This is a genomic window from Flavobacterium sp. CECT 9288 (assembly GCF_918731615.1).
Lineage (GTDB): Bacteria > Bacteroidota > Bacteroidia > Flavobacteriales > Flavobacteriaceae > Flavobacterium.
This window is the reverse complement of the sequence record NZ_OU957226.1, coordinates 1,730,144-1,845,486: the sequence shown is the minus strand read 5'-3', so window position 1 is coordinate 1,845,486 and position 115,343 is coordinate 1,730,144. Positions and strand designations below refer to the sequence as shown.

Sequence of the window (115,343 nt, the reverse complement as noted above, 5' to 3'; positions counted from 1 at the left end):
TGTTATTTGATTTATTTTTTTACGTTTATAATATTTCAATTTTCTGATTTTCAACGCTAAAAACGTTTTTGCTTTTACAATTTTGGTTTTCTGCGTAACGCGCGGTTTCGACTGACCGCTAACGGTTTTGGGCTTGCCGAAGTGGGGGAATTAGAAGTACAAATGTTCAATTTAGCACAAATGTACAATAGAGTTCCAAATGCTCAATTTAGCACTTCTGCCCCCATTTTGGCAAACCCATGTTACCTGCCGTTTTTTTTTGTCATTTCGTTGTTGTCAAATTAAATGTTATAGTTCCACCAAGTCCGCAAGCCCTCATATTTGCTGAATAATTTCCGTCTGACAATTTTGATAAGTCAAGATATGGTGGGCAAGTGTCGTGATACAAATGCAATTCCTTGTTGAAATTCTGTCCTGAAATTGTAATTGCAGTTTCTGTCCCACCACAAGGCATAATCAAAAACCAATTTTTTTCTTTTTCTGTCCTTGAAAATGTCAAAGGTTTACATTCTACTTTTCCTGTTTCACAACCTTCCCAATAGTCAAAGTCTATATAATTAATTTTTGCTTTCTGAATGTTAGTTTTGCCGTCATAGTCAGGACAAATAAAGTAGTTTTTCAGTGTTGTCTGTCCGTCATATTTTTTGATTGTCAGTAAGACATTATCTATTTTATTGTCAGGTTGTTTGTAATTGTAGTACCCAACAAGTATTGTGTCATTCACAACTAAGCTGTCAGATAAGACTTTTATAATCTTAAATTTTGCAAAGTGAATTTTGTCGCCGCCTTCAAATGAAATAAGTTTTGCCAACACTTTGTAATTCTCACTTTTAATATCAGCCGTCTTTGGCTGTCCACAAGAAGTAAGTGTCAAACAGAAAAATATAATTGTCAATATGTTTTTTAGTCTATTCATTTCGTTTGGTGTGTCGCTCTAAAATTGCAGGTAACGTTCTCGCGCTACAGCGGGTTTGGGACTAAATTAAGCCTTATCTTCGGATTTGCCAAATCATCCCAAATACAAGAACATTTTCAAGTTGTTCCAAATACCCAAATCCGTTGTAGCGTGTGTTATGCCTTCGGTTTTTTATTTACTCCAATTTTCGGTTTCGCTTCCGCACCGCTTTTAAGTCGTAAGTATTTTTAAATTATTTATTATGTTAAAACACTTATTTTTAATCAATTTTAAAGACGGAACTTCAAATGTTATTGTCTTAAATCAAGGTGATACTGAATTGTATTTTCAAACGCTTTTTAACTGCGTATCAGATTCTAAAATAGAATCGTATAAACAATTCACTGGGTCAGATGTGACAAATGAAGAAAACGAACATGTTCTTAAATGTTGCAAAAGATTTTTAGGACTTGATTAAGTTATTTTTGAAAGAAAATCAAATCCTTTTTCAGTTATAATATGATGTCTTTTATCGTTATGTTTTTGAGTATATTCAAGGTATCCTAGATCCTCTAATATCATAACTAAAGTATCTGCATCAACCTTATCTTTGTATCTGAATTCATTTTCTTTTCTCACGTAATTTAAAGAATCGTATTCAAAATCTTTTTCAATATTATTTTCGGTAGTATGTCTTTTATATTTTTCAAAAAATATCAAGGCGTGTTTTTTAAAATCCATATTTTTTTCGGTGTTTCGGTTTTCTAAACTGAGGCATAACGTTCTCGCGCTACAGCGGGTTTGGGACTAAATTAAGCCTTATCTTCGGATTTGCCAAATCATCCCAAATACAAGAACATTTTCAAGTTGTTCCAAATACCCAAATTCGTTGTAGCGTGTGTTATGCCTTCGGTTTTTTATTTACTCCAATTTTCGGTTTCGCTTCCGCACCGCTTTTAAGTCGTAAGTATTTTTAAATTATTTATTATGTTAAAACACTTATTTTTAATCAATTTTAAAGACGGAACTTCAAATGTTATTGTCTTAAATCAAGGTGATACTGAATTGTATTTTCAAACGCTTTTTAACTGCGTATCAGATTCTAAAATAGAATCGTATAAACAATTCACTGGGTCAGATGTGACAAATGAAGAAAACGAACATGTTCTTAAATGTTGCAAAAGATTTTTAGGACTTGATTAAGTTATTTTTGAAAGAAAATCAAATCCTTTTTCAGTTATAATATGATGTCTTTTATCGTTATGTTTTTGAGTATATTCAAGGTATCCTAGATCCTCTAATATCATAACTAAAGTATCTGCATCAACCTTATCTTTGTATCTGAATTCATTTTCTTTTCTCACGTAATTTAAAGAATCGTATTCAAAATCTTTTTCAATATTATTTTCGGTAGTATGTCTTTTATATTTTTCAAAAAATATCAAGGCGTGTTTTTTAAAATCCATATTTTTTTCGGTGTTTCGGTTTTCTAAACTGAGGCATAACGTTCCTGCTATAAGCAGGCTGGGATTAAGGAAGATGAACTTCCAATTAATTTATAAATTTCAAAAGCAAGATGAACTTCAATTTTGCACAAAACCCCAGCTTGATTATAGCTAATGTTATGGGGCGGTTGTTTTTTTCGAAATTACATTTATCACATAAAGTTTTCACGCTTCTGTCGGCAAAATTTAATTCTAAAGTTTCTACTTTTCTGCTCGCAATTTTCGGTTCGTTATTTCAAATATTTTCTTTTCGTTTTAAAACTCTTTGCAAAAAAATCAAGTTTCTGTTTTTTAAGTTTCTGTCTGCAAAATCCGTTTTCACTTTTCTGCTTTTCACTTTTCTGTCGGCAAAATTCAATTTTCACGATTCTGCTTTTCAAGTTTCCACTCTTTAAGTTTCTGTCGGCAAAATGCAATTTTTGGGATTCTGATTTTTTTTTTATGCGCAAACAAATCGGTTTCTATTTTTTAGTCGATTTATTTCGGCACAACTGCCCCATAACGTCCCCGCGCTACAAGCAGTTTGGGACTAAATTAAGCCCATTCTTCGGATTTGCCAAATCTTCCAAATACAAACCAATTTTTCCATTAAGCCAAATCCCCAAATTGCTTGTAGCGTGTGTTACCAGTTGCCTTTATTCTCGGGTTTTTAATTGTTCTAATCTTTGTAAAGCTTTCGGTAAATCATATTCCTCTTTTGTCAACTCTTCTACTAGTTCATAATTTAGGAATCTATATCTTTTTATTCCATAACCTTTATCGAGAATATTGAGTTCAGAACATTTTACACATTTAATTATGTCAAACTCAAAACTAGGAATGTCATTATCTCGTTCCAATACAAAAGTTTCCAATTGAGTTTTGCATTTTTGGCATTCTATGGAAAGAATTTCGTGTCTTTCTCTTTCTCCTGCTAATATTTTTTCCGAAGCTTTTCTTTCGGCTTCCTCATGATTATAAGCTTCAATTCCGTATGTCCAAAAGTTTAATTTTTCATTAATACTCCTAATGTTTAAAATTTCCGCAATCTCAGCAAAATAATCCACAACAAATTCTCTTTCTTCTGTATCTAATTCGTCGGATTTAATTTCCTTTAAATAGCGTTCAAATATGAACTCAATTTCTTTATCCGTTTTTTTTGTATTATTTGCAGAAACTAAATTCGTTAGTAAATCATTAAAAGATTTTTCAAGTTTAATGCATAGACTTTTTTCAGAAGGATTCAACCCGCGATTATTCCATTCTTCGTTAGAGAATTTTTCCTTACGTTTTAATTTTTCTAATGCTAAAATCTTATTATTCACGATTTTTTCTCTTAAGGTAACTGGTAACGTTCCTGCTATAAGCAGGCTGGGATTAAGGAAGATGAACTTCCAATTAATTTATAAATTTCAAAAGCAAGATGAACTTTCAATTTTGCACAAAACCCCAGCTTGATTATAGCTAATGTTATGGGGCGGTTGTTTTTTTCGAAATTACATTTATCACATAAAGTTTTCACGCTTCTGTCGGCAAAATTTAATTCTAAAGTTTCTACTTTTCTGCTCGTAATTTTCGGTTCGTTATTTCAAATATTTTCTTTTCGTTTTAAAACTCTTTGCAAAAAAATCAAGTTTCTGTTTTTTAAGTTTCTGTCTGCAAAATCCGTTTTCACTTTTCTGTCGGCAAAATTCAATTTTCACGATTCTGCTTTTCAAGTTTCCACTCTTTAAGTTTCTGTCGGCAAAATGCAATTTTTGGGATTCTAATTTTTTTTATGCGCAAACAAATCGGTTTCTATTTTTTAGTCGATTTATTTCGGCACAACTGCCCCATAACGTTCCTGCTATAAGCAGGCTGGGATTAAGGAAGATGAACTTCCAATTAATTTATAAATTTCAAAAGCAAGATGAACTTCAATTTTGCACAAAACCCCAGCTTGATTATAGCTAATGTTATGGGGCGGTTGTTTTTTTCGAAATTACATTTATCACATAAAGTTTTCACGCTTCTGTCGGCAAAATTTAATTCTAAAGTTTCTACTTTTCTGCTCGCAATTTTCGGTTCGTTATTTCAAATATTTTCTTTTCGTTTTAAAACTCTTTGCAAAAAAATCAAGTTTCTGTTTTTTAAGTTTCTGTCGGCAAAATCCGTTTTCACTTTTCTGTCGGCAAAATTAAATTTTCACGATTCTGCTTTTCAAGTTTCCACTCTTTAAGTTTCTGTCGGCAAAATGCAATTTTTAGGATTCTGATTTTTTTTTATGCGCAAACAAATCGGTTTCTATTTTTTAGTCGATTTATTTCGGCACAACTGCCCCATAACGTTTCGCGGCTACACGAGGTTTGGGACTAAATTAAGACTAATTTTTCGGTTAAACACTAATTTTTCAAGTACAAAACCAGCTTTAAATTAAGCCCAAAACCCAAATCTCGTGTAACCGCTGTTACCAGTAGTTTTTTTAAGTTCGATTTATTATCAAAATCAAAATTAGTCCTAGTACGCATATTGTTGTTAGAGCTTTGTCCATACTAATCAAGGGTTTTCTTTTAATAAAACCATAAGGAAGCATTATAAGTCCAATTGCGATAAAAAAATATGACCATTTACTATCGCTATCTTTCAGTTCAGTTCTTAATTCAACATCTATAAAATTTCTCCCATTTTTTGTTAAACCATAGACATCATTATAATCATTCCAAAAACTGTTTTCGTCTAGTTCTGAAACTTCAGATTTCAAAACTTTAAGTTCAATTCTATCTCCCGATTTAATGTTTGATTTAAAAGCTTCGTGATCTGTCGCTTCGTAAGTCATATCAGTAATTTTAAATTCTCTATTGTATTCTTTTGTTGTTAGAACTATATCTCTGTATGTTGTAGACTTTATTTTGTATTCGTCATATTTTGGAGAACTTTTTAGTGTTACATTGATTGAAACTAATTCGTTATTCGGTAATGAATTATCACGTAAAGCTACATAGAGAAACGAAAATATTATTACTAACGCGATTGAAATAATAATAATTCTATCATTTTTAGTAATAGGTTTATAGGGCTTCAATTTTGATGTTTTCTTTTGATTTTCTCTGTTAAATTGTCTTTTCTCCTGTCGTGTCATAAAATTACTGGTAACGTTTTGCAGCTACACGAGGTTTGGGATTAAGTACGCCTTAATTTTCGGTTAAAGACTGAAATTCTCTGGTACAAAACCAACTTTAAATTAAGCCTAAAACCCAAATCTCGTGTAACTGCTGTTAGCCGTTCGGTTTTTTATTAATCATTTTCTAAAAATATTTTCCAATATTCGACATCCATTCCTTTATTTTCTTCTTTTGTTTTAGATAAAAATATTTCTAATTCTGTTTCTGAAATCGGATTTTTTTCAATTTGAACAGGATTTTCTCTTTTAATTGACAATTGTTTTAAATCATTTAATATTTGACTGAAATTTTCAATTGAAATTGCTATGTAATTTTCTTCCCATTCTCCATTTCCGTGTTCAGCAATAAAAACTGGCAAGTTTTGATTTTCAATATCAACAAAAATTGGATCATCCATATTATCAGTTGCAATTACAATCCAATTCTTTTTCCAATCTCCATTTTTGTTACCAGTTAAAGACTTTCCATTTTCGGATACGCTATATCCAATTTGTTCTTTTTCTATATTTTCTAATTTGAATATATTTATTTCACCATAACCTAAAGAAATATCTTCTGCTTTTGATATAAAATTCTTGAAGTTTTCATTCTCAAATAATGCATTAAAATTGGGCTTTTCGTTACCATTAAATAGTTTACTAAAAATACTCATTTTTTCTTCGTTTATAGTTTTGTTTTCTTTCGGTTTTCTGTCGCTCTAAACTGACGGCTAACGTTCCTGCTATAAGCAGGCTGGGATTAAGGAAGATGAACTTCCAATTAATTTATAAATTTCAAAAGCAAGATGAACTTCAATTTTGCACAAAACCCCAGCTTGATTATAGCTAATGTTATGGGGCGGTTGTTTGTTTCGAAATTACATTTATCACATAAAGTTTTCACGCTTCTGTCGGCAAAATTTAATTCTAAAGTTTCTACTTTTCTGCTCGCAATTTTCGGTTCGTTATTTCAAATATTTTCTTTTCGCTTTAAAACTCTTTGCAAAAAAATCAAGTTTCTGTTTTTTAAATTTCTGTCTGCAAAATAGGTTTTCACTTTTCTGCTTTTCACTTTTCTGTCGTCAAAATTCAATTTTCACGATTCTGCTTTTCAAGTTTCCACTCTTTAAGTTTCTGTCGGCAAAATGCAATTTTTGGGATTCTGATTTTTTTTTATGCGCAAACAAATCGGTTTCTATTTTTTAGTCGATTTATTTCGGCACAACTGCCCCATAACGTTCCGCTGCTTTGAGATGGCTGGAAGTTCGTAACCGCTCAATTTTCGGCTTAACGGAAACTTGATGCGAAACGGTAATTCCACTAAATTCCAGCTATATCAAAACAGCTGTTGTATGCTGTGCTAATTATCAGTTCCGTTATGCCACAAAGCAATTAATTCGGCTTTAGTTTTAAATTTGTATTCAGTTTTATACACTTTTAATATTTCGTTGTCTGGAAAATCTCGACTTATGTTTTTCAGTTCAAGTTCTGCTTTTTTAAGTTCTCCTTTTGTTTCTAAAGCAGATAAATATTCCATTCGGAAGTTAAAATCATTTTTCAGTTCGGTTTTCAATAAGTTTTCATATTCACTTAAACCAATTTTATAATTTTTTTCAGCTTCAGTTTTGTTTCCATCGATGTCAAAAAAAAGTCCTCGTTGAATTTTCCATAAAGGTTGTTGTGGTCTTAGTTCAATCATTTTCGCATTATTTTTAATCGATTCTTTAATGTCTTTTTTCCAAGTCAAGAATTTACTTTTGGTATAATAAGCATTAAAATAACTTCCGTCAATTTCGATAGCTTTGTCAACTAAAACTAAACAACTGTCGATTTTTACATTTTCGTCTTGATTAGATTTCATAAATAAATCGTTAGCTTTTTTTACTAAATCTTTGGCTTCTTTTTCTTGTCCATTACAAGAAACAATCGATAAAAATATTGTCAGAATAAGTAGTTTTTTCATTTTAGTATTTTTGGCCGCATAGCATACAACTTGTATATATGTGTGACAAAATCACTCAAAGCCATCCCAATTTGGGTAGATATGTGTGATAAACGTCACATTTTATTTGTTTTCAAATATAGAAATAATTAGTTATAAATCATCAAACGGACTTTTAATTTGTTGCAAACTTTTCGTACTTACGTGGGTGTAAATTTCGGTAGTTTTGCTGCTGTTATGACCCAATAATTCTTGAATATACCTTAAATCAGTGCCGCTTTCTAATAGATGGGTGGCAAAACTATGTCGTAACCAGTGAAGTGTAACTAGTTTTGTATTTCCTACTTTTTGTAGCGCCTGTTTTAAAACGCTTTGTAAACTGTATTCAGAGTATTTTTCTCCTGCATTTTGCCCCTCAAATAACCAAATGCTAGGCCTGTATAAACTATAATATTCTCGCAGCAATTCTAATATCTTTTGGGATAATGGTGTAATTCTGTCTTTCTTACCCTTACTTTGTCTAATAATAACAACTCCTCTTTTAGAATCAATATCGGCTGGTTTTAAGTTTAATAGTTCGCTTCTACGCAAGCCACAACTATAAATTAGGGAAAGCATTGTTTTGTGTTTGAGGTTGCTGTGGGCATTCAAAATTAGTTTTACTTCTTCTTTGCTTAATACATTGGGTAATACTTTGGCGCGTTTTGGTCTATGTATTTTCTCAATGTCAATTTTAGTGTCCATTACTATTTTAAAAAAGAGTTTGATGGCGTTTACAATTTGATTTTGATAGGATTCAGATAATTTTTTATGTAGAATGTAGTTGTTATTGAATAGGATTACATCATTATTGTCTATTTCGGGGATGTTTTTTTCTGGAAAAAAGAGCAAAAATGTTTTTAAGGCCTCAGAGTAGGTGGTTATGGTGTTTTGGCTATACCTTTTGGATTGCAGCCATTGTTTGAATTTTTCTAAATAATGAATTGCTTCTAGAGAAATTTGCTGTGTAGGGTCTGCTTGAATTTGAAACTGGATTCGGTTTTCAATAGTATCGGGTATGTGCCACAGTTTTTTTTGTTGGCTCCATCTAGCGCCGCTTATTTGCTTGACTTGTTGAATAAGATCTTGGTTTTTTTCAAAATAGAGTGCAATTCTATTTTCGTCTTTGTGTATTAAGGGTGCTGCTTTCCAGTTCATTGTGCCTCTTTTTTGGGGTTGAAAGATACAATTTTTTTTAAGATTTTTACTCCATGTTGTAGAATGAAGCAATGTCTTTTTTTGTGTAAGGGATAGAGGTGGTATCCTTGTAGTGTAACGGAAAGATAAAGCCGAAAGCCCGACCCGAAGTTTTTACGTAGGGGTACACCCAAAAGGAAATGAATACTGTTTTTTGGGAATGGAGTGCAGGAAGGTGTTTTTTGATTTGGTTTTCGTTATTTTTTTACCAGTACCAAAAAAAAAATCCCACCGAAGTGGGACTCTTAAATTGTGGATTGATTTATAAGATGTCGGTTTCTGAAACGGCATGAATTAATTTTTTATTTACAAATTCATCCATCCCCAATGCAGAGAGTTCTCTACCATAACCTGATCTTTTTGTTCCGCCAAAGGGTAAACTTTCGTTTGATTTTGTGGGTTGATTGATGAAAACCATTCCAGAATCGATTTGTTTGGCCATATTTTTTGCTCTTTCTATGTCTTTTGAAAAAATGGAACTTCCTAAACCAAATCGAGTAGCATTGGCCAATTCAATGGCTTCTTCATCATTTTTTACGCGGTAAAAACTGGCTACGGGACCAAATAATTCTTCTTGATACGCAAGCATATCTGGTTTTAAATGGGTTAAAATGGTAGGTTGCATGAAAACGCCTTTTAAATTTGCTTGCTTTCCACCAGTAACAACCGTTGCGCCTTGTTTTATGGTGGTGTTTACTTGTTCTAATAAGGTGTCTAGGGCATCTTGACTGGATAATGGTCCTAGTTGCGTTTCTTTGTCCATGGGATCGCCCAGTTTTAAGGCTTCCATTTTTTGAGTGAATTTTTCTAAAAATGCATCGGCTACTTGCTCTAAAACGATAAATCTTTTTGAAGCCACGCAGCTTTGTCCGTTATTGATCATTCGGCCTTTAATTGCTAAGTCGGTTGCACGGTCAATATCGGCATCTTCCAAAACAATAAACGGATCATTTCCCCCCAGTTCTAATACTGATTTTTTAATGTTTTTCCCAGCAAATTGGGCAAGTGAAGCTCCTGCTTTTTCACTTCCGGTTAAACAAGCACCTTGAATTTTTGGGTTTTCAATTAGTTTCTCAATCTTTTTTGAAGATAAAAACAAGTTGGTATATAAACCTTTTGGAGCTTGTATTTCGGTAAAAATATCTAGAAATGCTTGGGCACATTGCGGTACGTTTGAGGAATGTTTGAGCACGATGGTATTCCCAATCATTAAGTTAGGAGCAACCACGCGGGCAACTTGATAAAAAGGAAAATTCCAAGGTTCAACGGCAAGGATAACACCAATTGGGGCTTTGGTCAAAACGGCTTCGCCTACTGCAGTGGTTATTTTTTGATCGGCTAAAAATTCAGCTCCATTTTTGGCATAATACTCAAAAATATTGGCGCAATATTCAATTTCATATTCTGATTGTCCGATTAATTTCCCCATTTCGGTGGTGATCATTTCAGACAATTCTTTCTTTTTTGATCGAAAGGTAGCAGCAATTTTAAGTAGTAATGCTGAACGATCTTCGTAGCTAGTTTTTTTCCAGTCTAAGTAAGCGTCATGTGCATTGTCAATTGCTTGTTCTAACTGGGAATCTGTAATTTCGTCAAACGTTTTTAGCGTTTCTAAGGTATATGGATTAACGGATTTGATAGCCATAATTATGTTTTTAAGGGATTATTTGGTGTCGCTTTCGCTGTAAAAATTGTTTTCTTCGTCTTCACTGCCCACTTGTTCTTGAGCGTCATCCAGTTCTGAACCGGGAATGTCTAAATCACTTCCAATTCCTTGTGTTGGCAACGCATTTTCGTCCCAAAGTTCTGGTTTATTTTCTAATTTCTTATTATTCGGAATCGCTTCTATATCTATTTCTTTATCTTGGTCCAATTGAACAAAAATATCTTCGGTGGCTGGATACTCTAATTTTTCCAGGTTTTTCTCAATAGTACTTTTAGAACTTTTGGCAGCAACCTTAGTGGTATCCTTTTTCATGATTTCTATGTTTTATTTTTTTGTAATTCGGCTAATAATCCAAACGATCATTGCTATTACGGCAATGACTATAAATATGCCAACTCCCATTCCTGCTTTAAAAATGCCTTCTACAACCGAGCAACTTGTAAAAAAGAATGAAATTAGAACTAACGGAATGATTTTTTTGAGTACCGTTTGCATGATTTTAGGGTGTTTAAATACTACTCCAAAGATCAGTATTTTTTACTTTAAGAGTGTTATAGCATTTCTAAATTAAGTTATAATATTCTTGTCATAAGTGCTATTATTCATTCAAAACAAGAAAACAGTATTAAAAAATCAGAATTAGGTATGCCCAAATTGTAATTCTGTTATCTTTGCCAACAGTAAAAAAGTTATATGAAGTTTGATTTATTAAAAAATGATCCGCTATCTAAGGCCAGAGCGGGAACAATTACAACAGATCACGGTGTGATTGAAACGCCAATTTTTATGCCTGTAGGTACTGTGGCCTCTGTAAAAGGAGTACACCAAAGGGAATTAAAAGACGATATTAATCCAGATATTATTCTGGGAAATACCTATCACTTATACTTGCGACCGCAAACTGAAATTCTTGAAAAAGCAGGTGGTTTGCATAAGTTTATGAACTGGGATCGCAATATTTTGACTGATTCTGGCGGGTATCAAGTATATTCTTTGAGTGCCAATAGAAAAATTAAGGAAGAGGGCGTTAAGTTTAAATCCCACATTGATGGTTCTTACCATTTTTTTACGCCTGAGAATGTTATGGAAATTCAGCGAACCATAGGTGCTGATATCATCATGGCATTTGATGAGTGTACGCCTTATCCTTGTGATTACAATTATGCCAAGCGCTCTATGAAAATGACGCACCGCTGGCTAGACCGTTGTATCAATCATCTGGACACGCTTCCGTTTAAGTACGGGTATGAGCAAACTTTTTTTCCAATTGTTCAAGGAAGTACGTATAAAGATTTAAGAAGACAATCAGCAGAATATATTGCCAATTCTAATCAACAAGGTAATGCCATAGGCGGTTTATCTGTAGGGGAACCAGCTGAGGAAATGTATGCCATGACTGAAGTAGTGTGTGAAATATTACCTGAGGATAAACCAAGATATTTAATGGGTGTGGGAACGCCTATAAACATTCTTGAGAATATTGCTTTGGGTATTGACATGTTTGATTGTGTGATGCCTACACGTAATGCCCGTAACGGAATGTTGTTTACAGCAAATGGAACCATTAATATTAAAAATAAAAAGTGGGAAGCTGATTTTTCTCCTATTGATGAAATGGGAATCACCTTTGTTGATACAGAATATACAAAAGCGTATTTGCGTCACCTTTTTGCAGCAAATGAATATTTAGGTAAACAAATTGCTACCATTCACAATCTTGGATTTTACATGTGGTTAGTGCGCGAGGCTAGAAAACACATCTTAGCAGGAGACTTTAAACCTTGGAAAGAGATGATGGTTAAAAACATGAGCCAACGTTTGTAAAAAAATGTTTCAGGTTTCAAGTGTAACGTTCTGGCGTTTGCTTTAAACCTGAAACTTTAAACTTGAAACAAAAACATGCTTACAATAATAGACAAATACATTCTTAAAAGATATTTAGCCACATTTGCGGTAATGTTGTTGTTGTTTATTCCAATAGGGATTGTGGTGGATGTATCTGAGAAGATTAATAAACTGCTTGAAAATAAGGTTCCTATTGTTGAAATAGCGCTTTATTATTACAATTTTACGGTTTATTTTGCCAATTCTCTTTTTCCTATATTTTTGTTTTTATCGGTGATTTGGTTTACCTCAAAACTGGCCAATGATACTGAGATTATTGCCATACTGAGTTCGGGTATTTCCTTTACCCGTTTTTTGAGGCCTTATATTATGGGTGCTTCTATAGTATCTGTATTTGTATTGTTGATGGGTTTTTTTGTGGTGCCATCTGCCAGTGAAGGTTTTAATAATTTTAGGTACATGTACTTAAAAGGAGGCGGTAAAGAAGCCATGAGAGGTGATAATACCGATGTGTACAGGCAAATAAATGATACTGATTTTATTTATGTAAACAGTTTTAATACCGAGACTAAGACGGCTTTTAGTTTTTCTCTAGAGCGTTTTAAAAATGATAAACTGGTACATAAAATTACAGCCAGTAGAATTACTTGGAACCCAAAAGACAGTACCTACACTTTGTTTGACTATGCAAAAAGAACAGTAGGCCCACTAAATGATGTCATTGTTAAACTCCCTGAAAAGAAAGCCGTTTTTGATTTTGACTTAGAGGATTTAACACCAGTAGTGTATATAGCAGAGACCCTAAATTTAGGGAAATTAAATGCTTTTATAGACAAAGAACGCGAGCGAGGTTCTTCAAACATAAATGTATATCTCGTAGTTTTGTATAAAAAATATAGTGTGCCCATTTCAGCATTTATTTTAACCATTATTGCAGTTGCTGTTTCATCTATGAAACGTAGAGGCGGAATGGGAACCAATCTAGCCATAGGAATTGCACTTGCTTTTTCATTTGTATTTTTTGATAAAATCTTTGGGGTACTAGCAGAAAAGTCCAGTATTCCGCCATTACTAGCCGTATGGCTGCCCAATATTGTTTTTGGAATTTTAGCCATTTATTTACTACGCAATGCAAAACGATAATTTAAAAAGTTATTTAAACCTCCATTTAATTGTTTTTATATGGGGTTTCACCGCCATTTTGGGCGCTTTGATTACCATATCTGCTGATGCATTGGTATGGTTCAGGATGTTATTTGCAGGGATTTTTATAGCCGCTTTTTTAGTGTTTTCAAAAAAATCTTTTAAAGTTCCGGTAAAATCGTTATTGAAATTAATGTTTGTGGGATTATTGATTGCCTTACATTGGATCTTTTTCCATTCATGTCTCAAATGTATCCATAACATTATCGGTGTTTTCACTGGGCGCTTTTTTTGCATCCATATTGGAGCCCTTGTTTTATGGCAGAAAAGTCTTGTGGTACGAAGTTTTTTTTGGACTCATCATCATTGCTGGATTAGCCTTAATTATGCAAGTAGAAATCAACTATCTTGATGGGATGCTGTATGCATTGGTATCTATATTGCTAGGCGTTTTATTTACCTTGATGAACGGTAAATTAATCGCTAATCATGATCCTTCGGTTATTTCTTTTTATGAGTTTGTAGCAGGAGTTGTATTTATATCGGCCTACTTTTTTATACAAGGAAAATTTACAGCCGCTTTTTTTGAAATGACAGTAAACAACTGGATTCTAATATTAATACTTGCCTCAGTGTGTACCGCTTATGCTTTTACCGCCTCGGTTAAAGTAATGCAAAAACTTACGCCTTACACAGTGATGCTTACCACAAATTTAGAGCCTGTGTACGGGATAATCTTGGCTTATTTTATTTTGGGTGGCAAAGAAAAAATGAGTTTTGAGTTTTACATTGGCGCCATAATAATTGTCATTACTGTGATACTTAATGGAGTGATTAAACACTACCAGAAATCCAAAACTGCATAGCTTTTGGTACGCTTTAGGAATCAAAATTTTTCACATAAATAGTAAATTAACCTTTTTGAACGATTTAAAATTTTATATTTGCTGTTCGAAATAAAAACAAAAACGCAAAAATCCTATGGAATATTTAGATTTTGAGCTTCCAATAAAAGAACTTGAAGAGCAATTGGACAAATGTCTTATTATTGGTGAAGAATCAGATGTTGATGTAACGAATACTTGCAAACAAATAAGCAAGAAACTAGAAGAAACTAAAAAGAATATTTATAAAAATTTAACGGCTTGGCAACGTGTTCAGCTTTCTAGACACCCAAATAGGCCTTATGTTTTGGAGCATATTACGAATCTTACCAAAGGTACTTTTTTAGAACTTTTTGGAGATAGAGGTTTTAAGGACGACAAAGCCATGATAGGTGGACTTGGTCAAATTAATGGACAATCGTTCATGTTTGTTGGTCAACAAAAAGGGATCAATACTAAAATGCGTCAGTTTCGTAATTTCGGGATGGCTAATCCAGAAGGATATAGAAAAGCATTGCGCTTGATGAAAATGGCCGAAAAATTTGGTATTCCAGTGGTAACACTTATTGATACTCCGGGAGCTTATCCAGGTCTTGAAGCTGAAGAGCGCGGACAAGGAGAAGCTATTGCTAGAAACATTTTTGAGATGATTAACTTGAAAGTGCCAATTATTACTATTATTGTAGGTGAAGGTGCTTCAGGTGGTGCATTAGGAATAGGAGTAGGGGACAAGGTATACATGATGGAAAACACATGGTACTCGGTTATTTCACCAGAATCTTGTTCGTCTATTTTATGGAAAAGTTGGGAGTACAAGGAACAAGCCGCCGACGCTTTGAAACTGACTTCAGCTGATATGAAAAGGCAAAAACTAGTTGATGATATTATACCAGAACCGCTAGGTGGAGCTCATTATGATAAAGAAACTACCTTTAAAACAGTAGAGCAGTATATCTTAAAAGGCTATAACGAACTGAAAGACTTATCAACAGCTGATCTTATAGCTCAGAGAATGGAGAAATACAGTAAAATGGGAGAGTTTAAAGAGTAAAATCTTACAAATTTATAGTTCATCCGTCTCGTACTAAAACCTAAGTCGAGACGGATTTTTTTTGGGTTATGAACAAAAAATAGTTGGTTATCAACATTTATTTGTAACAACTCATCACAGATTTTTTTTAAATTTATGTTACTTTCGCCTTATGGAAAATTTCAGAAATATTAATCCTGTAAAGGTTGATAAAAGCACAATAATAAGCCTAGAAAAAGGAAAATTGCAGCCTCAAGTACTGGAACTAGAGGAAGCAGTTCTAGGCGCAATGATGATCGATAAAAAAGGGGTTGATGATGTAATTGATATTTTGCAACCAGATGCTTTTTACAAAGAAGCACACAAACATATTTTTGAAGCCATCGTTCAATTGTTTACTGAGACACAACCTATAGATTTATTGACGGTATCGGCTCAGTTGAAGAAAAACGCAAAACTAGAGTTGGCAGGTGGCGATTTTTATTTAATCCAGCTTACGCAAAAGATATCCTCATCAGCACATATAGAATTTCACTCTAGAATTATACTTCAAAAATTCATTCAACGAAGTTTAATTCGGATTTCAACTGAAATTATTGAAGATTCTTATGATGAAACTACAGATGTTTTTGATTTATTAGACAGAGCCGAATCGAAGCTTTATGAAGTTACTCAAGGAAACATAAAACGAAGTTCAGAAACAGCACAAAGTCTTGTACTGCAGGCCAAAAAACGTATTGAAGAAATTGCAGGTCAAGAGGGATTAAGTGGTGTAGCCACTGGTTTTGATAAGCTAGACAAAATTACATCAGGATGGCAACCAAGTGATTTAATTATTATTGCTGCAAGACCCGCCATGGGAAAAACAGCATTTGTATTATCTATGGCTAGAAACATGGCTATTGATTTTAAAATGCCGGTTGCCTTATTTTCTTTAGAGATGGCATCGGTGCAATTAATTACACGTTTAATTTCATCCGAGACTGGATTATCATCTGAAAAACTGCGTACAGGTAAATTAGAAAAACACGAGTGGGAGCAATTAAGTACCAAAGTTAAAAATTTAGAAAAAGCACCTCTTTTTATTGATGATACTCCATCCTTATCTATTTTTGATTTACGTGCCAAGGCAAGACGTTTGGTTTCCCAACATGGTATCCGTATTATAATTGTCGATTATTTGCAATTAATGACTGCTGGCGGAAGCGGAAAAGGTGGCGGAAACAGAGAGCAAGAAATATCTACTATTTCCCGAAATTTAAAAGCATTGGCTAAGGAGTTAAATGTGCCTGTTATTGCACTTTCTCAACTTTCGCGTGCGGTTGAAACGCGTGGTTCTAGTAAACGTCCGTTACTTTCTGATTTACGTGAATCTGGAGCTATTGAGCAGGATGCTGATATTGTATCCTTCTTGTACCGTCCGGAGTATTATAAAATAGACGAATGGGATGATGACGAAGCTTCGCCAACCACAGGTCAAGCCGAAATCATGATTGCAAAACACCGTAATGGTAGTATAGAAAACGTACGACTTAAGTTTATAGGACACTTAGGTAAATTTGACAACTTAGAGGATTATAGTGGCAGCTATGATGATTTGCCTTCTAGTATGAACCAAGACGATAATCCTTTTATTACAAAAAATTTGCCATCAGCAAATGAAGCTTTTGGAAGTAATTTTAATGATGATGAAGATGATAGTGATGTTCCCTTTTAATAGTGAACTGAAATAACATAGAAATGCCCTCAAAAAATAATTTTTGAGGGCATTTTTTTTGGTAAAATTATCATTACATTATTATTGAAATTATAATGTTCTTTTTTGAAAAAAATTAAATATCTTAGCAATGCTTATTTAGTAAACTAAGTACTATAAACTAACTAAAATAAAAAGACAATTATGGACAACGAAATTTTTGGAGAATCAATTGAAGTTTCATTACAAACTGCTGAAAAGTGGACCAAAGCTTATAGAGGTAAGCAAGAGTTAGAAGGAAATAAAAATAAAGTAGATGCTTTTTTAATTCCAAGAGAAAGTCTTGAGGCGGTACTAGCTCTTAAAACAGATGCTGTGCGTGCCTACCTTGGGATTAATGATAAAAAAGAAGAAACACTCATCTTTGTAGGAGCAAATAAAGACGAAAAGGGGATTTACAGAGACGTTTTTGGAACTTCGCAAACTGATGGCGAGGGTGATTCAGATGAAGGTGATATTGTGTATGATGCTTCTAGACCTTGTCCTCCAAACGGTGACCCAGATAGCCCACTACAATATTAATACAGGTGTATTTGATTTTTGTTTACATAGGATATTTTCTATTAATACTAAATTTTATTTTATACTGGAATGGTTTTTCTAAACACGGAAAAACCTTTCAGTATCTAGTTTGCTATCTTACAGTTTTAGTTTTTGTACAAGTAAGTATGGAAATTTTAGTACTTCAAAGTATAGACAACTTATATCTAGTTCATGCTTATTTTATCGGACAGTTTTTGTGTTTAGGATTTTTTTACAAATCATTAATGATGACAAAAACACAAGTTAGTGTAATAAAATACACTATGATTGTGGGTTCTATGTTGTTATTGCTGGATTATTGCTTCTATCCTGAGCAATTTTTTAAGTTTAATTTATTTGAAATTGCTCTTACCTCATTACTTATAGTTTTGTATGCCGTAATGCATTTGTACAACATGTTATTAGAGAATAAGCAGTATTACTATTTGACTATAGGAATAATTATATATTTACTAGCAAGTACCGTTCTGTTTTTTGTAGGAAACCTAACAATAGGTTTGAGTAATGCCGTCAAGTTTTTGACCTGGACGGTAAATTCTTTTTTAGTAATTCTTTTTCAATTGCTTATTTTCGTTGAATGGAAAAAAAGTTTTTCTAAAAAAGCATTAAAAAGTAACCATGAAAGAAAGTCAAATATATGAAAAAGAGATTGTTGCAATAATACTGTATACTTCTCTATTTTTTATACTGCTTGCTGTAGGCTTAATCGTTTTTTTTTATTTTTCACGTAAACGAATAATCAAAAAAGAATTAGAAAAAAAAGATTTAGAAATTCAATTTAAACAAGATCAAATACAAGCTGTAATTCTAACACAAGAAGAAGAACGAAAAAGAATTGCGCAGGATTTACATGACGACATAAGTTCAAAATTGAATGTGGTAGCCTTAAACAGTCATTTGTTAAACAGTCCTAATTTGACTGAGAAGGAAGTTCAGGAAATAACGCAAAATATAATTGATTTAACAGGTAAGGCATTGGACAGTTCCAGAAAAATTGCACACGGATTGCTACCGCCTGTTTTAGAAAAATTTGGTTTGCACGCAGGAGTCGAAGAACTGTGTTTAGAGTTTAGCAATTCAAAGGCTGTAATGGTAAATTATAGCTGTAGAACTGAATTCAACATAGCAGAAAATGATCGTCATTTACATGTGTTCAGGATTTTACAGGAACTAATGAATAATTCATTGCGCCATGGAAAAGCAACAAAAATTGCTATTCTTTTTGAGGAAATTGAAGGTAAAAAGCAATGTACGTATTCAGATAATGGTATTGGTTTTCTAATACATAATTCTGAAAATATGAAAGGTTTAGGAATGAAAAATATTGAAAGCCGAATTGCTTTTTTAAAAGGTACTATCGATATAAAATCAGCACCAAATGAGGGAGTTATAATTATTTTTAATTTTGAATGATGAAAAATAGTATAAAAATTATTATAGTTGATGATGAAATACTTTTTAGAAAAGGAATTTCATTTTTATTGGATAGAGAAAATAATATTGATGTAATTTATGAAGCTTCAAGTGGTGGAGAACTATTGGCTTTTCTTGAAAGCAATCATGACAATCATCCTGATATTATCATAATGGATTTGAAAATGCAGGGTATAAATGGTGTAGAGGCTACAAAAATAATTCATACCGTTTATCCAAGTATAAAAATTATTGCTTTAACAAGTTACAATACAAAATCCTTTATATTAAATATGATTGCTGTTGGAGCAGTGGCTTATCTAGTAAAAAATTCTACTCCACAAGAACTATTGGTTACTATTAATGAAGTGGCTGAGAGAGGATATTACTACACAGATTACATTATGAAAGTAATTCAAGAGGATATTTCAACAGTAAAGAAAACAAAATGTATATTAGATCCTAACTTTTTGACTACTAGGGAAATTCAAATATTAAAACTTATTTGCGATCAAAAAAGTAGTACTGAAATTGCAGACACATTGTTTATAAGTCCGAGAACCGTGGAAGGGCATAGAAATAATCTACTTTTGAAAACAGAATCAAGAAATATTGCAGGTTTAGTACTATTTGCAATTCAATACGAAATCATGGCTATTGATTAATATTTTTCAAACGTAAGCTTTTCCATAAAATATAGTTCAATAACGAAGAAAATTTCATTTTTATTTAAAAGAGGGCACCTTAATGAGTTTTTGACTGATGAAGTTTTTCATTGTTTCCTGCAATTGGTCGTCTAATAAGTCAGTATCATAAAAATTAAACTTAATATTTTTTAAGGTTATACTTTGGATTACAAAATGAATCCTATAATCCATTTCACTAATAGCCATTTTATTTACAAACTTAGAGTGAAAAATATTTTCAAAATGAATAGTTCCTACTCGCAGTGTTGATTTTTTTAGAATGCCAAATTCAATGTCATTTAATGAAATTGCTGTACCCGCAATTCGAATTCTTTTAAAAGTTTTAATTCTGTCTTGATCCACATGCTCTTTTTTTTGAATTAAAAAGTATGCATAGTAAATATTGATCCAGAATGTTTTTTTTAAATCATCCGTATTTAAGTTTTTTTCTAATTTATCTGCGCGGGTGAAGTAAAGCTGTCGTCTTAATGAGGTTGTATCCCCATTTGATTGAGCGACAGATAAAATTTCAGCTGATAAATTGGTGTAATAATTTTTCAAAGTTATTTTGTTTTAAAATTATTTTAAGAGAGGTATTGGAAACAAATTACATAGAAAAAAATAATAAATAGGACTAATAAGCATAGGCCTATTTTTTTTAAAATATCCAAAGGGTTCATAGGTGTATTGTTAAAGCTGTTATTCCAAGTTTCATTTTTCATGGTTCGTTTATTTAGTTATTGCAAGTTAAGTTTAAACCTATAAGTGAGTACGCGTATTAATACGTGTTTTTATTCTCTATATTTAAATTAAATAGTTAAAATATTTAACCATGAGTAGCTTAGTTACTATATTTGGATTATAAATAAATTAAATATGCAAAAACGTTTTATCATACTTGTATTATTCTTGTTTTCTGTTACCATGCAAGCTTCTTTTTTATTGTTGCCTATGGATGAAACGGTTCAAAAAAATCATTTAAAAGCTTACGGAATTACGTTTTGGTGTTTGAACAAAGATTACAAAGCCAGTTGGCTCCTTAATTATAGAGGCGGTTCCTTCTTACTTCCCGATGTAGAAGAAATACGAAGAGAATGCCAAATACGAGGTGTGACTTTTGAGGTGCTTTCAGATCAAGAACAAGCCACTATTTTAAACGAAATATCTAGTCCGTCACAAAACATGGAATCGGTAGTGCTTGAAAAAGCCCCAAAGATTGCAGTGTATACTCCAAAAGGGAAACAACCTTGGGATGATGCAGTAACGCTTGTATTGACCTACGCTGAAATTCCATTTACGCCCATATATGATGAAGAGGTTTTATCGGATCAACTGCTGCTTTATGATTGGTTGCATTTACATCATGAAGATTTCACTGGACAATACGGAAAATTTTATAATGCATTTAAAAACGTTCCCTGGTATATCGAGCAAAAGAAAGAGTCTGAACTGCTTGCAACCAAATTAGGGTACACAAAAGTTTCACATCAAAAAGGAGCTGTTGCCAAAAAAATTAGAGATTTTGTTGTAGGTGGAGGTTTTATGTTTGCTATGTGTTCTGCTACAGATAGTTTTGATATTGCACTAGCAGCAGATGGGGTTGATATTTGCGAGGCTATGTTTGATGGAGATGCTAGCGAAGGTAATTATCAAACCAAGATGAATTACAGCAGTTCTTTTGCTTTTAAAGATTTTACATTAGAACGAAAACCAGAGGTATATGAATTCTCAGATATTGATATGACGCCTAAACGCAGAATACCACCAGATAAAGATTATTTCACACTCATGGATTTTTCGGCAAAATGGGATCCCATTCCTAGTATGTTATGCCAGAATCATACCCAGTTAATCAAGGGATTTATGGGACAAACTACAGCTTATGATGCAGGGTTGATAAAATCTAATGTTTTAGTCATGGGAAGCTGTGAGTTAAATGCAGAAGCTAGGTACATTCATGGTCAAAAAGGAAAAGGAATGTTTACTTTTTACGGAGGTCATGATCCTGAGGATTTTCAGCACCAAGTGGGTGATCCACCTACTGTTTTGGATTTACATCCCAATTCGCCAGGATACCGCCTGATATTGAACAACGTATTGTTTCCGGCTGCTAAAAAGAAAAAATTGAAAACGTAAATCGTATTGAAAACAAAAAACCAGTCTTGTGAACTGGTTTTCTGTTTTTTAGCCCTGATGGAAGTGGCATCTCCCGATTTTAAAAAACAAGGCTTTTTGCCGTAGTTTTTTAAGCGGGAATATAACGGACAGCAGGAATAGCTCCAAGAAAAAAAACTAAAACGTCTCTTTTTCGTTTTCTTTGTCAAGGTATTCTTGAACTATTTCAATGGCATTAGTTACTACATCACTCAATGCGGTTATAAAACTGCCCTCTTCGGCGCAATTGATAGCGTGTTTTATGGCCTCAGTTTCTTTTGGAATAATTTCGTAGGTAACATCTTTTCCTGAGGTTTTAATGCCTTCGAGAATTAAATTGATAATTTCTTCTTCGGTTCTGCCTCTTAAAAACTTTTCTTGTCTGATGATAATGTGATCAAACATGCGTGCTGCAATGTGGGCACATTCTCTAATATCTTCATCTCTACGATCTCCTACGCCTGCTATAATACCTATTTTTTTGGATGCAGTTACGCTTTCCAAATAATCAGCAACTCCTTTATATCCTGATGCATTGTGAGCAAAATCAATAAGAACTTTGAATTTTTTAAACTCAAAAATATTCATACGTCCCGGTGTTTGCGCTGCACTGGGAATAAATGTTTTTAAGGATTGACTAATATCACCCGTTTTGAAACCCCATAAATAACTTGCTAGCGTTGCAGCAAGAACGTTTGCAATCATGAATTTAGCTTTCCCTCCTAATGTTAGCGGGACTAGTGTAGCTTTTTCTACTCTTATTTTCCATTCTCCTTTTTTGATGGTTATAAAACCATTTTCATAAACGGCTACTGTTTTTCCTTCTGCGCATTGTTTTTTTATGAATTCGCTATTTTCATTTAAACTAAAGTAGGCTACATTGCACTGGAGGTCGTTTGCAATTTTAATGCAATGTTCATCATCTCCATTTAAAACTGCCCATCCATTCTTTTTAACACTTCTAACCACAGTTGCTTTTACTCTGGCAAGATCATTCAGGGTGTGTATGTCACTTAAACCCAAGTGGTCTTCTTGAATGTTTGTAATTACCCCAATATCGCAAAGGCTAAATCCTAGTCCAGATCTAAGGATTCCACCACGTGCTGTTTCTAGGACTGCAAATTCTACTGTTGGATCTCTCAAGATGTACTCGGCGCTTAATGGTCCTGTAGTATCTCCTTTTTCCATCATGTGGTTTTGTACATAAATACCATCTGATGTGGTAAAACCAACTTTGAAACCATTATTTTTTACAATATGTGCAAGGAGTCGGGTAGTGGTCGTTTTACCATTTGTTCCTGTCACCGCAATAATAGGAATTCTACATGATTTTCCGGGAGGATAGAGCATGTCAATCACTGGAGCGGCAACGTTTCTTGGTAATCCTTCTGAGGGAGCCAAATGCATTCTAAAACCTGGTGCTGCATTAACCTCTAGAATGACTCCGCCATTTTCTTTTAAAGGTTGTGTTAAATTCTCGGCCATGATGTCAACTCCGCATACATCAAGTCCTATTACTCTAGAGATACGCTCTGCTAGAAAAATATTTTCAGGATGCATCATATCAGTCACATCAACTGATGTGCCTCCAGTACTTAAATTTGCAGTTGATTTTAAAAATACTGTTTCACCATTGTTTGGAATGGTTTCAAGTGTATAGTTTAGCTTTTCTAGTAAATCTTCGGTATCACGATCAACATCAATTTGAGTTAATACATTTTCATGACCGTAGCCTCTCCTAGGATCTAAGTTAGTAATATCTATTAATTTTTGAATGGTATCAACGCCATTACCTACAACATGAGCCGGTACTCTTTTTGCTGCTGCTACTAGTTTGTTATCAATTACAAGAACTCTAAAATCAAAACCTGTTATGAATTTTTCTACAATCACTCGTTTGCCATAGGTTTGAGCAAATGCAAGTCCTGATACAGCATCTTCCCAATTTGTTACGTTTATAGAAGCGCCTTTTCCGTGGTTGCCTCCCAATGGTTTAAGCACAATAGGATAGCCTATTTTTTTGATCACATCGGCTAAGCTTTCTTCATCAACACAAATACTTCCGCTGGCTACAGGAATAGAAGCATTCTCTAGCATTTTTTTAGTTTGTTCTTTGTTGCAAGCGATATCAACTGCTATACTACTTGTTTTACAGGTAATTGTAGCTTGAAAGCGCATTTGGTTTATGCCATATCCTAATTGTACTAATGAGTTGGTTCCTAAACGTATCCATGGAATATCACGCGAAACGGCCTCATCTACTATACTCCCTGTACTTGGTCCTAACCTAACACGTTCTCTAATTTCACGCATTTTTTGCAAGTCGGCATCAATATCATATTCCTTACCCGCAATTAAGGCTTCGGCAATTGCAACGGAAGCTTCGGCTGCAAATAAACCTACATTTTCTTCAGTGTAACTAAAAACAACATTGTAAGTTCCTGGAGTTTTAGTTTCTCTGGTTCTACCAAAACCAGTTTCCATACCTGCTAAAGTTTGAATTTCGAGCGCAATGTGTTCAATTACATGTCCCATCCACGTACCACGATCTACCCTTGAGAAGAATCCACCTCTGCAACCTTCGGAGCATCTATGTTCTATCATGCTGGGCAACATAGCTTCTATTCTTTCCCTAAAACCTTCGATTTTATTGGTAGGAAATTGCTCCATTTCCTCCAAATCCAATCGCATTTGGATTAATTTTTTTCGTTGAATACTCCAAATATTCGGTCCACGTAGGGCTTGTATTTTAATAATTTTCATAAAAGCAAAATGATTTTTTTAGGTGAAAGCCAAACAGATGTTTTTATTCTAGAATTTGAGTTTTGAAATGTTTTTCAAAAACAATGTATTAGAAATTAAAATAAAAGCAAGGATTTTACTAATGTAGCCATTTTTGATATGAAATAAAAATTTTATGCAATATTATGCTTCAAATTGTATTTTTTTTAAATAAACGCCCTTGCAAATGGTAATTTTTAAGTTTTTAGTTATTTTTGCCAAATGAATATACTTGGAAAACTGATAATTATAGGTGGTGCTGTAGACAAAGGAAGTTTTACAGAAACTGATTTAGATAAAAATGCGAATACCAATTTAAATTTTTTTGAAACTGGAATTTTAAAAAGAATTCTTAACGAATCAAAGTATAAAGAGGAATCTAGAATAGAGATTGTTACAACGGCATCTGTAATTCCGCGTGAAATTGGTCCCGAATATGTAAAGGCATTTACTTATTTAAATGCAAAGAACGTAGCTATACTGACTATTGAAAGAAGAGAGCAGGCAGCTGATCCAGAAGTTTTGGCACGATTAAAAGCGGCTGATATTGTAATGTTTACAGGAGGAGATCAATTAAGATTGAGCTCTATTTTGGGCGGAACTCCTTTTCACGATATGTTGCTTGATAAATATCATAATGAGGAGTTTATTTATGCTGGAACATCAGCAGGTGCAGCAGCAGCTTCAAACAATATGATTTACCAAGGCAGCAGCTCTGAAGCCTTGTTGAAAGGTGAAGTAAAAATTGCAAGTGGTCTAGGACTTATTGATGGCGTAATTATTGACACTCATTTTGTTCAGCGCGGTCGTATTGGTCGATTATTTCAAGCAGTTGTAGGGAATCCAAGAGTTTTAGGAATAGGACTTGGAGAAGATACGGGTTTGCTAATTACCAATAATAAAGAGATGGAAGCCATCGGGTCTGGACTTGTAATTTTGGTGGACGGCCGAGAAATAAAAGATACTAATTTAACCAAAGTAGAATTGGGACAGCCCATATCCATTTCGCATTTGGTCACTCACGTAATGAGTAAGTTTGACACTTACAACTTGGATACACATAAAATGCACATTCAATCTTCGCATTATTTATAGATTCTTCAAACTTTAATGCTATACTCCATTATGAAACTAATTATACACGGCGGTTTTTTTTCGGAATCATCAACTTCAGATGATATTAAAATTGCAAAACAGAAAGCACTTGAAGAAATAGTAATGCGTTCTTATGAGTACTTAAAAACTTATACTGCTTCAGAAACTGTTGTTTATGCTGTAACTCAACTTGAAAATGATATTCTTTTTAATGCAGGAACGGGTTCACAAATTCAAAGTGACGGAAAAATTAGGATGAGTGCTGCAATCATGGATGGCGAAACCCAAAAAATGAGTGGTGTAATCAATATAGAAGCTGTAAAAAATCCTATTGAGGTAGCAGCTCTATTAATGCAACAAGATGATCGAATTTTAGGAGGATCTGGAGCTACTAATTTTGCCAGAGCGAATGGGTTTGAGTATTTTTCTACAGAAATTCCGCAACGTAGAGCTGAATTTGAAGCCAAATTAAAAGCTACGGGAACAGGAACCGTAGGATGTGTAGCATTAGATCAAAATGGAAAAATTGCTGTAGCTACATCTACAGGTGGAAAAGGTTTTGAAATTCCAGGTCGAATTTCTGATTCTGCAACTGTAGCAGGAAATTATGCCAATGCTTTTTGTGGCGTAAGCATGACTGGAGTGGGAGAAGACATAGTTAGTAATGCAACGGCTGTAAAAATTGTTACTCGAGTTACTGACGGAATGCAACTTAAAGATGCTTTTGATAAAACCTTCAATGAATTATTACCCTATGATGGTTTTGCAGGTGCTATTGCTATAGATCACAACGGTACTATTTACCATCAAGATTCACATCCTAGTATGGTTTTTGCTAGTTTTGACGGAACCGAATTTGAGGTTTTTAAATAAATTAAAGCAACTTAAATGACATCCAAATAGGAATGTGATCAGATACTTTTCTAGCTTCTTCTAGTGAATTGAATTTATTGTAAAAATGAATTACTCCTGTATTTAAAAACGAAATTCGATTTGAATTGTAAAAGATATTGTCAAATTCTGACGCCAAACAATTGTTGTTTTGGCACTTCCTTTTCAAAGATGTTTTTTGGTTTTGTAACGCCGATTTATATCCTACTTTTTTTAACGGGCCAAAAACAGAATGCGACTGCGGACAATTAAAATCACCTAAAAAAATCAAATTGAGATTGGAATATAAAGTAGGTAAAAACTTGAAATGTTTGATTTCCGTTTCGGGTTGCTTGCTTTTTGTAATGGCGTGAAAATTTACAAGCGTAAATTGTTTTTTATCAAGTTCAAAAGTGGCGTAATACGGTTCTCTATCTATTTCTAGATGGTATTTTTTTTCTAGCCAAGGAGTTCCAATAAGTTTTACTCTACTTGTTTTCCACAAAAAAGCATATCGCTCTGTTTTATAAGCGCTACTGGACGTAGGATTGCTGATGGAGTAATCCCATTTAGATCCTTTTCTATTTAACGCATCTGCAAGCCTTGCCACTGCTTGTGCGCCACCGTAACCAGCAACTACTTCTTGTATGACAATAATATCATAATCTCTGGTGGTTTGAGCAATAAAATTGACGGTTTCATTGCTCTTTGATTTACCAAGATTTTCAATATTCCAAGAAATAACTTTGACTTGTCCAGTTAAAGACAACTGAACAAGTAAGAGTAAAAATAAAAAAAATGGTTTCAACGGTAAGTGTATAAAAGGATAAAAATCTTCGCAATTCTTAGTTTAGAATATCTTTTTTGGTTAACTGGATTTTAAAAAGGATCAGCAGTAACTCTAAATTTCATATTGGCTTTTACAGTAATATCCTGAGTCAAGGTTTCTTTTACAACAGCTCTTGTTCTAATAGTATACGATGGAGCTTTAACGTATTTGTCAAGTTTTGCCGAAGTACACGTTAGGTTCAAAGTAGTGGCAGTTGAATTAATGTCTTCTAGAAATGCCAGTTCAATCTCGTCATTTGCATCTGTTGAAATAAACAATCGTATCGATTTTAGAAAACTAAATGATTTATTGCTAGGGTTAGTAATCGTTAATTTCAAATCAGTAATTTTTACATCCTTAACTAGATCGGCCTTCGTATTATTGTTTTCAAATGTGGCACTTGAATTAGTCGTGACATCAGGAGTGATAATTGTAAAAGCTGTCCCAACAGGAAAAGCACTATCAATTTGTATACTTGTTTCATTGTCAATGTTAAAAGTGAGTAAATCATCAATTACATTGCAAGAAGTCGCAATCAATAACAATACAGCTATGGCTAAAGAAATTTTTGTTTTCATAATTACATTTTGTGAATTTATTTTGGGATGTACGTAAATTTCTGTAGTATGGATTTTAGAAATTTAAAGTTTACAAGTAGAGAATAACATTGCAAGCAAATTAAATGAATATTTTTCAAAATTCAATTTTTCAATTCAAAATATAAAAAGTATTTTTGCGCATGCAACACAACGTACTTATTTTAGATTTCGGATCGCAATACACACAGCTTATTGCGCGTAGAGTTCGCGAATTAAATATATTCTGCGAAATTTTCCCATATAATCATTTTCCGAGTGATTTATCATCTTATAAAGCAGTAATTCTTGGAGGTAGTCCATTTTCTGTTCGCGCAGACGATGCACCCCATCCAGATTTATCTCAAATAAGAGGCAAGCTTCCTTTATTAGCAGTTTGTTATGGAGCTCAATATTTATCTCATTTTAGCGGTGGTGAAGTAGCTGCATCTAATACTAGAGAATATGGTAGAGCTAATTTATCATTTATCAAGGAAGATGAGATTTTCTTTGAAGGCGTTTCTCCAAATAGCCAAGTTTGGATGAGTCATAGTGATAGTATCAAAGCTTTGCCAACAAATGGTGTAAAACTAGCCAGCACTCATGATGTTGAGTTTGCTGCTTACAAAATTGAAGGCGAAACTACCTATGCAATACAATACCATCCTGAGGTTTTTCACTCAACGGATGGTTCTAAAATGTTAGAGAATTTCTTGGTAAAAATAGCTGACGTTCCTCAAACCTTTACTCCAAATGCTTTTGTTGAAGAAATGGTCTCTGAATTAAAAGAAAAATTACAGGAAGATAAAGTTGTTTTGGGTCTTTCTGGAGGTGTAGATTCAACAGTAGCAGCAGTTTTATTACATCAAGCTATTGGTAAAAATCTATATTGTATTTTTGTAAATAATGGTTTGTTACGTAAAAATGAGTTCCAAAATGTATTAGATCAATACAAAGGAATGGGATTGAATGTAAAAGGAGTGGATGCTGGAGATCGTTTCCTCTCCGAATTAGCCGGTGTAAGCGACCCAGAAACCAAACGTAAAATTATAGGCCGCGTATTTGTAGAAGTTTTTGATGATGAGTCAAAAATTATCGAAGATGTAAAATGGTTGGCACAAGGAACTATTTATCCAGATGTAATTGAGTCGGTATCTGTAAAAGGACCTTCTGCAACGATAAAATCACATCATAATGTAGGTGGTTTGCCAGATTACATGAAATTGAAAATTGTGGAACCGCTCAGAATGCTTTTTAAAGATGAGGTAAGAAGAGTAGGTGCTTCATTAGGTATAGATCCAGAATTACTAGGAAGACATCCTTTTCCTGGACCTGGTTTGTCAATACGTATCTTAGGGGATATTACACCAGAAAAAGTACAAATTTTACAAGATGTAGATGCTGTTTTTATTGATGGATTAAAATCTTGGGGATTGTATGACAAAGTTTGGCAAGCAGGAGCAATTCTTTTACCGGTTAATAGCGTAGGAGTTATGGGTGATGAGCGTACTTATGAAAAAGTAATTGCATTGCGCGCCGTAGAATCTACTGATGGTATGACTGCTGACTGGGTTCACCTTCCGTATGAGTTTTTAATGAAAGTTTCAAATGACATTATCAATAAAGTTAAAGGGGTAAATAGAGTGGTCTATGATATCAGTTCAAAACCGCCTGCAACAATTGAATGGGAATAAATCAAATTCCATTAAAATAGCGTGATAAGAAGCGCACAAGAATTAACGGTATCAGATTTTGGAATAAAATTTGATACCGTTGTTTGTTAAGAATATAAAATTTATAAAAAACACGATGAAATACTTCTTTGTAATATACACGACTGCTTTGTGGTTTACTATAAGTACGTTTGCACAAAATAAATCCACAACTCACAAGGTTGAAAAAGGAGAAACTATCAATAGTATTGCTCAAAAATACAAAGTGACACCGTATGATATTTACCAGTTAAATCCAGATGTTCAAAAAGGATTGCAATTGAATAGTATTTTGTTGATTCCAAGTCCAAGTGCAAAAAAAGCGATTGCTTTACCAGTAAAAAAAGAGGCAACTGCAACAAAACATGTCATGGCTCCAAAAGAGACTTTGTATGGAATTTTGAAAAAATATGATGTTACAACAGAGGAACTGCAAAAAGAAAACCCATTACTAGATGTTCAAGCTTTAAAAATTGGACAAGTTCTTGTGATTCCATCTAAAACGGCTTTAAAAAGTAATGTTCCTACGCAAGAAAAAGTGGTTAAACACATTGTTCTAGCTAAAGAAACTAAATACTCTATTGCTAATAAGTACGATATTACTATTGAAGAATTAGAAAGAAAAAATCCTGAAATTGTATCCAATTTGCCCATAGGTTACGAGCTAATTATTAAAGGAAATCCAGCCAAAATTGAAAAGTCAGTTATAGCAACTGAAGTTAAAAAAGAGTCTGTACAAGTAGTTTCTAAACCGGTTTCTCCTAAAGTAAATTTTATAAGCTATGTTGTAAGGCCAAAAGAAACACTCTACAGTTTGTCAAAAATGTCGGGGTTATCTCAAGAAGAACTATTGAAAGAAAATCCAGTATTAGCTAATGGAGTAGAAGTAGGAATGGAGATCAAAATTCCAGAATCAGCTACTATCACACCAGTAGAAGCTATAAAAAAGGAATTTGCTGTCCTTGCTAAGAAAAATAACGAGAGAAAGAAATTAGCCTTATTGTTGCCATTTAATGTTTCAAAAATTGAAAACGACACTGTAAATTCTATTACCGCTCGATTAAAAAAAGATAAATTTCTAAACATGACTTTAGATTTTTATTCGGGTGCTTTAATGGCAATTGATTCGGCAAAAACATTAGGGTTAAATGTAGAAATAAAAATACTAGATTCACAAGAAACTAAAAACAGTTCGGCAGTGGCATCATTGCTAAAAAGCAATAATCTTGATGAATCTGACGCAATAATAGGGCCATTTTATCAAGCAAACGTAGAGAAAATGGCAGAGCTTGTTTTACAAAATCAAGTATCAGTTATATCTCCTTTGTCTAAAGAAAACGAAGTGAAATTTGCAAATATTTTTCAGGCGGTTCCTAATCCAGATGCGGTTAAGAATGCTATTTTTGACTACATGCGTAACAAAGGCGGAAATATGATTGCAGTTGTAGACAAGAAAAAAGGTTCGGTTATAAAATTTATTTCAGACAATCACAAAGATGTGCGTTTTGTACCTCTAACGGCTACGGGAGGAATTACAGCAGAAAGTATCAAAAGTCTTTTGGTGAAAGACAAGATGAATTATGTAGTCATGGAAACCGAAAATACGGGCATGATCAAAGGGACACTTTCTACATTAATGAGTGCTATGGCAACTTACAAGGTACAGTTAGTTATTTTAGAACCAAATGAAACATTAGATACAGATGAAATTAATTTTTCAAGTTTAACAAAACTGAAATTGATGTATCCATCAGTAAGCCGAGAAAATGAATCTTCAGAGGCTTTAATTTTTGAAAAAGAATACAAAAAGAAAAATAAAGTCTACCCAAGTGTTTTTGCAACTCGAGGATTTGATGTGACCTTTGATACGCTTTTGCGTTTGTCACAAGGTAAAAAGTTTGAGGAAACAACCTTTGAAGTTGCAACAGAGCAAGTAGATAATAAGTTTGATTACTCAAAAAACACAACGGGAGGGTATAGTAATAACGGAATTTATATCTTGTATTATGATACAGATTTAACGATAAAAGAAGCAAAGTAATGACATCAAGAGTAACATATCTAGGGGATTTAAGAACATCGTCGATTCATTTACAATCTGGAACAGAAATTCTTTCGGACGCACCAGTAGACAATAACGGAAAAGGGGAAGCTTTTTCACCTACAGATACCGTTGCTAACGCATTGGCTACATGCATGATGACTATTATGGGTATTAAAGCAAGAGATTTAAATGTTGATTTAAAGGGTTCTATTGCAAATGTTACTAAAATCATGAATGCAGAACCAAGAAGAATAGGCAGAATTGAAATCGCATTTGATATTTTTGGAACTCAAAATGAGAAAGAAAAAACAATATTAGAAAGAGCTGCCTTAACGTGTCCTGTTTTTTTAAGCTTACATCCAGAAATAGAAAAAAGCATTTCGTTTAACTGGAAATAATACATAGTAATCAATACATATAAAGCAAGAGATTTATTTCTTGCTTTTTTCTTTTTATAAAATGGATCAAAATCAAAAACAGCTTATAAAACTGGCTCATACTAAAATGCCCTTTGGTAAATATGAAGGCTGGTTTTTAATAGAAATACCTGAATATTATATTGTTTGGTATGCCAATAAAGGCTTTCCAAAAGGTGAGTTAGGGCAACAATTACAATTGGTTTATGAATTAAAACTTAATGGCCTAGAGGATTTGATTCGGAATATTAAAAAAAAATATCCCAAACCATAGCATTTAAATTTTGCTTTTAAGTTATCAATATGGGTTTAATCCTTCCGTTTTTTAAACTATAAAATCTCAGAAGTATATGTTCTAATAGTCCAATTAAATTTGTACTTTTGCCACGTTTTTTTACACAACTACAACACAAAACTCAACAGAATGAATCAAACAAAATATATTTTTGTTACAGGAGGTGTGACTTCTTCTTTAGGAAAAGGAATCATTGCAGCATCTCTTGCAAAATTGTTACAAGCAAGAGGATATCGTACAACTATTCAAAAATTTGATCCGTATATCAACGTTGATCCAGGGACTTTAAACCCTTATGAACATGGAGAATGTTATGTTACTGATGATGGAGCAGAAACAGACTTAGACTTAGGTCACTACGAACGTTTTTTGAATGTGCCAACGTCTCAAGCTAATAATGTTACTACAGGTAGAATTTATTTATCTGTGATTGAAAAAGAAAGAAGGGGAGAGTTTTTAGGTAAAACGGTACAAGTTGTACCTCATATTACCAATGAAATTAAAGAAAGAATGCAATTGCTTGGCAATTCTGGGGATTATGATATCGTAATCACAGAAATTGGTGGAACTGTAGGAGATATTGAATCCCTGCCATATATTGAGTCTGTTAGACAATTGGTTTGGGAACTTGGAGAGCATAACGGTATTGTAATTCATCTTACTTTAGTTCCTTTTTTGGCCGCAGCCGGAGAATTAAAGACAAAGCCTACACAGCATTCAGTAAAAACATTGATGGAAAGCGGTATTAAAGCGGACATACTTGTTTGTAGAACTGAGCACGAATTGTCAGAAGAATTGCGCAATAAACTGGCTCTTTTTTGTAATGTAAAACGTGAAGCAGTAATACAATCTATTGATGCTTCAACTATATATGAGGTTCCAAATTTAATGCTCGAAGAAGGATTAGATGTTGTAGCTTTGAAAAAATTAGATTTACCAAAGAAAGCAGCACCAGATTTAAAAAACTGGAATATTTTCTTGAAAAGATTAAAAAATCCTAAGCATACAGTTAACATTGGTTTGGTTGGGAAGTATGTGGAAATGCAAGATTGTTACAAGTCTATATTGGAGGCTTTTATTCATGCTGGTGCAGCCAATGAAACAAAAGTAAATGTAATTTCAATTCACTCGGAGCATTTAGATGCTAGCAATATCAAAGAAAAATGTGCAAATTTAGATGGGATTTTAGTAGCACCAGGTTTTGGAGAAAGAGGAATAGAAGGTAAGATAGCTGCTGTACAATTCGCTAGAGAAAATAAAGTTCCTTTTTTCGGAATCTGTTTAGGAATGCAAATGGCTATCATTGAGCAAGCTAGAAATATTTTAGGGTATGCTGACGCCAATTCTACTGAAATGAATGAACATACAGCACATCCTGTTGTAAATTTGATGGAAGAACAGAAAACCGTTACTGATAAAGGCGGTACCATGCGATTAGGTGCTTGGAAATGTGACATCAAAAAAGATACACTTGCATACAAAATTTATGGAAAAGAAACCATATTTGAGCGTCATCGTCATCGTTATGAGTACAATAATGCCTATGTGAACCAGTTAGAAAATGCTGGATTGATATCCTCTGGAGTAAATCCTGAAACAGGATTGGTTGAAATTGTAGAGATTAAGGACCATCCTTTCTTTATAGGTGTTCAATACCATCCAGAGTACAAGAGTACGGTGGCAAATCCGCATCCTATTTTTGTTAATTTTGTAGCAGCTGCAGTTCAAGCAAAAAAAAAATAGTAAGGTTGTAGTGAAACATTTACTGAAACTTGCTACTAATAGATTAAACACTTTTAAATATTAAAATGGAACAAAAAAAATTTGACCTCAATTCAATTATCGGTTTTGCCTTAATTTTTGTAATCTTGATTTTTATCATGTATCAAAATCAACCAGATCCAAAGGTGGTTGCAGCAGAAAAAGCGCAAAAGGCATTGCAAATTAAAGAGGCAAAAGCAAAGGCTCTTGAAGTAAAAAAAGTTGAAATTGCTGCTCAAGCTGTTGCCGCAACTGGGGATACAACACAATTGGCACAATTAGAAAAATCTTTAGGTAGTTTTGCTTATTCTGCAACTTTGCCATCTGCAAAGGCTAGCGTAACAACAATTGAAAACGACTTGGTAAAACTTACAATTGCCAATAAAGGAGGATATATTGTTGAGGCAACCTTAAAAGAATATGAGAAATTTAAAAAAGGTTCTGGACAGTTAGTAGAATTAATCAAAGACAATAATGCAAATTTAAACGTGCAGCTAGTCACTTTGGATAACCGTACTTTGAATACTAAAGATTTGTATTTTGAGCCATCATTAACAAAAATTGGTGCAGACCAAGTTTTGTCTATGAAATTAAAGGCTGGAGCCAATGAGTTTTTAGAGTATAAATATATTTTGAAGCCAAATAATTACATGATTGGTTTTGATATTCGTTCTCAAGGTCTTCAAAAAGTTTTGAATACTTCAAAACCTTTAGATTTAGAATGGAATTTGAAGGCGCATAGAAATGAAAAAAGTATTTCATATGAAAACAAGTATACTGAAATATATTACGAACACAAAGACGGTAAAGTAGACTATGCAGGACTAGGAGCTTCTGAAAATGAGTTACTTGAAAAACCAACTTTTATAGCATTCAAACAACATTTCTTTGCTTCAATATTAGTTTCTAAAACTCCATTTGAGAACGCACAAGTTACATCAACTAACTTAATGAATGATGAGGAAGTAGATACCACTTTTACCAAGTCATTTAAAGCAAATATTCCGTTAGCGTTTACTAATGGTGAAATTGATCACAAATTAAGTTGGTACATGGGACCATCTGATTATAAAACCTTAGCAAATTATGATCTAAATTTAGAAAAAATCATAACAATGGGTTGGGGAATTATAGGCTGGATTAACCGTTTTATATTTGTACCATTATTTGGTTTCTTAGGATCGTATATTGCCTATGGTATTGCAATTATATTGTTTACTATATTGATAAAATTGGCTATGTCGCCTATAACTTTTAAATCATTCTTGTCTCAAGCAAAAATGAAGTTACTGCGTCCAGAAATTGCAGAGCTGGGAGAGAAGTTTAAGAAAGATCCTATGAAAAAGCAACAAGAAACAATGAAGCTTTACAATAAAGCAGGGGTTAACCCTATGGCTGGTTGTATACCAGCATTAATTCAAATGCCTTTTTTAATGGCTTCGTTTCAGTTTTTCCCATCTGCATTTGAGTTGAGACAAAAAAGTTTTCTTTGGGCAGATGACCTTTCTTCTTTTGATGAAATTGTAAAATTACCTTTTTATATTCCTTTTTATGGAAATCATATTAGTTTGTTTCCTATTCTTGCAGCTATAGCCATTTTCTTTTATATGAAAATGACATCTGGAGATCAGCAAATGGCAGCTCCTCAACAAGAAGGAATGCCAGATATGGCGAAGATGATGAAAATCATGATTTACGTTTCGCCAATAATGATGTTGTTTTTCTTTAATAGCTATGGAGCTGGATTGAGTTTGTACAACTTTATATCAAACTTGGTTACCATATTAATTATGTTGGTTATTAAAAAGTATTTTATCGACAGTGATAAAATTCATGCACAAATTCAAGAAAATAAACTGAAAGAACCCAAAAAACAAAGTAAGTTCCAAAGAAAATTACAAGAAGTAATGGAGCAAGCCGAGGCACAAAAAGCTTTAGATAAAAAGAATAAATAAAATAGCTTTTAATAGATTTTATAAAACCTCATAGAACACTAGTTTTATGAGGTTTTTTTATTTGAGTGAAGTCAAATATTTGTAAAATCATACGGATGCTGTAAGAATTGATTCTGATAGCACGGCGGATATAACCTTAAAGTTACTTTCAAAGATAGAATCAATAATTCAAGATTGATTAAGGTATATCTACGCTGAACCTAAAAATAAACATGATATTATCGCAATTTTGTATTGAGCTATAATCGTAACTTAATTAATTAACGGTTATAATTTATAGTTTATAAAACTACTTATAAAAAGCTAAAGCTATCAAATATTGCATTTGATAGCTTTTTTAAAGTTTAATAATTAAATTATCTAAAGTAACACTACGGATTTGGGAAAGTAGGTAATAATACTTTATCTAATACATGAATTACTCCGTTTGAACATTGTACATCAGTAGCAGTTACATTAGCAACTCTGTTTCTTACATCTGTAATTTTAGCACCTCCTGTTAGTGTTACTGTGAATGTTTGTGGTGTTTGTAACGTTGGTAGAGTTCCTGCAGTCAAAGCAGTTGCTAAAATGTTACCGTTAACTACATGGTAATTTAATACTCTTGTTAAGTTTGCAGCTGAAACACTCGCAATTCCTCCTGGAGCAAGTTCTGTGTTTAAGGATGTAAATGCTGCATTAGTTGGTGCGAAAACGGTAAAAGGTCCTGTTGCTGAAAGAGTGGCAACAAAGTTAGGTTGTCCAGCTCCTGTTAATGCACCTACCAATGAAGTAAAATTAGGATTTGCAGTAGCGTGTGTTACAATTGATGGCAAATTAATTACAGCATCTACAATATGAATAACTCCGTTTGAAGCCATTACATCTGGAGTTGTTACAGATGCAACACCGTTTAATCGTACACCCGAAGCTAAATTTACATACATGCTCATGGTATTTGTTCCAGATGTTGCGCTTGTAGCTAATGTTTTAACGTATCCAGTTTGTAAATCTGTAGATTTAACAGTTCCGCTAACTACGTGATTTAATAAAATTCTAGTTAAAACATCTTGTGGTACTTGGTTAATACTTGTAAAATTGTTCGCGGTCAAAAATGCGTTGAATGCAGCATCCGTTGGAGCAAAAACGGTGAAAGAACCAGTTCCTTGTAAAGTTGTTGCTAGGTTTGCACGTGTAAGTGCTTGAACAAGAACGGTTAAGTTAGGTGCTTTTACAGCAGTTCCTGTAATGGTATTGTCAGTATTTTTTTCATCATTATCATCGTCACAAGAGAAAGACAATAATGCAACAATTGCAATCATGGCAATGTTTTTAAATTTTAAAAGATTTTTCATTGTTTTTATGTTTTATTGTTTACGCTAAACTAATAATAACATTTTATTTTTTGTTTAAATTTTTGAAATATTTAATAAACAAAATGTAAATTTATAATTTTTTTTAGGATTGTTTGTTTTGCAAGAACATTACTTTATGTTGTGTTTAATTGTGGATTATCCCTGCTTATATATGTTATTTCTATTTTATAGCTATTATTAGTGTTTTGTATTTAGGTATAATCGTTAAACAAAATAATAATAATTTTTATACTTACATAAGTTATAAATTGATAATGTAAAAATTGCTATTTATTTTTGCATTATTATTGCTTGCATCTAGTATTGATATTAGTACTCCTTTTTTTTAAAAATTAATTGTGTGTACTAAATTTGATAAAAACAAGTTCTATGTTAAACTAAATTATTTTACAATGTATAAATTCCACCTGCGATTTTTATTTTTATTCATTTTTAGCATGTTAGCACCTAAATGTATTGCCCAAACAGAAATTAATCAACTTGATGATAAAGGTAAAAAGCATGGTTTATGGAAAGGAACCTATCAAGAATCTAAAAGGCCACGCTTTGAAGGAACATTTGATCATGGCAAGGAAACTGGTATTTTTAAATTTTATGATGATACAAAGGCCATGTCTGTTATAGCAACTCGTGAATTTAATTTAAAAAACAGTGCTGCTTACACAATATTTTTTGATCAAAAAAGCAATAAAGTCAGTGAAGGAAATGTGATAAACAAACTTTTTGAGGGACAATGGAAATATTATCACGAAGCCTCAAAAACCTTAATGACTGTTGAGAACTATGTAAAAGGTAAATTAGAAGGTGTGCGCTCTGTGTATTATCCTAACGGTGCTATTGCGGAGGAAATTAGTTATAAAAATAATTTAAAAAACGGTCTTTATAAAAAATTTGCCGAAAACGGAGTTGTTCTTGAAGAAACATTTTATAAAGACAATATTTATAACGGTTCTGCAATTTTTAGAGATGCAACTGGTGCCATTGTCTCGCAAGGCAAATTTGTAAATGGAAAAAAAATGGGTATTTGGCAGTTTTATGAAAAAGGAAAGCTTGTCAAGGAAACAAATATGAGCCTGCCAGAAAAAAGTAAAAACACCAAAAACAATTAAAATATTCTTGGGAATATCTAATCTAAATCTTTTGTAACTTTACACCCTTAAATACTATAATTTTTTTTAGATGAAGCGTGTTGTTGTTGGACTTTCAGGTGGGGTAGATTCAAGCGTTGCAGCTTATTTGTTGCAACAAGAAGGATATGAAGTTATAGGATTGTTTATGAAAAATTGGCACGATGATTCAGTGACGATCTCTAATGAATGTCCTTGGTTAGAAGATAGTAACGATGCTCTTCTTGTTGCTGAAAAATTAGGTATTCCTTTTCAAACAGTTGATTTAAGCGAACAATATCAGGAGAAAATTGTGGATTACATGTTCAATGAATATGAAAAAGGAAGGACTCCAAATCCAGATGTGCTTTGTAACAGAGAAATAAAGTTTGATGTTTTTATGAAAATCGCACTGAGTTTGGGTGCGGATTTTGTTGCTACAGGACATTACTGTCAAAAAAAAGAAACTGAAATTGATGGCAAGAAAGTTTATCAACTAGTTGCTGGTGCTGATGGTAATAAGGATCAGTCTTATTTTTTATGTCAATTATCTCAAGAACAATTATCAAAATCATTGTTCCCTATAGGCGCATTGACCAAACCTCAAGTTCGTGATATAGCAGCTCAGATGGAACTTGTTACAGCCGAAAAGAAAGATTCTCAAGGACTTTGTTTTATTGGTAAAGTTAGGCTTCCTGAATTTTTACAGCAAAAACTTCAGCCTAAAGAAGGAGCCATTATTCAAATTGATAAAGATCATCTTATATATCAGCAAGAAGACAATTCAGGATTAACGGTAGAAGATTCACTCCGTATTGAAGCTACAAAAATTGCTTATACGCCAGAGATGGGGAAATTCATGGGTAATCATAAAGGAGCTCATTATTTTACTATCGGTCAGCGTAAGGGTTTAAATGTAGGGGGTACAAAAGACCCATTGTTTATTATTGCAACGGATGTAATTACAAACACCGTATATACTGGACTTACAAGCCATCATCCAGGTTTATTTAAAAAAGCATTAAAAATAATCAATGACGAAGTGCATTGGGTACGAGAAGATTTGGCATTAACCAATGGGGAAACTTTAGAAGTAATGGCACGTATACGATACCGTCAACCATTACAAAAAGCAACATTACATCAATTTGAAAATGAAATGTTTATTTCTTTTGACGAACCACAATCAGCAATTACCGAAGGGCAATTTGCAGCTTGGTACTTAGGAGAAGAATTAGTAGGCTCTGGTGTGATTTCATAATTTTTTAGAATTTCTTTGTACACATAATAGATCAATTTTAAATTTTATACATTCAATAATACAGGGCACTATGAAAAAAAAATACTTCATCTTATTATTTATATGTACAACTTTACTTCATGCGCAACAAGATGCTTGGGTGTATTTAAAAGACAAACCTAGTGCGTCAATATTTTTTAATACACCCGTAAAAATGCTTTCGCAAAGGGCATTAGACCGACGAAGTACTCAGAAAATTGACTTAGATGCAAAAGATGTTCCAATAGAAAGTACCTATCTCAACCAAATAAAAAGCAAGAGCGGAGTTTCTGTTATGGCTACTTCAAAATGGCTTAACGCAATACATGTTAGGGGAACACAAACAGATCTCAATGCACTGAAAGCATTACCATTTGTTGAAAAACTTGATTTTGCAAATAAAGCGTTGAATCAATCAGCCAAAAGTATTGCGGTTATAAAGGAAAAAAATGTTTTAAAAACAGCAAAGACTAAGGTAGAGTATGCTTATGGTACATCATCTAATCAAATTCAAATGCTAAACGGGCATTTATTGCACCAACAAAACTATACAGGTTCAGGTAAGATAATTGCGGTTATGGATTCTGGTTTTCCAGGAGTCAATTCAGCTCAACCATTTAAGCGATTAAGAGACAACAATCAAATTTTAGGAGGTTATAACTATGTTTTAAGAAATCCAGATTTTTATACGGGAACTTCTCATGGAACATCGGTACTTTCTACAATGGGAGGCTTTAAGGAAAATCAGCTTGTTGGTACAGCACCTGATGCTTCTTATTACTTGTTTATCACTGAAAATGATACATCTGAAAATCCAGTAGAAGAATCTCTTTGGGTTGAAGCTGCCGAAAAAGCGGACAGTTTAGGTGTAGATATCATCAATACTTCTTTGGGTTATTTTGATTTTGACAATGCATCTTACAATCATACGTATAGTGAAATGGACGGAAAAACAGCATTCATGTCCCGTGGAGCTGAGATTGCTTTTTCAAGAGGTATTATTGTAGTTAATTCTGCAGGTAATTCTGGTGCGTCTTCCAATCCAAATATAGCAGTTCCAGCAGATGCTGTTTCTGTTTTAGCTATCGGAGCCGTAAATGCAAACGAAATTAGAACTTCGTTCAGTTCAATTGGTCCTTCTTTTGATAATAGAATTAAACCAGACGTTATGGCTCAAGGTCAGTCAGCTATTATTTCAGATCCTTTGGGGAATATAGTAACAGCTAATGGAACTTCTTTTTCAAGCCCAATATTGACAGGTTTAGTAGCTTGTTTGTGGCAGGCCTTACCTAATAAAACAAATAAAGAAATTAGAGAAATAATAATCAAGTCGTCAGATAGATTTGCGGCTCCAAACAATCTATACGGATATGGAGTTCCAGATTTTAATGCTGCTTTCTCAAATCAGTTAGATTTAAATGAAATAGCAGTTAATGAAGTAGTTATTTATCCTAATCCCACTGCCGATCAACTATCTTTAATTTTGCCAAAAAATAGTACATCTGGAATAATACAATTTTTTAATACTACAGGACAAAAAGTTTTTGAAAAAAAAATAGAGAATAACGACTCATCAATTTCAATTAAAGAACTTCAAAGTGGATTGTATTTATACAAGTTTCAATCTCAGGATTTCGTTAAAACTGGAAAAATTTACAAACAATAGTTATAGTTAGACTAATGAATAAAATTACGACACTTTTTAATATCAAGTATCCAATAATTCAAGGTGGAATGATATGGAATAGCGGTTACAAACTAGCAAGTGCAGTAAGTAATGCCGGTGGCTTAGGGTTAATTGGAGCAGGATCTATGTATCCAGAGGTATTACGGGAACACATTCAAAAATGCAAAAAAGCAACATCAAATCCATTTGGAGTTAATGTACCGCTCTTATATCCCAACATTGAGGAAATAATGAAAATTATTGTAGAGGAAGAGGTGAAAATTGTATTTACATCAGCTGGAAACCCAAAAACGTGGACTTCTTATTTAAAGCAAAATGGAATAACGGTTGTTCATGTAGTTAGCAGTTCTGTTTTTGCATTAAAATCACAAGAAGCAGGAGTAGATGCCGTAGTTGCTGAAGGTTTTGAAGCAGGAGGTCATAATGGAAGGGAAGAAACCACGACACTCACATTAATACCGATGGTAAAGGAAAAAATTCAGATACCATTAATTGCTGCAGGAGGGATTGCAACAGGCCGAGGAATGCTTGCCGCAATGACATTGGGTGCTGATGGGGTTCAAATGGGGAGTAGGTTTGTAGCTTCTGTAGAGTCTTCGGCACATATTGATTTTAAAAATACAGTTGTAGAAGTTAAAGAAGGGGATACCCAACTTACATTCAAAGAGCTTGCGCCTGTACGATTAATCAAAAATAAATTTTATCAAGACGTTCAGGATTTATACGCAACTTGTCCTACTAAGGAGGATTTAATACAATTACTTGGAAGAGCAAGAGCTAAACGCGGTATGTTTGAGGGTGATCTAATTGATGGTGAATTGGAGATAGGTCAAATTGCGGGTGTAATTCATAATGTAGCACCTGTAAGTGTAATTATGAATGATATTTTAGAACAGTTTGAGGAAGCCAAAAAAGAAATGTCTAAAATTAATTTTTAAGTGATGAAATTGAGTATTAAATTTTTAATCATACTATTTTTTATAATAACGGGACCTGTTTTATATAGTCAAAATTATAAATTCAAAACTTCGTCCCTAAGTGTTTCTACAAAAAATGAAAAAGGCAAATGGGGGGAGTGGTCTGCGCCAAAAAATGTGAATCTAATCGTCACATTAGATACTAAGAAAAATAGAATAGTCGTGTATTCTCAAATTATTCAATTATTTGAAATCGTGGAGTATTATGATACTGATGAAAATGATATTGATAAAGTAGACACGTTTTATTGCAAAGACAATCAAGGAGAAGAGTGTACTTTGTCTGTAATCACTAGAAAAAAACAAGAAAACAGAAAACAACTTTACATTAATTATGAGGATAGGATAATTGTCTATAATCTTATTTAATTCAACAAGGTTTGTTTTTATATGTCTTTAATATAAGAGTCGTATTCAAGATAAAATAGCTCTAACGCATTCATATTTTCATAATAAAAATCAAATATTTCATCCCAGTAGGTTCTATTACTCACACTAACGTGTAGTTTTTCGACCCAAATACGACTAATAGTTTTTCCACTCTCTAAGGTATAGTCCTGCTCATAAACTAATGAGGATACGTACTCTTCTTTTAAGATGTTTTTTAAGGAAACAAGTTTTTCAAAATAGGCAATTCTTTTTTCGGTACTTCTATGTTCAATATCAATAAGTACTTGAGCTTTTTTATTGTCTACAAAAAACTTAAATGAAAAGTCTTTAATTTTTGTGTCATAGAGCAACCATTTTCTAGGGTATTTTTCAGCAAATGCGATCCAAAATTCTCGTTTTAATCTCTGGTTTTCCTCTTTGCTATACATGTGTAAGTATTTTGTTTGTGGTAATATTTGCTATACTCTATTATCTAAACTACATTTAGATTTTATTTCAATTTGCAAAAATAGACATTGATTATGGATTTTCAAGAATTTTTAGAGATTGTTCCAGAAATAATAAATTCCCGTTTACCAGCTTTTGACGCACACATAAAAATGGCTCCTCTTGAACGAATTGAAAGCCTTAAAAAGACAGATGCTTCAAATGAAATTCATAGGTTAGCTTCGGTTTTAATGCTTTTGTATCCCAAAAATGGAAAAGTTCACTTAGTTCTTATCGTTAGAAATTCGTATGATGGCGTACATTCAGCTCAAGTTGCATTTCCTGGTGGAAAACATGAAAAAGACGATTTAGATTTTTCATACACCGCATTGCGAGAAACTTATGAGGAGATAGGAATTGATCCAAGTAAAATCAAAATTATAAAACCTTTTACTGAATTGTATATTCCCCCAAGTAATTTTTTAGTATACCCTTTTTTAGGTATTAGTAAAGAACCTCTCGATTTTATTCTTGATCCACTAGAGGTTGCTCAAATAATCGAAATACCCTTGATGCTACTTCTCAACAATGAAATTCTAGTTAACAAAAAACAAATTACCTCTTATTCAAATGAGATTTTTGTTCCTGGTTTTAATATTAATGAACATATTGTTTGGGGAGCAACAGCAATGATATTAAGTGAACTAAAAGAGGTTTTGATTCAGGTGTTACAACCTAATAGGGAATCATAGTATATCCATTTTTTACTCATTTTTAGCAATTATTTTTTTTCGTAAGTTTGCATTCTATTTTAAAACAAAAAAACATGGGATTATTCAAAAGAAATCCTTTCGGACATATACTCTTTATCAAAAAATGGTTGATTAGAATCTTTGGTGCATTTACGCATCGTAGATATAGAGGCTTTAATGAACTTCAAATCGAAGGATCGGAGATCATCCGAAACTTACCAGATAATAATGTACTTTTTATATCAAATCATCAAACCTATTTTGCTGATGTTGTGGCTATGTTTCATGTATTCAATGCAAGCCTAAGTGGTAGAGAAGATAATATTAAGGATGTAACCTATTTATGGCAACCTAAAATGAATATTTATTATGTTGCTGCTAAGGAAACAATGCGTGCTGGACTTTTACCAAGAATTATGGCTTATGCTGGAGCAATTTCTGTAGAACGTACTTGGCGCCAAAAAGGAGTTGATGTCACAGAAAAAAAAGATATCAATCCAGACGATACGGAGAATATTAAAATCGCTCTCAAAGATGGTTGGGTAATCACATTTCCTCAAGGTACTACAAAATCATTCAAACCAGTACGTAAAGGCACTGCTCACATTATAAAACAACACAAGCCTATAGTAGTGCCTATAGTCATTGATGGTTTCCGCCGTTCCTTTGATAAAAAAGGATTGCGTATGAAAAAGAAAGGCATTCTTCAGTCTTTTATCATCAAAGAACCACTTGATATCGATTATGAAAATGACACCATCGATGAAATTGTAGAAAAAGTAGAATATGCAATAGAACAACATGCATCGTTCTTAAAAGTAATACCAGCAGAGATCATCCAAGAGCAAGAGGAATTAAACAAAACCCGTAGATGGGAATATTAAATTTTATTTGGGCGTTCCCTTATATAAAACAACAAGAGTAGCAGTTGATTCTGCTACTCTTGTTGCTTTATATAAGGTCGGGCTCTTCGCTACAAGTCCTCGTTCCTTCCTTTCGGTCGTCACTGTGGGCTTTTCGCTGCTATCCCTAACGCAGTTTGAGAACCTAGAAGACGTTTTTGTTAGAGAAGTAAATACACTACCTAACTATATAATGGTGTATGATATCTAGCAAAAAGAGCACTGCCTATATATAATAGAGTACAATGTTATAATTGCAACACTAGGAAAGCCAGAACAACTTATATGTAGAATGCTATCAAACACCCTCCACGGTCATGATTTCACAGTAAAACCATCCTAATTGTAATTAACTGGAAAAAAGTTTATGTTTTAAGAGTCGTTTAATCAGTGCTTTAGTTTAAAAGTTAAGAAAAGAATAAAAAAAGGTTCAAAAAAAGCTTGTAAAAGCGAATAAAGGTTGTAGTTTTGCACCCGCAATGACGCAGACGTTCTTTAAATGATTGGCAAGAAAAACAAAGTGATTAGAGATTTATTCTTTAAAAAAACTTTAAAAAAAGCTTGTGAGATTTAAAAACGAAAGTTATCTTTGCACCCCGCAAAACAACGGAAGTTCCTTGAGAGATTGATAAGAAATAGAGAAGCAAACGAGGTAAAAATTATCTCAAAAAAACTTTAAAATTTTCTTGCCAGTTTAAAAAAGAATAACTACTTTTGCACCCGCTTTGAGAAACAAACGAAAGGCGAAAAAATAGTAAGAATACGTTCCTAGACATATTGAATTGACAGCCGTTTTGTTCGCAAGAACAGAACATAAAGAATAAGAGTAATAGAATCGGAAGATTTGAAAAAACCACTAGAACAGAGTCGAATAACAATAGTTCGCCACGGCGAACAAACAATATACGATGAAGAGTTTGATCCTGGCTCAGGATGAACGCTAGCGGCAGGCTTAACACATGCAAGTCGAGGGGTATAGGTTTTCGGATCTAGAGACCGGCGCACGGGTGCGTAACGCGTATGCAATCTACCTTTCACAGAGGGATAGCCCAGAGAAATTTGGATTAATACCTCATAGTATAGCAGTTTCGCATGAAACCACTATTAAAGTCACAACGGTGAAAGATGAGCATGCGTCCCATTAGCTAGTTGGTAAGGTAACGGCTTACCAAGGCAACGATGGGTAGGGGTCCTGAGAGGGAGATCCCCCACACTGGTACTGAGACACGGACCAGACTCCTACGGGAGGCAGCAGTGAGGAATATTGGACAATGGGCGCAAGCCTGATCCAGCCATGCCGCGTGCAGGATGACGGTCCTATGGATTGTAAACTGCTTTTGTACAGGAAGAAACACTCCCTCGTGAGGGAGCTTGACGGTACTGTAAGAATAAGGATCGGCTAACTCCGTGCCAGCAGCCGCGGTAATACGGAGGATCCAAGCGTTATCCGGAATCATTGGGTTTAAAGGGTCCGTAGGCGGTTTAGTAAGTCAGTGGTGAAAGCCCATCGCTCAACGGTGGAACGGCCATTGATACTGCTAAACTTGAATTATTAGGAAGTAACTAGAATATGTAGTGTAGCGGTGAAATGCTTAGAGATTACATGGAATACCAATTGCGAAGGCAGGTTACTACTAATGGATTGACGCTGATGGACGAAAGCGTGGGTAGCGAACAGGATTAGATACCCTGGTAGTCCACGCCGTAAACGATGGATACTAGCTGTTGGGAGCAATTTCAGTGGCTAAGCGAAAGTGATAAGTATCCCACCTGGGGAGTACGTTCGCAAGAATGAAACTCAAAGGAATTGACGGGGGCCCGCACAAGCGGTGGAGCATGTGGTTTAATTCGATGATACGCGAGGAACCTTACCAAGGCTTAAATGTAGATTGACCGGTTTGGAAACAGACTTTTCGCAAGACAATTTACAAGGTGCTGCATGGTTGTCGTCAGCTCGTGCCGTGAGGTGTCAGGTTAAGTCCTATAACGAGCGCAACCCCTGTTGTTAGTTGCCAGCGAGTCAAGTCGGGAACTCTAACAAGACTGCCAGTGCAAACTGTGAGGAAGGTGGGGATGACGTCAAATCATCACGGCCCTTACGCCTTGGGCTACACACGTGCTACAATGGCCGGTACAGAGAGCAGCCACTGGGCGACCAGGAGCGAATCTATAAAACCGGTCACAGTTCGGATCGGAGTCTGCAACTCGACTCCGTGAAGCTGGAATCGCTAGTAATCGGATATCAGCCATGATCCGGTGAATACGTTCCCGGGCCTTGTACACACCGCCCGTCAAGCCATGGAAGCTGGGGGTGCCTGAAGTCGGTGACCGCAAGGAGCTGCCTAGGGTAAAACTGGTAACTAGGGCTAAGTCGTAACAAGGTAGCCGTACCGGAAGGTGCGGCTGGAACACCTCCTTTCTAGAGCCTTAGTGTTAGTAGTAATACACGCTAGGGAAAGAAGACGAAAGTTCAAGTTGGAAACAGATACCAACATTTTATTACTCTTGCTGTTAATTTAAAAAAAAAGAGAGGAAAGAAGATAGAAAATGGAGTATAGATGTAGTCTATAATCTTAAATCTTTATTCTTTACTCAAAATAAAGAGTGTCTCGTAGCTCAGCTGGTTAGAGTACTACACTGATAATGTAGGGGTCGACAGTTCGAGTCTGTCCGAGACAACAAAAAAAGTATTAAGTACTTAGTAGTAAGTATTAATACAACACGTTCATATAAACAGATTGAAAGGAAATTCTAGGGTTGAAAGATTACGAATTACAAATAATTCATAATTCATAATTCACAATTCATAATTAAATTGGGGGATTAGCTCAGCTGGCTAGAGCGCCTGCCTTGCACGCAGGAGGTCAACGGTTCGACTCCGTTATTCTCCACAAATTTAGTCGAAAGACTAAAGTCTGAAAGTCAAAAGTATGACTTTATGACCTTAGACTTTATAACTTTCGACCTAAATAAAGTTCATTGACATATTGAGATAAGAAATAATAAAAAGTAGAAAGAACACGTTTGTGATTTATCATAAACGTAGAGACACGATTAATCGTGTCTGTACAATAAGCAAACTAAGGGCGTATGGGGGATGCCTAGGCTCTCAGAGGCGATGAAAGGCGTGATAAGCTGCGAAAAGCTACGGGGACGAGCACACATCGTACGATCCGTAGATACCTGAATGGGGCAACCCACTATGTTGAAGACATAGTACACCGATAGGTGGGCAAACCCGCTGAACTGAAACATCTAAGTAGGCGGAGGAGAAGAAAACAAAAGTGATTCCGTAAGTAGTGGCGAGCGAACGCGGATTAGCCCAAACCAATGTTGTTACGGCAATGTTGGGGTTGTAGGACCACGACATTTTATGTACAAGGAACCGGAAGTTACTGGAAAGTGACACCATAGAGGGTGATAGTCCCGTATGGGTAACGAGTATAATAAATAGTGGTATCCTGAGTAGGGCGGGGCACGTGAAACCCTGTCTGAATTTGGCGGGACCATCCGCTAAGGCTAAATACTCCTGAGAGACCGATAGTGAACCAGTACCGTGAGGGAAAGGTGAAAAGAACCGTGAATAACGGAGTGAAATAGATCCTGAAACCATACGCTTACAAGCGGTCGGAGCCCTTTAGTGGGGTGACGGCGTGCCTTTTGCATAATGAGCCTACGAGTTAACGTTGCTGGCAAGGATAAGTGGTTAAGCCACGGATCCGTAGCGAAAGCGAGTCTGAATAGGGCGCTTTAGTCAGTAGTGTTAGACGCGAAACCGTGTGATCTACCCATGGGCAGGATGAAGCGCTGGTAACACAGTGTGGAGGTCCGAACCGGTTGACGTTGAAAAGTCTTCGGATGACCTGTGGGTAGGGGTGAAAGGCCAATCAAACTCGGAAATAGCTCGTACTCCCCGAAATGCATTTAGGTGCAGCGCACGGCGTAAAGTTATATAGAGGTAGAGCTACTGATTGGATGCGGGGGCTTCACCGCCTACCAATTCCTGACAAACTCCGAATGCTATATAATGTTTCCGTGCAGTGAGGGCTTGGGTGCTAAGGTCCAAGTCCGAGAGGGAAAGAACCCAGACCATCAGCTAAGGTCCCCAAATATACGCTAAGTTGAAAGAACGAGGTTTGTCTGCCCAGACAGCTAGGATGTTGGCTTGGAAGCAGCCATTCATTTAAAGAGTGCGTAACAGCTCACTAGTCGAGCGGACGAGCATGGATAATAATCGGGCATAAGCGTATTACCGAAGCTATGGATTTGTAATTTATTACAAGTGGTAGGGGAGCATTCTAACAGGGTTGAAGGTGTATCGTAAGGTATGCTGGACTGGTTAGAAAAGAAAATGTAGGCATAAGTAACGATAATGCGGGCGAGAAACCCGCACACCGAAAGACTAAGGTTTCCACAGCTATGCTAATCAGCTGTGGGTTAGTCGGGACCTAAGGCGAACCCGAAAGGGACAGTCGATGGACAACGGGTTAATATTCCCGTACTAGTTATTACTGTGATGGGGTGACGGAGTGATGAAAGCGCCGCGAACTGACGGAATAGTTCGTTGAAGTACCTACCTATAAGACCCGCAGGCAAATCCACGGGTTTTGGGGAAATACGATAGTACTCGGATACTTCGGTAGAAGAGATAGTGCGCCTAAGGGCTTCCAAGAAAAACCTCTAAACTTCAGGTAATAAGTACCCGTACCGCAAACCGACACAGGTAGTCGAGGAGAGAATCCTAAGGTGCTCGAGAGATTCATGGCTAAGGAATTAGGCAAAATAGACCCGTAACTTCGGGAGAAGGGTCGCCCCGAGCAATCGGGGCCGCAGTGAAGAGGTCCAGGCGACTGTTTATCAAAAACACAGGGCTCTGCAAAATCGTAAGATGAAGTATAGGGCCTGACACCTGCCCGGTGCTGGAAGGTTAAGTGGAGATGTTATCTTCGGAGAAGCATTGAAATGAAGCCCCAGTAAACGGCGGCCGTAACTATAACGGTCCTAAGGTAGCGAAATTCCTTGTCGGGTAAGTTCCGACCTGCACGAATGGTGTAACGATCTGGACACTGTCTCAGCCATGAGCTCGGTGAAATTGTAGTAGCGGTGAAGATGCCGCTTACCCGCAGTGGGACGAAAAGACCCTGTGCACCTTTACTATAGCTTAGTATTGACCTTGGATAAATGATGTGTAGGATAGGTTGGAGACTGTGAAGTGGCGTCGCTAGGCGTTGTGGAGTCATTGTTGAAATACAACCCTTTGTTTATCTGAGGCCTAACCCCATAATGTGGGGGACATTGCTTGGTGGGTAGTTTGACTGGGGTGGTCGCCTCCAAAAGAGTAACGGAGGCTTCTAAAGGTTCCCTCAGTACGCTTGGTAACCGTGCGTAGAGTGCAATGGCATAAGGGAGCTTGACTGAGAGACATACAGGTCGATCAGGTACGAAAGTAGAGCATAGTGATCCGGTGGTTCCGCATGGAAGGGCCATCGCTCAAAGGATAAAAGGTACGCCGGGGATAACAGGCTGATCTCCCCCAAGAGCTCATATCGACGGGGGGGTTTGGCACCTCGATGTCGGCTCGTCACATCCTGGGGCTGGAGAAGGTCCCAAGGGTTGGGCTGTTCGCCCATTAAAGTGGCACGCGAGCTGGGTTCAGAACGTCGTGAGACAGTTCGGTCTCTATCTACTGTGGGCGCAAGAAATTTGAGTGGATCTGATTCTAGTACGAGAGGACCGAATTGGACAAACCTCTAGTGTATCTGTTGTCACGCCAGTGGCACCGCAGAGTAGCTACGTTTGGAAGGGATAAGCGCTGAAAGCATATAAGCGCGAAACCCACCACAAGATGAGATTTCTTTTAAGGGTCGTGGGAGATGACCACGTTGATAGGCTATAGATGTAAAGGCAGTAATGTCATAGTCGAGTAGTACTAATAACCCGTAAGCTTATGTACACCCTTTTCCTCCCGAGTAATCGGGAGGGAGAAACTTTCTAATACACTTTTTATATTCTTTATCTCAGTATGTTAAGATATTTGCTCGACGCAAGAGCAGTCAAAAGACGAAAGTCACAAGTCCAAAAGGTAACTTTAGACTTTAAGACCTTCGACTTTAGACTAACAACCTTAAGGTGGTTATTGCGGCGGGGCTCACCTCTTCCCATCCCGAACAGAGTAGTTAAGCCCGCCAGCGCAGATGGTACTGCAGTTATGTGGGAGAGTATGTCGTCGCCTTTCTTTGAAAAGCCTATCTGAAAAGATGGGCTTTTTTTTAATTTACTTATTTAAGTAAGGTACCTTAGCTCAGATGGTAGAGCAATGGACTGAAAATCCATGTGTCCCTGGTTCGATCCCTGGAGGTACCACAACCAGCTCGGATGGTGAAATTGGTAGACACGCTGGACTTAAAATCCAGTGAACAGCAATGTTCGTGCGGGTTCAAGTCCCGCTCTGAGTACAAAATCCTTTTAAACTCCCTAGTTTTTAGGGAGTTTTTTGCGTTTATGAAATATGTTTTTATTTTACTTTCGTATTTTAAGGATGTTTTCTTTTTTTTGCTCTTGTATTTGAACGGCTAATTTCAGATTAGTTTAATTATATGAGTTAATTTTCAAAAATAATAAGTTTGGTAAGCATAAAAAAAAGCAAAATTAAATCTTAACATTCTGTCAAAGGGTTAAATTAAATTCCATGATGCCTTTATATACTTGTTTTAGTGTTTACTTACATTATTGAAGCGTAGTTTTTATTCAGTTGTGGAAATATTTCATATTTAATTAATAAACTTTAACTTCTAAATATTTTTAATGTTTGGGCATTTTTTTTTGATCAAAAGGGAAAATTATTTTGTATTAGTTATCATACTTGATGACCTTTCTAAATTAGAAGCTATAATTACAAGTGATAATTAAACTTCTTGGAACAATATTAGTTGTATAAATACTTGTATAATAATCTGACGTGTGTACTTCAATAAAGCGCTCGTTATTTAAAATGTTTTTTGCATTAAAGCTGTAATTAAATTGTTTGTTTTTAGGAACATACTTAACTATTAAATCGAGGAAAGAATAATTAGCTTTCTTGTTTATTTTATAAAAATCATACGTTAAACTGAAAAACCATTTTTTATTAGGTGTATAATATAACTTGAATGCATTATTCAAATCTTGGTTTTCAAAACTGGCATTAGCATCCGTTGAATTTTTTGAAAGATTAAATTGAAGGATATTTTGAAAATTAAGTTTACCATCGAAAGCTGATTTCAAAAACAGCTCATTCCTACTGCTTTTACTTATGTTATTTCGTAATTCGGAATAGTTGATGAGATTTTTATAATCATAAATATTGTATTGAGTTCTAAATCTTATCGTGGATTGTATAAATGGTAAATACTTTTCTATTTTAAAACTTAAATCTACATTTCTGAATTTTTCATCCAAAAAGAAATAGGCTATTTGTGAATTATTTTGATCAATATTTAGATTGGAGAAAAAATTACCTTTGTTTTCAGAATAATTGATAATTGCATTCATTAAAAATTGTTTTGATAGGTCATATAAATTGTAACCGATAGCACAAGAAGCTGTTCTTTGTAGTTGTAAATCAAGATTGTTTTTTATTGTGGTTCTGTTGCTAATAAGAATGTTGTTTGAATAGTTGTAATTGTCAATCAAAGGATTTACTCTTGAACTTAAATTAAAATGAAAACTAGATACTCTGCTGAATTTATAGCTTAAACTAATGTCTGGCTCAATTAAAATCGAAGTGTTTTTGATTTCGGTTTTTGATGCATTATTTTTGATAGCCTGATGTAATATAGCGCTATTAAAATTAGAAATAATAAGTATGTTTCCCCAGTCATAATCTAACTTATTATTAAAAAAAACTTTAGTTTTGATGAAATCAATATCGTTAGCGCTTGTATTCTCTGTCGGATTCTCTTCTGTCTGTAGATCAGAGTAGAGCGGATTTGATATCAATTCAGTTCCAAGGATTGAATTGTATTTAGCTCTTTTTATTTTACGAATGTAATTAGCTTGAAGGTCAAAAAACGCTTTTCTTTTTTGGATACCTTGGATGGCACTTACAGCGGATGTTTGTGATTGTGTTTTGAAATTCTGATATAGATTATCAAATGTTTGATGTGATGTAATTTGAATTGCTTTTTTATCCGATAGTCTTTTTGTAAACTGAAATTTAGATTTTAAAAATAAATTTTCGGTTCGTTGTTCAGTATTAAAAAAGTCTTTTTCATTTTGAAATAATGAAGAAGAAGTATTGATTTTTTCATTATTGATGATAAAGTAGTAATCAATAGTTGATGTTTTTGAAATAGAATGCTTAACGTCAAAATCCATTCGAAAAAACATTGGTTTTTTATCTGCATTTATTTGATCGCTTGTTGCAAATTTTTGATCGTTTATTAAATTATTAGTCTCGTTTAAACTTAAAGAATTAATAAGATCTTTTACAAAATAAAAATTTGATTTATAAGTAGTGTTAGGTCCTGTTTTTAAAGAGATGTTGTAGTTAGCAAATATGGAATTATTAAGTATAGTTCTTTTATTGTCTAGTATATTTAATGAACTAAATTCGGATATGATTTTGCTATTTTTAAAAGCAGTGTTGGCATTTTCATTTTGTGTTCTAAAATTGCCAAAATAATCAAATGGCGAATAGTTGACAGCAATATTATTAAAACTAATAGTGCCAAAGGATTTAATTTTTGAGGATAGTGTTAAGAAATTAATATCAGTGTCTACAGCAGTTTTCATTTCTTTAAAAGTTCCTAAAGATGAATTCAAACTTCCTGAGATGTCTCTGATATTTTTTTTTAGTTTAAGATTTAATGCTACTTTTCCATCGCCTTCTAGACCTTTTAAAAGTTTGTTGCTCGAAAAATTTTCAAGTGCTTGAACTTTATCAATCATGTCTACATTAATATTTTTGGTGCCAATTGTGTAATTGCCACTAAAAAGATCATCGCCGTCTAGCTGTACTGTCTCTACAGCTTTGCCTTTGTATTTAATTTCACCTGTATTGTCATTTACTTCCATTCCGGGTAGTTTCCTAATGATGTCTTGTATTTTTCTATCAGATCCATCTTTATAAGACGCCACATTAAAATTGACAGTATCTTTTACCTCAGTGTAAGGCTTTTTTTTAGCAAAAATTTTTACATCTTTCAGCAGTATTGTGGTTTCGTGGTTTAATATAAAGTCATGTGTGTAAGTTGTACCTTGTTGAGGGTTTAATATGGTATGACCTACTTTAGCATAATTATTTGCGGTTACTTCAATATATAGGTTTTTATATGCTTTGGTAAGTCTAATTTCATATGCACCGTTTCTGGCTACTGTAAATTCTTTAATACCTCTGGCATTAGCTGAATCTTTAATGACAACACTTGCAGTTACAAGGTCTATTTGGTCCGATGATGTAATTTTGCCTTTAAGAATTTGTGCTTTTAAACTTATTGTAAAGATTACGAAAACTAATAATGTTCCTGTTATCCTCATTTATTTAAATTCTATTATGGGTAAATCTAAATCGTTGATCGTCATTTTTAAAACAGAATCTGGATTTTTAGATTTTTTATATTTAAATTGAGTTTCTACACTTTTTATTCTAGCTTTAATTCTTTCAGCACGATCTTCTATTTTTTTGAATGTTGGCAAGCTGTATAGATATGTGCTACTAGGCATTTTTTTTATAGATGTAAAATAAAAATTATGATTTCTATCTATGCTATGTACTTCAATAATTAAACCTGGTAAACCTGATAATTTCCATGGTCCATCATGAATTGCTATTTCACTAGTAAACCAAATTTCAAACTCGCGACCATAAACAGATGCAATTGCTTTTTGACAATTGTAGGTACTTATAGTTTTAAATTCGTCTTGAATTTTAAAATCTATTTTTTCTAATTTTTCTTTAACAAGAATGGCTCCTGGGGTACGTAAGTAAATAGAATCTGTTTCCATAAATTTTGTAACTACATAACCTATGCTGTCACCATAAACCATCCCTTTATCCTCTGATTTAAATTTTTCTTCTAAATCTTTATTAGGATATTGCAATTCTTGTTCGTATCGGCCATTAATTACTCTGTCCTTGATGAATTTAGATCTAACATTGTCTGTATATAGATAACATTTGGAAATGGTTTTAGCATTGCCAAAACTGTCATTTGTTTCACTTGTGTAATCGTATTCAATTTTATATTGGCTGTAACAATTACAAGCTAATAATAATAGTATCAGTAGTTTTTTCATGTTTTATTCAAAAAAAGTTCTAGGAATATCAAGGTTATTTATGGTAACTGTGAATTTTACATTGGGATCCCCTTGAGCCTTATTAAACTTAAATTTATTTTCTTCAATTTCTAAATATCTTTTTTGAAAGGTTTCTAAATCAATCGTTTTCTTGTACGGAAAAGCTATAGTAGCATTATTTAAAGGTTTTGTTTTGTTGATACTTCTGGCAAGATATAAATGAAGGTTATCGGTAGATTTTATTTCTAATATAAGCCCTGGTAATCCTTGAAATAGCCATGGGCCATCACTGATAGGAATTTCGTTTGTAAACCAAAGTTCAAATTGCCTATTTTCAAAATTCACTAATGCTTTTTGACATTTATAATTGCAAATTGATTTATATTCCTCTATTACCTCATATTGAAATTTCACCATTCTCCGTGGTATTTTTACATATTCAGACTTGTCATTTAAAAGTCTCATATAGATAGAATCTTTACTAAAGTTTTTGGCAATCACGTATCCTAAACTATCTCCTTTTGCATATTTATTACTTTTATTGGCGCTTTCCTCTAAATCAGCCATCGAATTTTCAAATTTCAGATCGACTACGCCATTAAAAACACGATTTTTTACAAATCTTGAATAGATTCCATCAGTAATTAAAAAAGTATTGGCTCTTACAATACTGATATTACCGGGTAACTGATTAGTGATTACATAATCATATTCAATCTTATACTGTGCCGTTACAACATTTAAAAAATTAAGAAAGATGAAAAGGATACCTATTTTTTTCATGATTTTATATTGAATTTTTTAAATAAAATAAAAGTTGTTGCAGCTATTCTATTTATTTCATATTATTTGATAAACCGAATGATTAGAATATCGAATATATTACATTTTTATTACAAAATTATAATATTGTTACTTATTAGTACTACTAATGTTTAAAATACTAATAGTTTAGTTTTTTTAGTGTCATAAAATCATTTTAAATTGTTTACGCTCCTGATTAATATTTTACTACATTAGATAAAAAATAAAAAATACATATTTTTATGAAGAGAAGATCTTTTTTGGCTTCATCAGCTATTGCAGCCATTGGAATAAATACTTTTTTTGTTACTGGTTGCGATTCTAAATCAAATGATAAAAATACATCAGCTTCTGGTGAGGAGTTTAATTTGAGTTTTGAACTTGATGAAGAATCAATTGCTTCTTTGCAATCTAAATTGAAATCGGGCACTTTTACATCGGAACAATTGGTGCGTTTGTATTTAAATCGAATTGAAGAAATAGATAAAAAGGGACCTAAACTCAATTCAGTAATTGAGGTTAATCCAGATGCTTTAACCATTGCAAAACAGATTGACGAAGAACTTAAAGCTGGAAAAACTCGTGGTGCGATGCATGGAATTCCCGTTTTGATAAAAGACAATATTGATACGGCTGATAAAATGCAAACAACGGCTGGATCTTTGGCAATGGCTGGGAACATAGCTTCTAACGATGCAACTGTTGTGAAAAAGTTAAGAGATGCAGGCGCAGTGATCATTGGTAAAACCAATTTAAGTGAATGGGCAAACTTTAGATCAACACAGTCTTCATCAGGATGGAGTAGTAGAGGCGGTCAAACTAAAAGCCCTTATTTTTTAGATCATAATCCTTGTGGTTCAAGCGCGGGTTCAGGAACAGCAGTTTCAGCAAATTTATGTGTTGTGGCTGTAGGTACAGAGACAGATGGCTCTATTGTTTGTCCGGCTTCGGTTAATGGAATTGTGGGTATTAAGCCTACTGTAGGTTTAGTTAGTCGTTCTGGGATTATTCCTATTTCCAAGACGCAAGATACTGCAGGTCCTATGGCTAGAACTGTATCTGATGCAGCTATTTTATTAGGAGTACTAGCTTCTATAGATCAAAAAGATCCTTTAACTCTTGAAAGTAAAGGAAAATCTGTAACAGATTATAGTTCTTTTTTAAAATTAGACGGATTAAAAGGAAAGAGAATTGGTATTGAAAACAAACCTCAAGGAGAGAATCAATATTTAAATGCTCTTTTTGATGACGCTATTAAATTATTAGAGAAGCAAGGGGCTACGGTTGTAAAAATTGATTATATAGACAAAATTAATGCATTAGGACAAGCTGAGTTTGAAGTATTGCAATATGAATTCAAAGATGGACTCAATCAATATTTAGCTACCGCTAATGCTAAAGTAAAAACATTAAAAGATGTTATTGATTTTAATAGCAAAAACGAAGACAAAGCGATGCCTTATTTTAAACAAGAAACGCTGCTGAGTTCTAATGCGAAAAAAGATTTAAAAGCATCTGAATATCAAAATAGTCTCGAAAAGAGTTTTGAAGGTAGTAAAAAAATATTGAATGAAGTCATGGCTCAAAACAGTCTTGACGCCATTTGCGGAATTACAATGGGTCCTTCATGCAGTATTGATACTATTTATGGTGACCGTTGGGGAACTTATTCCCTAACTTCACCAGCTGCAATGAGTGGTTATCCTCATATCACAGTGCCCTGTGGGCTGGTATATGAATTACCTGTTGGGCTTTCCTTTTTTGGTAAGCCGTACACCGAGGGCTTGTTAATTTCTTTAGGATATGCGTATGAACAAGCCACCAAAAAAAGGGCAGTGCCACAATACAAAGTCTCTTTCTTGAGCTAAATGAAAAAGGGATTAAGTCATTATACTGCACCCCAAAGTTTAGACAAATTTATAATTAATTTTGATAATAATGAGCTCGATATTGTATCGGGCTCATTCCTTTTAAATTGAGTTTTATTCTTTCATTATTGTAATATTTGATATATTGTATAATTTCAGTTTTTAAGTGGTTTATGTCTCTAAATTTCATAATATAAAACAGTTCTGATTTTAATATTCCAAAGAAGTTTTCAATAATTGCATTATCCAAACAGTTTCCTTTTCTAGACATACTTTGTACTAATCCTTTTTCTTTCAATAGTGTTTGATATTGTTTCATTTGATATTGCCAGCCCTGATCTGAGTGCAGTATTAGATTGGTATTATTAGGTATTCGTTTAAAAGACTTTTTAAGCATGTTGGTTATTTGATTAAAATTAGGTCTTTCAGATAATTCGTAACTTATTATTTCTCCATTATATAAATCAATAATAGGTGATAGATATAATTTGTTGCCTGAAACATTAAACTCTGTTACATCAGTTGCCCATTTTTCATAGGGATTTGCTGCTTTAAAATTGCGTTGTAAAATATTTGGAGTTATTTTTCCTTGTTCGCCTTTGTAGGATTTGTATTTTTTAACTCGTATTAAACTTTTCAATCCTAAACTTTTCATCAATCGTAATACTGTTTTGTGATTAATTATAATTCCCTTTTGTCTGATTACTAAAGTAATACGACGATAACCCAATCTGCCTTTATGGTGATTGTAAATCTGCTTAATCAATTCTTTAATATCCTTGTATTTGTCAACTAATTGACTTCTTTTTTCATAGTAATAATAACTACTTCTGACCATTTTCATACAATTGAGTAGAACCTCTAAATCGTATTTATGCCTTAATTCCATTATGGTTTGAGCCTTTTGTTTTGCTTGGCTTGTTCGGCTTGAACTAAGGCATTGAACTTTTTTAAAATTTCGTTCTCTGCTCGTAAATATTCAAGTTCTTTTAGAAGTTCTTCTTCTCTGGTTAATGGTTTATCTGTTTTTCGTTGCTTTCTCTTAAAATTCATAGTTACAGGTCTGCTTTTAGGTTTATCTTGTAAACCTGCTGCTCCTTCAATTTCGTATTTTCTTTGCCAACTTGTTATAGTTGACTCTCTTGGAATATTAAAAGTTAAACAAGCTTTACTCAAAGATATTGACTTATTTTCAATAGCTCGTAGTACTTTCAGTTTAAAGTTTATACTATAGTTTTTGTTTTTCTGTCTTGGTAAAAGACCCTCATTTCCAAATTCAATATAAAACTTAATCCAGCGATCAAGATTAGAACTTGATATACCATTTTCATAGGCTACCGAATAAACCGAACGATGTTTTCTTAGAACTTCTGCCACACAGCGAAGTTTAAATTCATAATTGTACTTGACTTTTCTTTCCATAAAAATGCCCCCAAATAGCGTCTAACTTTTTGGGGGCAGTTCACATTCGTAATTAATCCCTTTTTATCGTTTACTTAAAGTTGATTGAGAGCGAATTTACACAGTATCTTTGACCTGTTTTTGTAGGGCCATCATTAAAAACATGTCCTAAATGGCTACCGCAATTGGCACATAAAATCTCCGTACGTTTCATTCCGTGAGATACATCATCAATATATTGTACTTTTCCAGGAATTGATTCATCAAATGAAGGCCATCCGCAATGTGCATCAAATTTTGTATTGCTTTCAAATAAACTTTCATTGCAAGCTCCACAAGTATAGGTTCCTTTTTCAAAGTGTAAATTGAACGTTCCTGTATGCGGATATTCGGTGCCTTTGAGACGTAATATTCTATATCTTTCTTCTCCCAAAAGTGCTTTCCATTCTGATTCCGTTTTTTCTATTGGATATTTCATGTTGTAAGTAGTTTGTAAATTTAATTTTCTAAAAAAACTATTGTTGCTTCAATTACTTTTGAGTTTCCTAATATTTTTCGGTGTCCAAGACCGTTTGTTATCATTAATTCTCCTTTTTTTAAATGATTGTGAATATTCAGGGCAGCGCTTACTGGAACTTCAGGATCATCTTCATCATGAATTACTAGAACAGGAATATGTACTTCCTTTGCTGCATGAGATGCCGAATAATTATTCATATCATCCTTGTATTTTTCTTCGAAGTGAGCTCGTAAAGAGAGACCTATTTTTGGGTCTAGTTTTAGTTTTGCTATAAAATCATTTATTATGTCAGAGACAACATCTCCGCTACCTATAATAATTGCTTTGTTGACTTTGATTCCGTTTTTTATGGCGTTTAATACCGACATTCCTCCTAATGAATGACCAATAATACCTTCAAAGGGACCATGTATTTTATCAATTTCAAGTATGGAAGCTATAAAGTCCGTCATCACTGCTGAGGAACCTTGGGATTTTCCATGTGCAGGTGCGTCAAAACTAATTGTTTGATAATTTTTTTGCAAAAGAGCATCTGCTATTTTGAATAATTGTGTCCCGCGTCCAGCCCAACCGTGAACAAGTAGTATTTTTCTATTACTATTACCATATTCATAGAGGGAAATTTCTTTGTTAATTGCAGGAACGTGTAATTTACTTTTTAAACTTTTACTTTCCATTGTGAGTTCTCTTTTGGGAACCTTATATTTTGTAGGTGTAGTGAATAGTTTTGCAGCAAATAGGGTCACTAATTTTGAAGAGAAAAAAGCGATTAATTTGCTAGTATGTAAAATTATCTTGGGAATTTTTAAGGATTGTGTATGAACGGTACTCTTTTTTGTCATTATACTAAATTTTCAAAAGGGTTATTTTTTTGTAATTTTTTTACTAAATTTAGAAAAACATAAAAGTACTTTTTTTTAAATCTTTAAAAGTAATTTAAATGTTTTTTTAACAAAAAGTATTTTTTAAAACACAAATTAAATTCATGGAGTTATTTCATATTAGTGCTGAATGTTTTCCCGTTGCAAAAGTTGGTGGTCTTGCAGATGTTGTAGGCGCCCTTCCTAAGTATCAAGCACAAGCAGGACATGAAGTTCGGGTTATAATCCCAGAATATGATGTGGTTTTTATGAAAGAAAATGCATTTGAAACTGTTTTTCATGGTAATGTGCCTTTAGGGACGTTTAATTTTTTATTTACTGTTCACAAAGAAGCAACCAATAAATTAGGATTTGAGTTGTATTTGATTGCCATTCCAGAATTATTTGATAGGAAGCAAGTATATGGTTTTCAAGATGATATTGAACGCTTTTTGGCATTTCAGATTGCTGCTTTAGATTTTATTTCAAATAGAGAGACAATTCCAGATATTATTAATTGTCATGATCATCATACAGGTTTAATTCCGTTTATGATGTTGTACAGCTTTAAATATGAAAAACTACGAGCTGTTCCAACCGTGATTACAATTCATAATGGTTTATACCAAGGACAATTTGGGTTCGAAAAAATGAATTACATTCCAGAGTTTGATTTGATTCACAAAAATGTTTTAGAATGGGATCATTGCATTAATTCATTGGCTGTAGCCGTAAAATGTGCAGGAGGAGTTACCACCGTTTCACCGAGTTATTTAGACGAAATAAATGGTTTTGCTAATGGATTAGAATCGCTGTTTCAAAATGTACGGTACAAGTCCAAAGGGATTTTGAACGGAATAGATGTAGAAATTTGGAATCCTTTGACGGATGAAATGATAGAAAGGAATTATGCAATAGCTGACTTTGAAATTGGAAAAAAGACCAATAAAGAAAAGCTTTGTTCACTTTTTAATCTAGATGCAACAAAACCACTTTTTAGTTTTATAGGAAGATTATTTGATGAAAAAGGAGGTGATTTACTACCAGACGCAGCATTCTTTGCCTTGAAAGAACATGCCAATGAAATCAACATTTTTGTTTTAGGGTCTGGAAATGCAGTTATAGAGAATAAATTACAAAATCTTATTCCTGAATTTAAAGGTAATTTTAATGCCAGTATTGGTTACAATGAAGCTCTAGCACATTTAGTTTATGCAGGTTCTGATTTTATGTTAATGCCTTCGAGAGTCGAGCCATGTGGACTGAATCAAATGTATGCTATGCGTTACGGGACAATTCCAATTGTGAGAAGAACAGGAGGATTAAGAGATACGGTAATTGATTTTGGTGATGATGGAAACGGTATTTGTCATGATCAGGCATCTGTTGTGGATATTTGTTATTCAATACGGCGTGCAAAACAGCTTTTTCAAGACAAAGAAGCAATTAACGAAGTTATTGAGAGAGGAATGAAAACAGACAATTCGTGGGAACGTGTCTGTCAAGAATATTTAGAAATGTACAATGCTATAATTGACAAAAAATGAACGCTAAAAAGAAAAATGTTATTGCAATTATTTTAGGTGGTGGACAAGGTTCCAGATTATATCCTTTAACAGAGTCGAGATCTAAACCTGCTGTGCCCATTGGAGGGAAGTATAGATTGGTAGATATTCCTATTTCAAATTGTATGAATTCAGATATTTATAGAATATTTGTATTGACTCAATTCAATTCGGCGTCCTTAAATGCTCACATAAAAAACACCTATAACTTTAGCATTTTTAGTCATTCTTTTGTTGACATATTGGCTGCGGAGCAAACTCCAGATAACCCAACTTGGTTTCAAGGCACTGCAGATGCTGTAAGGCAATGTATGCCCCATTTTTTAAATCATGAGTTTGATTATGCATTGATTCTTTCTGGAGATCAATTGTATCAAATGGACTTTAATGAGATGGTTGAAGAACATATCAAACGACAAGCCGATATTACCATTGCAACTTTACCAGTTAATGCAAAGGATGCACCCGAATTTGGTATCCTTAAAACCAATTCTGAAAGTTGTATTGAATCTTTTATTGAAAAACCTGCCAAAGAATTGCTCCCAGATTGGGAATCAGATGTAAGTGACCAAATGAAACAGGAGGGTAAGCATTACCTAGCCTCAATGGGTATTTATATCTTTAACAAAGATTTGTTAGTAGACATCATGTCTAATAAAGAAACAAAGGATTTTGGTAAAGAAATTATTCCACAGGCAGTGGGGCATAAAAAAATACTAAGTTATCAATATGAAGGATATTGGACCGATATTGGAAATATTGATTCTTTCTTTGAAGCTAACATTGGTCTAACAGAAGACTTACCAAAGTTTAATCTATTTGATGATACCAATAAGATTTTTACAAGACCGAGACTTTTGCCTCCTTCTAAATTTCAAAAGACCATGGTTGAACGTTCTTTGATATCTGAAGGTTGTATTTTGAACGCCAAAGAAATAAACAATTCTGTTATTGGAATTCGTTCAAGAATAGGTACTGGAACAGTTATTCAGAATTGTTACATTATGGGAAATGATTTTTATCAAAATATTGATGAGATGGATCATGACATTACCAATGGAAAACTATTAGTAGGAATTGGTGAGCGTTGCTACATCAATAATGCAATAGTAGATAAAAATTGCCGAATAGGGAATGATGTTCATATAAACGGAGGAAGTCATCTAGCTGATTTTTCTGCAGATTTATATGCCATTAAAGATGGTATTGTCGTAATAAAAAAAGGAGCCGTATTACCAGATAATTTTAGTATTAAATAATTTAAAAAGTACATCATTTAAATGTGCACAAATCCTATATGAATACTGTTATCACACACTCCCTTTTTACTGATTTTGATATTGACTTGTTCAAAGCTGGCAAGCATTTTCGTCTTTATGAAAAACTAGGTGCACACATTTTGTCTGTGAACGGAGTGCAAGGAGTGTACTTTGCAGTTTGGGCACCATCGGCTCATTCAGTATCTGTTGTAGGGGATTTTAATTTTTGGCAACAAAATGAACATTTGTTGAACGTAAGATGGGATTCATCAGGAATTTGGGAAGGATTTATTCCTAATATTAAAAAAGGAGCCATTTACAAGTACAAAATTCAATCTAGTATTGATGGGGTTGTTACAGAGAAAGCAGATCCTTTTGCTTTTTTTTGTGAGCAACCGCCAAAAACAGCCTCTGTAGTATGGGATCTTGATTACGATTGGAACGATGCAAAATGGATGCAAAATAGAAAAGAAAGAAATAGTTTAAACAAACCTTTTTCTGTTTATGAGATGCATTTAGGGTCTTGGAAACGTCACGTTGAGGATAATAGTTTTCTTTCGTATCAAGAATTAGCACTTGATTTAGTTCAATATCTCAAAGAAACGGGGTTTACTCATGTAGAGTTTATGCCTATAATGGAGTATCCTTACGATCCATCCTGGGGATATCAGTTAGTAGGATATTTTGCGCCAACATCTAGATTTGGAAATCCTCAAGATCTCATGTATTTGATAGATAAATTACATCAAGAGGGAATAGGAGTGATTCTGGATTGGGTGCCATCTCATTTTCCAGATGATGCACATGGTTTAGGATTTTTTGATGGTTCTAATCTTTTTGAACATCCAGATCGAAGAAAAGGCTATCATCCAGATTGGAAAAGTTTGGTGTTTAATTACGGACGCAATGAAGTTCGTTCTTTTTTGATCAGTAATGCCTTGTTTTGGTTACAGCATTACCATGCAGATGGATTGCGTGTAGATGCAGTGGCGTCTATGTTATATTTAGATTATTCACGAAAAGAAGGAGAGTGGGAGCCCAACATTTACGGAGGGCGAGAAAATTTGGATACAATTAGTTTTCTTAAAGAGTTTAATCAAGCAGTTTATCTTAATTACGAAGGTGTTCAAACCATTGCAGAGGAAAGTACATCGTTCCCAATGGTTTCAAGACCTACCTCTATAGGTGGTTTAGGTTTTGGGATGAAATGGATGATGGGTTGGATGCATGATACCTTGGATTATTTTAAAAAAGATACAATTTATAGAAAATACCATCAAAATGAGTTAACATTCTCTATGACATATGCCTTTACAGAAAATTTTATATTACCACTATCACATGATGAAGTGGTTTATGGTAAGAAATCTATTTTAGGAAGGATGCCAGGTGATGAGTGGCAACAATTTGCAAATCTTAGACTTTTATATGCCTATATGTTCATGCATCCAGGTACCAAGCTCTTGTTTATGGGCGGTGAATTTGGTCAAAGTAGCGAATGGAATTTTGAAAAAAGCTTAGATTGGCATTTACTTGAATTTTCTTTTCACAAAGGAATTAAAAAGATCATTTCAGATTTGAATGAATTGTATAGATCGCAACCTGCATTGTATGAAAAACAATTTACTCCTGATGGTTTTGAATGGATTAATTATTCGGATCATCAAAATGCAGTCTTTTCATTTATCAGAAAAGGAAATAATCAAGAAGATGATTTAGTTATTGTGTGTAATTTCACGCCAGTAGTTAGAGAAAACTATACCATTGGTATTCCAAGATCGGGTACTTTACAATCGATATTTAATAGTGACGAGACTATTTATGGAGGAAGCGGTGTTCAAAACTTAAACAGAATGTTAATACAAAGTATTCCTTATGATGGTAGAGATTATTCTGTTGCATTGACTCTTCCACCATTGAGTGTAATTACTTTCCAGATTGTATAAATATTTGTATGCAAATTTTAATTTTTATTTAAAAAAACGGTTAGCGCATGTCAAGAATCATATATAACGTTTTCGTTAATAAACAGCAGGTTTTAAATAGATTACGTTCATTTTTTGTATGTTTGATTTTTGAAAACCAGTCCAAATAAATACCATACCACATGATTACAAATACAGAACTAGAATATAAAGGAGATTTGTATCCTACAAAAATAGTATCGTTCGAACATGATGTTGATTCTGTTTATTTTCACACAGATAACAGTGTTATTTTAAAAGTAACGGTATTAAGAGATAGTTTAATACGTTTTAGATTTACTACTAAAGGCTATTTTAGCAATGATTTTTCGTACGCGGTAGATAAAAGCCATTCGCATGGGTATAATTTTCTTGAGGTAAGTGAGCACGAAATGTTTTACCAAATAAAAACAAGCAAAGTTAAGTGCAGGATTCAAAAATCAGACATGAGACTTTCTATTTATGACTTAGAAGATACCATTATATTAGAGGATGAACTAGGATTTCACTGGGAAGAAAGTTATGAATATGGTGGGAACATTGTAAAAATGAGTAAGTCATCAAAAGACGGGGAATGTTTTTACGGTTTAGGTGATAAAGCCACTCAAATGAATCTAAAAGGAAAACGTATTGAAAATTTTGCAACAGATCAATATGCATTTCAAAAAGATCAAGAACCACTTTATAAAGTAGTTCCATTTTACATCGGTTTACACAACAAAAAATCATACGGAATTTTCTTTGATAATACTTTTAGAACATTTTTTGATTTTTGCCATGAACGCCGCAACGTAACAAGTTATTGGGCCGAAGGTGGCGAAATGAATTATTATTTTATTTACGGTCCACAAATGCAAGATGTGGTAACAACTTACACAGATTTAACAGGTAAGCCAGAATTACCGCCTTTATGGGCGCTGGGATACCACCAGTGTAAGTGGAGTTACTATCCAGAGAGTAATTTAAAAGATGTTGCTGCTAAGTTTAGAGAGCTAAAAATCCCTTGTGATGCTTTGTATCTTGATATTGATTACATGGATGGTTTTAGATGTTTTACATGGAACAAAAACTATTTCCCGGATCCTAAAAGAATGGTAGCTGAACTTGCCGAAGATGGTTTTAAAACAGTAGTAATTATTGATCCCGGGATAAAAATAGACAAGGAATATTCGGTTTACAAAGAAGCATTGGCAAATGATTATTTTTGTAAACGTGCAGATGGTCCTTACATGAAAGGGAAAGTCTGGCCAGGAGAATGTAATTTTCCTGATTTCACAAATCCCACAGTAAGAGAATGGTGGGCTGGTCTATTTAAAGAATTAATATCGGATATTGGTGTAAAAGGAGTTTGGAATGATATGAACGAGCCCGCCGTTATGGAGGTTCCTAATAAAACATTTCCTATGGACGTGCGTCATCATTACGATGGAAATCCATGTAGCCACAGGAAAGCACACAATATTTATGGTACTCAAATGGCTAGAGCTACCTATCATGGTGTAAAACGTTTTGCTTACCCTAAGAGACCTTTTGTCATTACACGATCAGCTTATGCTGGTGCGCAACGTTACACTTCTTCATGGACAGGTGACAATGTAGCTACATGGGAGCATTTATGGATTGCAAATATTCAAGTACAGCGCATGTCCATTTCAGGAATGGGTTTTACGGGTTCAGATATTGGAGGTTTTGCAGAGCAGCCCTCGGGGGAATTGTATGCAAGATGGATACAATTAGGAGTGTTTCACCCCTTTTGTAGAACGCATTCATCCGGAGATCATGGCGATCAAGAACCATGGGCTTTTGATGAGGAAGTCATAGATATCACAAGAAAGTTTGTAAATTTAAGATACCAATTGTTACCTTACTTGTATACCATGTTTTGGCAGTACATCGAAGAAGGTGTGCCAATGTTGAAACCATTAGTATATTTTGATCAAGAAGACATACAAACGCATTATCGTAATGATGAGTTTGTTTTTGGAAATCAAATATTAGTTTGTCCTATTTTAGAACCTAATGCTTTAGGTAGAAGAATGTATTTACCTCGTGGTGAATGGTATAATTACTGGACAAACGAGCTATGCAAAGGTGGAAAAGAACTTTGGGTGGATACTAAATTTGATCAAATTCCAATTTTTATAAAAGCAGGAGCCATTATTCCAAAATATCCGGTTCAACAATATGTAGGTGAACTCGAGTTTGATGAATTGATACTAGATGTTTATTACAAAGACGGTAAAGAATTATCTGTAGTCTATGAGGATGCTCAAGACGGCTATGATTACAAAAAAGGACGCTATAGTTTTATGTCTTTTCAGGCAACTGGAAAAGAAAACGAAATGATTATTCAAGCTCATCAAGAAGGTAAGTACGTTACTAATTATTCAAAATATAAAATGAATTTAATAGGGTTGCCTTTTAAGGTTGAAACTTTAGAAATTGATAATGTAGCAGTCGCATTTGATAGTGATACCTTAGAAAGAGAAGGATTTATTCTTGTTGAAAAAGGATTTATATCTTTTCATATTATGGGTAACTTGGATTAATATTGAAACTATTTTTAATAATTATGTAAGTACAGAAGGTGCATTTATTGTATTTTTGATTCTTATAAAATTACAGTTATGAAAAAATATGTATTAGTTGGTATGATCACATTAGGAATTGTTTATTCTTGTGCTACCAATCCCATTACCGGAAAAAAAACACTCAATTTTGTACCAAATAATCAGTTGTTTCCAACAGCCTTTCAACAATACGATACTTTTTTGAAAGAGAATAAAGTAATTTCAGGAACTGCTGACGCTAAGAAAGTGGAAGCTATTGGTTTCCGAATTAAAGCAGCAGCTGAAAAATATTTAAATTATTTAGGACAAGGACAGTATTTAGTAGATTATCGTTGGGAATATAAATTAGTTGATAATAAAGAGGTAAATGCATGGTGTTTGCCAGGTGGAAAAATTGTAGTATATTCTGGAATTTTACCAATTACTAAAGATGACGCAGGTCTAGCTACTGTTATGGGACATGAGGTTTCGCACGCTCTTGCAGATCATGGTGCACAACGTATGAGTGCAGGACAAGCTCAAGAGGTACTTGGGCAAGTTATAGCTGTGGGAACATCAGGTAAAAGTGAAAGAACACAGCAAATTATTGGTCAGGCCTATGGTTTAAGCTCTCAATTTGGTGTTATGTTGCCTTTTAGCCGCAGCCACGAAACTGAAGCTGATAAAATAGGATTGGTTTTAATGGCAATTGCAGGATATAATCCTGAAACTTCTATTGCTTTTTGGCAGCGCATGTCGGCTCAATCTAATGGTCAAGCACCACCAGAGTTTATGAGTACACACCCGTCAGATGCTACCCGAATTGCTAATCTGCAAGCGTACATTCCCGAAGCAAAAGCTATTGCAGCTAAAGTAGGAGTGATTAAATAGAGCTAAACTTATTCACAATCTAAGCTATCCATTTTGGGTAGCTTTTTTTGTTTACATATGATGATTGTATGAATAATGATTTCTTAATGTGTAAAAAAAATAGGATTTGCATTGTTCTTAAAAAAAAATAAATACATTCGTATTCAAAAAAATAAAACAAATGGCTGAATTAGAAAAAGGAAGTAAAAAATTATTAAATGCGTGGGCTTTTTATGATTGGGCAAATTCGGTATACACCTTAACAATTGCATCAGCTGTTTTTCCTATCTTTTATGATGCTTTGTTTGCCGACCGTAGTCATTATATTGATGTTTTTGGGATGCACCTTAAAAATTCAGCGTTAATAAGTTTTATTACTGCTTTTGCTTTTTTGCTAGTTTCAATCTTATCTCCATTATTATCTGGAATTGCTGATTATGTTGGAAATAAAAAGGCGTTTATGAAATTCTTTTGTTATTTAGGGGCCTTATCTTGTATGGGTTTGTATTGGTTTGACCTTGATAATATATATGTTGGTTTATTATTTTATTTATTAGGTTTAATAGGATATTGGGGGAGTTTGGTTTTTTATAACTCTTATTTACCAGATATTGCTCATGAAGAGCAGCAAGATCAAATAAGTGCCAAAGGCTATTCCATGGGATATTGCGGGAGTGTTATTTTATTAGTTATTAATTTATTAATGATTATGAAACCTAAGCTTTTTGGAATTTCTGGAACAGATGGTGAAGCTGCAATGAAGGCAATGCGCTATTCTTTTGTTATGGTAGGTGTTTGGTGGATTCTTTTTAGTCAATATTCATATTATTATCTACCAAATGGAAACAAAAATAATGGTCACAAAGTTACCCGTCAAGTAGTGTTTAATGGTTTTAATGAACTCAAAAAAGTATGGCTTTTATTGCAAGAAAATAAAGCTTTAAAAGCATATTTAAGAAGTTTTTTTGTGTCGAGTATGGCTGTACAAACCGTGATGCTGGTAGCTACTTATTTTGGTGCACAAGAAATTCAATGGCCTACTAAAGAAGAAGGAACAGTAGGTTTGATAATTTGTATTTTGCTCATTCAATTAGTCGCAGTTTTAGGAGCTTTCTTAACGTCAAGAGCTTCCAGTAAATTTGGTAATATCCCAACATTAATTTTTATCAATTGCTTTTGGGTTTTACTTTGCGTTGCGGCATACTTCATTACTCAACCTTTAGAGTTTTATATTATGGCTAGTTGTGTAGGACTTGTTATGGGGGGCATTCAGTCGTTATCAAGGTCTACTTATTCAAAGTTGTTGCCTCAAACTACGGATACGGCATCGTTTTTTAGTTTTTATGACGTAGCCGAAAAAATAGGTATTGTTATAGGAATGGTGGTTTATGGAATTGTAGATCAAATTACTGGAAGTCCTAGATTAGCTATTGTTATTCTGGCATTTTTCTTCATAACTGCTGTTATTCTGTTGAATAAAGTGCCAAAAAAAGGTGTTTTACAATCGTAAAACACCTTTTCAATATCTTTTAAAATAGGTTTTTTAGGATTTCGATATACTCCCTGATCCACTTACTTTGGTGTCTTTTTTCTTTGGATCGCCTTTGTATTCGATATCACCTGAACCAGAAACTCTAGCGTGTAAGTTATCAGAACAATAAACAGTAGTGTCTCCTGAACCTGATACGGCAGCATGAACGTTTTTAGCCTTTAGTTTTGAAGTATCGATATCTCCAGAACCGTTTAGGGCTGTATTTAGCTCCTCTGTAGTTCCTGAAATAGTGACATCTCCGGATCCTGTTACATCTATTGCAACTGAATTTGAAGCTACTTCTAAATTAATATCCCCAGAACCAGTTAGCTGTACTGATAACGAATTACTGTTGATTGTTTTTTTTGTATTAACATCACCTGATCCAGTCAAACTTATTTTGTTGATTTCCTCAAAGGGAACCGAAATTAAAATTTGCTTGCCTTTACTCGTACTCAAGTACTTATTTTTTTCGGAACTAATTTTAAGTATATTGTTTACAACTTCAATTTTTAAGAAAGGTATTAAATTTTCCTCTCCTTTAACAGTAATGTCTCCTTCTTTTCCTGAAACCAGTTCTACATCAAAGAAACCAGATACAGCAATAGCATCATAATCTGTTGTGGTTCTTTTTTCAGAAACTATGTTTCCATTTCCTTGAATTTTATTTTTGCTAGACCACTGAGCAAAGGTTAAATTAGTAGATAATAAAGCGCAACCTGCAAGTAATAAAAGTGATTTTTTCATAATTAATTTAGTTTAGTTTATTGGTTTTGTGTGAGCACTACGTTCCCATAATTAGATGTTATAGTCATGCTATTTACTCCTTTTCTTTTATGAAAGCCAGTGTATTTTTTTGTTTGTGAGGTTTCTTCTTTACTGTCCATTTCAAGAGCGCTATCGTATTTTAGATTAGCATATTTTAAGATGGCATTCAAGTCAAAATAATAATTGGGTTGAAAACCAATAGTTATTCCTGTATAAGCTGTTGATATCATTTGAGACTTAGCTTTTGCATGAACAGATTGAATAGCAAGCGAACTGTATTTTGTTTGGAGTGATAAACTTCCTGTAATTTCTCCTATTTGAATAGTAAGATAGTCTCCACTAGCTTCTAAGTTTCTTATTTTTGAAATTTTAATTTTACCATAATCACTACTGTAAGCAACAGAATCACCATTTAAGATTTCTATATCTGTATAATCAGATGTTAATTGAAGTTTGGAGGTCTCATCAATCTTAATACTTGAATATCGGGCGTTTATTTGTCCGTTTTTAATAAGCTCAATGCTGGAATTGTTGCAATATTCTATATTGATGACGCTAATTCCTTGTAATTTTCCAGTGGTAATCTTACCGTATTTGCATTTTATTTCAGCATTTGATACAATATCAGTAGTGGTAATGTTACCATATTTGTTATTCAATTTAATACTTCCATTTCTAGGTATTTTGAGAATGTAATTTATTTCAAAACTATTTTTTTTTCCAGAACTTTTAATATTCGAATTTTCAAATATTGTTTTTGCGGTTACTAATCCTTTTAGAGCTTGTATATCAATTGTTATAGCGTCTATTTTTTGATTGACCCAATTTTCGTTATCACCGCTAACTCTTATTTGAACATCTAGTTCTATTTTATCTTCATCCCATGTAGTTACCATAAGAGATCCGTATGAATTATCTACCGCTAGAATAGCATTAGAATTAACATAGTATGCTTTTTTGATGTTTTTTTGTTTAGAATGAATAAAATCATTTGTAACTGCCTGCCCTAAAAATGGTACTAATAGCAAGAATAGTATATAGTTATATTGTTTTTTCATCTGGAAATACGTTTTTGTTTTCGTTGTTTTCAAGGTGTTCGAGTACCTTTTGCAAAAAAGAAATGCGTGTTTGTAAGTTACTAATCATAGCATAAATAATCTGTTTACTTTCGCCATTGACTTCTAATTCCTGAATTATTTTTTCATAGTCAGCATCTAGTTGTTTCATTTGTTTTAGTGCATCGGCTATAATTTTCTTGTTTTCGGGTGACTTCTTTTCTTCAATTTTTTCTAATTCTCTTTCAATTAAAACTGTAAAAATAGAATCGGTTTGAATGGTTTCTTTTGATGCGTATTGCAATTCCGAAGGTTTTTTATAGGTTGGATCACCCATAGTTGTAAATAAGAATATTGCTATTGACGCCGCAATGCCAATACTTACTATGAATCTCCAATTAAATTTCTTTTGATTTAATTTTTCTTTAAAACGCAATTCATGATTTGCTTCTAAATTCTCAATATCCCATTGAAATTGGTTTTTAATAAAGAGTTCGTCTATTGGGTCTGCGTTCCTTTTCATATTTCTTCTAATTTTTTTCTCAAACTGTCTTTGGCTCGGCTCAAGGTTGTTCTGCAATTTGCGTAGCTAATATTAAGTATTTCACTAATCTCTTCTTGGTCATATCCTTCAATGTAAAATAATGTCAAAACCATCTGATAGTTGTATTTTAAAGTTGCTATGGTTTCTAAAATTTGTTTGACTTTCAAATTAGTAAAGTCACTATTAATAGAGAAATCCGAATCTATATCTTCAATTTTATGTAAAGTCACCTCAAAATCTTCCGGCTTAAACTGATTATTTTTTTTATAAAAATCAATGCTTTGGTTAACCACAATTCTTTTTAACCAAGCGCCAAATGAAACTTCTTGCTTGTAATGTTCAAGTTTTGCAAATGCCTTTAAAAAACTTTCTTGCATTACATCCTCAGCATAATGGCTGTCTTTTACGATTCTTATAGCTACATTATACATAGCAGAAGCATAACGATTGTATACTTCGTATTGTGCTTTTTGATTGTTTTGCTTACACAATACAATCAGCTCTTCGATATTACATTGGTTAATGTTCAAATAGTGGTTTTGTTTTAATAAAGACTTGGGAATGGTATAAATGTTACACTTTGTATAAAAATAAGTTTTAAAGATATTGATTTACTGCAAACCATTTGTTTTAATGAATCTTATTTATAAGATAATTAGCATTTGATTCATTTCTTTTGGCATAAAGATTGAGACTTTTACTTGATGGTCATTTAATAAAGATTAATCCTTGTTTTTTTCAATAAAGACGATTCTGAAATCCTATATTTGTGATCCAAAAACTTTTTTTAATGACAAAAAGACTTAATTAAATATATGTCAAATCATAAAATACTTACTATTGACAATTTGTCACTTCAAGAATTTGATTCAGAAGCAGATTTAATTCCATTATTGACTCCAGAGGACGAAGAAGAAATGAATAATGAAGCTTTACCTGAATTGCTTGCCATTTTACCTTTGCGAAACATGGTTTTATTTCCAGGAGTTGTAATTCCTATTACAGCCGGTAGAGATAAATCTATAAAATTGATAAATGATGCTAATGCTGCGGGTAAAACCATAGGTGTAGTGGCTCAAATTAACGAGGAAGATGAAGATCCAACCAAGGATGATATTCATAAAATAGGTACTGTTGCTCGGATTTTACGCGTTTTAAAAATGCCGGATGGCAATGTGACTGTTATTTTACAAGGTAAAAAACGTTTCGAAATTGATTCTGTAGTTTCAGAGGAACCGTATTTAACTGCAAAAATAAAAGAAGTACCAGAGAAACGACCTAAGAAAAATGATTCAGAATTCTTAGCCATTCTTGATTCCATAAAAGAACTTGCTATTCAAATTATCAAAGAAAGTCCTAACATTCCTAGCGAAGCAACTTTTGCAATAAAAAACATTGAGAGTCAATCTTTTTTAATCAATTTCGTGACTTCAAACATGAATTTATTGGTTAAAGAAAAGCAAGATTTATTGGCTATCAATGAGTTGAAAGGAAGAGCACTAGAGACTTTGCGTTACATGAATATCGAGTTGCAAAAACTCGAATTAAAAAATGATATTCAGTCAAAAGTTCGTTTTGATTTAGATCAGCAACAACGAGAATATTTCTTGCACCAGCAAATGAAAACCATTCAAGAAGAATTGGGAGGCGTTTCTCAAGAGGAAGAAATGGACGAGATGCTTCAAAAATCCTTAACTAAAAAGTGGGATGAGAAGACTAAAAAGCATTTTGAAAAAGAACTTTCTAAAATGCGGAGGATGAACCCTCAGGCACCAGATTTTGGTATTCAAAGAAATTACTTAGAGTTGTTTCTTGATTTGCCTTGGAACGAATATTCTAAAGATATTTTTGATTTAAAACGCGCTCAAAAAATCTTAGATAGAGACCATTTTGGTTTAGAAGAAGTTAAAAAACGAATGATTGAGCATTTAGCTGTTTTGAAATTGCGTAACGATATGAAATCGCCAATCATTTGCTTGACAGGACCTCCAGGTGTTGGTAAAACCTCAATTGGGCGTTCTATAGCTGAAGCGTTGGGTAGAGAGTATGTGCGAATTTCATTGGGTGGTTTGCGTGATGAATCTGAAATTCGTGGTCACAGAAAAACGTATATAGGCGCTATGCCAGGCCGAATCATTCAAAGTTTGAAAAAAGCAGGTACATCAAATCCGGTTTTTGTTTTGGATGAAATTGATAAATTGTCAAACAGTCATCAAGGTGATCCATCATCAGCATTGCTTGAAGTTTTAGATCCGGAGCAAAACAATTCTTTTTATGATAATTTCCTGGAAATGGGATATGATCTTTCAAAAGTAATGTTTATTGCTACTTCAAATAATATGGCAGCCATTCAGCCCGCTTTGCGAGACAGAATGGAAATCATCAAAATGTCAGGCTATACCATTGAAGAAAAAGTAGAAATAGCACGTCAGCATTTGTTTCCTAGACAATTAAAAGAACATGGTTTAACTCCTAAGGATTTGACTATTGGTAAAAAACAATTGGAAAAAATTGTGGAAGGCTATACCAGAGAATCAGGTGTTCGTGGTCTTGAAGGTAAAATTGCGCAAGTGATTCGTAATGCTGCGAAATCAGTGGCAATGGAAGAGGAGTACAATAAAAAAGTTACCGATGAAGATCTTGTAAAAACACTTGGTGTTGCGCGTTTAGAGCGTGATAAATACGAAAATAATGATGTAGCGGGAGTAGTTACTGGATTAGCGTGGACTTCAGTTGGTGGTGATATTTTGTTTATCGAATCGTTGCTTTCTCCAGGGAAAGGCACCATGAGTATTACGGGTAATTTAGGTACTGTAATGAAAGAATCGGCTACAATTGCTTTGGAATACATCAAGGCCAATACTAAACTTTTAGGATTAGAATCAGATATGCTATCTAAATACAATATTCATTTGCACGTTCCTGAAGGAGCTACGCCAAAGGATGGACCAAGTGCAGGTATTGCTATGTTGACGTCATTAGTTTCTTTGTTTACTCAAAAACGTGTTAAGAAAAACCTTGCCATGACTGGCGAAATTACTTTGCGTGGTAAAGTATTGCCTGTAGGCGGAATCAAAGAAAAAATTCTTGCTGCTAAAAGAGCAAATATTAAAGAAATCATCTTGTGTCACGAAAACAAAAATGATATTGAAGAGATCAAACCAGAATATTTGGAAGGACTAACTTTTCATTATGTAAAGGAAATGAGCGAAGTATTGCAATTTGCTTTAACAGATCAGAAAGTTAAAAACGCAAAAACTTTGTAAGTAAGTCGTTTTCGAAATCAATAAAAATCCAAATTCCTAAACTGTTTTTTCAGTTCAAGAATTTGGATTTTTTTATTAGTGGACACTTCATTCTACAACTGCAAGAGCGCATTTGTTTTTTGTACCAAAAGAGAAGGATAAAGTTTTGGCGCTTGTAGGTGATCGCCTTCGTAAATCCAAAGTTCTTTTTTTGATTTGGTGTTGTTGTACACTGTTTCGCATTGGCTAAACGGTACGTCTTTGTCGGTTTTAGAATGAATAAACAAAACAGGTACTGATTGTATGCTTTTGATATCTTCTGCTGCGGAATAAGGTGAAGTAACATACATACGAATCATTTGATGCTGTGCTTCGGGAGTTTTACTAACTGCTATTTCTGTAAAGGAACTAATAACGCCATCAACAATTAATCCGCTTATTTTATCTTGATTGTTTTTGGTTAAATTAACCGCAACTTGTGTTCCCATTGATGCGCCGTAAATGATAATTTTTTTGTTTTTAAAGTCGGGATTTTTAAGAATTTCATTAAAAATAATTTGAGCATCTGCTGCAATGTTGAGGTGAGTGGGTTTGCCGCTTGATTTTCCGTAGCCTCTCATGCTGATCATGATCACGGTATATCCGTCATTTACTAATGGTTTTACATAGCCTGCATAATTCATACAATTGCCTCCTGCACCTTGAAAATAAAGTATTACTGCTTGTTTTGCTTTTTGTTTTGGCGATAAAACAATGGTGTTAATAGTGTCTTTTTCTATAAAATAATTTTGCTCCTTGAATTGTAAAGAATCTATTGTAATTGTTTTGGCTTTTTTAGGATAGTAAAATTTATCGTCCATTTGAGCTTGAACATTATACATACATAAAAATAGTAGCGTTGTAAAAAGTAAATTTTTCATGGTTTTTAGTTTTAGGTTTTAATTCTTTGTCAAAACTAGTAGTAAACCAAACGTTTCAAAAAGGTTTTATACTGAACTGTTGATTTTAAGGACTGAATTGTCCCTTTTTAAACTTTTCTTTTTCTAAAAAATAATATCTTCGCACTGGCGTTATTATTTTGTACTTTTGGCGCTTTTGCAACATGTTTAAAAAAATATTGATATTCAGTTTGTTACTCTACGGTACCGCATCAATCGGTCAGATAGGCGGTAAAACAATATATCAGTTTTTAAATCTCGTTGCCTCTCCAAGGCAAGCGGCATTAGGAGGAAAAGTGTTGACTATATATGATAATGATGTGAATCAAGCTCATTTTAATCCAGCCACAATCAATGCTGAGATGGATAATCATTTAGCACTTAATTACGGAAATTACTATGGAGCGCTTACGTACGGGACCGCTTCTTATGCCTACACCTATGACAGACACCTGCAAACGTTTCAAGCGGGTGTAAATTATATCAATTATGGTAGTTTTGAGGGCTATGACGAAAATGGTCAAGCCACAGCTGCCTTTTCAGGAAGCGAAGTAGCCTTGTCTATGGGGTATGCGTACAATATTCCTTATACAGATTTGCATATTGGTGCTAGTGCCAAGTTGATTTCGTCTAGTCTAGAAACCTATCATTCTTTTGGAGGAGCATTAGACATTGGTGCTTTATATATTGATGAACGGAACGATGTCAATTGGGCGTTGGCCATACGAAATCTAGGGACTCAATTTTCAACTTACAATGGTGTTCGAGAAAAGTTACCCTTGGAGGTTTTAGTAGGAGTTTCGCAAGAGTTAGAAAATGTACCTATTCGATGGCATTTAACATTAGAGAATTTACAACAATGGAATATTGCTTTTGCTAATCCAGCACGATCAGAACAATCTTTTAATGGAACAGCAACTCCTGAAAAAGTATCTTTTGTAAATAATGCTTTGAGGCATGTAATTGCTGGAGTAGAGTTGTTCCCAAAAAGAGGATTCAACTTGCGTTTGGGATACAATTTTAGGCGAGCCGAGGAATTACGTATTCAAGAACAACGTAATTTTTCTGGACTTTCATTCGGTTTTGGACTCAAATTAAACAAACTCAAGTTTAATTATTCCTATTCCAGATATACGCTTGCAGGAAACACGAGTCTCTTTGGGCTCACCATAAATTTTCAAGAATAGTTTATTCATTTCAATTACCTTAAATTTTATATTTTGACAAAAAAAATTACCATTGCAATAGATGGATTTTCATCAACGGGAAAAAGTACGCTAGCAAAACAATTAGCAAAACATTTAGGATATATTTATGTAGACACAGGAGCAATGTATCGTGCCGTAACTTTTTTTGCAATGAAACAAGGATACATTAATGCAGATGCTTTTGATAGTACCACTTTAATTGCGAGTTTGCCTGCTATTAAACTGCATTTTGAATTTAATAAGGAGTTAGGATTTGCAGAGGTTTTTTTGAACGATGTCAATGTTGAAACCGAAATTCGAACCATTGAAGTATCGCGTTTTGTGAGCAAAGTTGCTGAGGTTTCTCAAGTTCGAGCTAAATTAGTGGAACAACAAAAGGAAATGGGCAAGAACAAGGCTATTGTTATGGATGGACGAGACATTGGTACTGTGGTATTTCCTGATGCCGAGCTTAAAATATTCATGACGGCAAGTGCTAGCACCAGAGCACAAAGGCGATATGATGAGTTAATAGCTAAAGGAGATACAGTAACATATGAAGAAGTCCTGAAAAATGTAGAAGAACGGGATTACATAGATACCCATCGAGAAGATTCACCTTTAGTGATGGCGGAAGATGCAATTGAAATTGACAATTCACATTTAAGTCGTGAGGAACAATTTGCTCAAGTTTTAGAAATGGTAAACGAAATCACTAAAACGATATAATTATTTGCAGATATCATTTTTAATGGTAGATTTACGCCTTGTAAATTTTTTAAAGTAAAAAAACAATTCATCTCATGGGAATTAAAAATAGATTGGTAATAATGAGTTTTCTCCAGTTTTTTGTTTGGGGAGCTTGGTTAATAACAATTGCAAATTATTGGTTTGGTACGAAAGGATGGGAGGGAACGCAGTTTGGATTGGTTTTTAGTACCATGGGAATCGCTTCTTTGTTTATGCCAACGCTTACGGGAATTTTAGCAGACCGATGGATCAATGCTGAAAAGTTATATGGAGCTCTACATATATTGTATGCTGCGGTTTTGTTTTATATTCCGCAAGTTACTACACCTGAAAATTTTATTTACATTATGTTATTGGCTATGTGTTGTTATATGCCAACAATTGCACTGAGTAATTCAATTTCATACAATGCTTTAAAAACAAATGGTTTGGATGTAGTGAAGAGTTTTCCACCTATCCGTGTTTTTGGAACTATTGGTTTTATTGCAGCAATGTGGATCACCAACTTAACTGGTAATAAAGCAACTGCCTATCAATTTTACATTGCAGGTTTAGCAGCGGTAGTACTAGGTTTATACGCCTTTACTTTACCGCCATGCAAACCACAACGATTGTCTAAAGAGAATGCTTCTTTAATGGAGACCTTAGGTTTAGAGTCGTTTAAATTATTTGCAAATTATAAAATGGCTTTGTTTTTTATCTTCTCTATGTTTTTAGGAGGCGCTTTGCAATTAACAAATGCTTACGGTGATGTTTTCTTAGATGAGTTTAAGCATTTTCCTAAATACGCCGATTCATTTGTAGTAGAATATTCTACAATTATCATGTCGATTTCTCAAATTTCTGAGACCTTGTTTATATTGGCAATTCCGTTTTTCTTGAAGCGTTTTGGTATCAAACAAGTAATGCTTATTAGTATGTTGGCTTGGGTATTGCGTTTTGGGTTGTTTGCTTACGGAGATCCAACAAGCGGTTTGTGGATGATTATTATGTCTTGTATTGTGTACGGAATGGCATTTGATTTCTTTAATATATCAGGTTCATTATTTGTAGAGACTAATACTGATGCTAAAAACAGATCGTCAGCGCAAGGATTGTTTATGATGATGACCAATGGAGTTGGAGCAGTTTTAGGTAGTTTTACCTCTGGTTGGGCAATTGATAAATTTTTCACCAAATCATTTGCAGGAACTGGTGATTTAGCAGCTTTCTTGCAAACGGAACCTACTAATGCAAAAATGGCTGAGTTTGTTACAAGTCAAGGTAAAACTATTGGTGCAGACGGCTTTTTTGATTCGGTTATACTTATGAAAGATTGGCACACAATTTGGCTATCTTTTGCTTTGTACGCGCTAGCAATTGCAATAGCTTTTGCAGTTTTGTTCAAGCACAAGCATAATCCTGAAGATGTAGAGCAAATTAGTCACTAAAATAAATTCAAAACCCGATGCCAATTTGTATCGGGTTTTTTAATGAATCACTTAATTGTTTACTGATTCTTTAAAAGATTGAATGTTATAATCACTTTCGAAATCCAGAATTTTCAAAACTTCAGATAGTGTTATTGTTTTTATTTGAATTAGCGTTCGTAAAAAAGGGTATATTGATTCATGTTGCGCCTCATATTCTTGTCTGAAAAAGATTTTATTTTTGACACCATTTTGTAAACAATATTCAATCCAATTATTTGTACCGTTTGAAGCTAAAGGTATTAAATTAGGACTGTGAGGATTGACTCTCGAATAGAGTTCCCCGATAAAATCCCCTATAGATAATTGAATGGATTGAATTTCTGACAAATCAATTTTAGTATTGTTAACGATAAGGTATTCTTTTTCAAAAACAATGAATCCTTCTAATTTGCCTTTGATTGGCTTAATTCTATCTGTTCTCGTAACACGTAAGTATATGTGAACAATAAGAAATACTATCAGTATCAAGTTGATAATATTGTGGTAAGGTTGCACGTGCATATTAAAAAATAAGGTTACAAATACTGCCAAAGGGATATAATAAATTAAATTAATATTAAGTGTATGTTTGTTTTTATTAGGTATAAAAATTTGAAATGAATTGTACATAAACCTTTTTTTCTTACAAATATATGTAATTAGTAAGAAAATGTACTGATAAAGTTGATTTCATTGTATTATGTTCCTATTTTGAATGATAGCATTCTATTATCATGTTAAATTTCGCTCCTGATTGATAAACAATTATCTAAGGTTTAAAATTTTGGTATTCAAGATTAATGTGTTACTTTTGCACACCTTTTGGTGAATAAGAGTTTCCATTGGGTTGCAGTAAATTATACCAACAACTTCTGCTGTTTTCTATCACATCATGAAACTCAAGAAAATACAGAATACAAATTTTTAATCAGCATGTCTGAACAAGTAAAATCACAAGAAGAGTTTTTAGCAAATTTTAACTGGCACAATTTCGAAGAAGGTATTGATGCTGTTGATGAAAAAAACTTATTAGAGTTTGAAGAATTAGTTTCTAAAACTTTTATTGCAACTGATCAAGAGGAAGTTGTAGAAGGAACAGTTGTAAGAATTACAGATAGAGACGTTATCGTTGATATCAACGCTAAATCCGAAGGTGTAATTTCATTGAATGAATTCCGTTACAACCCAGCATTAAAAGTAGGTGATACTGTTGAGGTATTAATTGACATCCGTGAGGATAAAACAGGTCAATTAGTATTATCTCACCGTAAAGCACGTACTATCAAATCTTGGGATAGAGTTATTTCGGCTAACGAAACAGGTGAAATCGTTAATGGTTTTGTTAAATGCAGAACTAAAGGTGGTATGATCGTTGACGTTTTCGGAATTGAAGCGTTCTTACCAGGATCTCAAATTGATGTTAAGCCAATTAGGGATTACGATGTATACGTAAACAAAATGATGGAGTTCAAAGTTGTGAAAATTAACCACGAATTTAAAAACGTAGTTGTATCTCACAAAGCGCTTATTGAAGCGGATATTGAAATCCAGAAAAAAGAAATCATTGGTCAATTACAAAAAGGACAAGTATTAGAAGGTGTTGTTAAAAACATTACTTCTTATGGTGTGTTTATTGACTTAGGTGGAGTTGATGGATTGATTCACATTACTGACCTTTCTTGGTCTAGAATCAACCACCCATCTGAAGTTCTTGAATTAGATCAAAAATTAAACGTTGTAATCCTTGATTTCGATGATGAGAAAACAAGAATTCAATTAGGATTGAAACAATTAAACGCTCACCCGTGGGATGCTTTAAATGCTGATTTAAAAATTGGTGATAAAGTTAACGGTAAAGTAGTTGTAATCGCTGATTACGGTGCATTTATTGAAGTTGCTGAAGGTGTTGAAGGTTTGATCCACGTTTCTGAAATGTCTTGGTCTACGCACTTACGTTCTGCTCAAGATTTCGTAAAAGTTGGTGATGTTGTTGAAGCTGTTATCTTAACTTTAGATAGAGATGACCGTAAAATGTCATTAGGTATCAAACAATTGTCTCAAGATCCTTGGACTGATATCACTGCTAAATACCCAGTAGGTTCTAAGCATACAGGTATCGTTAGAAACTTTACAAATTTTGGAATTTTCGTAGAATTAGAAGAAGGAATTGATGGTTTAATCTACATCTCTGACTTATCTTGGACTAAGAAAATCAAACACCCATCTGAATTTGTAAATGTTGGTGAGAAATTAGAAGTAGTAGTATTAGAGTTAGATGTTGACGGACGTAAATTATCTTTAGGTCACAAACAAACAACTGCTAATCCTTGGGATCAGTATGAAGATTCTTTCGCTGTAGGAACTATCCACAATGGTGAAATCTCTGAGATTGTTGACAAAGGAGCTACTGTAGAATTCGGAGATGATATCGTTGCTTTCATTCCAACTCGTCACCTTGAAAAAGAAGACGGAAAGAAATTGAAAAAAGGCGATACTGCTGATTTCAAAGTAATCGAATTCAACAAAGAATTCAAAAGAGTAGTTGCATCTCACACTGCTATCTTCCGTGAAGAAGAAGAGAAAAATGTGAAATCAGCTTCAGAGAACACATCATCTAACTCTTCTACAAATGCACCAGCTGCAACTTTAGGAGATAACAATGATATGTTAGCTGCATTGAAAGCTAAAATGGAAAAATCAGAGAAAAAATAATTTCTTGATTTTTTGAATATAGAAAGTCCCACAGCAATGTGGGACTTTTTTTTGCTCTATAGGATTTATTTAATCAGAAAAAGAGCTAGTTTAAATCAAATGTATATATTTGTTTCTCTAATATTTACTTATGAAAAAAATCTACTTTTTATTGATAACATTAGTTTCTCTGACTACTGTTCATGCTCAAATTATAAATATTCCAGATGCTAATTTTAAAACGAAGTTATTACAAGCGAATACGACAAATACTATTGCAAAAAATTTATCTGGGAATTTTTTTAAAATAGATTCAAATAATAATGGTAATATCGAAGACGCGGAAGCAAAACAGGTTTCAGTTTTATATTTACAGGCTTCTTCAATAACATCTTTAGAAGGTATACAATATTTTATAAATATTAATCAATTAAATTGTAGTACTAATAGACTTGCAACTTTAGACCTTACAACACTTGTAAATTTGAAATCAATCGAATGTTCTTTTAATAATTTAACATATTTAAATGTTAATCATTTGGTACAACTTGAAACATTAAATTGTCGATGGAATCAAATTGTGAATTTAGATGTAAGTAATTTGGCTAATCTAAGAATATTTACTTGTGATAATAATAAATTAACTTCCATAATTTTAGGAAATCACCCAAAAATTTCAAGTTTTGATTGTACAAGAAATAATTTATCAAGTTTAAATCTATCAAGTATGTCTAATTTGAGGATTTTAATTTGTCAATATAATTACTTATCAACTCTAAATGTTAATCATATGGTCAATTTGGATACTTTATTATGTGGTAGTAATTATTATTTAGCTGTTTTAGACATTAGTAATCTTACAAAACTTAGGCAATTAAATTGTGATTATAATTCTTTAAAATCTTTAAATGTTAGTAATTTACCAAATTTATATATTCTTTTTTGTAATAATAATTTAATAAGTAATCTCGATATTTCGGCTATTAAAGGCCTAGAAAGGTTTAGTTGTGCTAATAACCAAATAGCAAATCTTGTAGTTGGATCTTCACCTTATAATAAATTGTTCGATTGTTCAAATAATAAATTAACATCTTTAGATTTGAATAATTATAAATTAGTTGAAGATTTAAATTGCTCTAATAATTTATTAAAATCATTATATTTAAAAAATGGTTTTTTTGAGCAAAATATAAATTATTCTGGTAATTCAAACTTAGAATATATTTGTATAGATGAAAATGAATTAGATAGAATAAATAACTTAAATCTTTCTTATAATTATACAAAATGTAATGTGAATTCTTATTGTACTTTTACCCCAGGTGGAAAATTTTATACGATTAAAGGTAATATTAAATTTGATCCCAATAATAATGGTTGTGATGTTTCTGATTTTGCATTTCCAAATTTAAAAATCAATATATCAGATGGTTTAACAGTTGGAGAGATAAGTCCTGATAAATCTGGTAATTATTCAATTCCTGTTCAGTCTGGTTCTCAAACAGTTACTCCTATTTTTGAAAATCCTACTTATTTTAATGCTTCTCCTACTAGATTTATTGTATCCTTCCCTTCTCAAGCTAGTCCATTTAGTCAAAATTTTTGCATTACTGCTAACGGTGAGCATCCTGATTTAGAAATAACGCTAATTCCGCTTGAAGTTGCCAGACCTGGTTTTGAAACTAAATATAAAGTAATTTATAAAAACAAAGGAAATCAAACACAATCTGGTTCCGTAAATCTAACTTTTGATGATGCTACTTTGGATTTTATTTCAGCAAATCCAGTTGTAACTACTCAAAAATTAAATAGCTTATCATGGGATTTTACAAATTTTAAACCATTTGAAAGCAGAGAAATAAGTTTTACATTGACAGTAAATAAACCAACTGAAATTCCTGCAGTAAATAACGGAGATATATTAAAATTTGTAGCCACAATAACATCTCAAGTAACAGATGAAATACCAATTGACAATACATTTACTTTAAATCAAATTGTTGTTGGTTCTTACGATCCAAATGACAAAACTTGTTTGGAGGGCAATGTAATTAAACCAGAATTGATTGGGCAGTATGTACATTACATGATTCGTTTTGAAAATACAGGAACTTATCAGGCACAAAACGTTGTAGTAAAAGATATGATTGATTTGTCAAAATTTGATATTTCAAGTTTAATTCCAACTAGTTCAAGTCATTCTTTTGTTACTAAAATTTCTGATAAAAATAGAGTAGAATTTATTTTCGAAAATATCAATCTTCCTTTTGATGATGCAAATAATGATGGTTACATTGCTTTTAAAATTAAAACGCTTCCAACATTAAAAGTTGGGGATTCATTTACCAATGAGGCTAATATTTATTTTGATTATAATTTTCCGATACTTACCAATAAAGCGACGTCAAAATTTGAAACTACCTTAGAGACTCAAGATTTTGATTTTTCTAATTATTTCAGTTTGTATCCAAATCCAGCAAATGAAGAATTAAATATTATCGCCAAACAAAATATAGAAATACAGTCTTTAACAATATATGATATATTAGGGCAAGTAGTTATTGCTGTCCCGAATGCTAAATCAGAATCAAAAATTGATGTTTCAAAACTTTCATCAGGTAACTATTTTGTAAAAGTAAAATCAGATAAAGGAATTTCCAGTATGAAGTTCATTAAAAATTGAGTTAAAAATTTTAGTAAAAAAAATAATTTTCAGTTTTTATAAACAGAAGTCCCACAGCAATGTTGGACTTTTTTTGTGGTTATTTTTAATAAGAAAAAGCACTAGTTAAAATCAAATGTATATATTTGTTTTCTAAATATTTATATATGAAAAAAATCTACTTTTTATTGATAACATTAGTTTCTCTGACTACTGTTCATGCTCAAATTATAAATATTCCAGATGCTAATTTTAAAACGAAGTTATTACAAGCGAATACGACAAATACTATTGCAAAAAATTTATCTGGGAATTATTTTAAAATAGATTCTAATTATAATAATCAAATTGAACTTACTGAGGCATTGCAAGTTAGTTATTTAGATATGAGTAATTCGACTCTTTCTTCATTACAAGGTGTTTTGAGTTTTACCAATCTGCAAAGTTTGTATTGTTCAAACAACAAAATTACTTCTTTAGATTTAGGAGGTTTGATAAATCTTCAAAACTTATATTGTTCAGATAATCAAATTACTTCATTAAATATTGCAGGCTTGAATAACCTTCGAGTTTTATTTTGTGATATTAATTACCTATCTTCAATTAATTTGAGTGGTTTAACAAATCTTCAAATTTTGAATTGTTCAAGTAATAATTTTTCATCCTTGAATTTAGGGGGATTAAAAAATCTCATTGATTTAGATTGTCATGATAATAGTTCTTATATCTCGACATTAGATTTAAGTGGATTAACAAATCTAACGCGTTTAGATTGCAGTAATATAACCCTTAATAAATTAATTATAAGTGGACTAACAAGTCTTCAACAATTAAATTGTAGAAATAACAGCCTTATTGCACTTGAACTTACAGATTTGATTAATCTAACTAATTTAAATTGCTCTACTAATAATCTCGTAACGCTGAATGTTAGTGGTTTAACAAATCTTCAAGTTCTAAATTGTTCTCGTAATATGCTGAAATCTATAGATGTTAAAAGTTCAAAAAAACTTCAAAATTTAAATTGTAGAGCAAATCCATTTGGTTCATTAGATTTAAATGGTTTGTCAAATCTAAATATTATTGACCTTGATTTTAACACAAGTTTAAAATCACTTTATTTAAAGGACATTGGGTTTAATAGTAATGATCCAACTCATTTATTTAATTTTGACACTCAATTTGCTTTACAATATATTTGTGCTAATTCTGGTCTAATTCCTTATTTGCAACAAAGAACATCTAAGTATGGCCAAAATGGTGCCGGTTATAATTGTCTGGTAATAGATTCCTCTTGTTCTTCCAATCCAAATAGTGATGTTATTGTTAATGTTCCGGATGTAAATTTTAAAAATAATTTGGTGTATTCTAATTGTTTTACTGCTACCGCTAAAGATTTAACTGGCAAGATAATTAGGATTGATAAGAATGCTGATGGTGAAATTCAAGTCAATGAAGCATTACAAGTAAGTTATTTATTTATTGCTTCAACACAACCTATTACTTCTTTAATTGGAATTAAAAATTTCACGAATCTTCAAAATTTGTATTGCAACCAGTTACAACTAACGTCGTTAGATTTAACTGGTTTGACTAAACTTCAAACTGTTCAAGGATCTAATAATGCTCTTACATCTGTAAATGTTACAGGTCTAATAAACCTAAATAATTTGTATCTTGATTCTAATAAATTGTCACAACTAAACTTGAACGGTTTAGCTAATCTTAAAACTTTACATTGTAGTTCTAATCAACTGAAATCATTAAATTTAAGTGGGCTAGGTAATTTACAGACTTTAGTATGTTATTCGAATCTACTAAGTTCAATAGATTTGAGTGGTTTAACAAATTTATTAGATTTGAGTTGTCAAAGTAATAAACTTACTTCTTTGAATTTTAATGATTCAACAAAAATTCAATCTCTAGCATGTTATTATAATCTTCTTACAAATTTGGATGTTAGTAATTTGTTTAGTCTTGGCTCATTATATTGTAATAATAATCTATTGAAGTCATTGTTTTTAAAAAACGGTATCAATGAGAAAAATCTAGAATTTGGCAATAATCCTGGTTTAACTTATATATGTGCAGACGATATACAAATATCAAATGTAGAAGCACAAATTTTAACCAATAAAATGAGTGGTTGTAATGTAAATTCATATTGTTCGTTTACTCCAGGCGGAAATTTTTATACAATTAAAGGAAATAATAAATTAGACAGTAATGCTAATGGTTGTGATTTTTTAGATAATGGTGTCCCATATGTAAAATTAAAATTGATAAATGGTTCAATTTCTGGAAGTTTAATATCTGATGCTTCTGGAAAATATTCAATTCCACTACAAGCAGGAATGTACACTATAACTCCAGCATTAGAAAACTCAAATTATTTCACTATTTCTCCATCAACAGTAAATATCAATTTCCCAACTCAAACCAATCCTATTATCCGAGATTTTTGTATTACGCCAATTGGTGTACATCCGGATTTAGAAATCACATTATTGCCCATACAAAACTCTAGACCTGGTTTTGACTCAAAATATAAAATAGTTTATAAAAATAAAGGAAATCAAACACAATCTGGTTCCGTAAATCTAACTTTTGATGATACTACTTTGGATTTTATTTTAGCGATTCCAGTTGCAACTGATCAAAAAGTAAATAGTCTGTCTTGGAATTTTACAAATCTTAAACCATTTGAAAGTAAAGAAATAACTTTTATACTAAATGTAAATTCACCAATGGAAACTCCTGCAGTAAACAATGGTGATCTATTAACATTTGTAGCCACAATAACATCGCAAGGACCAGATGAAACACCAATTGACAATGCATTCACTTTAAATCAAACTGTTGTTGGTTCTTACGATCCAAATGATAAGACATGTTTAGAGGGCAATAAAATCAAACCAGATTTGATTGGGCAGTATGTACATTACATGATTCGTTTTGAAAATACAGGGACTTATGCAGCACAAAACGTTGTTATAAAAGATATGATTGATTTGTCAAAATTTGATATTTCAAGTTTAATTCCAACTAGTTCAAGTCATTCTTATATTACCAAAATTTCAGATGGAAACAAAGTAGAATTTATCTTCGAAAACATCAATCTCCCTTTTGATGATGCAAATAATGACGGTTACATTGCTTTTAAAATTAAAACGCTTCCAACTTTAAAAGTTGGGGATTCATTTACCAACGAGGCTAATATTTATTTTGATTATAATTTCCCAATACTAACAAACAAAGCGACATCAAAAATTGAAACTACTTTAAATATTCATGATTTTGATTTTTCTAATTATTTCAGTTTGTATCCAAATCCAGTAAATGAAGAATTAAATATTATTGCCAAACAAAATATAGAGTTACAGTCTTTAACAATATATGATATATTAGGGCAAGTAGTTATTGCTGTCCCAAATGCTAAGTCAGAATCAAAAATTGATGTTTCAAAACTTTCATCAGGTAACTATTTTGTAAAAGTAAAATCAGATAAAGGAATTTCCAGTATGAAGTTCATTAAAAATTAAGTTAAAAATATCAGATAAAAAATAATTCTCCGTTTTTTTATAAATAGAAAGTCCCACAGCAATGTGGGACTTTTTTTGTAGTTCTATTTCTAGGAGCTTTTTCCTGCTATTCACTTCAATCTTTTTTATAGGATACAGCCCTTAAATGGCTGTATCCTATAAAAAAGGATTTACGCTGCTATCAGGGCTAGGGAGTTTATTTGCAGCTGTCAATTACGTTTTAACATTGGTATTTATTTCAACGACTCAAAAATTATGGGGCTAATTAGCTGCCAATAATTGAGATTCTTCTGGAGTAAACTCATTAACGATCGCATAGGTATCAATTTTGGCAATAGCCATTTCATCTAGAATGTCAACTAAGTTTTTATAGTTGCATTTTTTACTCGGTTTTATAATCACAATTGGTCCTCTGTTAGGTTTACCTATTGCCGATGTGTATGCATGCACTTTAGAATTTATTACTGAAAGTTCCCTTTGAATACCTTCTTTACCATAGAGCGATTCTTTTGGACCTTGCAGTGGTGCAAATAACAAACCATGATATGTTATGAGTTTATCATTATCATCGAGTAAAATTGTATAAGTTCGAATTTCATCTGGCATATTGCATATTGGTTCAGGACCACAACCACCTCTTTCTCCAGAATAATATTCGATCATTTTCGGCTTTGCCAAATCAATAGTGACCATAAAAAACACTATCAAAAGAAAAGACACGCTAACCATAGCGGTTAAATCAACTCTAGACTCTAATTTTTTGCTTCTAATTTTTTCAGGTAGGTTTTTCATTGCATAAATTTTATATTCTAAGGTACTAAAAATAGTTTACGGTTGTTAAAAAAGTGCTAATTTATTTATATTTTTATTTGTCAATGTACTGATGTATAGACACTTGTATTTTTAATTTGCTTTTCTTTGTTTTTTACTTGAAACCATATTCATAAAAGGTGCGTAAATGACTTTATATAACTTAAAAAAATAAATTTTATGAAAACTAGAAAATTTTTATCAGTTGCTTTTATGGCATTAGTATTTGGAGCAACTTCTTTCGCTCAAAAAACAGTAATGGTAGGTGGAGCTGCCATGTATCCTTCAAAAAACATTGTTGAAAATGCTGTAAATTCAAAAGATCACACCACACTAGTTGCAGCAGTACAAGCAGCCGGACTAGTAGAAACATTACAAAGTAAAGGACCATTCACCGTTTTTGCCCCAACAAATGCAGCGTTTGATAAGTTGCCAGCAGGTACAGTTGATACTTTATTAAAACCAGAAAATTTAAAAACATTGCAAACTATCTTAACTTACCATGTAGTTGCAGGTAAAATGAATGCTGTAGATATTGCAAAAGCAATTAAAGCAGGAAATGGAAAAGCTACACTAAAAACAGTAAGTGGCGGAACATTAACAGCTTGGATGAAAGGTAAAGATCTTTACATTACAGATGAAAATGGTGTTCAGTCAAAAGTTACTATTGCGGATGTGAACCAATCAAATGGTGTTATTCACGTAGTAGATACTGTTGTGTTACCTAAAAAATAAATGTAAGAATGAGGTTGATTTTTGGTTAGTTTTTGTAGCCCTACACTTTTTGTGTGGGGCTATTTTATTATAATCAATTTGTAAAATCGTAAATATGGAAACTTTTCTTTACTTATTTTTCTTATAAATAAACGATTTTTAAATAAATGTTAAAAAAAAGTGTAGTTTTGTTTAAATTTTAATACTATGACTATAAAATCACCTTTTTTTTCGACTAAGGTTGTTTGTTTTGTTGTTTTTTATTTCGCTTTTCTTTCGCATTCTGCTTACAGTCAATGTGAAGGAATTGCTGGTACTGATAACGTAGCGCTTGATATTTGTGATATAACAAACATTTCCAGTAGAAACATAGATCTTAAAACGCAACTTGGTTCGCATTCTGCTGGCGGTACGTGGAGAGATGAAGATAGATCAGGCGGTCTCAATAGAACCACAGGAATTTTAAATGCTCAATTAATTCGTCGTAGCGGAACATATAGGTATTCTTATACCGTTACAACAAGTTCAGGTTGCATTGATACAGCTATAGTTACGGTTCGAATTGGAGGATATACTGGAGTTCCTGGTGCGAATACCTCTATTTGTAATACAGAATCTGCATATAATTTATTTGAAGCCTTTAATGGAGATTTTCTTCCTCCACAAATAGGTGGTACTTGGGTAGGAAATACCACTAGCCTTGGATTATCAAACAATACTCTTAATACCATCAATCTAAATCCCGGTAGTACATATGAATACACCTATTCTATTCCTGCTATAGGTTCATGTCCTGCTCCACCAGATGTAAAAATATTTGTAACCATATATCGTTCGCCTCGTGCTGGAACACCGGACGATGTCAAATTATGTTCTAATGAGTTAAACTCTTATACTAACTACAATCTATTTGATGGTTTAGTAGGCGAGGATGCTGGAGGTGTATGGCGAGAAAGTGGCACTAACGAGTTAGATGATACTGATGATACGGACTCTGTTATAAACATTCAAAATATATACAACACACGTGGACCCGGATTTTACCGTTTTACGTATACTGTTTTATCAGATAACAACGTGTGTGTTGATCAAACATCAGTGTTGTTTATTACCCTTGAAAAACAGCTGGATTATACAGGTGCCACTTTGCAGGTAAATGCACCAATTTGTGAAAATGAGCGCGGTACAACAAATTTTTCAGCTTCGATAAGAAATGTAGTTGCTATTCCCAATGGAGTTTATACGGTTACATATACCATTTCTGGTAATTCTACTGTTTTTTCTACAACGCAAAATTTTACCAATAACGTTTTTACTTTTCCTTTGCCATCTAGTAATTTTAATACTGTTGGAAATTATACCATAACTATACTCAATATAGAAAGCGCAACCACTCTAGGTATTTGTACTAATATAATTCCTGCTATTGCCGCTGATATTGTAATAAACCCAATTCCACAAACAAATAATGCCTCCTTACTTATAAATTCTATTTGTCAATCAACAAATGCAGAAGTTACTTTGTCAGGAATTAGTAATCTAACATATGGGGATTATAGTATTGTGTATTCTTTATCTGGAAGTAATAGTCTCGCTAATCAAAGCATGAGCATTACGGTTCGTGCAGGAGTTGCATCATTCCAGATTCCTGCTTCGCAAATTCCTAATGTGGGAAATACTAATTTTATCATAAGCAGAATTACAAACTTGGCTACTAATTGTACTAATACCGCATCAATAGTTAGTTCATTTTTGATAAAAGCGCTACCAGATGCGCGCAATTTATCAGTTGCTATTAGAGCGGTTTGTAAAGATCAGCCCGTAATTGTAGAACTTTCAGGATTAGGGAATTTAACCGCTATAATAATTAGTTACTCTTTGTCTGGTGCCAATACTAGCGGTGTTCAAATGGTTCCTTTGCTTGTTAATGCTGGTAGAGCCACTTATACCATTCCTAATTCATTATTATCCAATACCGGAACAACATTATTTAATTTACAATCTCTTACAGATTCAAATACGAGCTGTCTTGCTTTAATGAATACTATTAGCAAAGATTTTGTGATTAACGCCTTGCCTATTACACCTATTACAAGCAACCAAGAATTTTGTAAAGTCCAAAATGCAACCGTAGCTAGTCTAGTACCTAATGGTCCTCAGTACAGATGGTTTAATTCACTTACAAGTTCAACTGCCTTACCTGCGGCAACGGTTTTACAATCTGCGAATTATTACGTAAAAGAGATAAATACAACTACCGGGTGCGAATCTGGTTTAGCTCTTGCTCAAGTTGTTATTAATGAATTGCAAACTCCTGTTCTACTACAAAATGGTGAAAAATTTTGTGGGTTAGATTTGCCTACTATTCAAAGTTTATCTAATAATGTTGCTTCAAATGGAACTGTAGTATGGTATGATGCTGTTACAGGAGGAAATTTATTAGCAACCACAGCATTACTTCGTGATAATGGAATATATTATGGTTTTGACTCTATAAGTGCAAACAATTGTTTATCAACAACTCCTTTACAAGTAACAGTTTCCTTAACTAATTGTGATGTCCCGCCTCAATTTTTTATTCCAGATGGGTTTTCACCCAATGGTGATGGTGTAAATGAAACTTTTTCTATTCCGGATATTGATTTTATCTATCCTAATTATACATTAGAAATATTCAACAGATACGGAAGTCTCATGTATACAGCTAATAAAAACAAGCCAAAATGGGATGGTACTTCATCAGACTCTAAAACAAGTAGCAACGGAAAAGCGCCTGAAGGAGTTTATTTTTATGTTATTCATTTTAATAAAGACGGAATTTCCCCTAAGCAAGGACGCCTTTATTTAAATAGATAACAATCTTTATTTTTTAAAAAATAGTACATGAAAAAGTTCATACTACTATCAAGTCTTTTCTTGATAATAACAAAATTAACGGCGCAACAAGACCCTCAATATACCCAATACATGTATAATATGAGTGTTTTAAATCCTGCATATGCTACAGGCATAGAGTCTAATTTAAATTTGGGTGCCTTATATAGATCCCAGTGGGTGGGTGCTGTGGGTGCACCAAAAACATTGACATTATTTGCACACATGCCTGTAAATGAAAAAGTAGAAGTAGGGTTTTCATTAATATCAGATGATATAGGTGGCGGAGCAAAAAAAGAAAATAATTTTTTTGCAGATTTTGCTTATTTACTAGAGTTTAATAACAATCATAAAGTATCCTTTGGTGTAAAAGCGGGATTTACCAATTTGCAAACAAATTTTGATGGTTTTGTATTTGAAAGTGGTAATCCTGGAACAGATGATGCTTTTTCAGAAAACAGAAATGACATCATGCCAAATGTAGGTGTTGGAGCCTTTTATTTTACAGACAATTATTATGTGGGTTTATCTGCCCCAAATTTATTAGCCACAAAACAATTTGAAAATAGGTCAGGAACCAATTCATTTAGTAGAGAAAACACCCATGTTTTCCTAACAGCTGGATATGTATTTCAAGTATCTGAACAATTCAAATTTAAGCCAGCTGTTATGTCAAAATACGTTTCGGGTGCGCCAATATCTCTAGATGTAACTGCCAATGTTTTGTACAATGAAAAGTTTGAGTTTGGAGCGGCATATCGTTTTGGAGATGCTATAAGTGCAATGACAAATGTGAAAGTAACACCGAGCATTCGTGTTGGGTACGCCTATGATTACAATACTTCTAATTTAGGTCAATTTAACTCTGGAACACATGAAATTTTTGTATTGTTTAATTTAGATTTATCCAGCAGAGGATATGATAAATCACCACGATTTTTCTAAGACATAAATTATGAAAAAAATATACTTGCTACTATTGGTATTTTCTATCCAATTACTTCATGCACAAGACGACAATCTAAAAAGAGCTAACCAACTTTTTGAACGCACTTTTTACAATAAAGCAATTCCATTGTATAAATCAATAATACAAGATAATAATTCGCAAATTGTAATTCAAAACCTTGCTGACTGCTATTATTATACCAATGATTTTAATACTTCTCAGTATTACTACAAACTTTTAATTACAAATTTTGGAAATGAAGTTGGAGAAGAATATTATTTTAAATATTCACAAACTTTAAAAGCATCTGGAAAATATGATGAAGCTTATACCGTTTTACAAAAATATTATGCTTCCTTATCAGATAAAGATGTTTTGATAAAGTATCAAAATTGCCTTCAAGTTCTTGAAAACGTTACTGCTATTGGGGATAGATACCAAATTAAAAATTTGAAATTAAATACACCCAATACGGAGTTTGGAGGCTTTATTACAGGTAATTCTTTTGTATTTGCAGGTGTCAAATCTAAAATGGGTATGTTTGATAAACGTTTTAAATGGAATGGCGAATCATATCTTGATTTGATGGCAATTCCGTTACGCAATGTAAACGCAGTTGACTCAGTAGCCACTAGTTTTGACAATAAAATAAACACAGCTATGCATGAATCAAATGCTGTATTTACAAAAGATGGGAAAACCATGTTTTTCACCAGAAATAATTATAAAAAAGGCAGACGCGGAAAAAATAAAGATAAAGTTTCGAATTTACAGTTGTTTAGAGCTTCATGGCATAACGGAAAATGGACAAATATAATTTCGTTGCCTTTTAACAATGATAATTATTCAACAGAACATCCAGCATTAAGCATGGATGAAAAAACATTGTATTTTGCTTCGGATATGCCAGGAACATTGGGTTCATTTGATATTTTTTCAGTAGAAATTTACGGAGATACTTTTGGGGTACCTTTTAATTTAGGTAATACAATTAATACTGCTCGAAAAGAGCAATTTCCATTTGTTTCAAAAGACAACAAATTGTATTTTTCTTCAAATGGACATGAAGGGTATGGTGCATTAGACGTATTTGTTTCGAATTTACAAAATGGAGTTCCTACGCAAGCCGAAAATGTTGGGTTACCCATAAACTCGGGGTATGATGATTTTGCTTTTTTTATTAATTCAGATATAAAGGAAGGTTTTTTCTCCTCAAACCGTTTAGGAGGTATTGGAAGTGACGATATTTATTCGTTCACAGAAGAGAAACCATTGATTATTGAAGATTGTAAGCAATATATAACTGGAATTATTACAGATATTGATACTAAATTACCATTAGATAATGTCTTGGTACAATTACTAAACGCTGATGGTGAAATAGTACAAAGTAGCACAACAACTAGCGAAGGTAAATTAAGTTTTGAAGTATTATGTAAATCCACCTATAAAATTACTGCAGAAAAAGACAATTATACTTCAGCATTCAAAAAAATAGTAGTTAATGCTGAGCGCAAAAAGAATAATGATGCTTCAATGCAAATTAAATCAAATGAGGCAATTAAACGAGAGCAGCAACTTGTTTTAGAGGTAGAAGAGAGAAATAGGCTTACAGCTCTAGCTTTGCAACAAGAAAAAGAAAAAGTAGCTCAGGCTGAGAAAATTAAAAGCATAGCGATAGATGCAAAAAGAAATCAAGAATTAGCTGAAGCCAAAAAAAATGAAAAAGTTGCTACTATTTTAGCAAATGAAAAAGATGTTGTAAAAGACAAAGACCGCTTAATTATCAAGACCGATCCTATTTATTTTGATTATAATTTATGGTACATCAGAAAAGACTCTAAAACTATCTTGAATAAAGTTGTTGCTTTGATGAAAAAATATCCAGAAATGATCGTAGAAATAGGTTCCCACACGGATAATAGAGGAAATGAAAAATTTAATAAAGACTTATCTCAAAAAAGAGCACAGGCTACAAGAGATTACTTTTTAGATCAAGGAATTTCACCAAAACAAATTTTTGCAAAAGGATATGGTGAATCAGTTCAAATTATAAAATGTATTCCCGAAGAAAGCTGTACCGAAGAAGAACATGAGCTCAACAGAAGAAGTGAATTTGTAATTAAGAGTTTGTAAAAAAAGTATTCATATGAAAATGCCCCAAAAAGTGATATGCTATTTGGGGCATTTTTCATTAAATTTATTTGGTTAAAATTGAATTTTAAATAATAACGATTTTGTTTTTTATAGCATAAAGTACAAGGCCAATTCTAGTTTTAATTTCAAGTTTTTCAAATAGGACTTCTCTATAACCATCGATTGTTTTTGGACTTAAACACATTTCGTCTGCAATTTCCTTGTATGTTTTTTCGGTACAGGCTAGTTTTAAGAAAATGAGCTCTTTTTCTTTTAAAATGATTTTTTTACTGTCATTATCAATTCGATTAATCAAAATAGATGAAACTAACTCAGTAAAATAAAAGCCTTTTTCAATTACCGCAATAATTGCTTCTTGAAATATTTTGGGGCTAGTATCTTTTAGTAAATATCCTTTGGCACCATTGGTAATCATTTTTATGATGGTTTCATCTTCATTGTTTACTGAGAGGGCTATAACGTTCAAGTTGGGTTGGTTTTCCTTTATCCATTTAATGGTGCTTAATCCATCTAAGATGGGCATATTAACATCCAAAAGTACTAGATCAACATTGGTGTCAGGGTTTTCTTGAAGATGATTGATAAATTCTTTGCCATTCTCGAAGCTATTAACCACTTCAAAATCATCAAAACTATTTATTAAGAGTTTTAAAGATTGAGAAAAGAGTAGATGATCATCAACAATAATTATTTTATTGGTAGTCTTCATGATTTGTGGTTAAAGGATAAATTAACTTAATTGAGGTGCCATTATTGTTGGAATGTATATCTACTGATGCTCCAATAAGTTGAGCTCTTAGTTTCATGTTGTTCAATCCAGAACCGGTAGATAATTCATTGGTATTGTATCCAATTCCGAAATCTGTTAAGGTTAATAGGAAGTGATTTTTTGAAGTTTGAATTGTGATTTCAAAGGTTTCACTATGCGAATGTTTTAAACTATTGTGAATGGCTTCTTGAAAAATTCGGTAAATAAATAATTCATGTTCAAAATGTATTTGTGGTGAAATTCCATCCCAATTTAAAATACATTTGATTTTTTTTAATTTTTTAATTTTATCTAAATCTAGCTGTATAGCTTCAATGAAATTGCATTGCAAGGTATTTTCTTTATTAATTATTCGCGATAAAATTCTAATTTCATCCAGCGCGTTTGCAATGATATCTTTTAGATTATTAAGTTCTTTGGGTTTAACAATTTTTTTTTCGTCTTGCAGAAATAAGTTTAGTTGCATTATGGCCACAGATAAAATTTGTCCAATATTATCATGAAGTTCTTTACTAATTTCGGATAAGGTTTGATCTTTTATTTCTATCCTTGTTTTTACTAGTTCAGATTGAAAGTAGTGCTTAGATTTCATTTGTTCAATCAAAAAAGAATTCTTTTTCTTTGAAAAATAAAAGAACAAAGTCAGTAGTATTACAATTAATGTAAAGAAAATTATACTAAGTGAAATAATTAATAGTTGTATCTCTTTTCGCTCCATAAAAATCCAATGATAAAACAGCCGTTCATTAATAGATTCAATATAAAAAGCACTAAGCTAAATATTGATTCATCATTTTTTATTAAAAACCATTTTATAGCCAACATAAAAGGTAAAAAAGGTACGTGAAAAAGCAAAATTCCAAGAATAAACCAAAAGTAAATTGATTTCTTGAAATTAAGTATTTTTTTAGAATTAAAAATTTCTATGAAATAGCAACATGATAAGAGTAATACAAAAACTACTCCAAGTGCAAAACTATTTGTGAATACGGTATCGTTATGATATTGAAAATAGTAAAGGTTAAAAAAGTAAAATAAATAGAAGATAATTAAGAAGCAAATTGCAATTCTTTTAAATTCTAATTTAAGTAAGAGCGCGTACAACAATACGATATAAGCAGTGAAACTAGCTAACATATAAAAATTATAGACTGAAAAATTAATTAATCCAGTCCATAATGTAAAGTATTTGCCTATAAATTCCGTTAAAAACGAAAATACAATTATAAACAATATAAATTTAGCTTTATTATTAGGCAATTTATAATAGAATCGAAATCCTATTAAACTTGATAATAAAGCTAAATAAATAATATAAAATCTTAAATCTTCAAACATTTATTAAATATAAGGGATTGGAGGTGGATTACCAATAGAGCCATAGTTTAATGGTGCAATATTTAAGGAGTCATCATTTTCTATAGATTTTTCCATTTTTGACACTTCTGTAGTTTTTTTAATTTTCTTTGACCCTGTTGGAGCTAAAAAAATAGTTGTTAAACCTGCTTTTTCGGCATATGCTTTATCTTCAGGATAAGCGCCAAAATGAAAGCGAATTCCATCAATTTCACCTTTTTGTTTTTTTGCTTCGGCTTTTATGTAAGCAATATAGTTTTCTAATTCTACTATTGAAAACCAAATCGCATTAGCATCTTCTTTTTTTATAGCTTCCTTGATTAAAGGATATCTGGTTTTATTATAATTTTCATTTAGCAATTTAGCAAATTCCTTGGTAATTAATTGTTTTGGTTTTACTTGTTTTTGTTCCATAATGTTTTTTTAGTTAAGGTTAGATTATTAAAAGATAACAGGGCAAAACTATTTCAATTCAGTAGAAACCACAAGGGGAAATATCCCCTTTTTTTTAGGGCAAATAGAAAAATAAAATAGGGTGTGTTTACTCTTTTGTACAAACTTGTTATGATTCAACTTTGTACCGAACCATTTGGTGCACAAAATGGAGAGGTGGAATCTGAAAAACCTTAATAAGAGTAAGAAAAAAAACTTAACAATAAGAATTATGTCAAATTTAGTAGCAGAATTAAATAGTTTAGATTTTAGTGTTTACATCGGTGGACCATTACAAGCAGCTGTTCAAGCTCAAAATGCAGCCTCTATGGCACAAGTTAATTTTATACAATCGGTTGGTTTTGAGGAAGGAAGTTCTTCAACAGCACCAAAGCAGTTGCGTTATGTAGATTTCAACTACAAAAAATCAGTCCCTAATCCTGATTATAATGGTAGTAATGATAAATTTCTTGAAAAAGAAGTCGAAATCAAAGTTCCATTCTTAACCATGTTATCTATTCCAAGTATCAGAATAGAGGAAATGACCATTGATTTCAATGCTAAGCTTACTTCTACTGAGACCAAAAGTGTTTCCAGTGAGTTTAACGTAAGTGCTGAACTGGGGATTAATTACAAAATTGTCAATTTCAAAGCTTCTGCTTCGTACAAGAGGACTTCAGTTACGGGTTCAAATGTTGAGAAAACCTATAATCTAGGCGTACACGTTCGTGCTGTTAATGATGAATTACCAGCTGGATTAGATCGTATATTGACAATGCTAGAAGATAGTATAGCTAGTGTAAACGAGTAATAATATTAAAATAGATTGGCTGTCTTGTTGGGGTGGCCAATCTATTTAAAAAATAAAAAACTATGATAAAATTAAATGATTACCTAGGAAGTATTGTAGCTAGTTTTACCAATGCTAAAATAATGTCTGACCTTCAAACTGTAAAATTGGCCGAAGAATATGCAAAACATGATTATTTGAAACATTTTTCAATTCCAAGAATGCGAATTGACGATGTTGAAATGACCATTCCCATTGCTTTAGATGAAATTGAAAACATCTCAAAACCTCCAGTAATTGGTTTTGATAGTATCAAGATTAATACTTTGGTTTATAGTTTTCTATTAGAAAAATTTGGAGTCTTAAAAATCACAAAAGAGCCTTCCAGATTGCTACAAACGGAGACAGCTAAGCAAGTAGGTATTTTGGAAAAACAAATTAAACTAACCAACAGTCACGATTCTATTTCGGGTTTTTCAAAAGAAATTGTAGTGTATTATTTAAAGATAATTGAAAAATATGCTTTAATAAACAAAGAGTTATTAGCCAAAATAAACATTGATTTGATTATTAAAGATTTAATTACAGTTTTAACGCGAGAAATTACAATTACTAAAGAGGTAGAGGCTTTAACCAATCTTAATATAGTTGTTGAAGCTAATAAATTAAGAGAACTTAAGTCTGAAAATTTAATCTTCATTAAATTAAAAATTTCTGAAAACGGAATGGAGTGGAGTAGATCTGAAAATGCTAAAGGTGAAATAGAATCAAAATTATTACCTGAATAAAGATGAGAAAATCAACATTGAACTTGGTTAGCGTTTTGAAAAATAACTTGTTAGAATTTCCAAAAATAACAAGAAGTCTTCAAACAAAAGATCCTTTTTTTATCGAAAAATTAACAGCTTGGATTGCTAAAAATGAAGAGATTTTAAGCACATATACTATCAGTGAAGTATCTGAATTGTCTGGTTTACATAGTAAATTGTTAATTCCTAGATTTTCAGATAATAAAAGTATCTCTTTAAAGAAAGCGCAATTAAAAGCTGCCTCGGAGATATTATATGATTTACAAAGCTTGATATTGACAGTTTTGAAACCCTTTGAATTAAAAGTTGAGGAGTGTAGAGAACTGGTAAAGCAAATCTTATTGATCATTAGCCAGGCAAAAGTTGTAAAGTATGATCCTGATTTACCGTTTGAAAATTTTGTAGATGCTATTTGGAAATTTACGACATCAAATGAACAATTACAGGCTGGAGCAATCAAATTGAAAACAATGTTGATTATGTCTGATATCCAAATGCTTATTGCCGAAGAAATAAACTTAGAAGATTACTGCTAAAAAGAAAATTGTAAACTATTTTTAGTGTTTCAAAATATTTAAAAAAGCGGTCGACTTCAATTTAAAGCAACCGCTTTTTTAATTTCCACAATATGTATTATCTTAAAACGGCACCAAGTTCCGTTTCAAAGTTCTTTTGCAACTTACTCATAATTTTATCAATTTGAGTATCAGTAAGTGTTTTTGCATTGTCTTGAATGGTAAAACTCATGGCATATGATTTTTTGCCTTCGGGTAAGTTTTGACCTTCGTAAACATCAAATAGATCAATGTTTTTCAAAAGTCCTTTTTCAGTTTGTCTAGCCAAGTTGTATAAGCTTTCATAACTAACTGTTTGATCTAGCAATAAAGCTAAGTCTCTGCGTACCTCAGGATATTTTGGAATCTCTGTATATTTAATTTTAGTACTTATTTTTTTAAGGATTAAATCCCAATTAAAGTCAGCATGAAACACTTCTTGTTTGATTCCAAAATGTTTTAATATTACTTTTTTAACTACTCCTAATGATACGATTGTGTCATTCCCAACAACAAGTGAAATTCCTTCAGCAAAAACATCAAGTTCAACTGGTTTAGTTTGTAATTTATCAATACCCAATCGAGATAAAATACCCAAAACATATCCTTTAAACAAAAAGAAATCAGAAGTTTTTTGTGTTCCAGTCCAGTTTTCTTGGTTTCTATTACCAGTAAGTAATAAACTTAAATGTTTTTTTTCTTCATAACCAGCAAGGTAATTGTGGTATGTTTTACCAAATTCAAACAGTTTTAAATCAGCGTTTTTACGATTAATGTTATACGATACTGCTTCAAGTCCAGAGAATAGTAATGATTGTCTCATGGTTGATAAATCAGCACTCAAAGGATTTAACATGGTTACATTATTCGTAGGATTTAGTTGGTCAGAAAGTGTAACGTAGTTTGCCGTTGTCAATGAGTTAGCCATCATTTCATGAAATCCTTGAGAGTTCAATTGAGAGGCAATAACATTTTGAATTTTATAATCTTCGTTTCGTGGCGCGTTAAAAACCGTTGCATTCAATTTATTTGAAAAAGCAATATTGTTATAACCGTAAACTCTTAAAAGTTCTTCAATAACATCAATTTCTCTCTGTACATCTACACGGTAAGCAGGAATAGTCAATCCAAGTCCAGCATCCGAAACACTATTTACCTTAATGTCTAATGAAACTAGAATTTTTTTAATAGTATCTTTTGGAATTTCCTGACCAATGATTTTATTAACATTTTTAAAGTTTAGAAAAACATTAAAATCTTCAATTTTCTTTGGATACACATTCACTACATCTGATGTGATTTCGCCACCAGCAACTTCTTGAATTAGTAAAGCAGCGCGCTTTAATGCGTATTCAGTAATGCTAGGATCAATCCCTCTTTCAAATCTAAAAGAGGCATCGGTATTAAGTTGATGTCTCTTGGCTGTTTTTCTAATACTTACAGGATTAAAATAGGCACTTTCCAAGAAAATGGAACTAGTACTTTCTGAAACTCCAGATTTTTTTCCACCAAAAACACCTGCAATACAAAGTGGCCCTTTTTCATCACAAATCATTAAGTCCTCCTCGTGTAATTCTCTTTCAACATCATCAAGAGTGGTAAATTTAGTCCCTGCTGCAAGAGTTTGTACGACTACTTTTCCGTTTATTTTAGCAGCATCAAAGGCATGAAGGGGCTGACCCAATTCGTGTAAAACATAGTTAGTGACATCAACAATGTTATTTTTTGGGTTTAACCCAATAGCTTTTAATCTATTTTGTAACCAAGCAGGAGAAGGTTTTACCTCAATACCAGATATTGTAACGCCACAATATCTAGGTGCTAATTTTGGTTCTTTAACATCAATATCAATCTTTAAAGTTCTTTTATCTACCCTAAAATTACTAACTGAAGGTGTAATAAGCTCTACGCTAACTCCATTTTGTAAAAGTCCAGCTCTCAAATCTCTTGCTGTACCTAGGTGACTCATAGCATCAGCACGATTTGGTGTTAATCCTATTTCAAAAACTTCATCATTTTCTATTTTAAAGACAGTTGCAGTGGCTGTTCCAGGAACCAATGAATCGTCAAGGATCATGATTCCGTCGTGGCTTTCGCCAAGACCTAATTCGTCTTCTGCACAAATCATTCCGTGACTTTCTTGACCTCTAATTTTTCCTTTCTTGATCGTAAAAGCATTACCTTCTTTATCATACAATTCAGTACCAATTGTAGCAACAGGTACTTTTTGTCCTGCACCTACGTTACTAGCACCACAAACTACTTGTATGGGTGTTCCAGTTCCTATATCAACCGTTGTTATTTTCAGTCTGTCAGCATCTGGATGTTGTACACATGTTAATACATGACCTATAACTACTCCTTCTAATCCTCCTTTAATAGATTGGTACTTTTCAACCACTTCTACTTCAAGCCCTAAGTCTGTAAGCAATGCAGCTGTTTCTTCGGATTTCCAGTCTATTTTTATAAATTGTTTTAACCAGTTGTATGATATTTTCATTTGTATTTTTTAATGATATTGCTTTACAAGTCCCGTTTTCAAAGACGCGTGCAAATATAAGGATTGCAGTTTGTAGTAAGAAACTATTTTTTTTGTTTTTTAAGTTATAATTGTATTCATTTTAAATTACTGTTTTTTAAAACTTTTGAAAAAAATTTAAAATTATTTAATTCGTATAAAATTATATTTAAAAAAATGTATTTGAAAATTTTATGCTATAAATTGAATGAATTGTGCTATTTAGTTTCTTAATAGTTAAATATTTTTGGATAAACTAAAAACAAAATATAAAATGAGTACATTACTTCAAAGACCTGAATTTAAGGCTAAATATGATAATTATATTGGAGGGAAATTTATTGCTCCTGTAAATGGGAACTATTTTGATGTTGTTTCACCTGTAGATGGTAAAGTGTATACACAAGCAGCACACTCTAGTAAAGAAGATTTAGAACTTGCCGTAGATCATGCGTATAATGCCTTTCAAACTTGGGGTAAAACATCGGTTACAGAACGAAGTAATTTATTGAATAAAATAGCACAAGTTATTGAGGACAATCTTGAATATCTTGCTATTGTTGAAACTATTGACAACGGAAAAGCCATTCGTGAAACTATGGCAGCAGATTTACCTCTTGCTGTAGATCATTTTCGTTACTTTGCAAGTGTAATTAGAGCTGAAGAAAGCACTATTACAGAGCTTGATTCTCAAACGGTCTCTATTGCATTAAGTGAACCTCTAGGAGTTATTGCACAAATTATCCCATGGAATTTCCCTATTCTTATGGCTGTTTGGAAACTCGCTCCTGCACTTGCCGCAGGAAATACTGTAGTTTTGAAACCAGCCGAAAGTACGCCAATTTCAATACTAATCCTTATGGAACTTATTGGTGATTTATTACCAGCTGGAGTTGTAAACATTGTAAACGGATTTGGATCTGAATTAGGTCGTGCCTTGGTATCCAATAAAAAAGTATCAAAAGCAGCATTTACAGGGTCAACACCTACGGGAAGATTAGTCATGCAATACGCTACAGAAAATAATATACCAGTAACATTAGAACTAGGAGGGAAGTCTCCTAATATTTTTATGAAATCTGTAGCCGATGCCGATGATGATTTCTTTGACAAGGCTGTTGAAGGTGCGGTAATGTTTGCTTTAAATCAAGGCGAAATATGTACTTGTCCATCCAGATTATTGGTACATGAAGACATTTACGATCAATTTATTGCAAGAGTTATTGAGCGAACCAATGCTATAAAATTAGGTAACCCTCTTGATACAAACACCATGATGGGCGCACAAACTTCATTAGTTCAACAAGAGAAAATTATGGCCTACATTAACCTTGGTATTGAGGAAGGTGCAGTACTATTAGCAGGGGGCGAGGCAAATGAAATGGGTGATGATTTATCTGAGGGGTATTATATCAAGCCTACTTTATTTAAAGGACATAATAAAATGCGAATCTTTCAAGAAGAAATTTTTGGACCTGTACTTGCAATTACCACATTTAAGACTACAGAAGAGGCTATTGCCATCGCAAATGATACTATGTATGGTCTAGGTGCTGGTTTATGGACTCGCGATGCACATGAAATTTATCAGGTTCCAAGGGCAATTCAAGCAGGTAGAGTTTGGATTAACCAATACCATTCTTATCCAGCTGGTGCGCCTTTTGGAGGTTACAAACAATCTGGAATTGGTAGAGAAAACCACAAAATGATGTTAGGTCACTACCGTCAAACTAAAAATATGCTTATTTCTTATGATAAAAAGAAGTTGGGTTTCTTTTAATAATTTCAATTTTTAATAAACCTCATTTCATTAACAAACCTGGCAGTTCTCTCTGTCAGGTTTTTAAATTAATATAATAAAGATGCAAAAAAGAATAGATGCCACAGAAAAAGCAATTGAATTAATTAAAATTTTAAAAGAAAAACACGGTGATTTGATGTTTTATCAAGCAGGAGGATGTTGCGAGGGTACACAGCCACAATGTTTTGAAAAAGGAGGTTTTTATCAAAGAATGGGGGATGTATGCATTGGAACGATTGAAAATACAGAATTTTGGGTGGATAAAGATTTATTCGAATATTGGAAACATGCTCACTTTACTTTAGATGTTATTGATGCTTTTGGTGTAGGCGGTTTTTCTTTAGAAACTCCGATGAAAAAAACATTTAAAATTATTTACCGACTCTTTACACCTGAGGAAACTACTTCTTTAGAACCTGTATTTTATATTGAATGAATTAATTAACATACAACAATTGGTATTGTTTTGGGGTAATGCCTTCATGTTTTTTAAAAAGTCTTATGAAATAATTACAGTCTTCGAAACCGGAGAGATAACATATTTCGTTGATTTGCATACTCGGGTTTTTTAAAAGTTGTTTGGCACATTTTATCTTTTCGTTTATTATAAATTCAACGGGTGTCATGCCTAATTCTCTTTTGAAAAAACGATAAAAAGACGTTGTACTCATACACGCTTTTTCGCTAAGTAGTTTCATGCTAAATTTTTCCTTTAAATTTTGTCTTATAAATTCAATAACAGGATTCATAGGATTATTAGTTTGTGAAAACGAGCCTTCACTTACTGCTTTTGCTGTTTGAGTTTGTATAATCCTAATTAATAATTCTTGCAAAGTTAGGTCGGCAAGTGCATCTTTGGTTATAGAGACACTCATACATTCTTTGATCAGTTTGTTGATTGTTGTGGCTAATTCAATATTGTTGTAAAAAAAATAATTTTGGTAATTCAATTGCCAGAATTGATTATCACCTTCTTTAGGATACCTTTCGTTTAAAAAATGTAAAGTATCTGTTATTTTTTTCGGGTCTATCGCCAAAGCTAAACACTGGGTAGGGTTGCTTTTTGAAGCTTCTGGAAAATCAATTTTCATAGCCACATTTGATGGAATAACAACTGTTTCGCCTGGTAAATACACAAAACCAGGATCATCAAAAAGGTGCATTACTTTTTTACCTCTCAACATGCTAGTAACTACAAAATCCTTAAATTGTAATGGTACTGAAGTTGATGTTTCGTAGGTTTCGAAAATATTTAATTCACAGTGATTTAGTGAGTAAACAGTTCTGTTTTCTACTAATGTTTTTAAAGATTTTTCACTTGTTAATAGTGGTGGTTGTATTAAAGCTCGATTTGTATTCATATCTTTAAATTTGTTAAAAAACAGAATCTAAATTTACAAAATTAAATAGCTAGTAATTGAAACTTTAACACAATTTAAATAAGTTCCTCTATATGCTTCTTGATATTGGCTGCAATTTTTGGAGTGGGTAAATCATTCTCATCTGTACCAAAAGGATCCTCTATTTCCTCTGCTATTAATTCTAGACTAGCCAGTACATAAAAGATAAATATTACAACAGGTATGACGTAATACCCTAAACTAAAAGAGTATCCAAAAGGTAAAGTCATTACATAAAAGAATATGAATTTTTTCAAAAAAGCACTGTAAGAATAAGGAATAGGCGTATTTTTTATTCTCTCACAAGCGCCACATATTTCTGTAAATGATTTTACTTCATCGTTTAAAACAATCAATTGATCTCCAGAAATTACATTTGTTTTATAGAGCTCATTTATTTTTTGAAATAATAATTTAGCAACTTGATTCGGTTTGTGTTTTTCATGGTCTATTTCAAATATTGCATCATCAAACAATTCTTTACTAGTTTCTATATCCTTTAGATGCTCATCAAGAACAGTTGCGTACATGGGAATCCATTTTTTAAAGTATTCTAGATCCTCTTTATCATTAAGCATTACCGAAAGTTTAATGGCAAAATTACGGCTATTATTCACGAGTGAGCCCCATAATTTTCTTCCTTCCCACCATCTATCATAAGCTGTATTAGTTCTAAAAACAAGTAAAAGTGAAATTACAAAACCAAGCATACCGTGCATAATGGTGATGTTCTTTACATAACTGTTGTCACTAAGTTTAAAATATTCAACTTCTAGATATCCAATAAAGCCAGAATAGATACCAATAGCAATCATAACAGGAAACAGTGTCCTAAACGTATCTGCTTTGTGGAATTTAAAAATAAATGTAAACCAATCTTTGGTATTGTATGAAATCATAATACTACTTAAATTTTTTAGAACACTAAATTCCCAGCCAATTCTCTAAGCGCTATTTCTGAGAGTTTTCCTTGAAATTGAGCATTGTTATAACGTACTTTTGCATTAACATAATTGAGCTGTGCGGTTCTAAACTCTAGGGTTGTTATGGTTCCTATTCTAAATTTGTCAAGGGTAATGTTTAAATTTTGCTTGGCTATAGCCTCGTTGTTCTCCTCTAGTGTGATCAACTCTAAGTTAGTTAAATACGTTTGATATGTTGTTGCTAATTGGGAGTTGAGAATCAGATTTTGTTGATCAATATTCAATTTGGCATTTTCAACCAGTAATGAAGCTACTTTTTCGTTTCTTCTTTGATTGAATCCATCAAAAATATTTACTGATGCTGTAAAACCATAATTAAAACCTCGAGACTGTGCTTGAGCCACAAATCCTAAACTAGATTGACTTTCAGAAAAATTATAGGCACTATTCACTCGTATAGTAGGGTATCGTCCTGCTTTTACTTGTTTTAATTCTAATTCAGCAACTCTCTTATTGATTATTTGAGCTTCTAATTGCGGATTTTGCTTTTCTGCCAGTGCCTTTAGTTCAGCTAGTTGTAACAATTTATCAACATCTAATTTATCAATAACTGTAAAGTTTGTGGTAACATCTCTTGCAAGAAGTTGGTTCAAAGCAATTTTACCATTGGCATACAATTCTTTCTGACGTAACAAAGCTACTTGATCCGTGTTTAAATCTACTTGGGCATTCAAAACCTCAAGCTTTGATGCTTTTCCAATTGTGAATCTGTTTTGAGCGAGTTGCAATCGTTGGTTTGAGATTACAATTGTAGTGTCAAGTGCAGCAAGTTGCTTTTGTTGTTGTACCAAATCATAGTAAGCCGCATTTACATCGCTAATTCTAGTAATGATGGCAAGTTTAAGTTGCGCTTCTCCCAGTTTTTGTAACTCTTTTAACTGATCTCTTCTAGCAAACATGCGCATCCCGTCAAAAATGGTCCAATCTAATCCTACGCCATAGGTTAAACTGTTGTTTTTCGCATTATCAAGTTCGTTTTTGGTTCCGTCCTGCCTTGTCTGAGAACTATTTTGTATGCTATTATTATCAACAACATTTGCAGTAAGAGTTGGAAGCATACCTGCATTTCCTAAACTTACATTTGTTTTTTGAATTAAGGAATTATTGGATGCAATTTTAATTTCATAATTGTTTTCTAATGCAATTTTTAATGCATTTTCAAGCGTGAGAACTTCTTGAGCCTCAACTTTTGGTATAAAAAATAACAGTAAAATAAAACTGTACAACAGTATTTTAGTATGTTTCATAGGTTTCTTATTTTGTTTAGATTTTTATTTTAAAATCCTTTATAATAATCTAAACAGCTCTATTTTATAATTTTAATTGAAATTTTTCTCATACTCCTCAATATGATCAAATTCTGGATAATGTTTACGAGCTTTTGACCACATTAAGTAAAGTGCTGGAATTACAAATAGTGTAAGTACTAATGAAAAAATAGTTCCTCCTACAATAACTACTCCCATTCCTATTCTACTGGTAGATGCCGCTCCTAGAGATAATGCAATAGGTAAAGCACCTAGAGAAATGGCTAAACTAGTCATTAATATAGGACGCAATCTCGCTTCTGATGCTTCAAGAATTGCCTCTAGTTTTGGTTTTCCTTGTTCGCGTAACTGATTGGCAAATTCAACAATAAGTATTCCATTTTTGGTTACCAAACCAATAAGCATTACGGTTCCAATTTGACTAAAAATATTCCAAGTTTGATCAAATAACCATAATGAAAATAAAGCTCCGGCAACAGCCATTGGCACAGTCAAAATAATAATGAATGGATCAATAAAACTCTCAAATTGCGCTGCTAATATTAAGAATATCAACAATAAGGCAAGTCCAAAAGCGAATGCAGTATTCGAACTACTTTCAACAAAATCCCGAGATTCACCGCCCAAGTCGGTTGTAAAAGTATCGTCAAGCACTTTTGCTTTTATTTCGTTCATGGCATCAATACCGTCGCTAATACTTTTGCCTGGAGCAAGACCTGCAGAAACTGTTGCAGCCATATAACGGTTGTTGTGGTACAATTGCGGCGGATTGCTTTTTTCCTCAATGGTCACAACATTATCCATTTGGATTAATTGTCCCATATTATTTTTTACAAACATTGAGGTTAAGTCTAAAGGTTTTGATCTGTCTTCTTGATCAAATTGTCCAATTACTTGATACTGTTTTCCATTCCTCATAAAATATCCAAAACGTTGACCGCTCAAAGAAAGTTGCAGCGTTTGTGCAATATCAATTACAGATATGCCCAAGCTTTCTGCTTTTTCTCTATCAATGGTAACATTAACTTCGGGTTTATTAAATTTTAAGTTCACATCATTTACTGCAAACGTTGGATTCTTAGCTACTTCATCCATAAAAAGCGGAATCTTCTCTTCAAGTTTGTTAAAGTTGGGTGCTTGAATAATGTACTGAATAGGCAAACCTCCACGTCTGTTTACAGCGATGGTTGGCTGTTCTATCACTGATGTCTTTGCATCAGGATATTGTTTGGTCCACTTGGTTAATTTTTCGGCTATTTCTTTTTGAGAATTTTTTCTTTCATTTGGTTGAACCAAAGAAACTCTAACAAACCCACTGTTTACAGATGAAGACCCAAAACCAGGAGAAGTAATTACCAAAGCCACTTTTTTGGCAGGAATAGAATCATCAACTAATTTTGAAATTTCTTGCATGAATCGGTCCGTGTATTCATATGAGGAACCTTCGGGAGTTGACATACGCAATACAAAACCAGAACGGTCGTCATAAGGTGCGGTTTCTTTTTGTAAAAGTGTAAAGAACATGTATATCAATCCGAAACAAGCAATCAAGATTGGGAAACTCAACCATTTTTTCTTCATGAAACTTGATAACGCACTTGCATAACCATTGTTAAGTCTTTCAAAATAAGGTTCTGTACGAATGTAGAATTTTGATTTTTTTTGTTCACCACCTTTCATTAAATATGCATTCAACATTGGCGTAAGCGTCAAGGATACAAAAGCGGATATCAATACGGCAGCTCCTATTACTACACCAAATTCCCGAAAGAGTCGACCAACAAATCCTTCTAAAAAGATTACAGGAAGAAAAACTGCTGCTAATGTGATTGAGATTGAAATTACAGCAAAGAATATCTCATTCGATCCCTTAATCGCAGCTTCAATAGGTGTCATACCTTCTTCTACTTTCTTGAAGATATTTTCGGTCACCACAATTCCATCATCAACTACAAGACCAGTAGCGAGAACAATGGCTAATAATGTCAATACATTTATGGAGAAACCAAAAAGCCACATAATAAAGAACGTAGCGATTAAAGATACTGGAATATCAATTAAAGGTCTAAAAGCAATTGCCCAGTCTCTAAAGAATAAATAGATGATTAAAATTACCAATATTATTGAGATTCCTAATGTTTCAGCAACTTCAATAACTGATTTTTTTACAAATATAGTATTGTCAATAGCAATGTTTAGTTGAATGTCTTTTGGTAAATCTTTTTTTAATTTTTCGAATTCTTTATAAAATGCTGCCGAAATATCCAAATAATTAGCACCGGGAAGCGGTACAATCGCAATTCCTACAAGAGGAGTACCTGATTGAGTCATTTTGGTTTCGGTATTTTCAGGACCTATGCTTGCTGTACCTACATCACTAAAACGCACTACTTTTTCACCCTCTGAACGAATAATTATATTGTTAAACTCCTCGGCAGTAGAAAGGTTACCAACAGTTTTTACAGTAAGTTCTGTATTGTTTCCGGTTAATTTTCCCGATGGTAATTCTACATTTTGCTTGTTCAATGCATCTCTTACTTCGGCAACTGTACATCCGTATGCGGCCAGCTTCACGGGATCAATCCACAAACGCATGGCGTAACGTTTTTGACCCCAAATTTGAACGCCACTTACGCCAGGAATGGTTTCAAGTCGTTGTGAGATAACGTTTTCAGCATAATCACTTAATTCTAAAGCATTACGAGTATCGCTTTGTACCGTCATCGAAATAATAGCATCTCCGTTGGCATCTGCTTTTGAAACTACTGGAGGTGAATCAATATCTTGTGGTAAGTTACGTACCGCTTGTGATACTTTATCACGTACATCATTAGCCGCATCTTCAAGATTTTTATCTAAATTAAATTCAATGGTGATGTTACTACTCCCTTGAGCGCTAGAAGAGGTTACGTTTCTAATACCATCAATTGAATTTATTGCTTTTTCTAGAGGTTCAGTAATTTGTGATTCAATAATATCAGCATTAGCACCAGCATACCGGGTACTGATGGATACTTGTGCGGGATCTATAGAGGGAAATTCTCGTACTCCAAGAAAGGTATAACCAATCAATCCAAACAAAACAATGGCTACATTGATTACGATGGTAAATACAGGTCTTCTAATACTAGTGGTTGATAAACTCATTTAAGGATTATAATTAAAGTTGCTAATTTAGATTTCGGTTTGCAAGTTTCTAAAAGCTTTGTTTATTTGATTTTTACTTTTACTGGTGTTTCATCTTTTAAGGACATTACTCCGCTTGTAATAACAGTATCTCCTGGTTTTAATCCAGATAAAACAAGTAATGAAGAAGCAGTTCTAGTAGCAGTTTCAATCATAACTTCTTTGGCTTGACCGTTACTTGTAATAAATACTTTCTTACCTTTTTGCACAGGAATTACAGCTTCGGTAGGAACAACAATAGCATCTTTTATAATGTCTAATGGCAATTCTACGTCAGCAAAAGTACCTGGTAATAAAATTCCGTTTTTATTATCAGCAATAGCACGAACTTGAAGTGTACGTGTAGCTACTTCAACCTCTGGTTCTATAGCGTATACTTTAGCACTAAATATTTCAGTAGATCCTGCAACCTTAAAACTCAGCGAAGTGTTGTTTTTAACTTGAGTAGCATATTTTTCAGGAATAGAAAAAGTAATTTTTAATTTGCCTGTATTAACCAGTTTTGCAACAAGAATAGCAGGAGTGATATACGTTCCTGGTGATATGGATCGCAATCCTATTTTACCAGAAAAAGGTGCTCTTACTACTGTTTTTGCTATTTGAGCTCGTATTAATTGACTTTGTGCTTGCGCTGATTTTAAATCGGCTCGAGCCAAATCATATTCTTCTTGACTGATGGCTTCTTTTTGCAATAATAATTTTGCTCTACGCTCATTTTCTGATGTTAAACCTTCGCGAGTAGTAGTTTGTCTTAGTTGTGCACGCAGTTCAATATCATTTACCTTGAATAAGATTTGACCTTTACTAACATTGCTTCCTTCTTGAAAATAAATTCCTTCAACAATGCCAGATACTTCGCTTCTTATTTCAACTTGCTCGTTGGCTTCTATGGATCCAGATAATGATAAATTGTTATCAAAAGTTTCTGGAGTGGCAACAATTCCAGTTACATTCATGGTTTTGCCTTTTCCTTTTGGGTCTTTTGAGTCGCCGCCTTCGCTTTTGTTTTCGCTAATACGGTATCCTATAAAACCAATAAATCCGATGAGTAACAAGGCGTAAACGAGGTATTTTATTTTCATAATTTGAGTTATAAAGTAAGATTTAGTTGCAATAAAATAAGTTAAATTCAAAATTAGCCTTTATGATTGAATATTGACTTCATGTTAATTATTATTTAACGTTTGTATCTACAAGTATTAACAATAAAAACAAAAAATGCCCCTTCAAAACAAAAATGCTAAAAAAACTATGACATTAGAAAAGCCTAAAGGTTTAATCTCGAGTTGTAAAAAAATATTATTTTTTGATAAATTTTAATAATGGATTTAGAAAATGACGCTTATTCTTAAAAAGAATCCTTAAAAGAAGATTATAATTATGCATTGTGTAAAATAGATCAAAAAGGAAATAGTTCATTTTAAACTATTTCGAATCCTAGGTATATTAAAACCTAGTATAATTTAACTGATATAGTTCCAGATATTTTTCTTTTTTGTCATTTCTATAAAAACGGCTCTCAGCGCTGCATGCTCTGGTTTTTCCATGGGCGCATCGTCTTTTAATAGTTTTACGGCATAGCTTCGGGCAAGTGCAAGTGTGTCTCTGTCTCGAACTAAATCAGCTATTTGAAGATTTAAAACGCCACTTTGTTGTGTTCCCATAATGTCGCCTGGTCCTCGGAGTTTAAGGTCTACTTCGGCAATTTCAAAACCATCGTTAGTTTGTACCATGGTTTCCATTCTGGTTTTACTATCGTTGCTTAATTTATGGCTTGTCATCAATATGCAATAACTTTGTTCAGCACCTCGACCAACACGACCGCGTAATTGGTGTAGCTGTGATAATCCAAAACGTTCTGCACTTTCAATAATCATAACGCTGGCATTTGGAACATTTACTCCAACTTCAATGACTGTAGTTGCAACCATAATGTTGGTTTTACCTTCAGCAAAACGCTTCATTTCGGCATCTTTATCTGCGGGTTTCATTTTTCCGTGAAGAATAGAAATGGCATATTGCGGTAAGGGAAAATCTCTTGAAATACTCTCGTAACCGTCCATTAAATCTTTGAAATCCATTTTTTCCGATTCTTGAATTAATGGGTACACAATATATATTTGGCGGCCCAAAGCAATTTCATCCCGAATGAACTTCCAGACTTTTAATCGGTTACTATCGTATCTATGAACCGTTTGTATGGGTTTACGTCCCGGGGGAAGTTCATCAATAACCGAAATATCAAGATCGCCATAAAGGCTCATGGCTAGTGTTCTAGGTATGGGAGTTGCAGTCATTACTAGAACGTGTGGAGGAACTATTTCACCACCTTTTATTGGATCAGGATTTGATTTTTTCCACAATTTAGAGCGTTGTTCAACCCCAAAACGATGTTGTTCATCAATAACTGCAAGACCTAGATTTTTAAATTTTACTTTATCCTCTAGTAAGGCATGTGTACCAATGAGTAGGTGCAAAGATCCGTTTTCTAATTCTTCATGAATAATGCGGCGTTGAGCAATTTTTGTAGATCCTGTTAGTAATTTTATATTGATGTTTAATGATTGCGCTAGTTCTGATAATCCTATAAAATGTTGATTGGCTAGAATTTCGGTAGGGGCCATCAAGCAAGCCTGGTATCCATTATCAAG

Annotated in this window: 90 protein-coding genes, 4 tRNA genes, 3 rRNA genes and 1 pseudogene (1 of these 98 cut by a window edge); 57 read left to right on the top strand and 41 right to left on the bottom strand. The window is 33.2% G+C overall.

Going from position 1 to position 115,343, the window contains the following annotated elements:
• Positions 1-262 precede the first annotated feature (262 nt).
• Entirely contained in the window at positions 263-916 is a 654-nt protein-coding gene (locus tag LQ189_RS08040) for a hypothetical protein (protein ID WP_230155633.1), read from the bottom strand.
• Between the two features lie 241 nt (positions 917-1,157).
• Between LQ189_RS08040 and LQ189_RS08035 the strand changes: the two genes are divergently transcribed.
• Positions 1,158-1,373: a hypothetical protein gene (locus LQ189_RS08035; RefSeq protein ID WP_230155631.1), complete on the top strand. Its 216-nt coding sequence runs from the start codon at positions 1,158-1,160 to the stop codon at positions 1,371-1,373.
• Here LQ189_RS08035 and LQ189_RS08030 read toward each other — a convergent pair.
• Positions 1,370-1,636 carry a hypothetical protein gene (locus LQ189_RS08030; protein ID WP_229974507.1) on the bottom strand — a complete coding sequence of 89 codons (267 nt, stop codon included), beginning with the start codon at positions 1,634-1,636 and terminating at the stop codon, positions 1,370-1,372. The two genes, LQ189_RS08035 and LQ189_RS08030, sit on opposite strands and share 4 nt — an antisense overlap.
• Before the next feature lie 246 nt (positions 1,637-1,882).
• Here LQ189_RS08030 and LQ189_RS08025 point away from each other — a divergent pair, with 246 nt between their 5' ends.
• Entirely contained in the window at positions 1,883-2,098 is a 216-nt protein-coding gene (locus tag LQ189_RS08025) for a hypothetical protein (RefSeq protein WP_230155631.1), read from the top strand.
• On the opposite strand, the gene LQ189_RS08020 is transcribed toward LQ189_RS08025, so the two are convergent.
• The 9 genes from LQ189_RS08020 to LQ189_RS07980 all read right to left on the bottom strand — a co-directional run bounded on the left by LQ189_RS08020 (position 2,095) and on the right by LQ189_RS07980 (position 10,857).
• Positions 2,095-2,361, bottom strand: coding sequence for a hypothetical protein (locus LQ189_RS08020; RefSeq protein ID WP_229974507.1), 267 nt, complete (start codon positions 2,359-2,361; stop codon positions 2,095-2,097). The genes LQ189_RS08025 and LQ189_RS08020 overlap by 4 nt on opposite strands.
• A gap of 674 nt (positions 2,362-3,035) precedes the next feature.
• A complete protein-coding gene (locus LQ189_RS08015; RefSeq protein ID WP_230155630.1) occupies positions 3,036-3,704 on the bottom strand; it encodes a DUF4844 domain-containing protein in 669 nt (222 codons plus the stop codon).
• A 1,136-nt stretch (positions 3,705-4,840) separates the two neighbouring features.
• Positions 4,841-5,497: a hypothetical protein gene (locus tag LQ189_RS08010; RefSeq protein WP_230155628.1), complete on the bottom strand. Its 657-nt coding sequence runs from the start codon at positions 5,495-5,497 to the stop codon at positions 4,841-4,843.
• 155 nt (positions 5,498-5,652) lie between these two features.
• Positions 5,653-6,192 carry a hypothetical protein gene (locus LQ189_RS08005; RefSeq protein WP_230155627.1) on the bottom strand — a complete coding sequence of 180 codons (540 nt, stop codon included), beginning with the start codon at positions 6,190-6,192 and terminating at the stop codon, positions 5,653-5,655.
• Positions 6,193-6,878: 686 nt separating this feature from the next.
• Positions 6,879-7,481, bottom strand: a complete 603-nt coding sequence (locus LQ189_RS08000) for a M48 family metallopeptidase (protein WP_230155625.1) — start codon at positions 7,479-7,481, stop codon at positions 6,879-6,881.
• Between the two features lie 132 nt (positions 7,482-7,613).
• Positions 7,614-8,657 carry a site-specific tyrosine recombinase/integron integrase gene (gene xerA / locus LQ189_RS07995; protein ID WP_230155617.1) on the bottom strand — a complete coding sequence of 348 codons (1,044 nt, stop codon included), beginning with the start codon at positions 8,655-8,657 and terminating at the stop codon, positions 7,614-7,616.
• A 301-nt stretch (positions 8,658-8,958) separates the two neighbouring features.
• A complete protein-coding gene (locus LQ189_RS07990) occupies positions 8,959-10,341 on the bottom strand; it encodes an NAD-dependent succinate-semialdehyde dehydrogenase (protein WP_230155615.1) in 1,383 nt (460 codons plus the stop codon).
• An 18-nt stretch (positions 10,342-10,359) separates the two neighbouring features.
• Positions 10,360-10,674 carry a hypothetical protein gene (locus LQ189_RS07985; protein ID WP_230155613.1) on the bottom strand — a complete coding sequence of 105 codons (315 nt, stop codon included), beginning with the start codon at positions 10,672-10,674 and terminating at the stop codon, positions 10,360-10,362.
• Positions 10,675-10,686: 12 nt separating this feature from the next.
• Entirely contained in the window at positions 10,687-10,857 is a 171-nt protein-coding gene (locus tag LQ189_RS07980; RefSeq protein WP_230155611.1) for a hypothetical protein, read from the bottom strand.
• A 198-nt stretch (positions 10,858-11,055) separates the two neighbouring features.
• On the opposite strand from LQ189_RS07980, the gene tgt reads away from it, so the two are divergent.
• The 9 genes and pseudogenes from tgt to LQ189_RS07935 all read left to right on the top strand — a co-directional run bounded on the left by tgt (position 11,056) and on the right by LQ189_RS07935 (position 19,641).
• Complete coding sequence (gene tgt, locus LQ189_RS07975; protein WP_230155609.1) at positions 11,056-12,186, top strand: tRNA guanosine(34) transglycosylase Tgt; 1,131 nt, start codon at positions 11,056-11,058, stop codon at positions 12,184-12,186.
• Between the two features lie 75 nt (positions 12,187-12,261).
• A complete protein-coding gene (locus LQ189_RS07970) occupies positions 12,262-13,350 on the top strand; it encodes an LptF/LptG family permease (protein ID WP_230155607.1) in 1,089 nt (362 codons plus the stop codon).
• A pseudogene (locus LQ189_RS07965) lies at positions 13,337-14,216 on the top strand (DMT family transporter). The gene LQ189_RS07970 and the pseudogene LQ189_RS07965 overlap by 14 nt, the downstream one beginning before the upstream one ends.
• A 115-nt stretch (positions 14,217-14,331) precedes the next feature.
• Positions 14,332-15,285, top strand: a complete 954-nt coding sequence (locus tag LQ189_RS07960; RefSeq protein WP_158730447.1) for an acetyl-CoA carboxylase carboxyltransferase subunit alpha — start codon at positions 14,332-14,334, stop codon at positions 15,283-15,285.
• A gap of 151 nt (positions 15,286-15,436) precedes the next feature.
• Positions 15,437-16,981: a replicative DNA helicase gene (dnaB, locus tag LQ189_RS07955; protein ID WP_230155605.1), complete on the top strand. Its 1,545-nt coding sequence runs from the start codon at positions 15,437-15,439 to the stop codon at positions 16,979-16,981.
• Positions 16,982-17,164: 183 nt separating this feature from the next.
• Complete coding sequence (locus LQ189_RS07950; protein ID WP_230155603.1) at positions 17,165-17,542, top strand: hypothetical protein; 378 nt, start codon at positions 17,165-17,167, stop codon at positions 17,540-17,542.
• Between the two features lie 146 nt (positions 17,543-17,688).
• Entirely contained in the window at positions 17,689-18,204 is a 516-nt protein-coding gene (locus LQ189_RS07945; protein ID WP_230155601.1) for a hypothetical protein, read from the top strand.
• On the top strand, positions 18,182-18,976 hold the full coding sequence (locus tag LQ189_RS07940) for a sensor histidine kinase (protein WP_230155599.1): 795 nt from the start codon (positions 18,182-18,184) through the stop codon (positions 18,974-18,976). Before LQ189_RS07945 ends, LQ189_RS07940 begins: the two co-directional genes overlap by 23 nt.
• Positions 18,976-19,641, top strand: a complete 666-nt coding sequence (locus LQ189_RS07935; RefSeq protein WP_086453930.1) for a response regulator transcription factor — start codon at positions 18,976-18,978, stop codon at positions 19,639-19,641. The genes LQ189_RS07940 and LQ189_RS07935 overlap by 1 nt, the downstream gene beginning before the upstream one ends.
• A 60-nt stretch (positions 19,642-19,701) precedes the next feature.
• On the opposite strand, the gene LQ189_RS07930 is transcribed toward LQ189_RS07935, so the two are convergent.
• Complete coding sequence (locus LQ189_RS07930) at positions 19,702-20,223, bottom strand: DUF547 domain-containing protein (protein ID WP_230155597.1); 522 nt, start codon at positions 20,221-20,223, stop codon at positions 19,702-19,704.
• Positions 20,224-20,538: 315 nt separating this feature from the next.
• On the opposite strand from LQ189_RS07930, the gene LQ189_RS07925 reads away from it, so the two are divergent.
• Complete coding sequence (locus LQ189_RS07925) at positions 20,539-21,798, top strand: asparagine synthetase B (protein WP_230155595.1); 1,260 nt, start codon at positions 20,539-20,541, stop codon at positions 21,796-21,798.
• 156 nt (positions 21,799-21,954) lie between these two features.
• Here the strand turns inward: LQ189_RS07925 and cphA are convergent, their stop codons facing one another.
• Complete coding sequence (gene cphA, locus LQ189_RS07920) at positions 21,955-24,579, bottom strand: cyanophycin synthetase (RefSeq protein WP_230155593.1); 2,625 nt, start codon at positions 24,577-24,579, stop codon at positions 21,955-21,957.
• 240 nt (positions 24,580-24,819) lie between these two features.
• On the opposite strand from cphA, the gene LQ189_RS07915 reads away from it, so the two are divergent.
• Complete coding sequence (locus LQ189_RS07915) at positions 24,820-25,692, top strand: cyanophycinase (protein WP_086455369.1); 873 nt, start codon at positions 24,820-24,822, stop codon at positions 25,690-25,692.
• Positions 25,693-25,722: 30 nt separating this feature from the next.
• Complete coding sequence (locus LQ189_RS07910; protein ID WP_230155591.1) at positions 25,723-26,565, top strand: isoaspartyl peptidase/L-asparaginase; 843 nt, start codon at positions 25,723-25,725, stop codon at positions 26,563-26,565.
• Between the two features lies 1 nt (position 26,566).
• Here LQ189_RS07910 and LQ189_RS07905 read toward each other — a convergent pair whose 3' ends face one another.
• Both LQ189_RS07905 and LQ189_RS07900 read right to left on the bottom strand, forming a co-directional pair.
• Positions 26,567-27,370 carry an endonuclease/exonuclease/phosphatase family protein gene (locus LQ189_RS07905; RefSeq protein ID WP_230155589.1) on the bottom strand — a complete coding sequence of 268 codons (804 nt, stop codon included), beginning with the start codon at positions 27,368-27,370 and terminating at the stop codon, positions 26,567-26,569.
• Between the two features lie 71 nt (positions 27,371-27,441).
• The gene (locus tag LQ189_RS07900; RefSeq protein ID WP_230155587.1) at positions 27,442-27,969 is read right to left on the bottom strand and encodes a hypothetical protein; all 528 of its coding nucleotides are present in this window, start codon (positions 27,967-27,969) and stop codon (positions 27,442-27,444) included.
• 161 nt (positions 27,970-28,130) lie between these two features.
• On the opposite strand from LQ189_RS07900, the gene guaA reads away from it, so the two are divergent.
• The 6 genes from guaA to yidC all read left to right on the top strand — a co-directional run bounded on the left by guaA (position 28,131) and on the right by yidC (position 36,149).
• Positions 28,131-29,660, top strand: a complete 1,530-nt coding sequence (gene guaA, locus LQ189_RS07895) for a glutamine-hydrolyzing GMP synthase (protein WP_230155586.1) — start codon at positions 28,131-28,133, stop codon at positions 29,658-29,660.
• Between the two features lie 115 nt (positions 29,661-29,775).
• A complete protein-coding gene (locus LQ189_RS07890) occupies positions 29,776-31,719 on the top strand; it encodes a LysM peptidoglycan-binding domain-containing protein (protein WP_230155585.1) in 1,944 nt (647 codons plus the stop codon).
• Positions 31,719-32,120 (top strand): OsmC family protein, encoded by a 402-nt coding sequence (locus LQ189_RS07885; RefSeq protein ID WP_230155584.1) that lies wholly within the window; start codon positions 31,719-31,721, stop codon positions 32,118-32,120. Before LQ189_RS07890 ends, LQ189_RS07885 begins: the two co-directional genes overlap by 1 nt.
• Positions 32,121-32,181: 61 nt before the next feature.
• Positions 32,182-32,412 carry a DUF3820 family protein gene (locus LQ189_RS07880; protein WP_144894236.1) on the top strand — a complete coding sequence of 77 codons (231 nt, stop codon included), beginning with the start codon at positions 32,182-32,184 and terminating at the stop codon, positions 32,410-32,412.
• Positions 32,413-32,562: 150 nt separating this feature from the next.
• On the top strand, positions 32,563-34,176 hold the full coding sequence (locus LQ189_RS07875; protein ID WP_182651582.1) for a CTP synthase: 1,614 nt from the start codon (positions 32,563-32,565) through the stop codon (positions 34,174-34,176).
• 65 nt (positions 34,177-34,241) lie between these two features.
• Positions 34,242-36,149, top strand: a complete 1,908-nt coding sequence (gene yidC, locus LQ189_RS07870; protein WP_230155583.1) for a membrane protein insertase YidC — start codon at positions 34,242-34,244, stop codon at positions 36,147-36,149.
• Between the two features lie 371 nt (positions 36,150-36,520).
• Here the strand turns inward: yidC and LQ189_RS07865 are convergent, their stop codons facing one another.
• Positions 36,521-37,483 carry a fasciclin domain-containing protein gene (locus tag LQ189_RS07865; RefSeq protein ID WP_230155582.1) on the bottom strand — a complete coding sequence of 321 codons (963 nt, stop codon included), beginning with the start codon at positions 37,481-37,483 and terminating at the stop codon, positions 36,521-36,523.
• A 458-nt stretch (positions 37,484-37,941) separates the two neighbouring features.
• Between LQ189_RS07865 and LQ189_RS07860 the strand changes: the two genes are divergently transcribed.
• The 5 genes from LQ189_RS07860 (at position 37,942) to LQ189_RS07840 (ending at position 42,922) form a co-directional block, all read left to right on the top strand.
• The gene (locus LQ189_RS07860; RefSeq protein ID WP_230155575.1) at positions 37,942-38,613 is read left to right on the top strand and encodes a toxin-antitoxin system YwqK family antitoxin; all 672 of its coding nucleotides are present in this window, start codon (positions 37,942-37,944) and stop codon (positions 38,611-38,613) included.
• A 70-nt stretch (positions 38,614-38,683) separates the two neighbouring features.
• Complete coding sequence (gene mnmA, locus LQ189_RS07855; protein WP_230155573.1) at positions 38,684-39,871, top strand: tRNA 2-thiouridine(34) synthase MnmA; 1,188 nt, start codon at positions 38,684-38,686, stop codon at positions 39,869-39,871.
• A gap of 70 nt (positions 39,872-39,941) precedes the next feature.
• Positions 39,942-41,555 carry a S8 family serine peptidase gene (locus LQ189_RS07850; RefSeq protein ID WP_230155571.1) on the top strand — a complete coding sequence of 538 codons (1,614 nt, stop codon included), beginning with the start codon at positions 39,942-39,944 and terminating at the stop codon, positions 41,553-41,555.
• Positions 41,556-41,569: 14 nt separating this feature from the next.
• On the top strand, positions 41,570-42,514 hold the full coding sequence (locus LQ189_RS07845) for a nitronate monooxygenase family protein (RefSeq protein WP_230155569.1): 945 nt from the start codon (positions 41,570-41,572) through the stop codon (positions 42,512-42,514).
• Between the two features lie 3 nt (positions 42,515-42,517).
• Positions 42,518-42,922, top strand: coding sequence for a hypothetical protein (locus tag LQ189_RS07840; RefSeq protein ID WP_230155567.1), 405 nt, complete (start codon positions 42,518-42,520; stop codon positions 42,920-42,922).
• Between the two features lie 17 nt (positions 42,923-42,939).
• On the opposite strand, the gene LQ189_RS07835 is transcribed toward LQ189_RS07840, so the two are convergent.
• The gene (locus LQ189_RS07835; protein ID WP_230155566.1) at positions 42,940-43,371 is read right to left on the bottom strand and encodes a DUF4268 domain-containing protein; all 432 of its coding nucleotides are present in this window, start codon (positions 43,369-43,371) and stop codon (positions 42,940-42,942) included.
• A gap of 93 nt (positions 43,372-43,464) precedes the next feature.
• Here LQ189_RS07835 and LQ189_RS07830 point away from each other — a divergent pair, with 93 nt between their 5' ends.
• From LQ189_RS07830 to LQ189_RS07790, 9 genes are all read left to right on the top strand, one after another.
• Positions 43,465-44,121, top strand: coding sequence for a CoA pyrophosphatase (locus LQ189_RS07830; protein WP_086454396.1), 657 nt, complete (start codon positions 43,465-43,467; stop codon positions 44,119-44,121).
• A 74-nt stretch (positions 44,122-44,195) separates the two neighbouring features.
• Positions 44,196-45,005, top strand: a complete 810-nt coding sequence (locus LQ189_RS07825) for a 1-acyl-sn-glycerol-3-phosphate acyltransferase (RefSeq protein WP_144894246.1) — start codon at positions 44,196-44,198, stop codon at positions 45,003-45,005.
• Between the two features lie 923 nt (positions 45,006-45,928).
• Positions 45,929-47,442 (top strand): 16S ribosomal RNA (locus tag LQ189_RS07820).
• A gap of 186 nt (positions 47,443-47,628) precedes the next feature.
• Positions 47,629-47,702, top strand: a tRNA-Ile gene (locus LQ189_RS07815).
• A 138-nt stretch (positions 47,703-47,840) separates the two neighbouring features.
• Positions 47,841-47,914: transfer RNA gene (locus tag LQ189_RS07810), tRNA-Ala, on the top strand.
• 178 nt (positions 47,915-48,092) lie between these two features.
• A 23S ribosomal RNA gene (locus LQ189_RS07805) occupies positions 48,093-50,976 on the top strand.
• A 172-nt stretch (positions 50,977-51,148) separates the two neighbouring features.
• Positions 51,149-51,258: ribosomal RNA gene (gene rrf, locus LQ189_RS07800) — 5S ribosomal RNA — on the top strand.
• The 16S, 23S and 5S rRNA genes sit together here with 4 tRNA genes alongside, the layout of an rRNA operon.
• Before the next feature lie 55 nt (positions 51,259-51,313).
• Positions 51,314-51,386: transfer RNA gene (locus tag LQ189_RS07795), tRNA-Phe, on the top strand.
• Between the two features lie 6 nt (positions 51,387-51,392).
• Positions 51,393-51,478, top strand: a tRNA-Leu gene (locus LQ189_RS07790).
• Between the two features lie 424 nt (positions 51,479-51,902).
• On the opposite strand, the gene LQ189_RS07785 is transcribed toward LQ189_RS07790, so the two are convergent.
• The 3 genes from LQ189_RS07785 to LQ189_RS07775 are packed head-to-tail and all read right to left on the bottom strand — an operon-like array spanning position 51,903 to position 56,081.
• Positions 51,903-54,539, bottom strand: a complete 2,637-nt coding sequence (locus LQ189_RS07785) for a hypothetical protein (RefSeq protein WP_230155564.1) — start codon at positions 54,537-54,539, stop codon at positions 51,903-51,905.
• Complete coding sequence (locus LQ189_RS07780) at positions 54,540-55,298, bottom strand: GLPGLI family protein (protein ID WP_230155561.1); 759 nt, start codon at positions 55,296-55,298, stop codon at positions 54,540-54,542.
• Positions 55,299-55,301: 3 nt separating this feature from the next.
• Positions 55,302-56,081: a GLPGLI family protein gene (locus LQ189_RS07775; protein WP_230155560.1), complete on the bottom strand. Its 780-nt coding sequence runs from the start codon at positions 56,079-56,081 to the stop codon at positions 55,302-55,304.
• Positions 56,082-56,344: 263 nt separating this feature from the next.
• Between LQ189_RS07775 and LQ189_RS07770 the strand changes: the two genes are divergently transcribed.
• Complete coding sequence (locus tag LQ189_RS07770; protein ID WP_230155552.1) at positions 56,345-57,970, top strand: amidase; 1,626 nt, start codon at positions 56,345-56,347, stop codon at positions 57,968-57,970.
• 55 nt (positions 57,971-58,025) lie between these two features.
• Here the strand turns inward: LQ189_RS07770 and LQ189_RS07765 are convergent, their stop codons facing one another.
• The 4 genes from LQ189_RS07765 to LQ189_RS07750 form a co-directional block, all read right to left on the bottom strand.
• The gene (locus LQ189_RS07765; protein ID WP_230158597.1) at positions 58,026-58,949 is read right to left on the bottom strand and encodes an IS3 family transposase; all 924 of its coding nucleotides are present in this window, start codon (positions 58,947-58,949) and stop codon (positions 58,026-58,028) included.
• Positions 58,859-59,392 (bottom strand): helix-turn-helix domain-containing protein, encoded by a 534-nt coding sequence (locus LQ189_RS07760; protein WP_255667818.1) that lies wholly within the window; start codon positions 59,390-59,392, stop codon positions 58,859-58,861. Before LQ189_RS07760 ends, LQ189_RS07765 begins: the two co-directional genes overlap by 91 nt.
• 70 nt (positions 59,393-59,462) lie before the next feature.
• Positions 59,463-59,849 (bottom strand): peptide-methionine (R)-S-oxide reductase MsrB, encoded by a 387-nt coding sequence (gene msrB / locus LQ189_RS07755; protein ID WP_230155548.1) that lies wholly within the window; start codon positions 59,847-59,849, stop codon positions 59,463-59,465.
• A gap of 20 nt (positions 59,850-59,869) precedes the next feature.
• A complete protein-coding gene (locus tag LQ189_RS07750) occupies positions 59,870-60,733 on the bottom strand; it encodes an alpha/beta fold hydrolase (protein WP_230155546.1) in 864 nt (287 codons plus the stop codon).
• A 143-nt stretch (positions 60,734-60,876) separates the two neighbouring features.
• Between LQ189_RS07750 and LQ189_RS07745 the strand changes: the two genes are divergently transcribed.
• From LQ189_RS07745 to LQ189_RS07720, 6 genes are all read left to right on the top strand, one after another.
• Positions 60,877-62,298 (top strand): glycogen synthase, encoded by a 1,422-nt coding sequence (locus tag LQ189_RS07745; protein WP_230155544.1) that lies wholly within the window; start codon positions 60,877-60,879, stop codon positions 62,296-62,298.
• Positions 62,295-63,575: a glucose-1-phosphate adenylyltransferase gene (locus LQ189_RS07740; protein WP_086453553.1), complete on the top strand. Its 1,281-nt coding sequence runs from the start codon at positions 62,295-62,297 to the stop codon at positions 63,573-63,575. The genes LQ189_RS07745 and LQ189_RS07740 overlap by 4 nt, the downstream gene beginning before the upstream one ends.
• A 38-nt stretch (positions 63,576-63,613) precedes the next feature.
• Complete coding sequence (gene glgB / locus LQ189_RS07735; RefSeq protein ID WP_230155542.1) at positions 63,614-65,521, top strand: 1,4-alpha-glucan branching protein GlgB; 1,908 nt, start codon at positions 63,614-63,616, stop codon at positions 65,519-65,521.
• A gap of 161 nt (positions 65,522-65,682) precedes the next feature.
• On the top strand, positions 65,683-68,088 hold the full coding sequence (locus LQ189_RS07730) for a glycoside hydrolase family 31 protein (protein ID WP_230155540.1): 2,406 nt from the start codon (positions 65,683-65,685) through the stop codon (positions 68,086-68,088).
• A gap of 78 nt (positions 68,089-68,166) precedes the next feature.
• The gene (locus tag LQ189_RS07725; protein WP_230155535.1) at positions 68,167-68,979 is read left to right on the top strand and encodes a M48 family metallopeptidase; all 813 of its coding nucleotides are present in this window, start codon (positions 68,167-68,169) and stop codon (positions 68,977-68,979) included.
• A 160-nt stretch (positions 68,980-69,139) separates the two neighbouring features.
• A complete protein-coding gene (locus LQ189_RS07720; RefSeq protein WP_230155534.1) occupies positions 69,140-70,468 on the top strand; it encodes an MFS transporter in 1,329 nt (442 codons plus the stop codon).
• Between the two features lie 33 nt (positions 70,469-70,501).
• Here the strand turns inward: LQ189_RS07720 and LQ189_RS07715 are convergent, their stop codons facing one another.
• Genes LQ189_RS07715 through LQ189_RS07700 form a run of 4 tightly spaced genes read right to left on the bottom strand, consistent with a single transcriptional unit; the run spans position 70,502 to position 73,386 of the window.
• Positions 70,502-71,236, bottom strand: coding sequence for a head GIN domain-containing protein (locus LQ189_RS07715; protein ID WP_230155533.1), 735 nt, complete (start codon positions 71,234-71,236; stop codon positions 70,502-70,504).
• Positions 71,237-71,253: 17 nt separating this feature from the next.
• Entirely contained in the window at positions 71,254-72,315 is a 1,062-nt protein-coding gene (locus tag LQ189_RS07710; RefSeq protein ID WP_230155532.1) for a hypothetical protein, read from the bottom strand.
• Complete coding sequence (locus LQ189_RS07705; RefSeq protein WP_230155530.1) at positions 72,299-72,835, bottom strand: anti-sigma factor; 537 nt, start codon at positions 72,833-72,835, stop codon at positions 72,299-72,301. Before LQ189_RS07705 ends, LQ189_RS07710 begins: the two co-directional genes overlap by 17 nt.
• Positions 72,832-73,386: an RNA polymerase sigma factor gene (locus tag LQ189_RS07700; protein ID WP_086453544.1), complete on the bottom strand. Its 555-nt coding sequence runs from the start codon at positions 73,384-73,386 to the stop codon at positions 72,832-72,834. The genes LQ189_RS07705 and LQ189_RS07700 overlap by 4 nt, the downstream gene beginning before the upstream one ends.
• A 285-nt stretch (positions 73,387-73,671) precedes the next feature.
• Between LQ189_RS07700 and lon the strand changes: the two genes are divergently transcribed.
• Complete coding sequence (lon, locus tag LQ189_RS07695) at positions 73,672-76,122, top strand: endopeptidase La (RefSeq protein WP_230155528.1); 2,451 nt, start codon at positions 73,672-73,674, stop codon at positions 76,120-76,122.
• A 92-nt stretch (positions 76,123-76,214) separates the two neighbouring features.
• Here lon and LQ189_RS07690 read toward each other — a convergent pair whose 3' ends face one another.
• On the bottom strand, positions 76,215-77,021 hold the full coding sequence (locus LQ189_RS07690) for an alpha/beta hydrolase (RefSeq protein ID WP_230155526.1): 807 nt from the start codon (positions 77,019-77,021) through the stop codon (positions 76,215-76,217).
• A gap of 182 nt (positions 77,022-77,203) precedes the next feature.
• Between LQ189_RS07690 and porQ the strand changes: the two genes are divergently transcribed.
• From porQ to LQ189_RS07675, 3 genes are all read left to right on the top strand, one after another.
• Complete coding sequence (gene porQ, locus LQ189_RS07685; protein ID WP_230155525.1) at positions 77,204-78,226, top strand: type IX secretion system protein PorQ; 1,023 nt, start codon at positions 77,204-77,206, stop codon at positions 78,224-78,226.
• A 33-nt stretch (positions 78,227-78,259) separates the two neighbouring features.
• Complete coding sequence (gene cmk / locus LQ189_RS07680) at positions 78,260-78,955, top strand: (d)CMP kinase (RefSeq protein ID WP_230155524.1); 696 nt, start codon at positions 78,260-78,262, stop codon at positions 78,953-78,955.
• Between the two features lie 74 nt (positions 78,956-79,029).
• The gene (locus LQ189_RS07675; protein WP_230155523.1) at positions 79,030-80,406 is read left to right on the top strand and encodes a nucleoside permease; all 1,377 of its coding nucleotides are present in this window, start codon (positions 79,030-79,032) and stop codon (positions 80,404-80,406) included.
• Positions 80,407-80,457: 51 nt separating this feature from the next.
• Here the strand turns inward: LQ189_RS07675 and LQ189_RS07670 are convergent, their stop codons facing one another.
• A complete protein-coding gene (locus LQ189_RS07670) occupies positions 80,458-81,057 on the bottom strand; it encodes a hypothetical protein (RefSeq protein WP_230155522.1) in 600 nt (199 codons plus the stop codon).
• Positions 81,058-81,360: 303 nt separating this feature from the next.
• Between LQ189_RS07670 and rpsA the strand changes: the two genes are divergently transcribed.
• The 3 genes from rpsA to LQ189_RS07655 all read left to right on the top strand — a co-directional run bounded on the left by rpsA (position 81,361) and on the right by LQ189_RS07655 (position 89,322).
• Positions 81,361-83,139, top strand: a complete 1,779-nt coding sequence (gene rpsA, locus LQ189_RS07665) for a 30S ribosomal protein S1 (RefSeq protein WP_221917090.1) — start codon at positions 81,361-81,363, stop codon at positions 83,137-83,139.
• Between the two features lie 130 nt (positions 83,140-83,269).
• Positions 83,270-85,801 carry a T9SS type A sorting domain-containing protein gene (locus LQ189_RS07660; RefSeq protein ID WP_230155521.1) on the top strand — a complete coding sequence of 844 codons (2,532 nt, stop codon included), beginning with the start codon at positions 83,270-83,272 and terminating at the stop codon, positions 85,799-85,801.
• Between the two features lie 146 nt (positions 85,802-85,947).
• Positions 85,948-89,322 carry a T9SS type A sorting domain-containing protein gene (locus LQ189_RS07655; RefSeq protein ID WP_230155520.1) on the top strand — a complete coding sequence of 1,125 codons (3,375 nt, stop codon included), beginning with the start codon at positions 85,948-85,950 and terminating at the stop codon, positions 89,320-89,322.
• A gap of 261 nt (positions 89,323-89,583) precedes the next feature.
• On the opposite strand, the gene LQ189_RS07650 is transcribed toward LQ189_RS07655, so the two are convergent.
• On the bottom strand, positions 89,584-90,114 hold the full coding sequence (locus LQ189_RS07650; RefSeq protein WP_230155518.1) for a biopolymer transporter ExbD: 531 nt from the start codon (positions 90,112-90,114) through the stop codon (positions 89,584-89,586).
• A 198-nt stretch (positions 90,115-90,312) separates the two neighbouring features.
• On the opposite strand from LQ189_RS07650, the gene LQ189_RS07645 reads away from it, so the two are divergent.
• The 4 genes from LQ189_RS07645 to LQ189_RS07630 all read left to right on the top strand — a co-directional run bounded on the left by LQ189_RS07645 (position 90,313) and on the right by LQ189_RS07630 (position 96,805).
• A complete protein-coding gene (locus LQ189_RS07645; protein ID WP_230155516.1) occupies positions 90,313-90,867 on the top strand; it encodes a fasciclin domain-containing protein in 555 nt (184 codons plus the stop codon).
• Positions 90,868-91,053: 186 nt separating this feature from the next.
• The gene (locus LQ189_RS07640) at positions 91,054-93,702 is read left to right on the top strand and encodes a gliding motility-associated C-terminal domain-containing protein (RefSeq protein ID WP_230155514.1); all 2,649 of its coding nucleotides are present in this window, start codon (positions 91,054-91,056) and stop codon (positions 93,700-93,702) included.
• Between the two features lie 27 nt (positions 93,703-93,729).
• Positions 93,730-94,665, top strand: coding sequence for a type IX secretion system membrane protein PorP/SprF (locus LQ189_RS07635; protein ID WP_086455216.1), 936 nt, complete (start codon positions 93,730-93,732; stop codon positions 94,663-94,665).
• Between the two features lie 10 nt (positions 94,666-94,675).
• Positions 94,676-96,805 carry an OmpA family protein gene (locus tag LQ189_RS07630; RefSeq protein ID WP_230155506.1) on the top strand — a complete coding sequence of 710 codons (2,130 nt, stop codon included), beginning with the start codon at positions 94,676-94,678 and terminating at the stop codon, positions 96,803-96,805.
• Positions 96,806-96,890: 85 nt separating this feature from the next.
• On the opposite strand, the gene LQ189_RS07625 is transcribed toward LQ189_RS07630, so the two are convergent.
• The 3 genes from LQ189_RS07625 to LQ189_RS07615 form a co-directional block, all read right to left on the bottom strand.
• Complete coding sequence (locus LQ189_RS07625; protein WP_230155504.1) at positions 96,891-97,535, bottom strand: response regulator transcription factor; 645 nt, start codon at positions 97,533-97,535, stop codon at positions 96,891-96,893.
• Entirely contained in the window at positions 97,519-98,187 is a 669-nt protein-coding gene (locus tag LQ189_RS07620; RefSeq protein ID WP_230155502.1) for a sensor histidine kinase, read from the bottom strand. Before LQ189_RS07620 ends, LQ189_RS07625 begins: the two co-directional genes overlap by 17 nt.
• Positions 98,188-98,936: 749 nt before the next feature.
• Positions 98,937-99,365: a hypothetical protein gene (locus LQ189_RS07615; RefSeq protein ID WP_086455084.1), complete on the bottom strand. Its 429-nt coding sequence runs from the start codon at positions 99,363-99,365 to the stop codon at positions 98,937-98,939.
• Positions 99,366-99,615: 250 nt separating this feature from the next.
• On the opposite strand from LQ189_RS07615, the gene LQ189_RS07610 reads away from it, so the two are divergent.
• The 3 genes from LQ189_RS07610 (at position 99,616) to LQ189_RS07600 (ending at position 101,518) form a co-directional block, all read left to right on the top strand.
• Positions 99,616-100,194, top strand: coding sequence for a DUF2589 domain-containing protein (locus LQ189_RS07610; protein WP_230155500.1), 579 nt, complete (start codon positions 99,616-99,618; stop codon positions 100,192-100,194).
• Between the two features lie 62 nt (positions 100,195-100,256).
• Positions 100,257-100,961, top strand: a complete 705-nt coding sequence (locus LQ189_RS07605) for a hypothetical protein (protein ID WP_230155498.1) — start codon at positions 100,257-100,259, stop codon at positions 100,959-100,961.
• Positions 100,962-100,963: 2 nt separating this feature from the next.
• The gene (locus tag LQ189_RS07600) at positions 100,964-101,518 is read left to right on the top strand and encodes a hypothetical protein (RefSeq protein ID WP_230155496.1); all 555 of its coding nucleotides are present in this window, start codon (positions 100,964-100,966) and stop codon (positions 101,516-101,518) included.
• Between the two features lie 97 nt (positions 101,519-101,615).
• Here LQ189_RS07600 and pheT read toward each other — a convergent pair whose 3' ends face one another.
• A complete protein-coding gene (gene pheT / locus LQ189_RS07595) occupies positions 101,616-104,036 on the bottom strand; it encodes a phenylalanine--tRNA ligase subunit beta (protein ID WP_230155494.1) in 2,421 nt (806 codons plus the stop codon).
• Between the two features lie 292 nt (positions 104,037-104,328).
• On the opposite strand from pheT, the gene LQ189_RS07590 reads away from it, so the two are divergent.
• Both LQ189_RS07590 and LQ189_RS07585 read left to right on the top strand, forming a co-directional pair.
• On the top strand, positions 104,329-105,834 hold the full coding sequence (locus LQ189_RS07590) for an aldehyde dehydrogenase family protein (RefSeq protein ID WP_230155492.1): 1,506 nt from the start codon (positions 104,329-104,331) through the stop codon (positions 105,832-105,834).
• An 82-nt stretch (positions 105,835-105,916) separates the two neighbouring features.
• The gene (locus LQ189_RS07585; protein WP_230155486.1) at positions 105,917-106,291 is read left to right on the top strand and encodes a DUF779 domain-containing protein; all 375 of its coding nucleotides are present in this window, start codon (positions 105,917-105,919) and stop codon (positions 106,289-106,291) included.
• Between the two features lies 1 nt (position 106,292).
• Here LQ189_RS07585 and LQ189_RS07580 read toward each other — a convergent pair whose 3' ends face one another.
• From LQ189_RS07580 to recG, 6 genes are all read right to left on the bottom strand, one after another.
• Positions 106,293-107,216 (bottom strand): AraC family transcriptional regulator, encoded by a 924-nt coding sequence (locus LQ189_RS07580; protein ID WP_230155484.1) that lies wholly within the window; start codon positions 107,214-107,216, stop codon positions 106,293-106,295.
• Between the two features lie 74 nt (positions 107,217-107,290).
• Positions 107,291-108,154: a bestrophin family protein gene (locus tag LQ189_RS07575; protein ID WP_230155482.1), complete on the bottom strand. Its 864-nt coding sequence runs from the start codon at positions 108,152-108,154 to the stop codon at positions 107,291-107,293.
• A 17-nt stretch (positions 108,155-108,171) separates the two neighbouring features.
• Positions 108,172-109,485 (bottom strand): TolC family protein, encoded by a 1,314-nt coding sequence (locus tag LQ189_RS07570; protein WP_230155480.1) that lies wholly within the window; start codon positions 109,483-109,485, stop codon positions 108,172-108,174.
• Between the two features lie 72 nt (positions 109,486-109,557).
• A complete protein-coding gene (locus LQ189_RS07565; protein ID WP_230155478.1) occupies positions 109,558-112,653 on the bottom strand; it encodes an efflux RND transporter permease subunit in 3,096 nt (1,031 codons plus the stop codon).
• A gap of 62 nt (positions 112,654-112,715) precedes the next feature.
• Entirely contained in the window at positions 112,716-113,774 is a 1,059-nt protein-coding gene (locus LQ189_RS07560) for an efflux RND transporter periplasmic adaptor subunit (protein WP_230155476.1), read from the bottom strand.
• A 381-nt stretch (positions 113,775-114,155) separates the two neighbouring features.
• Positions 114,156-115,343, bottom strand: partial view of an ATP-dependent DNA helicase RecG gene (gene recG / locus LQ189_RS07555; protein ID WP_230155474.1) — the 3' portion only. It continues 960 nt past the right edge of the window; the window shows 1,188 of its 2,148 coding nt (coding positions 961-2,148); its start codon lies beyond the right edge, outside the window — the gene reads right to left on this strand; its stop codon occupies positions 114,156-114,158.

What these genes read in the sequence shown, in the direction of transcription:
- LQ189_RS07845 (WP_230155569.1), top strand. Translation starts at nt 41,570, where the DNA reads ATGAATAAAATTACGACACTTTTTAATATCAAGTATCCAATAATTCAA.
- LQ189_RS08035 (WP_230155631.1), top strand. Translation starts at nt 1,158, where the DNA reads ATGTTAAAACACTTATTTTTAATCAATTTTAAAGACGGAACTTCAAAT.
- LQ189_RS07640 (WP_230155514.1), top strand. Translation starts at nt 91,054, where the DNA reads ATGACTATAAAATCACCTTTTTTTTCGACTAAGGTTGTTTGTTTTGTT.
- LQ189_RS07980 (WP_230155611.1), bottom strand. Translation starts at nt 10,857, where the DNA reads ATGCAAACGGTACTCAAAAAAATCATTCCGTTAGTTCTAATTTCATTC.
- LQ189_RS07725 (WP_230155535.1), top strand. Translation starts at nt 68,167, where the DNA reads ATGAAAAAATATGTATTAGTTGGTATGATCACATTAGGAATTGTTTAT.
- LQ189_RS08020 (WP_229974507.1), bottom strand. Translation starts at nt 2,361, where the DNA reads ATGGATTTTAAAAAACACGCCTTGATATTTTTTGAAAAATATAAAAGA.
- LQ189_RS07560 (WP_230155476.1), bottom strand. Translation starts at nt 113,774, where the DNA reads ATGAAAATAAAATACCTCGTTTACGCCTTGTTACTCATCGGATTTATT.
- LQ189_RS07890 (WP_230155585.1), top strand. Translation starts at nt 29,776, where the DNA reads ATGAAATACTTCTTTGTAATATACACGACTGCTTTGTGGTTTACTATA.
- LQ189_RS07740 (WP_086453553.1), top strand. Translation starts at nt 62,295, where the DNA reads ATGAACGCTAAAAAGAAAAATGTTATTGCAATTATTTTAGGTGGTGGA.
- LQ189_RS07705 (WP_230155530.1), bottom strand. Translation starts at nt 72,835, where the DNA reads ATGAAAAGGAACGCAGACCCAATAGACGAACTCTTTATTAAAAACCAA.
- glgB (WP_230155542.1), top strand. Translation starts at nt 63,614, where the DNA reads ATGAATACTGTTATCACACACTCCCTTTTTACTGATTTTGATATTGAC.
- LQ189_RS07590 (WP_230155492.1), top strand. Translation starts at nt 104,329, where the DNA reads ATGAGTACATTACTTCAAAGACCTGAATTTAAGGCTAAATATGATAAT.
- LQ189_RS07690 (WP_230155526.1), bottom strand. Translation starts at nt 77,021, where the DNA reads ATGAAAAATTTACTTTTTACAACGCTACTATTTTTATGTATGTATAAT.
- LQ189_RS07660 (WP_230155521.1), top strand. Translation starts at nt 83,270, where the DNA reads ATGAAAAAAATCTACTTTTTATTGATAACATTAGTTTCTCTGACTACT.
- LQ189_RS07925 (WP_230155595.1), top strand. Translation starts at nt 20,539, where the DNA reads ATGCAAAAACGTTTTATCATACTTGTATTATTCTTGTTTTCTGTTACC.
- LQ189_RS07865 (WP_230155582.1), bottom strand. Translation starts at nt 37,483, where the DNA reads ATGAAAAATCTTTTAAAATTTAAAAACATTGCCATGATTGCAATTGTT.
- cphA (WP_230155593.1), bottom strand. Translation starts at nt 24,579, where the DNA reads ATGAAAATTATTAAAATACAAGCCCTACGTGGACCGAATATTTGGAGT.
- LQ189_RS07780 (WP_230155561.1), bottom strand. Translation starts at nt 55,298, where the DNA reads ATGAAAAAACTACTGATACTATTATTATTAGCTTGTAATTGTTACAGC.
- LQ189_RS07960 (WP_158730447.1), top strand. Translation starts at nt 14,332, where the DNA reads ATGGAATATTTAGATTTTGAGCTTCCAATAAAAGAACTTGAAGAGCAA.
- msrB (WP_230155548.1), bottom strand. Translation starts at nt 59,849, where the DNA reads ATGAAATATCCAATAGAAAAAACGGAATCAGAATGGAAAGCACTTTTG.
- LQ189_RS07565 (WP_230155478.1), bottom strand. Translation starts at nt 112,653, where the DNA reads ATGAGTTTATCAACCACTAGTATTAGAAGACCTGTATTTACCATCGTA.
- LQ189_RS07630 (WP_230155506.1), top strand. Translation starts at nt 94,676, where the DNA reads ATGAAAAAAATATACTTGCTACTATTGGTATTTTCTATCCAATTACTT.
- LQ189_RS07950 (WP_230155603.1), top strand. Translation starts at nt 17,165, where the DNA reads ATGGACAACGAAATTTTTGGAGAATCAATTGAAGTTTCATTACAAACT.
- yidC (WP_230155583.1), top strand. Translation starts at nt 34,242, where the DNA reads ATGGAACAAAAAAAATTTGACCTCAATTCAATTATCGGTTTTGCCTTA.
- LQ189_RS07720 (WP_230155534.1), top strand. Translation starts at nt 69,140, where the DNA reads ATGGCTGAATTAGAAAAAGGAAGTAAAAAATTATTAAATGCGTGGGCT.
- LQ189_RS07710 (WP_230155532.1), bottom strand. Translation starts at nt 72,315, where the DNA reads ATGAAAAAACAATATAACTATATACTATTCTTGCTATTAGTACCATTT.
- xerA (WP_230155617.1), bottom strand. Translation starts at nt 8,657, where the DNA reads ATGAACTGGAAAGCAGCACCCTTAATACACAAAGACGAAAATAGAATT.
- LQ189_RS07840 (WP_230155567.1), top strand. Translation starts at nt 42,518, where the DNA reads ATGAAATTGAGTATTAAATTTTTAATCATACTATTTTTTATAATAACG.
- LQ189_RS07615 (WP_086455084.1), bottom strand. Translation starts at nt 99,365, where the DNA reads ATGGAACAAAAACAAGTAAAACCAAAACAATTAATTACCAAGGAATTT.
- LQ189_RS08005 (WP_230155627.1), bottom strand. Translation starts at nt 6,192, where the DNA reads ATGAGTATTTTTAGTAAACTATTTAATGGTAACGAAAAGCCCAATTTT.
- LQ189_RS07645 (WP_230155516.1), top strand. Translation starts at nt 90,313, where the DNA reads ATGAAAACTAGAAAATTTTTATCAGTTGCTTTTATGGCATTAGTATTT.
- LQ189_RS07775 (WP_230155560.1), bottom strand. Translation starts at nt 56,081, where the DNA reads ATGAAAAAAATAGGTATCCTTTTCATCTTTCTTAATTTTTTAAATGTT.
- mnmA (WP_230155573.1), top strand. Translation starts at nt 38,684, where the DNA reads ATGAAGCGTGTTGTTGTTGGACTTTCAGGTGGGGTAGATTCAAGCGTT.
- LQ189_RS07715 (WP_230155533.1), bottom strand. Translation starts at nt 71,236, where the DNA reads ATGAAAAAATCACTTTTATTACTTGCAGGTTGCGCTTTATTATCTACT.
- LQ189_RS07745 (WP_230155544.1), top strand. Translation starts at nt 60,877, where the DNA reads ATGGAGTTATTTCATATTAGTGCTGAATGTTTTCCCGTTGCAAAAGTT.
- LQ189_RS07940 (WP_230155599.1), top strand. Translation starts at nt 18,182, where the DNA reads ATGAAAGAAAGTCAAATATATGAAAAAGAGATTGTTGCAATAATACTG.
- LQ189_RS07570 (WP_230155480.1), bottom strand. Translation starts at nt 109,485, where the DNA reads ATGAAACATACTAAAATACTGTTGTACAGTTTTATTTTACTGTTATTT.
- LQ189_RS07770 (WP_230155552.1), top strand. Translation starts at nt 56,345, where the DNA reads ATGAAGAGAAGATCTTTTTTGGCTTCATCAGCTATTGCAGCCATTGGA.
- LQ189_RS07910 (WP_230155591.1), top strand. Translation starts at nt 25,723, where the DNA reads ATGAAACTAATTATACACGGCGGTTTTTTTTCGGAATCATCAACTTCA.
- LQ189_RS07830 (WP_086454396.1), top strand. Translation starts at nt 43,465, where the DNA reads ATGGATTTTCAAGAATTTTTAGAGATTGTTCCAGAAATAATAAATTCC.
- LQ189_RS07985 (WP_230155613.1), bottom strand. Translation starts at nt 10,674, where the DNA reads ATGAAAAAGGATACCACTAAGGTTGCTGCCAAAAGTTCTAAAAGTACT.
- LQ189_RS07610 (WP_230155500.1), top strand. Translation starts at nt 99,616, where the DNA reads ATGTCAAATTTAGTAGCAGAATTAAATAGTTTAGATTTTAGTGTTTAC.
- LQ189_RS07900 (WP_230155587.1), bottom strand. Translation starts at nt 27,969, where the DNA reads ATGAAAACAAAAATTTCTTTAGCCATAGCTGTATTGTTATTGATTGCG.
- LQ189_RS07760 (WP_255667818.1), bottom strand. Translation starts at nt 59,392, where the DNA reads ATGGAAAGAAAAGTCAAGTACAATTATGAATTTAAACTTCGCTGTGTG.
- LQ189_RS07575 (WP_230155482.1), bottom strand. Translation starts at nt 108,154, where the DNA reads ATGATTTCATACAATACCAAAGATTGGTTTACATTTATTTTTAAATTC.
- LQ189_RS07750 (WP_230155546.1), bottom strand. Translation starts at nt 60,733, where the DNA reads ATGACAAAAAAGAGTACCGTTCATACACAATCCTTAAAAATTCCCAAG.
- LQ189_RS07875 (WP_182651582.1), top strand. Translation starts at nt 32,563, where the DNA reads ATGAATCAAACAAAATATATTTTTGTTACAGGAGGTGTGACTTCTTCT.
- LQ189_RS07990 (WP_230155615.1), bottom strand. Translation starts at nt 10,341, where the DNA reads ATGGCTATCAAATCCGTTAATCCATATACCTTAGAAACGCTAAAAACG.
- LQ189_RS07730 (WP_230155540.1), top strand. Translation starts at nt 65,683, where the DNA reads ATGATTACAAATACAGAACTAGAATATAAAGGAGATTTGTATCCTACA.
- LQ189_RS07860 (WP_230155575.1), top strand. Translation starts at nt 37,942, where the DNA reads ATGTTAGCACCTAAATGTATTGCCCAAACAGAAATTAATCAACTTGAT.
- LQ189_RS08010 (WP_230155628.1), bottom strand. Translation starts at nt 5,497, where the DNA reads ATGACACGACAGGAGAAAAGACAATTTAACAGAGAAAATCAAAAGAAA.
- LQ189_RS07620 (WP_230155502.1), bottom strand. Translation starts at nt 98,187, where the DNA reads ATGAAATCTAAGCACTACTTTCAATCTGAACTAGTAAAAACAAGGATA.
- pheT (WP_230155494.1), bottom strand. Translation starts at nt 104,036, where the DNA reads ATGAAAATATCATACAACTGGTTAAAACAATTTATAAAAATAGACTGG.
- LQ189_RS08040 (WP_230155633.1), bottom strand. Translation starts at nt 916, where the DNA reads ATGAATAGACTAAAAAACATATTGACAATTATATTTTTCTGTTTGACA.
- LQ189_RS08025 (WP_230155631.1), top strand. Translation starts at nt 1,883, where the DNA reads ATGTTAAAACACTTATTTTTAATCAATTTTAAAGACGGAACTTCAAAT.
- LQ189_RS07670 (WP_230155522.1), bottom strand. Translation starts at nt 81,057, where the DNA reads ATGTACAATTCATTTCAAATTTTTATACCTAATAAAAACAAACATACA.
- LQ189_RS07650 (WP_230155518.1), bottom strand. Translation starts at nt 90,114, where the DNA reads ATGAAAAACCTACCTGAAAAAATTAGAAGCAAAAAATTAGAGTCTAGA.
- LQ189_RS07625 (WP_230155504.1), bottom strand. Translation starts at nt 97,535, where the DNA reads ATGAAGACTACCAATAAAATAATTATTGTTGATGATCATCTACTCTTT.
- LQ189_RS07850 (WP_230155571.1), top strand. Translation starts at nt 39,942, where the DNA reads ATGAAAAAAAAATACTTCATCTTATTATTTATATGTACAACTTTACTT.
- LQ189_RS07600 (WP_230155496.1), top strand. Translation starts at nt 100,964, where the DNA reads ATGAGAAAATCAACATTGAACTTGGTTAGCGTTTTGAAAAATAACTTG.
- LQ189_RS07835 (WP_230155566.1), bottom strand. Translation starts at nt 43,371, where the DNA reads ATGTATAGCAAAGAGGAAAACCAGAGATTAAAACGAGAATTTTGGATC.
- LQ189_RS07880 (WP_144894236.1), top strand. Translation starts at nt 32,182, where the DNA reads ATGGATCAAAATCAAAAACAGCTTATAAAACTGGCTCATACTAAAATG.
- rpsA (WP_221917090.1), top strand. Translation starts at nt 81,361, where the DNA reads ATGTCTGAACAAGTAAAATCACAAGAAGAGTTTTTAGCAAATTTTAAC.
- guaA (WP_230155586.1), top strand. Translation starts at nt 28,131, where the DNA reads ATGCAACACAACGTACTTATTTTAGATTTCGGATCGCAATACACACAG.
- dnaB (WP_230155605.1), top strand. Translation starts at nt 15,437, where the DNA reads ATGGAAAATTTCAGAAATATTAATCCTGTAAAGGTTGATAAAAGCACA.
- porQ (WP_230155525.1), top strand. Translation starts at nt 77,204, where the DNA reads ATGTTTAAAAAAATATTGATATTCAGTTTGTTACTCTACGGTACCGCA.
- tgt (WP_230155609.1), top strand. Translation starts at nt 11,056, where the DNA reads ATGAAGTTTGATTTATTAAAAAATGATCCGCTATCTAAGGCCAGAGCG.
- LQ189_RS08000 (WP_230155625.1), bottom strand. Translation starts at nt 7,481, where the DNA reads ATGAAAAAACTACTTATTCTGACAATATTTTTATCGATTGTTTCTTGT.
- LQ189_RS07935 (WP_086453930.1), top strand. Translation starts at nt 18,976, where the DNA reads ATGAAAAATAGTATAAAAATTATTATAGTTGATGATGAAATACTTTTT.
- LQ189_RS07915 (WP_086455369.1), top strand. Translation starts at nt 24,820, where the DNA reads ATGAATATACTTGGAAAACTGATAATTATAGGTGGTGCTGTAGACAAA.
- LQ189_RS07675 (WP_230155523.1), top strand. Translation starts at nt 79,030, where the DNA reads ATGGGAATTAAAAATAGATTGGTAATAATGAGTTTTCTCCAGTTTTTT.
- LQ189_RS07580 (WP_230155484.1), bottom strand. Translation starts at nt 107,216, where the DNA reads ATGAATACAAATCGAGCTTTAATACAACCACCACTATTAACAAGTGAA.
- LQ189_RS07785 (WP_230155564.1), bottom strand. Translation starts at nt 54,539, where the DNA reads ATGAGGATAACAGGAACATTATTAGTTTTCGTAATCTTTACAATAAGT.
- LQ189_RS07825 (WP_144894246.1), top strand. Translation starts at nt 44,196, where the DNA reads ATGGGATTATTCAAAAGAAATCCTTTCGGACATATACTCTTTATCAAA.
- LQ189_RS07885 (WP_230155584.1), top strand. Translation starts at nt 31,719, where the DNA reads ATGACATCAAGAGTAACATATCTAGGGGATTTAAGAACATCGTCGATT.
- LQ189_RS07655 (WP_230155520.1), top strand. Translation starts at nt 85,948, where the DNA reads ATGAAAAAAATCTACTTTTTATTGATAACATTAGTTTCTCTGACTACT.
- LQ189_RS07585 (WP_230155486.1), top strand. Translation starts at nt 105,917, where the DNA reads ATGCAAAAAAGAATAGATGCCACAGAAAAAGCAATTGAATTAATTAAA.
- LQ189_RS07635 (WP_086455216.1), top strand. Translation starts at nt 93,730, where the DNA reads ATGAAAAAGTTCATACTACTATCAAGTCTTTTCTTGATAATAACAAAA.
- LQ189_RS07605 (WP_230155498.1), top strand. Translation starts at nt 100,257, where the DNA reads ATGATAAAATTAAATGATTACCTAGGAAGTATTGTAGCTAGTTTTACC.
- LQ189_RS08030 (WP_229974507.1), bottom strand. Translation starts at nt 1,636, where the DNA reads ATGGATTTTAAAAAACACGCCTTGATATTTTTTGAAAAATATAAAAGA.
- lon (WP_230155528.1), top strand. Translation starts at nt 73,672, where the DNA reads ATGTCAAATCATAAAATACTTACTATTGACAATTTGTCACTTCAAGAA.
- LQ189_RS07970 (WP_230155607.1), top strand. Translation starts at nt 12,262, where the DNA reads ATGCTTACAATAATAGACAAATACATTCTTAAAAGATATTTAGCCACA.
- LQ189_RS07945 (WP_230155601.1), top strand. Translation starts at nt 17,689, where the DNA reads ATGGAAATTTTAGTACTTCAAAGTATAGACAACTTATATCTAGTTCAT.